This is a genomic window from Rubrobacter tropicus, from assembly GCF_011492945.1.
In the GTDB taxonomy this organism is placed as follows: Bacteria; Actinomycetota; Rubrobacteria; order Rubrobacterales; family Rubrobacteraceae; genus Rubrobacter_D; species Rubrobacter_D tropicus.
Genome location: NZ_CP045119.1, coordinates 914420 through 1029762 on the forward strand (window position 1 = coordinate 914420; position 115343 = coordinate 1029762).

At 67.3% G+C, this 115343-nt stretch carries 110 protein-coding genes and 3 pseudogenes (2 of these 113 running past the window's edge); 69 read left to right on the plus strand and 44 right to left on the minus strand.

The window, feature by feature from the left end:
• Positions 1-353, minus strand: partial view of an FAD-binding oxidoreductase gene (locus tag GBA63_RS04305; protein WP_166173779.1) — the 5' portion only. It extends 1081 nt beyond the left edge of the window; the window shows 353 of its 1434 coding nt (coding positions 1-353); its start codon is at positions 351-353; the stop codon falls past the left edge of the window.
• A gap of 169 nt (positions 354-522) precedes the next feature.
• A complete protein-coding gene (locus tag GBA63_RS24260) occupies positions 523-801 on the minus strand; it encodes a plasmid pRiA4b ORF-3 family protein (RefSeq protein ID WP_166173781.1) in 279 nt (92 codons plus the stop codon).
• A gap of 205 nt (positions 802-1006) precedes the next feature.
• Between GBA63_RS24260 and GBA63_RS04315 the strand changes: the two genes are divergently transcribed.
• The 7 genes from GBA63_RS04315 (at position 1007) to GBA63_RS04345 (ending at position 7056) form a co-directional block, all read left to right on the plus strand.
• On the plus strand, positions 1007-2032 hold the full coding sequence (locus GBA63_RS04315) for a thiamine pyrophosphate-dependent dehydrogenase E1 component subunit alpha (RefSeq protein WP_166173783.1): 1026 nt from the start codon (positions 1007-1009) through the stop codon (positions 2030-2032).
• Positions 2025-3014 (plus strand): alpha-ketoacid dehydrogenase subunit beta, encoded by a 990-nt coding sequence (locus GBA63_RS04320; RefSeq protein ID WP_166173785.1) that lies wholly within the window; start codon positions 2025-2027, stop codon positions 3012-3014. Before GBA63_RS04315 ends, GBA63_RS04320 begins: the two co-directional genes overlap by 8 nt.
• Positions 3015-3035: 21 nt before the next feature.
• Positions 3036-3257, plus strand: a complete 222-nt coding sequence (locus tag GBA63_RS04325; protein WP_228282454.1) for a biotin/lipoyl-containing protein — start codon at positions 3036-3038, stop codon at positions 3255-3257.
• A gap of 15 nt (positions 3258-3272) precedes the next feature.
• On the plus strand, positions 3273-4055 hold the full coding sequence (locus GBA63_RS04330; protein ID WP_166173789.1) for an SDR family NAD(P)-dependent oxidoreductase: 783 nt from the start codon (positions 3273-3275) through the stop codon (positions 4053-4055).
• Positions 4052-4810, plus strand: a complete 759-nt coding sequence (locus GBA63_RS04335; RefSeq protein WP_166173791.1) for an SDR family NAD(P)-dependent oxidoreductase — start codon at positions 4052-4054, stop codon at positions 4808-4810. Before GBA63_RS04330 ends, GBA63_RS04335 begins: the two co-directional genes overlap by 4 nt.
• A 133-nt stretch (positions 4811-4943) precedes the next feature.
• Complete coding sequence (locus GBA63_RS04340; protein ID WP_166173793.1) at positions 4944-6257, plus strand: amidohydrolase family protein; 1314 nt, start codon at positions 4944-4946, stop codon at positions 6255-6257.
• Positions 6258-6261: 4 nt separating this feature from the next.
• Positions 6262-7056, plus strand: a complete 795-nt coding sequence (locus GBA63_RS04345; protein WP_166173795.1) for an N-acyl homoserine lactonase family protein — start codon at positions 6262-6264, stop codon at positions 7054-7056.
• A 6-nt stretch (positions 7057-7062) separates the two neighbouring features.
• Here the strand turns inward: GBA63_RS04345 and GBA63_RS04350 are convergent, their stop codons facing one another.
• Complete coding sequence (locus GBA63_RS04350; protein WP_166173797.1) at positions 7063-7755, minus strand: GntR family transcriptional regulator; 693 nt, start codon at positions 7753-7755, stop codon at positions 7063-7065.
• 105 nt (positions 7756-7860) lie between these two features.
• On the opposite strand from GBA63_RS04350, the gene thrC reads away from it, so the two are divergent.
• From thrC to GBA63_RS04410, 12 genes are all read left to right on the plus strand, one after another.
• On the plus strand, positions 7861-9096 hold the full coding sequence (gene thrC, locus GBA63_RS04355; protein ID WP_166173799.1) for a threonine synthase: 1236 nt from the start codon (positions 7861-7863) through the stop codon (positions 9094-9096).
• An 11-nt stretch (positions 9097-9107) separates the two neighbouring features.
• Entirely contained in the window at positions 9108-10412 is a 1305-nt protein-coding gene (locus tag GBA63_RS04360) for an ABC transporter substrate-binding protein (protein WP_166173801.1), read from the plus strand.
• A 22-nt stretch (positions 10413-10434) separates the two neighbouring features.
• The gene (locus tag GBA63_RS04365) at positions 10435-11349 is read left to right on the plus strand and encodes a carbohydrate ABC transporter permease (protein WP_166173803.1); all 915 of its coding nucleotides are present in this window, start codon (positions 10435-10437) and stop codon (positions 11347-11349) included.
• The gene (locus tag GBA63_RS04370; RefSeq protein WP_166173805.1) at positions 11349-12188 is read left to right on the plus strand and encodes a carbohydrate ABC transporter permease; all 840 of its coding nucleotides are present in this window, start codon (positions 11349-11351) and stop codon (positions 12186-12188) included. The genes GBA63_RS04365 and GBA63_RS04370 overlap by 1 nt, the downstream gene beginning before the upstream one ends.
• 2 nt (positions 12189-12190) lie before the next feature.
• Entirely contained in the window at positions 12191-12559 is a 369-nt protein-coding gene (locus GBA63_RS04375) for a nuclear transport factor 2 family protein (RefSeq protein ID WP_166173807.1), read from the plus strand.
• Positions 12556-13032 carry a cupin domain-containing protein gene (locus GBA63_RS04380; RefSeq protein ID WP_166173809.1) on the plus strand — a complete coding sequence of 159 codons (477 nt, stop codon included), beginning with the start codon at positions 12556-12558 and terminating at the stop codon, positions 13030-13032. The genes GBA63_RS04375 and GBA63_RS04380 overlap by 4 nt, the downstream gene beginning before the upstream one ends.
• Before the next feature lie 32 nt (positions 13033-13064).
• Positions 13065-15518 (plus strand): glycoside hydrolase family 31 protein, encoded by a 2454-nt coding sequence (locus GBA63_RS04385; RefSeq protein ID WP_166173811.1) that lies wholly within the window; start codon positions 13065-13067, stop codon positions 15516-15518.
• A gap of 229 nt (positions 15519-15747) precedes the next feature.
• Positions 15748-16833, plus strand: coding sequence for a TIM barrel protein (locus tag GBA63_RS04390; RefSeq protein ID WP_166173813.1), 1086 nt, complete (start codon positions 15748-15750; stop codon positions 16831-16833).
• Positions 16830-18335 (plus strand): xylulokinase, encoded by a 1506-nt coding sequence (gene xylB, locus GBA63_RS04395; RefSeq protein ID WP_166173815.1) that lies wholly within the window; start codon positions 16830-16832, stop codon positions 18333-18335. The genes GBA63_RS04390 and xylB overlap by 4 nt, the downstream gene beginning before the upstream one ends.
• A gap of 53 nt (positions 18336-18388) precedes the next feature.
• A complete protein-coding gene (locus GBA63_RS04400; RefSeq protein WP_228282456.1) occupies positions 18389-19507 on the plus strand; it encodes an MFS transporter in 1119 nt (372 codons plus the stop codon).
• Positions 19508-19549: 42 nt separating this feature from the next.
• Complete coding sequence (locus GBA63_RS04405; RefSeq protein WP_207957073.1) at positions 19550-20800, plus strand: MFS transporter; 1251 nt, start codon at positions 19550-19552, stop codon at positions 20798-20800.
• Positions 20801-20810: 10 nt separating this feature from the next.
• Positions 20811-22112: a phospholipid carrier-dependent glycosyltransferase gene (locus GBA63_RS04410; RefSeq protein WP_228282458.1), complete on the plus strand. Its 1302-nt coding sequence runs from the start codon at positions 20811-20813 to the stop codon at positions 22110-22112.
• A gap of 121 nt (positions 22113-22233) precedes the next feature.
• Here GBA63_RS04410 and GBA63_RS04415 read toward each other — a convergent pair whose 3' ends face one another.
• Genes GBA63_RS04415 through GBA63_RS04430 form a run of 4 tightly spaced genes read right to left on the minus strand, consistent with a single transcriptional unit; the run spans position 22234 to position 27603 of the window.
• Positions 22234-22689, minus strand: coding sequence for an MOSC domain-containing protein (locus GBA63_RS04415; RefSeq protein WP_166173823.1), 456 nt, complete (start codon positions 22687-22689; stop codon positions 22234-22236).
• A gap of 55 nt (positions 22690-22744) precedes the next feature.
• Positions 22745-24301 carry a hydantoinase B/oxoprolinase family protein gene (locus tag GBA63_RS04420; protein ID WP_166173825.1) on the minus strand — a complete coding sequence of 519 codons (1557 nt, stop codon included), beginning with the start codon at positions 24299-24301 and terminating at the stop codon, positions 22745-22747.
• Complete coding sequence (locus GBA63_RS04425; RefSeq protein ID WP_166173827.1) at positions 24294-26270, minus strand: hydantoinase/oxoprolinase family protein; 1977 nt, start codon at positions 26268-26270, stop codon at positions 24294-24296. Before GBA63_RS04425 ends, GBA63_RS04420 begins: the two co-directional genes overlap by 8 nt.
• 4 nt (positions 26271-26274) lie before the next feature.
• Entirely contained in the window at positions 26275-27603 is a 1329-nt protein-coding gene (locus tag GBA63_RS04430; RefSeq protein WP_228282306.1) for an MFS transporter, read from the minus strand.
• Positions 27604-27740: 137 nt separating this feature from the next.
• On the opposite strand from GBA63_RS04430, the gene GBA63_RS04435 reads away from it, so the two are divergent.
• Together GBA63_RS04435 and GBA63_RS04440 are read left to right on the plus strand one after the other, a co-directional pair.
• Positions 27741-28553, plus strand: a complete 813-nt coding sequence (locus GBA63_RS04435; protein ID WP_228282308.1) for a cyclase family protein — start codon at positions 27741-27743, stop codon at positions 28551-28553.
• Between the two features lie 24 nt (positions 28554-28577).
• The gene (locus GBA63_RS04440) at positions 28578-28769 is read left to right on the plus strand and encodes a hypothetical protein (protein WP_166173829.1); all 192 of its coding nucleotides are present in this window, start codon (positions 28578-28580) and stop codon (positions 28767-28769) included.
• Between the two features lie 21 nt (positions 28770-28790).
• Here the strand turns inward: GBA63_RS04440 and GBA63_RS04445 are convergent, their stop codons facing one another.
• From GBA63_RS04445 to GBA63_RS04460, 4 genes are all read right to left on the minus strand, one after another.
• Positions 28791-29123: a hypothetical protein gene (locus GBA63_RS04445; RefSeq protein ID WP_166173831.1), complete on the minus strand. Its 333-nt coding sequence runs from the start codon at positions 29121-29123 to the stop codon at positions 28791-28793.
• Positions 29124-29383: 260 nt separating this feature from the next.
• On the minus strand, positions 29384-29662 hold the full coding sequence (locus tag GBA63_RS04450; RefSeq protein ID WP_166173833.1) for a hypothetical protein: 279 nt from the start codon (positions 29660-29662) through the stop codon (positions 29384-29386).
• Positions 29659-29877, minus strand: a complete 219-nt coding sequence (locus GBA63_RS04455) for a ubiquitin family protein (RefSeq protein ID WP_166173835.1) — start codon at positions 29875-29877, stop codon at positions 29659-29661. The genes GBA63_RS04450 and GBA63_RS04455 overlap by 4 nt, the downstream gene beginning before the upstream one ends.
• Positions 29858-30319, minus strand: coding sequence for a hypothetical protein (locus GBA63_RS04460; RefSeq protein ID WP_166173837.1), 462 nt, complete (start codon positions 30317-30319; stop codon positions 29858-29860). The genes GBA63_RS04455 and GBA63_RS04460 overlap by 20 nt, the downstream gene beginning before the upstream one ends.
• Before the next feature lie 396 nt (positions 30320-30715).
• On the opposite strand from GBA63_RS04460, the gene GBA63_RS04465 reads away from it, so the two are divergent.
• Positions 30716-32536, plus strand: coding sequence for a PAS domain-containing sensor histidine kinase (locus GBA63_RS04465; protein ID WP_166173839.1), 1821 nt, complete (start codon positions 30716-30718; stop codon positions 32534-32536).
• Here GBA63_RS04465 and GBA63_RS04470 read toward each other — a convergent pair.
• The 6 genes and pseudogenes from GBA63_RS04470 to GBA63_RS04495 form a co-directional block, all read right to left on the minus strand.
• Complete coding sequence (locus GBA63_RS04470) at positions 32490-33185, minus strand: response regulator transcription factor (RefSeq protein WP_166173841.1); 696 nt, start codon at positions 33183-33185, stop codon at positions 32490-32492. The two genes, GBA63_RS04465 and GBA63_RS04470, sit on opposite strands and share 47 nt — an antisense overlap.
• A 139-nt stretch (positions 33186-33324) precedes the next feature.
• Positions 33325-34401 (minus strand): ATP-NAD kinase family protein, encoded by a 1077-nt coding sequence (locus tag GBA63_RS04475; RefSeq protein ID WP_166173843.1) that lies wholly within the window; start codon positions 34399-34401, stop codon positions 33325-33327.
• A gap of 10 nt (positions 34402-34411) precedes the next feature.
• Positions 34412-35533: an acetoin dehydrogenase dihydrolipoyllysine-residue acetyltransferase subunit gene (locus GBA63_RS04480; protein ID WP_166173845.1), complete on the minus strand. Its 1122-nt coding sequence runs from the start codon at positions 35531-35533 to the stop codon at positions 34412-34414.
• Positions 35534-35540: 7 nt separating this feature from the next.
• Positions 35541-36559 (minus strand): annotated as a pseudogene (locus tag GBA63_RS04485) (alpha-ketoacid dehydrogenase subunit beta).
• Between the two features lie 56 nt (positions 36560-36615).
• Positions 36616-36993 carry a VOC family protein gene (locus GBA63_RS04490; protein ID WP_166173847.1) on the minus strand — a complete coding sequence of 126 codons (378 nt, stop codon included), beginning with the start codon at positions 36991-36993 and terminating at the stop codon, positions 36616-36618.
• A 163-nt stretch (positions 36994-37156) separates the two neighbouring features.
• A complete protein-coding gene (locus GBA63_RS04495) occupies positions 37157-38146 on the minus strand; it encodes a thiamine pyrophosphate-dependent dehydrogenase E1 component subunit alpha (protein ID WP_166173849.1) in 990 nt (329 codons plus the stop codon).
• A 195-nt stretch (positions 38147-38341) separates the two neighbouring features.
• Here GBA63_RS04495 and GBA63_RS24265 point away from each other — a divergent pair.
• Positions 38342-38443: pseudogene (locus GBA63_RS24265) on the plus strand (hypothetical protein); the annotation flags it as partial.
• A 55-nt stretch (positions 38444-38498) separates the two neighbouring features.
• On the opposite strand, the gene GBA63_RS04500 reads toward GBA63_RS24265, so the two are convergent.
• From GBA63_RS04500 to GBA63_RS04520, 5 genes are read right to left on the minus strand one after another with little or no spacing between them, the layout of a single operon-like run.
• Positions 38499-38909, minus strand: coding sequence for an NUDIX domain-containing protein (locus GBA63_RS04500; RefSeq protein WP_166173851.1), 411 nt, complete (start codon positions 38907-38909; stop codon positions 38499-38501).
• Positions 38900-40030 (minus strand): CaiB/BaiF CoA transferase family protein, encoded by a 1131-nt coding sequence (locus GBA63_RS04505; RefSeq protein ID WP_166173853.1) that lies wholly within the window; start codon positions 40028-40030, stop codon positions 38900-38902. The genes GBA63_RS04500 and GBA63_RS04505 overlap by 10 nt, the downstream gene beginning before the upstream one ends.
• Positions 40030-40380, minus strand: coding sequence for a cupin domain-containing protein (locus GBA63_RS04510; RefSeq protein ID WP_166173855.1), 351 nt, complete (start codon positions 40378-40380; stop codon positions 40030-40032). Before GBA63_RS04510 ends, GBA63_RS04505 begins: the two co-directional genes overlap by 1 nt.
• Positions 40377-42368, minus strand: coding sequence for a hydantoinase B/oxoprolinase family protein (locus GBA63_RS04515; protein WP_166173857.1), 1992 nt, complete (start codon positions 42366-42368; stop codon positions 40377-40379). The genes GBA63_RS04510 and GBA63_RS04515 overlap by 4 nt, the downstream gene beginning before the upstream one ends.
• The gene (locus GBA63_RS04520; RefSeq protein ID WP_207957074.1) at positions 42365-44389 is read right to left on the minus strand and encodes a hydantoinase/oxoprolinase family protein; all 2025 of its coding nucleotides are present in this window, start codon (positions 44387-44389) and stop codon (positions 42365-42367) included. The genes GBA63_RS04515 and GBA63_RS04520 overlap by 4 nt, the downstream gene beginning before the upstream one ends.
• A 250-nt stretch (positions 44390-44639) precedes the next feature.
• On the opposite strand from GBA63_RS04520, the gene GBA63_RS04525 reads away from it, so the two are divergent.
• The gene (locus tag GBA63_RS04525) at positions 44640-45782 is read left to right on the plus strand and encodes an acyl-CoA dehydrogenase family protein (RefSeq protein ID WP_407690830.1); all 1143 of its coding nucleotides are present in this window, start codon (positions 44640-44642) and stop codon (positions 45780-45782) included.
• Between the two features lie 165 nt (positions 45783-45947).
• The gene (locus GBA63_RS04530; protein ID WP_166179810.1) at positions 45948-46922 is read left to right on the plus strand and encodes a quinone oxidoreductase family protein; all 975 of its coding nucleotides are present in this window, start codon (positions 45948-45950) and stop codon (positions 46920-46922) included.
• A gap of 173 nt (positions 46923-47095) precedes the next feature.
• Here GBA63_RS04530 and GBA63_RS04535 read toward each other — a convergent pair whose 3' ends face one another.
• Entirely contained in the window at positions 47096-47869 is a 774-nt protein-coding gene (locus GBA63_RS04535; RefSeq protein ID WP_166173863.1) for a VOC family protein, read from the minus strand.
• Positions 47870-48019: 150 nt separating this feature from the next.
• Complete coding sequence (gene fabG, locus GBA63_RS04540; protein ID WP_166173865.1) at positions 48020-48787, minus strand: 3-oxoacyl-ACP reductase FabG; 768 nt, start codon at positions 48785-48787, stop codon at positions 48020-48022.
• Positions 48788-49059: 272 nt separating this feature from the next.
• Here fabG and GBA63_RS04545 point away from each other — a divergent pair, with 272 nt between their 5' ends.
• Positions 49060-51456 carry a S8 family peptidase gene (locus GBA63_RS04545; RefSeq protein ID WP_166173867.1) on the plus strand — a complete coding sequence of 799 codons (2397 nt, stop codon included), beginning with the start codon at positions 49060-49062 and terminating at the stop codon, positions 51454-51456.
• Between the two features lie 113 nt (positions 51457-51569).
• On the opposite strand, the gene GBA63_RS04550 is transcribed toward GBA63_RS04545, so the two are convergent.
• Entirely contained in the window at positions 51570-52319 is a 750-nt protein-coding gene (locus GBA63_RS04550) for a 3-oxoacyl-ACP reductase family protein (protein ID WP_166173869.1), read from the minus strand.
• Between the two features lie 196 nt (positions 52320-52515).
• Between GBA63_RS04550 and GBA63_RS04555 the strand changes: the two genes are divergently transcribed.
• The 4 genes from GBA63_RS04555 to GBA63_RS04570 all read left to right on the plus strand — a co-directional run bounded on the left by GBA63_RS04555 (position 52516) and on the right by GBA63_RS04570 (position 55085).
• A complete protein-coding gene (locus GBA63_RS04555; protein ID WP_166173871.1) occupies positions 52516-52926 on the plus strand; it encodes a helix-turn-helix transcriptional regulator in 411 nt (136 codons plus the stop codon).
• 39 nt (positions 52927-52965) lie between these two features.
• Complete coding sequence (locus GBA63_RS04560; RefSeq protein ID WP_166173873.1) at positions 52966-53301, plus strand: hypothetical protein; 336 nt, start codon at positions 52966-52968, stop codon at positions 53299-53301.
• A 137-nt stretch (positions 53302-53438) separates the two neighbouring features.
• On the plus strand, positions 53439-53780 hold the full coding sequence (locus GBA63_RS04565) for a capsid protein (protein ID WP_166173875.1): 342 nt from the start codon (positions 53439-53441) through the stop codon (positions 53778-53780).
• 96 nt (positions 53781-53876) lie between these two features.
• On the plus strand, positions 53877-55085 hold the full coding sequence (locus GBA63_RS04570) for a thiolase family protein (protein WP_166173877.1): 1209 nt from the start codon (positions 53877-53879) through the stop codon (positions 55083-55085).
• Positions 55086-55252: 167 nt separating this feature from the next.
• Here GBA63_RS04570 and GBA63_RS04575 read toward each other — a convergent pair whose 3' ends face one another.
• From GBA63_RS04575 to GBA63_RS04585, 3 genes are all read right to left on the minus strand, one after another.
• Positions 55253-55804 carry a GNAT family N-acetyltransferase gene (locus GBA63_RS04575; protein WP_166173879.1) on the minus strand — a complete coding sequence of 184 codons (552 nt, stop codon included), beginning with the start codon at positions 55802-55804 and terminating at the stop codon, positions 55253-55255.
• 70 nt (positions 55805-55874) lie between these two features.
• Positions 55875-56306 (minus strand): type 2 periplasmic-binding domain-containing protein, encoded by a 432-nt coding sequence (locus tag GBA63_RS04580; RefSeq protein WP_166173881.1) that lies wholly within the window; start codon positions 56304-56306, stop codon positions 55875-55877.
• A gap of 2 nt (positions 56307-56308) precedes the next feature.
• Positions 56309-57559 (minus strand): acyl-CoA dehydrogenase family protein, encoded by a 1251-nt coding sequence (locus GBA63_RS04585; protein WP_166173883.1) that lies wholly within the window; start codon positions 57557-57559, stop codon positions 56309-56311.
• Between the two features lie 485 nt (positions 57560-58044).
• Here GBA63_RS04585 and GBA63_RS04590 point away from each other — a divergent pair, with 485 nt between their 5' ends.
• The 4 genes from GBA63_RS04590 (at position 58045) to GBA63_RS04605 (ending at position 61878) form a co-directional block, all read left to right on the plus strand.
• The gene (locus GBA63_RS04590; RefSeq protein WP_166173885.1) at positions 58045-58224 is read left to right on the plus strand and encodes a hypothetical protein; all 180 of its coding nucleotides are present in this window, start codon (positions 58045-58047) and stop codon (positions 58222-58224) included.
• Positions 58225-58247: 23 nt separating this feature from the next.
• Positions 58248-58928: an adenylate kinase family protein gene (locus GBA63_RS04595; RefSeq protein ID WP_166173887.1), complete on the plus strand. Its 681-nt coding sequence runs from the start codon at positions 58248-58250 to the stop codon at positions 58926-58928.
• A gap of 30 nt (positions 58929-58958) precedes the next feature.
• On the plus strand, positions 58959-59876 hold the full coding sequence (locus GBA63_RS04600) for an alpha/beta fold hydrolase (protein WP_166173889.1): 918 nt from the start codon (positions 58959-58961) through the stop codon (positions 59874-59876).
• 82 nt (positions 59877-59958) lie between these two features.
• Positions 59959-61878, plus strand: coding sequence for a PHA/PHB synthase family protein (locus GBA63_RS04605; RefSeq protein WP_228282310.1), 1920 nt, complete (start codon positions 59959-59961; stop codon positions 61876-61878).
• Between the two features lie 70 nt (positions 61879-61948).
• Here GBA63_RS04605 and GBA63_RS04610 read toward each other — a convergent pair.
• Positions 61949-63336, minus strand: a pseudogene (locus tag GBA63_RS04610) (MFS transporter).
• Between the two features lie 218 nt (positions 63337-63554).
• Between GBA63_RS04610 and GBA63_RS04615 the strand changes: the two are divergent.
• From GBA63_RS04615 to GBA63_RS04630, 4 genes are read left to right on the plus strand one after another with little or no spacing between them, the layout of a single operon-like run.
• Positions 63555-65789 (plus strand): molybdopterin oxidoreductase family protein, encoded by a 2235-nt coding sequence (locus GBA63_RS04615; RefSeq protein ID WP_166173891.1) that lies wholly within the window; start codon positions 63555-63557, stop codon positions 65787-65789.
• 4 nt (positions 65790-65793) lie between these two features.
• Positions 65794-68184, plus strand: coding sequence for a nitrite reductase large subunit NirB (nirB, locus tag GBA63_RS04620; protein WP_166173893.1), 2391 nt, complete (start codon positions 65794-65796; stop codon positions 68182-68184).
• Entirely contained in the window at positions 68181-68537 is a 357-nt protein-coding gene (locus GBA63_RS04625) for a Rieske 2Fe-2S domain-containing protein (RefSeq protein WP_166173895.1), read from the plus strand. Before nirB ends, GBA63_RS04625 begins: the two co-directional genes overlap by 4 nt.
• Positions 68534-69595, plus strand: a complete 1062-nt coding sequence (locus tag GBA63_RS04630; protein WP_166173897.1) for an anthranilate phosphoribosyltransferase — start codon at positions 68534-68536, stop codon at positions 69593-69595. The genes GBA63_RS04625 and GBA63_RS04630 overlap by 4 nt, the downstream gene beginning before the upstream one ends.
• 25 nt (positions 69596-69620) lie before the next feature.
• On the opposite strand, the gene GBA63_RS04635 is transcribed toward GBA63_RS04630, so the two are convergent.
• Complete coding sequence (locus GBA63_RS04635; RefSeq protein ID WP_166173899.1) at positions 69621-69944, minus strand: hypothetical protein; 324 nt, start codon at positions 69942-69944, stop codon at positions 69621-69623.
• A gap of 121 nt (positions 69945-70065) precedes the next feature.
• Between GBA63_RS04635 and GBA63_RS04640 the strand changes: the two genes are divergently transcribed.
• Together GBA63_RS04640 and GBA63_RS04645 are read left to right on the plus strand one after the other, a co-directional pair.
• The gene (locus GBA63_RS04640) at positions 70066-70776 is read left to right on the plus strand and encodes a phosphotransferase (RefSeq protein ID WP_166173901.1); all 711 of its coding nucleotides are present in this window, start codon (positions 70066-70068) and stop codon (positions 70774-70776) included.
• 186 nt (positions 70777-70962) lie between these two features.
• Positions 70963-71331, plus strand: a complete 369-nt coding sequence (locus tag GBA63_RS04645; protein WP_166173903.1) for a hypothetical protein — start codon at positions 70963-70965, stop codon at positions 71329-71331.
• Between the two features lie 133 nt (positions 71332-71464).
• Here the strand turns inward: GBA63_RS04645 and phaC are convergent, their stop codons facing one another.
• Entirely contained in the window at positions 71465-72565 is a 1101-nt protein-coding gene (gene phaC, locus GBA63_RS04650; protein WP_166173905.1) for a class III poly(R)-hydroxyalkanoic acid synthase subunit PhaC, read from the minus strand.
• Positions 72566-73600 carry an E3 binding domain-containing protein gene (locus tag GBA63_RS04655; RefSeq protein WP_207957075.1) on the minus strand — a complete coding sequence of 345 codons (1035 nt, stop codon included), beginning with the start codon at positions 73598-73600 and terminating at the stop codon, positions 72566-72568.
• A gap of 386 nt (positions 73601-73986) precedes the next feature.
• Here GBA63_RS04655 and GBA63_RS04660 point away from each other — a divergent pair, with 386 nt between their 5' ends.
• From GBA63_RS04660 to GBA63_RS04680, 5 genes are all read left to right on the plus strand, one after another.
• Positions 73987-75234 carry a hydroxyacid-oxoacid transhydrogenase gene (locus GBA63_RS04660; protein WP_166179816.1) on the plus strand — a complete coding sequence of 416 codons (1248 nt, stop codon included), beginning with the start codon at positions 73987-73989 and terminating at the stop codon, positions 75232-75234.
• A 176-nt stretch (positions 75235-75410) separates the two neighbouring features.
• Positions 75411-76199: an AttM family quorum-quenching N-acyl homoserine lactonase gene (gene attM, locus GBA63_RS04665; RefSeq protein WP_166173907.1), complete on the plus strand. Its 789-nt coding sequence runs from the start codon at positions 75411-75413 to the stop codon at positions 76197-76199.
• On the plus strand, positions 76160-77185 hold the full coding sequence (locus tag GBA63_RS04670) for a 3-hydroxyacyl-CoA dehydrogenase family protein (protein WP_166173909.1): 1026 nt from the start codon (positions 76160-76162) through the stop codon (positions 77183-77185). Before attM ends, GBA63_RS04670 begins: the two co-directional genes overlap by 40 nt.
• Positions 77182-78195, plus strand: coding sequence for a ketopantoate reductase family protein (locus GBA63_RS04675; protein ID WP_166173911.1), 1014 nt, complete (start codon positions 77182-77184; stop codon positions 78193-78195). The genes GBA63_RS04670 and GBA63_RS04675 overlap by 4 nt, the downstream gene beginning before the upstream one ends.
• Positions 78196-78382: 187 nt before the next feature.
• Positions 78383-79477 carry a hypothetical protein gene (locus tag GBA63_RS04680; RefSeq protein ID WP_207957076.1) on the plus strand — a complete coding sequence of 365 codons (1095 nt, stop codon included), beginning with the start codon at positions 78383-78385 and terminating at the stop codon, positions 79475-79477.
• On the opposite strand, the gene GBA63_RS04685 is transcribed toward GBA63_RS04680, so the two are convergent.
• Positions 79460-80389, minus strand: coding sequence for a BKACE family enzyme (locus GBA63_RS04685; RefSeq protein ID WP_207957077.1), 930 nt, complete (start codon positions 80387-80389; stop codon positions 79460-79462). The two genes, GBA63_RS04680 and GBA63_RS04685, sit on opposite strands and share 18 nt — an antisense overlap.
• A 132-nt stretch (positions 80390-80521) precedes the next feature.
• Here GBA63_RS04685 and GBA63_RS04690 point away from each other — a divergent pair, with 132 nt between their 5' ends.
• Positions 80522-81415, plus strand: coding sequence for a hypothetical protein (locus GBA63_RS04690; protein ID WP_207957078.1), 894 nt, complete (start codon positions 80522-80524; stop codon positions 81413-81415).
• A gap of 139 nt (positions 81416-81554) precedes the next feature.
• Here the strand turns inward: GBA63_RS04690 and asnB are convergent, their stop codons facing one another.
• Positions 81555-83084, minus strand: coding sequence for an asparagine synthase B (gene asnB / locus GBA63_RS04695; RefSeq protein WP_207957079.1), 1530 nt, complete (start codon positions 83082-83084; stop codon positions 81555-81557).
• A 197-nt stretch (positions 83085-83281) separates the two neighbouring features.
• On the opposite strand from asnB, the gene GBA63_RS04700 reads away from it, so the two are divergent.
• Positions 83282-84211, plus strand: coding sequence for a carbon-nitrogen hydrolase family protein (locus GBA63_RS04700; RefSeq protein ID WP_228282460.1), 930 nt, complete (start codon positions 83282-83284; stop codon positions 84209-84211).
• Between the two features lie 28 nt (positions 84212-84239).
• On the opposite strand, the gene GBA63_RS04705 is transcribed toward GBA63_RS04700, so the two are convergent.
• Positions 84240-84488 (minus strand): hypothetical protein, encoded by a 249-nt coding sequence (locus GBA63_RS04705; RefSeq protein ID WP_166173915.1) that lies wholly within the window; start codon positions 84486-84488, stop codon positions 84240-84242.
• A 275-nt stretch (positions 84489-84763) separates the two neighbouring features.
• Here GBA63_RS04705 and GBA63_RS04710 point away from each other — a divergent pair, with 275 nt between their 5' ends.
• Positions 84764-85636, plus strand: coding sequence for a sigma-70 family RNA polymerase sigma factor (locus GBA63_RS04710; protein WP_166173917.1), 873 nt, complete (start codon positions 84764-84766; stop codon positions 85634-85636).
• A 123-nt stretch (positions 85637-85759) separates the two neighbouring features.
• On the opposite strand, the gene GBA63_RS04715 is transcribed toward GBA63_RS04710, so the two are convergent.
• Complete coding sequence (locus tag GBA63_RS04715) at positions 85760-86569, minus strand: endonuclease/exonuclease/phosphatase family protein (RefSeq protein WP_166173919.1); 810 nt, start codon at positions 86567-86569, stop codon at positions 85760-85762.
• 81 nt (positions 86570-86650) lie between these two features.
• Here GBA63_RS04715 and GBA63_RS04720 point away from each other — a divergent pair, with 81 nt between their 5' ends.
• From GBA63_RS04720 to GBA63_RS04735, 4 genes are all read left to right on the plus strand, one after another.
• The gene (locus GBA63_RS04720) at positions 86651-89527 is read left to right on the plus strand and encodes an FAD-binding and (Fe-S)-binding domain-containing protein (protein ID WP_166173921.1); all 2877 of its coding nucleotides are present in this window, start codon (positions 86651-86653) and stop codon (positions 89525-89527) included.
• A 116-nt stretch (positions 89528-89643) separates the two neighbouring features.
• On the plus strand, positions 89644-91866 hold the full coding sequence (locus GBA63_RS04725; protein ID WP_166173923.1) for an alpha-glucosidase: 2223 nt from the start codon (positions 89644-89646) through the stop codon (positions 91864-91866).
• A 64-nt stretch (positions 91867-91930) separates the two neighbouring features.
• The gene (gene nudC / locus GBA63_RS04730) at positions 91931-92716 is read left to right on the plus strand and encodes an NAD(+) diphosphatase (protein ID WP_166173925.1); all 786 of its coding nucleotides are present in this window, start codon (positions 91931-91933) and stop codon (positions 92714-92716) included.
• 38 nt (positions 92717-92754) lie between these two features.
• Positions 92755-93153 carry a RidA family protein gene (locus GBA63_RS04735; RefSeq protein ID WP_166179821.1) on the plus strand — a complete coding sequence of 133 codons (399 nt, stop codon included), beginning with the start codon at positions 92755-92757 and terminating at the stop codon, positions 93151-93153.
• A gap of 178 nt (positions 93154-93331) precedes the next feature.
• Here GBA63_RS04735 and GBA63_RS04740 read toward each other — a convergent pair whose 3' ends face one another.
• The 4 genes from GBA63_RS04740 to GBA63_RS04755 all read right to left on the minus strand — a co-directional run bounded on the left by GBA63_RS04740 (position 93332) and on the right by GBA63_RS04755 (position 96865).
• Positions 93332-94432, minus strand: coding sequence for an FUSC family protein (locus GBA63_RS04740; protein WP_166173927.1), 1101 nt, complete (start codon positions 94430-94432; stop codon positions 93332-93334).
• 153 nt (positions 94433-94585) lie between these two features.
• Positions 94586-95221, minus strand: a complete 636-nt coding sequence (locus GBA63_RS04745) for a DsbA family oxidoreductase (protein ID WP_166173929.1) — start codon at positions 95219-95221, stop codon at positions 94586-94588.
• A gap of 21 nt (positions 95222-95242) precedes the next feature.
• Positions 95243-96223, minus strand: coding sequence for a quinone oxidoreductase family protein (locus tag GBA63_RS04750; protein WP_166173931.1), 981 nt, complete (start codon positions 96221-96223; stop codon positions 95243-95245).
• Positions 96224-96235: 12 nt separating this feature from the next.
• Positions 96236-96865, minus strand: coding sequence for an NAD(P)-dependent oxidoreductase (locus tag GBA63_RS04755; RefSeq protein ID WP_166173933.1), 630 nt, complete (start codon positions 96863-96865; stop codon positions 96236-96238).
• Positions 96866-96977: 112 nt separating this feature from the next.
• Between GBA63_RS04755 and GBA63_RS04760 the strand changes: the two genes are divergently transcribed.
• The 10 genes from GBA63_RS04760 to GBA63_RS04805 all read left to right on the plus strand — a co-directional run bounded on the left by GBA63_RS04760 (position 96978) and on the right by GBA63_RS04805 (position 105246).
• Positions 96978-97589 carry a TetR/AcrR family transcriptional regulator gene (locus tag GBA63_RS04760; RefSeq protein WP_166173935.1) on the plus strand — a complete coding sequence of 204 codons (612 nt, stop codon included), beginning with the start codon at positions 96978-96980 and terminating at the stop codon, positions 97587-97589.
• A 101-nt stretch (positions 97590-97690) separates the two neighbouring features.
• Positions 97691-98185: a DUF427 domain-containing protein gene (locus GBA63_RS04765; protein WP_166173937.1), complete on the plus strand. Its 495-nt coding sequence runs from the start codon at positions 97691-97693 to the stop codon at positions 98183-98185.
• A 1-nt stretch (position 98186) separates the two neighbouring features.
• Entirely contained in the window at positions 98187-98828 is a 642-nt protein-coding gene (pdxH, locus tag GBA63_RS04770) for a pyridoxamine 5'-phosphate oxidase (protein ID WP_166173939.1), read from the plus strand.
• An 82-nt stretch (positions 98829-98910) separates the two neighbouring features.
• The gene (locus tag GBA63_RS04775; RefSeq protein WP_166173941.1) at positions 98911-99729 is read left to right on the plus strand and encodes a fumarylacetoacetate hydrolase family protein; all 819 of its coding nucleotides are present in this window, start codon (positions 98911-98913) and stop codon (positions 99727-99729) included.
• Positions 99730-99783: 54 nt separating this feature from the next.
• On the plus strand, positions 99784-101172 hold the full coding sequence (locus GBA63_RS04780; protein ID WP_166173943.1) for an FAD-binding oxidoreductase: 1389 nt from the start codon (positions 99784-99786) through the stop codon (positions 101170-101172).
• Entirely contained in the window at positions 101154-101642 is a 489-nt protein-coding gene (locus tag GBA63_RS04785) for a hypothetical protein (RefSeq protein ID WP_166173945.1), read from the plus strand. The genes GBA63_RS04780 and GBA63_RS04785 overlap by 19 nt, the downstream gene beginning before the upstream one ends.
• Entirely contained in the window at positions 101639-103483 is a 1845-nt protein-coding gene (locus GBA63_RS04790) for a hypothetical protein (RefSeq protein WP_166173947.1), read from the plus strand. Before GBA63_RS04785 ends, GBA63_RS04790 begins: the two co-directional genes overlap by 4 nt.
• 32 nt (positions 103484-103515) lie before the next feature.
• Positions 103516-103914, plus strand: coding sequence for a cobalamin B12-binding domain-containing protein (locus tag GBA63_RS04795; RefSeq protein ID WP_166173949.1), 399 nt, complete (start codon positions 103516-103518; stop codon positions 103912-103914).
• A gap of 161 nt (positions 103915-104075) precedes the next feature.
• A complete protein-coding gene (locus GBA63_RS04800; RefSeq protein ID WP_166173951.1) occupies positions 104076-104849 on the plus strand; it encodes an enoyl-CoA hydratase/isomerase family protein in 774 nt (257 codons plus the stop codon).
• A 4-nt stretch (positions 104850-104853) separates the two neighbouring features.
• Entirely contained in the window at positions 104854-105246 is a 393-nt protein-coding gene (locus GBA63_RS04805) for an acyl-CoA thioesterase (protein WP_166179823.1), read from the plus strand.
• A 187-nt stretch (positions 105247-105433) separates the two neighbouring features.
• Here the strand turns inward: GBA63_RS04805 and GBA63_RS04810 are convergent, their stop codons facing one another.
• Positions 105434-106594 (minus strand): MFS transporter, encoded by a 1161-nt coding sequence (locus GBA63_RS04810; RefSeq protein WP_207957080.1) that lies wholly within the window; start codon positions 106592-106594, stop codon positions 105434-105436.
• A gap of 156 nt (positions 106595-106750) precedes the next feature.
• On the opposite strand from GBA63_RS04810, the gene GBA63_RS04815 reads away from it, so the two are divergent.
• The 5 genes from GBA63_RS04815 (at position 106751) to GBA63_RS04835 (ending at position 110168) form a co-directional block, all read left to right on the plus strand.
• Positions 106751-107509, plus strand: coding sequence for a phosphatase (locus GBA63_RS04815; RefSeq protein WP_166173953.1), 759 nt, complete (start codon positions 106751-106753; stop codon positions 107507-107509).
• Between the two features lie 81 nt (positions 107510-107590).
• A complete protein-coding gene (locus GBA63_RS04820; RefSeq protein ID WP_166173955.1) occupies positions 107591-108487 on the plus strand; it encodes an RNA polymerase sigma-70 factor in 897 nt (298 codons plus the stop codon).
• On the plus strand, positions 108484-109275 hold the full coding sequence (locus GBA63_RS04825) for an SDR family oxidoreductase (protein ID WP_166173957.1): 792 nt from the start codon (positions 108484-108486) through the stop codon (positions 109273-109275). The genes GBA63_RS04820 and GBA63_RS04825 overlap by 4 nt, the downstream gene beginning before the upstream one ends.
• Complete coding sequence (locus GBA63_RS04830) at positions 109272-109745, plus strand: hypothetical protein (RefSeq protein WP_166173959.1); 474 nt, start codon at positions 109272-109274, stop codon at positions 109743-109745. Before GBA63_RS04825 ends, GBA63_RS04830 begins: the two co-directional genes overlap by 4 nt.
• Before the next feature lie 3 nt (positions 109746-109748).
• Positions 109749-110168, plus strand: coding sequence for a PPOX class F420-dependent oxidoreductase (locus tag GBA63_RS04835; protein WP_166173961.1), 420 nt, complete (start codon positions 109749-109751; stop codon positions 110166-110168).
• Between the two features lie 68 nt (positions 110169-110236).
• On the opposite strand, the gene GBA63_RS04840 is transcribed toward GBA63_RS04835, so the two are convergent.
• From GBA63_RS04840 to GBA63_RS04850, 3 genes are read right to left on the minus strand one after another with little or no spacing between them, the layout of a single operon-like run.
• Complete coding sequence (locus GBA63_RS04840; RefSeq protein ID WP_166173963.1) at positions 110237-110980, minus strand: SDR family NAD(P)-dependent oxidoreductase; 744 nt, start codon at positions 110978-110980, stop codon at positions 110237-110239.
• Between the two features lie 2 nt (positions 110981-110982).
• Positions 110983-111831 carry an oxidoreductase gene (locus GBA63_RS04845; protein ID WP_166173965.1) on the minus strand — a complete coding sequence of 283 codons (849 nt, stop codon included), beginning with the start codon at positions 111829-111831 and terminating at the stop codon, positions 110983-110985.
• Positions 111832-111835: 4 nt separating this feature from the next.
• A complete protein-coding gene (locus GBA63_RS04850) occupies positions 111836-113590 on the minus strand; it encodes a CocE/NonD family hydrolase (RefSeq protein WP_166173967.1) in 1755 nt (584 codons plus the stop codon).
• A 137-nt stretch (positions 113591-113727) separates the two neighbouring features.
• Here GBA63_RS04850 and GBA63_RS04855 point away from each other — a divergent pair, with 137 nt between their 5' ends.
• Positions 113728-114990, plus strand: a complete 1263-nt coding sequence (locus GBA63_RS04855) for an MFS transporter (protein ID WP_166173969.1) — start codon at positions 113728-113730, stop codon at positions 114988-114990.
• A 3-nt stretch (positions 114991-114993) separates the two neighbouring features.
• Positions 114994-115343, plus strand: partial view of a TetR/AcrR family transcriptional regulator gene (locus tag GBA63_RS04860; protein ID WP_166173971.1) — the 5' portion only. Its footprint extends 226 nt past the window's final position; 350 of the gene's 576 nt are visible here — the first part of the coding sequence; it begins with the start codon at positions 114994-114996; its stop codon lies beyond the right edge, outside the window.

Genomic DNA, 115343 nt, shown 5'->3' on the forward strand with positions numbered 1-115343 from the left:
GCGCGCCGCTCGGCGTCGACCCGTATCCCTTTCATGGGCGAGAGGTCTATGACCAACCCGCCGTCGCAGACAGCGTTGCCAGCGACGTTGTGCCCCCCGCCGCGCACCGCCACGAGGAGATCATGCTCCCGTGCGAAGTCGACCGAGTCAACGACGTCGCCCACGCCTGCGCACCGGACTATGAGCGCGGGCCGCCTGTCTATCAGACCGCTCCAGATCCGCCGCGCCTCCTCGTAGGCGGCGTCTGTGGGTTGGATCGCCTCTCCCCGCAACCCGGCCCCGAACCGCTCGACCAGCGAATCCTCGATCGACGCATCCGCCCCCGTCAGCGTAACGACGCGCATCTCCGCCATGCCCGCTCACCTCCTCGCAAATTCCCCACATCACCCCGCCATCTCGACGGAGATAGCCACAACCGTATCAGGGCCGCGACGCGGGCACATCGCCCGAAAGTGCTAGTCCCCGAACTTACTAACCGAGCCGCGAGAATTAGGGTTCTTCGGGCGCAAGATTCGTGACCGTTCAGTACGCGCCTCGAAGAGGACGGCCCACGGGAGACACCCGCCGGCGCCGCTTGCCGCTGGACGCGCTCCTGCAGCAGGACGTTGACCGCACGCGGTCGAACGCCTCCGGATCGAAGCCTCTGCCGAGGATCTCTTGGGTCCGGCGACGTTCGCAGTCTCTGAACGGGCTGGCGGCGAGGTTCAGTAGCTCTTGGTAAGCCCAGGATCCTCCGCGGTCTTCCGGTGGACATGCCCTCTTACCGCCGATACGGATCGGAGAGTCCTTCTTGGGGTCCACCTTCGAGACCTTCGATTGGTAGATCTATGTCGAGGAAGCCGCTTCCAATCCGGCCGTGCGGACGTTCTAAGCTCCGCAAAGCCCCGAGCTCTTTATGCTCCCAAAGACCCCGCCACCTCTTGACGCCGGCCGTCCTGTATGCAATATACTACATCCAAATTAGCTGGAACCGGTGTCGGGTTCGACGTGGGGCGGGAGGCGATGGATGAGGGATGGCGGGGTACGGGCTGAGCTTGGGGACGAGAAGCTGGTCGAGATGTTGCGGCTGATGTTCAGGATCCGGCGCTTCGAGGAGAAGCTGGCCCGGCTCTTCAAGCGGGGGAAGCTGCCCGGGTTCGTGCACCTTTATATCGGGGAGGAGGCCGTGGCGGTCGGGGCTTGTTCGGCGCTAAAGAGGGAGGACCGAATAACGTCGACCCACCGGGGTCACGGGCACGTCATAGCCAAGGGGGCCGAGGTCAGGCGCATGATGGCGGAGCTCTTGGGCAAGGTCGACGGCTACTGCCGGGGCAAGGGTGGGTCGATGCACACCGTGGACTTCGGGCTCGGGGTGATGGGGACAAACGGGATCGTTGGCGGCGGGATTCCTATAGCGGTCGGTTCGGCGTGGGGGGACAAGCAACTCGGGCGGGACTACGTTACGGTCAGCTTCTTCGGGGATGGGGCCTCCAACCAGGGCGTCTTCTTCGAGAGCATGAACCTGGCGGCGATCTGGAAGCTGCCGGTCATCTTTATGTGCGAGAACAACGGCTACACCGAGTGGACCGCGACGGAGAAGCTGACCGCGGGGGACATCTCGGACAGGGGCAGGGCTTTCGGCATCCCTTCGGCGCGGGTGGACGGGAACGACGTGCTCGCGGTCAACGAGGCGGTCGCTGAGGCCGTCAGGCTCGCGAGGGCGGGTGGCGGGCCCAGCCTGATCGAGGCGAAGACCTACCGCTGGCACGGCCACAACGAGGGCGAGGAGGTCTTCTCCGGCAAGTACCGTCCCGAGGAGGAGATGGCCGAGTGGCGGGAGAAGGACCCAATAGCCGCCCTGGGGGCCCGCCTGACGGAGTGGGGCGTGATGGGCGCCGACGACGTGGCCCGGGTCGACGCCGAGGAGACGCGGAGGGTCGAGGAGGCCCTGGAGTTCGCCCAACAGAGCCCTTTCCCCGACCCCGAAGAGGCGCTCGCGCATCTGTTCTACGGGGAGAGGCCCGGGTTGCAGAAGGAGGTTCTCGGTGGCTGAGGAGCGTTCGATCTACTTCATAAAAGCGATGTACGAGGGCCTGCGCGACGCGATGCGCGAAGACGAAACGGTGGTCGTGATCGGGGAAGACGTCGACCGCTCCATCATCGGGGCCACCCGCGGCCTCATAGAAGAGTTCGGGGACGAGAGGGTAAAGAACACGCCCATCTCCGAGGCCACCTTCGTAGGCGCCTGTATAGGGGCGGCGGCGGCCGGGATGCGGCCCGTCGTGGACCTCATGGTCGGTTCGTTCTTCTACGTCAGCATGGACCAGGTCGCCAACCAGGCCGCCAAGCTGCCGTACATGAGCGGCGGTCAGGTCTCGCTGCCCATCGTCTACTTCACGGCTTCGGGACCGTCGGGCTCCGCTGCGGCCCAGCACTCCGAAAACCCGCACCCGATGCTCATGAACGTCGCGGGGTTGAAAGTGGTCATGCCGGGTAGCCCGCGTGACGCGAAGGGGCTCATGCACGCGGCCATAAAGGACCCGAACCCCGTGGTCTTCTTTCAAGATGCCGTGCTCGGGGGGACCAGGGGGCCGGTGCCGGACGGGCCGTACCAGATCCCGCTAGGAGAGGCCGAGGTCAAGCGCGAGGGCGAGGACGTGACGGTGGTCGCCATAGGCGCTCTTGTGAACCGGGCGCTGAGGGTGGCCGACAAGCTAAAGAACGAGGGCGTCTCCGTGGAGGTGGTCGACCCGCGGACGCTGGTGCCGCTCGACAAGAAGACCATACTGGATTCCGTACGGAAGACCGGTCGGCTGGTGGTCTGCGACAACGCGCGCATCACGTGCAGCGCGGCTTCGGAGGTCGCGGCGATCGTCTCCGAAGAAGCCTTCGATTCCTTGAAGGCGGCGCCGCGGCGGGTGGCGTGGGAGGACGTGCCCGTGCCGTTCTCGCCGGTCTTGGAGAAGCGGGTGCTGGTCGACGACGAGAAGATATCGGCGGCCATCCGGTCCACGCTGGCGACCGCCACGGTCTAGAGAGGAGCGCTCTTGCACGACGTGGAGTTGCCCAAATGGGGCATGACCATGCAGGACGGCACGATCTCCGAGTGGGTCAAAAAGCCCGGGGACAGCGTCGAGGAGGGGGACGTCATAGCCATCATAGAGACGGAGAAGGTGGACGCCGACCTCGAAGCCCCCGAGTCCGGCGTCCTGAAGGAGATCCTGGTGGAGGCGGGCCGGACGGTCGACGTCGGCACCGTGCTCGCCCGAATCGAATAGGCTTGAATACGGACCATGTTGCTCGAAGGTAAGACGGCCTTCGTCTCGGGCGGCGCGAGGGGCATCGGGCTCGCGGTCGCGCGGCGCTTTTGCGAGGAGGGCGCGCGCGTCGTGATCGGGGACGTAAGGGCCGAGGACGCGGAGGCGGCGGCCGACGGCCTGCGCGAGGCGGGCCACGAGGCCGCGGCCGTCGCCGTCGACGTCACGGACGAGGCCTCGGTCGAGGAGGCGGCCCGGGCGTGCGATGAGCTTCTTGGCGGCACCGACGTCCTGGTGGCGAACGCCGGTATCATCCGCCCGACGCCGGTCCTCGAGACGGACCGCGAAGATTGGGAGCGCGTCCTCTCCGTGAACCTGACCGGCGCTTTTCTGTGTTGCAAGGCGTTCGGGCGAAGGATGGTGGAGAGGGGGGGAGGGGGGCGGATCGTCGTCACCTCCTCCCTCTTCGGGCGGCGTGGGGGGCGGGAGAACGGCTCGTACTCGGCTTCCAAGTTCGGGGCGATAGGCCTCGTCGAGTCGCTCGCCGCCGAGCTCGCCCCGCACGGCATACTCGTCAACGCCGTGTGCCCGGGCCAGGTCGACACCGAGTTGTTCCGGCGCTTCGTCGAGGAGCGGGCCGAGGCCAGGGGCGTGACGGCCGGGGAAGTAGAGGCCGAGGTCGTCGGGCGCATTCCAGTTGGCCGAATGGGGAGCCCCGAGGAGATCTCCTCCGCCTTCGTCTTCTTCGCCTCCGACCTCTCCCGCTACGTAACGGGCCAGAGCCTCGTCGTGGACGGCGGCTGGACGGTCGGACCGTGAGCGGCCTCGAAGGAAAAGTAGCCCTTATCACGGGGGGGGCCACCGGCATAGGCCGCGCCGCAGCGATCCTGCTGGCGAAGGAGGGCGCGAGCATCGTCATAGGCGACGTGAACGAAGAGGGCGCGGCCGAGGTGGTTCGGAAGATCGAGTCCGGCGGAGGCTCCGCCCTCGCCCGCCGCTGCGACGTTGGCGCGGAGCAGGACATCCGGGCGCTGATCGAGACCGCCGAAGGGGAATACGGCGGCCTCGACGTCGTCTTCGGAAACGCGGGCCTCCTGCGGACGAGCGCCCTGCAAGACCTCTCGGTGGACCTCTTCGAGCGGCACCTGCGGCTGAACCTGACGGCCAACTTTCTGCTCGCCAAGCACGCAGCCCCCGCCATGCGCCGCCGCGGCGGTGGCTCCATAATCTTCATGGCCTCGGCCGGAGGACTTCGCGGCACCCGCGGCTCCGTAGCCTACAACGCCTCCAAGGGCGGCCTCGTAAACATGACCCGCGGCCTCGCGGACGAGCTGGCCGGCGAAAACATCAGGGTCAACTGCGTCTGCCCCGGCTGGGTCGACACCCCGTTCAACAGGCCGTTCTGGGAACACGCCGGCGAAGGGGCCGAAGAAGAAGTCCTCAGAGGCGTCCCCCTCGGCCGCCAGAGCAAGCCCGAAGAAGTGGCGCCCGCCATCGCGTTCCTGGCCGGAAGCGGCTCCAGCTACATAACGGGCCAGGCGCTAGTCGTAGACGGGGGGATGATGGCAACTTGAAGGCATCGGGTTTCGGGTTACAGGCTTCAGGGGTGCGAGCATGCAACAGAAGCGCGCAAGACAGACGCCTCCCGCAAGTTCTCTTGCCTGATACCTGTAGCCTGATGCCTGAAACCTCCAAAGGGAGCTCTCTTTGCGGACTTTGATCATCGGCGCGACGCTTGTCGACGGGACGGGGGCGCCGCCCCGGGAAGACGTTACCGTGGTGGTCGAGGACCACCTGGTTACGGATGTGGTCCCCCGGCGCGCGCCCTACTATGACCGGGGTGCGCCGGTCATCGACGCGCGGGGCGGGTTTGTATTGCCCGGTGTGATCAACCACCACGTCCACGGTCTCACGCGCGGGCCGCTCATGATCGTGGGCGAGCCGCCCCTCGACGACGCCCGCGTTCGGGCGAACCTGGACAGGCTGCTGACCCAGGGGGTCACCACCGCGCTCAACGTGGACGGGTTCGCCACGGTGGAAGAAGCCGTCGCCTCGTCCCGCTTCCATCCTCTGACCGTAAAGGTCGCGACCCTGCATACCCCCACGCACCTTCAATGGGCCACGGAGGGACCGTTCTCGTTCGGGGGGGTGAAGGGGCGGCACCGCTGGACGGTCGAGAAGATGCTGGGGCGCGGGGCGCCGGCCATCGGGGAGGCCGGGCCCGGGGTCGACGCCCACTGGTCGGACTACACCCTGATCCCGGAGACCTTCCGGTCCCGGTACGGCGTACGCGTCACGATGGAGGAGGCCCGCGAACTGCGCCTCGCCGCGGAGGGAGGGGACCGCGCGCGGGTTGGGGATCTTCTTTCCGGGTACGGCGTAGACCCGGGCGAGACGGAAGCCTTCTTCGGACTCCACGAGGCGACCCTGGAGTGGCGCAAGCTCGCCCGGAAGTCGCTCGAAGAGGCCATCGCCGCGGCGAAGGACTTCGACGACCCGCTGGTCTTGCACCACACTCCGGGGACGTTCGAGGTGGTGGCCGGTGCGGCCGAGGAGCTCGGTGGGCGCGTGATCGCGGGCCATTCGAACTTCCAGATCCACGACCCCGACGACGCCGCCCGCCGCGCGAAGGAGTTGCGAAACAAGGGCGCCTGGATCGACATCATGTCCGGCGACGCTTTCTCCGCCCGTGAGTTCCACCCGACCCCGGACGTGACCTTCCGCCTCCTGTCGGATGGCCTGGTCGACCTGATCTCCACGGACTACGCCGGCGGCTTCTGGGACCCCATGCTTCTTGTTGCCGAGAAGGCCGCCGAAGCCGGGGCCATCTCTATACAAGAGGGCGTCCGCCTGATGACCTCGGCCCCCGCGGACGCCGTCCCAAAGCTCGCCCCCGACCGCGGACGCGTCGCGCCGGGCGCCGTCGCCGACCTGGTGGTCACACATCCGGGACGCCTCTCGGACGTGCGGGCGGTCTTCGTCTCCGGGCGGCGCGTCGAGCTTCCCCACAGGGACTGGTAACCCCGTGACCTCCAAGAAGACCGCCACCCGGATGTTCATGCTCCACTACGGGGCGGAGCCGTCGCCCAAGTCCATCTCCGTGCGGGGTGCTGCGGACGGGATCATCTGGTGCCCCATTATCGGGATCGCCGTCGAGACGGAAATCGGCCGGGTCCTCCTGGATACCGGCATCGGCCGGGCCTTGCTGGAAGACGAGGCCTCCAGAACGGGGATCTACGCCTCCAAAGAACAGCCCTGGGGCGTCGGCGAAGACCCGTTCCTGACCGCCCTGGAAAGGGTAGGCCTGCGACCCCGGGACTTCGCCCTCGCCGCCGTCAGCCACCTGCACGTCGACCACACCGGCGGCCTGCGCCACCTCGCGCAGGCGGGCGTCCCGATCTCCGTCCAGCGCGAAGAACTCCTCTTCGCCCGGGAGAGGGCCGGTCTCGGCGAAGCCTATTACCGCCCCGACTACGTCGACGCCGGCATAGGCTGGCGCGAGCTCGACGGTGACGCGGAACTCGCGCCCGGCGTCCACGCCCTCTCCACACCGGGCCACACGCCGGGACACATGTCCTACCGGGTCGACCTTCCCGAGACGGGCACCTGGCTTCTGGCCATGGACGCCGCCGACCTCGCCGAGAACCTGAACGACCGCGTGCCGCCGGGCCCGACCGCGGACCCCTCGGACGCCGGACGCGCGGAGGCGTCGCTACGCAGGCTGCTGGGGGAGCGGGACCGCCTGGACGCCAGGCTCGTCCCGGGCCACGACACCGTGTTCTGGCGGGCCGTCGAGCATCCCGCCGGGGGACACCGTTGAGCGTCCTTACGGGGCCGGGCTCTTTGTGGGGACACCGGACAGCTGCTCCAGCAGCCTCTCCAGGCTGCCGCGCCAGTTGTCCTCCACCGCGCGCGCGGCGCGCTCCGTATCGCCCCTCTTCAGGGCGTCCAGGATGTCGGTGTGCTCCATCGCCGAGCGCTCGGCGATCATGCCCTCCTCGAAGTACGCCACCTCGACGCGGCGGAGCTTGTCTTTCGCGCCGTCCAGGATCTTGACGAGCTCAGGGTTGTCGGATCTCTGCACGAAGACCCGGTGAAAGGCCCGGTCGGCCTCTGAGGCCGCCACGGGGCTGGCCGCCTTTAGGGCCTCCTTGAGCCGCTCGTTGGTCTCGGTCATCATCCTCAGTTCTTCTTCGCCCATGCGAGGCGCCGCGAGCCGTATCGCGAGGCTCTCCAACGTCAAGATCACGGGGTAGAGCCTCTTGGCCTGCTCCACGTCCACGTGGGCCACCCGCGTCCAGCGATTGGCCGAAGTCTCCACCAACCCCTCGTCCTCCAGCCGCAAGAACGCCTCCCGGATCGGCATCCGGCTCACGCCGAGCGCCTCGGCGAGCTCGGCGTCGCGCAACCTCTCCCCGGGCTCCAACGTGCCGTCGATGATCCAACCCCGCAGGTCCGCGTAGACCTCCTCCCGCATGAGGACCTTGCTCAAACGCTTTTTGTCTCCCGGTACCGGCATCCAACCCCCACCTCTCCACAACTCGCCCGGAATTGTACCCCCTTGACCATGACCTCATCTAAGATGTAATATGTTACATCCAAAATAAAACAAAGGGAGGGTTCTTTGGGAACGGTCACGTCCGCGACGTTGACGGGGGTAGACGGGTCGGTAGAGCAGATCGACGGCTGGTCCTGGGGGACGCTGACGGGGGGGCGGGGCAGGTCGAGTTGGGCTACGACTACGAGCGTGGGTTGTTGCCCGGGGGCGTGTTCGGGGGGAGGGATGTGGCGGTACCGGCGGTTGTTGCCGGTTGGGGAGGGGGAGGTACGGTATCCGCTTCAGATCGGCGGCACCCCCCTCGTGGCGTCGCCGCGGCTGAGGGAAGTGACGGGGATGGGGCGGCTGTGGTTCAAGGACGAGACGCGGACGCCCACGGGGTCGAACAAGGACCGGGCGACCGCGCTGGTGCTCGAGCAGGCCTTGCGGAACGGGGTCGGGACCGTCAGTTGCGCGTCGACCGGGAACGTTGCCGTCTCGCTCTCGGTGGGGGCGGCGGCGTGCGGGGTACGGGCCGTCATCTTCGTGCCGGCCGAGGTCTCCGAGACGAAGCTCAGGCTCATGCTGCTCGCGGGGGCGGCCGTGATAAAGGTCGAGGACGGCTACGAGGCGGCTTTCCGGCTCTCGCGGGAGGCGGCAAAGGCCTTCGGCTGGTACGACCGGAACACTGGGGTTAACCCGCTTACCATCGAGGCCAAAAAGACTGTGGCGTTCGAGATCTGGGAGCAACTGGGGCGCAGGGTGCCCGACGCCATCATCCTCTCCGTGGGGGATGGGCCGACCTACTCGGCGATGGTCAAGGGTTTCAGGGAGCTCGTGGCCTGCGGCGCGACGGAGAAGCTGCCCCGGGTGGTCGGGGTCCAGGCCGAGGGTTGCCAGCCGCTGGCGCGGGCTTGGAGGACGGGCTCCCCCGTCCGGTCGGTCAGGCCCCGGACCGTCGCCGACGGCATAGCCGTGGGGGCGCCGGTCAGCGCGGCGCTCGTGTTGCGCGACGCTCGGGAGACGGGCGGGGGGTTCGTGACGGTCTCCGACGGGGAGATGCTGGAAGCCATCGGGACCCTCGCTTCGGGGGGCGGCATCGTGGCAGAGCCCGCGGGGGCGGCGGCGTTCGCGGGGCTCTCGAAGGCCGTATCGGGGGGTTTGATCTCCGAGGACGAAGAGACGGTGGTGCACGTAACCGGGACCGGGCTCAAGAACCCGCAGTATCTCCGGCCGACGACCGAAGCGGCGATCGTGCGCGCAGGTCTCGAAGAGGTGGAGGCCGTGCTGGAGATGAACTCAACCGAGAGAGGGCTCGTGTAGGGGTTGGGGGCGTGAAGGTCGGGGACGAGGACGGGCGCAGGGAGTCCGGCGGACAGGAGGAGAAGATGAACAGGAACATAACGCGGCGGGATTTTTTGAGGGTCTCCGGCGCCGGGTTGGCCGGCGCGGCCGTGCTGGGCGCGGCCGGTTGCGGCGGCGGGAGCGGCGGTGGCGGCGGGGGCGCGACGCTCAAGTGGTGGGACTACTACAGCGATCTGCCCGAGACCAGCAATGCCATCGACGCGGCCATAAAGAAGTACATGAACCAGAACCCGGGCGTAAAGATAGAGCGCACCGTCGTCGGCTTCGCCGATTTGAAGCCGAAGCTGATCCAGGCCACCGCAACGGGCAAGGTGCCCGACATAGTCATAATAGACAACCCCGACCACCAGAGCTTCGCCGACCAGGGCGCCCTCGCGGACCTGACGGACTTCATGGCCGACTGGCCCGGCGCAGACCAGTACTTCGAGGGGCCGATGGCCTCGACCATGTACGAGGGCAAGAACTACGGCGTTCCCTTCGAGAGCAACGCGACGGCGCTCTTCTACAACGAGGACCTGCTCGAGCAGGCCGGAATAAGCGGCCCTCCCAAAACCTGGGAAGAGCTGCGGTCGGCGGGAGAGAAGCTCTCGCGGGGCGACACCCTGGGCTTCCTCTTCTCCGCCGCGGCCTCCGAGGAGGGCACGTTCACCTTCCTGCCGTTCCTGTGGCAGGCCGGCGGGGACGTCCAGACCATCGGGGACGAGGCGAGCGTCAGGGCGCTGACGTTCTGGAAGGATCTGGTGGACAGCGGCGTCGCGTCCAAGGCCATAACGAGCTACGGGCAGGCAGACGTGTACAACCAGTTCGTCGCCGGGAAGGCGGCGATGATGATCAACGGCCCCTGGCAACTCCCCACGCTCGACGCGGACAAGCCGAAGTTCGCGTGGGACGTGGCACCCTGGCCCAGTGACGTAGAGGAGGCCTCGATCCTGGGCGGCGAGAACTTCGCCGCGGGCAACGGGCAGAACGCAGAGGCGGCGTGGGAGGTCATCAAGTGGATGGCCGAGCCGAAGAACGTCAAAGAGCCGCTCCTGACCATCGGCCTGCCCAACCGCGAGGACATGGCCGACGACGAGGCCTGGACCAGCGACCCCCAGAAAGAGACCTTCATAGGTCAGGTAGAGGTCGCGAGGCCCAGGTCATACGGGCCAAACTACCCGAAGATCTCCGAGCAGATCTGGACGATGTTCCAGAAGGTGCTCACCGGCGAGGCCTCGCCAGAACAGGCCGCCCAGGACGCCGGCGAGCAGATCAAACCCCTCCTCGAAGGCTAGGCGAGGACCGGGAGGGCGCGGAATGACCACCACAGATGCGGGTCCCAAGCGCCGGCTCCGCCCGCGCGGGTTCGGGAACTACATGTTCGTCCTGCCTGCCGCCGTGTTCCTCGTGGCGTTCATGGTGTACCCGATCCTTTTCAACATCCAGATGAGCTTCAGGGACATGAAGGCGATAAACCTTCTCGGGCCTGGCGCCCCATGGGTCGGTTTCGAGAACTACGCGGCCATGCTCCAGAACCCGCTCTTTCTGGGCGCGCTCTGGAACTCCGTGCTCTTCACGGTCTTCTCGCTCGTCTTTCAGGTTGGGATAGGGTTCGCGCTCGCGCTCTTCTACAACCGGCCCTTCCCCGGCAACAAGGCCATGCGGGGCCTCTACCTGGTCGCGTGGACCATACCTGTGGTGGTGAGCGGCGCCATCTTCCGCTGGCTCCTGGACGGCCGGGCCGGCGTAATAAACTGGGTGCTCGACTCTTTAGGCGTCATAGGAGAACCCGTCTTCTGGCTGACCGAGCCGGACAGGGCGCTTGCCGCCGTGATCTTCATAAACATCTGGCTCGGCATCCCCTTCAACCTGGTGCTGCTTCTCGCCGGGCTCCAGGGCATCCCCGAAGAACTCTACGAGGCCGCCGCCGTGGACGGGGCGACCGGGCTCACCAAGTTCAGGTACGTCACGCTGCCGCTGCTGCGGCCGGCGCTGCTCGCCACCCTCGTCCTCGGGCTCATCTACACGTTCAAGGTCTTCGACGTGATCTGGGCGACCACCCGGGGCGGCCCCGTCAGCTCGACCGAGGTCCTGCCGACCCTGGCTTACAAGCTGGTCTTCGAGCAGTTCACCTTCGGCGAGGGCGCGGCCATACTCAACCTGATGTTCGTGGCCCTGTTCCTGTTCTCGCTCGTCTACCTGTGGCTCGTGCGACGGGAGGAGGCCGGCTGATGACCACGCGGACCGTCTCGAAGGCGTCCTGGATCTACACGGTCGTCAGCCTGCTGATGGTGTGCGTGTTCCTGTTCCCGATCTACTGGATGGTCGCGACGGCCGTGAAGCCCGCGACGGAGATCTTCGCCAACCCGCCGAAGCTGATCCCGACGAACGTGGATTTCACGGTCTGGCAGACGCGCATCTTCGAGAACCCGCGCGTGCTGCGCTACTTCGTGAACAGCCTGATCCTCGGTTTCGGGACCACCTTCCTGACGCTCGCCCTCGCGGCCCCGGCCTCCTACGGAATCGCCAAGCTGCCGATCAGGGGCAAGTCGTTTCTTCTCTCCATAAGCCTCGTCTCGTTGATGTTCCCCGCGATCATGCTCGCCCTTCCTTTTTTCGTGATGTTCAGCCGCATCGGCCTTACCGACAGTTACGCGGGCCTGATCCTCGCGAACACCGCCCTCGCCCTGCCGTTCGCGATCATAGTCCTCCGTCCGTTCTTTCTCGCCATCCCGAACGAGCTGACCGCGGCCGCCCAGATCGACGGCTGCACCCCTTTCGGCGCCTTCGTGCGCGTGGTGCTGCCCCTCGCCACCCCGGGCCTCTTCACGGCGGCCGTCTTCACGTTCCTCTTCGGGTGGAGCGACCTGGTCTTCGCCCTCTCCCTGACGACGGAGGAGTCGATGCGTCCGGTCACGGCCGGCCTGTGGAACTTTATAGGGTCGAACGTGACCCAGTGGAACGCGGTCATGGCGTTCTCGACCCTCGCCATGCTCCCGCCGCTGGCCGTCTTCCTCGTCGCCCAGCGCTACGTCGTCGCCGGCCTTACCGCCGGCGCGGTGAAGGAGTAGTGGTGAACGAAGAGGCCCGCGCCCTGGTCGAGCGGCAGGCGCGGGCCTGGGAGGCCGGCGACCTCGACGCCATCGTCGCGGATTTCGCCCCCGACGGCGTGCTCACCTCGCCCGGTGGGACGTGGCGGGGGCCGGGGGAGATCCGGGCCGCTGCCGAGGGGTTCTTCGACGCCGCCGAAAGCGTGACGGTCGAAGTAACCCGCGTGCTCCTGGACAACGACGCCGGCGCCGTGGAATGGACATGGACGGAGAAGCGCGCCGGCGGGACGTACGTTGCCGAGGACGCCATAATCTTCGAGCTTCGGGACGGCAGGATCGTCTACTGGCGCGAGTACTTCGACCCGTCCGAGCTGGAGAGGCCGGCCCCTTGATCCCGGACTTCCAGAGGTTTTTGAGGGGCGAAGTCGAGCCGCTCTGGTTTGTCGGGGATCAGGTCATCGACCTGAAGCTCGACGGGGTCCGCACCGGCGGCGCGTTCTTGCTGCTCGAGGTGATCACGGGCCCAGGCGGCGGCGCCCCGCAGCCCCACGTCCACACGCGCGAGGACGAGACCCTGATCCTGCTCGAAGGCGAAGTCACGGTAACGATCGGCGACGAGAGACGCGCGGTCTTCCCCGGCGACGTCGTCTTCTTCCCGCGCGGCGTGCCGCACAGCTTCACGAACACGGGGACGACCACTTCGCGGGGCATAGGCGTCGTCTCGCCCGCCGGTCTCGAAGCGTTTTTCAGGGAACTGGGCGCCCCCAAGACGGGACCGGAGCGGCCCGACCGCCACGAAGGACCGGACGAGGCCGCGTTTCGAAGGGCGGCGGACCGGGCCGGGATGCGCCTCCTGCCGGGCTGACGAATTTCAACGACCTTTACGGAAGGGACCAGATGGAGATAACCCGCGAGTTGCCAGCTTTCCTGGGCGAGAGCGTGCCGGTCGAGTTCGCCGCCAGGCTTGAGTCGTTCGAGGTGGAAGAGGGCGCCGTTCTGCTCCGGTGCGCCACCAACCGCTACGAACCGTACCTCCACGACTACTACGGTACCGTCTGCGAGACCACCTTCAGGGAGCCAACCGCCGGCGAGCCGTCCACCTTGCGCCTCGACTTCTGCACCCCCGAGATAGTCCGCCTGCGCTACGCGCCGGGTCCCGAAGTGCCGGAGAACCGGACCCCCATGGTCGTCGGGCGGTTCGATGAGAAAGTGGACCTCACGGTCGAGGAGACCTCGTCCTCCCTGGACATCGAGACCGGCGCCTTGCGGGTGGTCGTCGCCCGCGAGCCCTTCCAGGTGACGATCCTGGGCCCCGAAGGCGATGTGGTCTGGTCGACCCGCGCCGTGGACATCGAGCCGTTCCGCCGTCCGGAGGACCAGTGGAACCCGACGGAGCAGCGTTGGATCTTCTACCACCGCTACGCCTACCCGCTCGGCGTGGCCCGCGAGGGCGAACGTAAGCGCGCTTTTTTCTCCACGGACCTTCGCCACGACGAGCGCGTCTACGGCTTCGGCGAGGGCTACGGCCCGCTGGACAAGCGCGGCACCCGCCAGCGCCTGTGGCTGCAGGAGGTCTTCTCGAACGCCGCTCCCGCCTCCTACAAGCAGGCGCCGTTCTTCCTGAGCAGCCGCGGCTACGGCCTCTACCTCAACACCTCCAACGCCCTGGACCTCCGGGTGGGCGAGCTGGACCATACAGCCCTCTCGGCCACCGTCGAGGACGCGAGGTTCCTCGACTTCTACTTTGTCTACGGCCCCACCGCGAAGGAGATACTGCCCCGTTACCACGCGATCACCGGCCGCCCCGCCGTGCCGCCGAAGTGGACGTTCGGCCTGTGGATGGGCCGTATCTCGTACAACCGCCAGGAGCAGGTCGAGAACGTGGCCGAAGAGCTAAGGGAGCACCGCATCCCCTGCGACCTGATCCACATAGACACCGACTGGTTCGAACACGACTGGGAGTGCGACCTGCGCTTCGGCAAGGAGAAGTTCCCCGACCCGAAGGGGATGCTGGACGGGCTCCGCGAGAAGGGCTTCCGCGTCTGCCTCTGGCAGTGGCCCAACATGGTGGTCGGATCGGACATGTTTCACGAAGGAAAAGAGAAGGGCTTCCTCGCCAAACGTGAAAACGGACATCCGTACGTTTTTTCTGGTTTCATGGAAGACGCGGGTTTCATAGACTACTCGAGCCCGGGGGCCGTCGAGTGGGTGAAGGGCAAGTTCGGGGACCTCTTCGGGATGGGGGTCGCGTGCATAAAGGCGGACTTCGGGGAGGGTGCGCCGCCGGACGCGGTGTACGCCGGCGCCGCGGGCGAGTCGATGCACAACCTCTTCCCGCTCTTGTACAACAGGGCCGTCTTCGAGGCGACCGAGGATGCGTGGGGCGAGGGGCGGGGTGTGATCTGGGGCCGCTCCGCGTGGGCCGGGTCCCAGCGTTACCCCCTCCACTGGTCCGGCGACGGCATAGCCCGTTTCGAGGACCTGGCCTGCGTCCTGCGCTCGGCCCTCTCCTTCGGCCTGACGGGCTTCCCGTTCTACAGCCACGACGTCGGCGGTTTCTCGGGGCTGCCTAGCCCTGAGCTCTACGTCCGGTGGGCCCAACTCGGGTTCTTCTCCTCGCACGTCCGCTGCCACGGCGCCCCGCCGCGCGAACCGTGGGCCTACGGCGAGAAGGCCGAGCGTATCTTCCGCTTCTACGACGAGCTTCGCTACCGCCTGATGCCCTACGTCTGGAGCGAGGCCGTCGAGTGCGGGCATAGCGGAATGCCGATGCTCCGCCCGCTCTTCCTCGACTTCGGAGACGACCCGACCACGCACGGCATAGAAGACCAGTACATGTTCGGACGCGGCCTCCTGGTCGCGCCGATTCTGGACGAGAGGGACCGTCGTCTCGTCTACCTGCCCCACGGCCGCTGGGTTGACTACTGGACCAAAGAGGTACTAGAAGGCGGACGGTGGATGGAGGTCGATGCCCCGCTCGACACGCTCCCGCTCTACGCCCGCGCCGGCGCCGTCGTCCCGCACGGCCCGGCGATGCAGTACGTGGACGAGCGTCCCTGCGATCCGTTGACCGTCGAGATCTACGCCCCCGAATGGGAAGGCTCTTACGGGATCCACGACGAGCAGGAGCCAACCCTCGCCGTCTCCTACCGGCGCGAGGGGGACCTCCTCACCGTCGAGACCGGGGCGGCGCCGGGGGAGATCGAGCTGCTCGTCTACGGGGAGGCCGTCGCCGGGGCCCGGGTGGACGAGGAAACCCTGGACGTCAGGCCCGTTGCGGGAGGTGCCGGGATGCGTTTCGACGGGACGAGGGCGCGGAAGCTTCACCTGCGGCTGGGAGACGCCGGTTAGGGTGGTCTGCAAAGAGGTCGAAACCTCTTTGCAAAGCTATCAGCTATCAGCCGTCAGCTTTCAGCCAGGGACAAAAAAGCTGAAGGCTGAGAGCGAAGCCGAAGCGGGCTGATCGCTGACGGCGCGGTTTTCGGGAGCAATTGCTCCCGAAAACCGCTCCAGGTCGGCCCGGGGCGTCGGACCCGGCTATGATTCGTCAGCGGTGGAACGCAGACAGAGGAGGAGAGGCATGATCGAGAACTCCGTGGGCGTCTGGGCCTTCGGGCCGGCCGTGACGCGGTTCGTCCCGCCCGGCTACCACAACGAGGTCGCCGACGAGCCGATGACGGACAAGACCCGGAGGGTATGCGAGGGCCTCTCCGACCTGCTCGAAGGCCTCGAATACCATTACCCGGGCGAGGTCAACGAGGAGAACCTCGCGGAGATACAGGGAATCCTCAAGGAGCATGGGATGGGCCTGCCCGTGGTCGCCGCCGGCCTCCATCCCGACCCCACCTACGGCAAGGGCGCCTTCGTGAACCCGGACGACAAGGTGCGAAGGCAGGGTATAGACGCCCTGAAGCGGGGTGTCGACCTGTGCGGCGAGGCGGGGGCGAACTTCATTATCTGGCCCGGCGCCGAAGGGTACAACTACACGTTCCAGAGGCCGTATGCGGAGACCTGGCGGCGGTTCGTCGAGGGCGTGGCCGAGGTAGTCGACCACGCCAACGAGAGGGACGTGAAGGTCTTTTTGGAGCACAAGAACTCAGAGCCCGCCATGAAGATCCTGATGCAGAACATCGGGATGACGCTCTTCACGATCCAGAAGGTGAACGCCCTCGGCGTCGACACCCGTAACCTTTTGGTCAACATGGACTGGCAGCACCTCATAATGAACGGCGAGAACCTTGCCGAGTACGCGGACCTTCTCGCGTCCGAGCACAAGCTCGGCCACCAGCACGGCAACGACGGCTGGGGCACCTTCGACGACGACAACGTGGTCGGCACCAACTTCTTCATGCAGACCCTGGAGCTCGCCCAGACCCTTCAGGACGTGGGCTACGGGACCGAGGGCGAGATCCTCGGCTTCGACCTCTACCCCTACACCGAAGACCAGGTGGCCGCTGTGAGGCGGGCGATACTTCAGTGGGAATTCATCTGGGATCTGGCGCAGAAGATCGACCGCGCCGCCTTGCGCGAAGCCCGCGCCGGTGCCGACGCCCTGGCCGGGCAGAGGGCCGTCTACGCGGCGCTCGGGATGGACGACGGCTACGAGGCCGAGGTCGTGCGGCGCCGCAAGGAGGCCCGCGAGGGCCGAGGCGGGACGCGGACGTGAGCGTCCACGTGGGGCTCGACGTCGGGACCGGCGGGGCGCGGGCCGTCGCCGTGGACGAGGCGGGGAACGTGGTCGCCGAAGCCTCTTCCGAGTACCCGCTGCACAGCCCCAGGCCCGGCTGGACGGAGCAGAACCCCGCGGACTGGTGGGAGGGGGCGAAGACGGCGCTCGGGCGGGTGGCAGGCGAGGTCGGGGGGGACGTCTCCGGCATCGGTCTTACCGGACAGATGCACGGTTCGGTCTTTCTCGACTCCGCCGACGCGGTCATTCGTCCGGCCTTGCTGTGGAACGACCAGCGGACCGGGAGGCAGTGCGCGGAGATAACACAGGCGGTTGGGGCGGAGCGCCTGATCCAGATCGCGGGCAACCCCGCCCTCACCGGCTTCCAGGCCCCGAAGGTGCTCTGGCTCGGGGAGGAGGAGCCCGAGAACTACGCCCGCGTGGCCCGCGTCCTCTTGCCGAAGGACTACGTGAGGCTGCGGCTCACCGGGGAGTACGCCACCGACGTCTCCGACGCCTCCGGGACGCTCTTTCTCGACGTGAAAGAACGCCGCTGGTCAGAGGAGATCCTGGACGCCCTCGAAATTCCACACGGCTGGATGCCGGGTGCCTACGAAGGTCCCGAGGGCACGGGAGCGTTGCGCGCGGAGGCGGCGGAAGAGCTCGGTCTGCCCGCCGGCGTCCCGGTCGCCGCGGGCGGTGGCGACAACGCGGCGGCCGCCGTCGGCACCGGGATCGTGGCCCCCGGCCTGGTCAGCTCCTCGGTCGGGACTAGCGGTGTGCTCTTCGCCCACTCGGAGGAGTTCAACCCGGACCCGTCGGGCCGGCTGCACGCCTTCTGCCACGCCGTCCCGGGGGCCTACCACCTCATGGCCGTAACGCTCTCGGCCGGCGGATCGCTCTCCTGGTGGCGCGACGTCGTGGGCGGCGACTTCGAAGACCTCGTCGGGGCTGCCTCCGAGGTGCCGCCGGGCTCGGAGGGGCTCGTCTTTTTGCCCTACCTCTCGGGAGAGCGGACGCCGCACCTGGACCCGGGGGCGAGGGGGTCCTTCTTCGGCCTCACGGCGAGGCACGGGATCCCGCACATGACGCGGGCCGTGATGGAGGGCGTCGCCTTCTCGTTGCGGGAGGGGTTGGAGATCATGCGCGGGCTCGGCGTCCCCGTCGAGGACGTGCGGGCGACGGGCGGCGGGGCGAGAAGCGCGTTGTGGCGCGAACTCCAGGCCGACGTCTACGGTGAGCCCATTCGGCGCACCGCCGCCGACGAGGGACCCGCATACGGCGCGGCGCTGTTGGCCGGGGTGGCGGCCGGGACGTACGGGGACGTCGGGGAGGCCGCGGGCGTCGTCAGCCTGCGCGAGGAGGTCACCGAGCCCGACCCCGGGCGGGCCGAGGTCTACGGCGAGCACTACGAGGTATACCGCTCGCTGTATCCCGCGACGAGGGAGGCCATGTCCCGGCTGACGGGGCTGGCGTCGGGCGCGGGCGGGGTGCCGGGATAGGCACCGCGGCGTCCGCAGGTCCGCTGCTCACGCGGTCCCTGACGCTCGTTCTCATCGCCGCTTTCGTGGCGTTCTTGAACGTCAACCTGCTGCTTCCTGTCCTCCCGGTCTTCGCGGCGAAGTTGGGAGGCGGGGACTTTCTGGCTGGGCTCTCGACGACCGTCTTTATGCTCGCGACGGTCCTGGCCCAACTCCGCACCCCGCGGCTGCTCGCCCGGATCGGCTACGGGCCCGCGCTGGTGGCCGGGCTCCTGTTGCTCGGCGCGCCGGGAGTTGTTTACCTCTGGATCTCCTCCCCATCGGCCGCGCTTCTGGTCACGCTGCCGCGCGGGGTGGGCTTCGGGATCGTTACGGTGGCGTTCGCGGCGCTGGTGGCCGAGGTCGTGCCGGCCGGGAGGAGGGGGGAGGGGATCGGGCTCTACGGCCTCGCCTCGACGCTGCCGGCCGTCTTCGGGCTGCCCCTCGGCGTCTGGACGGCAGAGAACGTCTCTTTCGGGGCGGTCTTTTTGGTGGGCGCCCTCGCGGCGCCGGTCGGCGCCGGCTGCGTCCTGGCGGCCAGGGTAAGGACGGCCCGGCCGCCGGGGGACGCGGCCGGTTTTCTGGCCGGTCTGGCCCGCGGGGAGCTCCTGCGGCCTTTCCTCGCGTTCCTCTCGACGACGCTCGCGACCGGGGTGCTCGTGACGTTTCTCCCGCTCGTCGCGCCGGGGTCGGGCGTCGGGTCGGCGGCCGCGGCCCTGCTCGCCTGGGGTGTGACCCAGTCCGTGGCCAGGCTCTGGGCCGGACGGTTCAGCGACCGGTTCGGGGCGCAACGGCTGCTGGTCCCGAGCCTCGCGCTGAACGGCGTCGGCATGGTCTTTATCGGCTTCAGCGGAAACGCGACCCTCCTGCTGCTCGGGGCGACCATCAACGGCTTCGGGTTCGGGGTGTTTCAGAACGCCGTGATGTCCGTGCTCGTCGGGCGCGTGGAGCGGGAGGAGTACGGGATGGTAAGCACCCTCTGGAACGTGGGCTTCGACGCCGGCGCCGGCCTGGGGCCGCTCCTGCTCGGCGCCCTGGTCTCGGGGGCCGGTTTCGCCCCGACCGCCGCCGCCTCGGCGGTTCTCATCTTCGCCTCGGTCGGCCTCATCATTCCAAGCGGTAAGCACAAGCCGGGGCGTCCACCGCGCGGGTAGTGCGACGCTGGGGCATGTCGGGACGCGTGCTATGATCGTCCGATGCATCGCGACGCGACGGGTTCGGGTATCGCTCCTCCTGCGGGCCCTCCGGAAGAAAAGCCTCTGGATTACAGGCCCGTCTTGCTCGCCGTGGCCGTCGCGACCGCGGGGGTGTTGCCGGCATTTCTGACGGGCGGGCTCGCGGTCCAGGTGCGGGGCGAGATGGGCTTCGGGTCGGCCGCCCTGGGACTCGCGGTGGCCCTGTTCTTCGTCACGTCGTCCACGGCTTCGGTAGTGATGGGCCGGGTGGTCGAGAGGATCGGGGCGCACCGCGGGATGCGGCTGGCCGTCGTAGGGAGCGCGGCCTCCCTGTCGTGCGTGGCCCTGTTCGCCGGGTCCTGGACCGGGCTGGTGGTTTGCCTGATGTTCGGCGGGCTCTCGAACGCCATGACGCACCCTGCGACGCACCTTTCGCTCGCCAGGCAGGTGCCGGAGGGAAGGCAGGGGTACTCGTTCGGCATCAAGCAGGCCGCCATCCCGGCTGCGACCCTGCTCGCCGGCCTCGCGGTCCCCGGTATAGCCCTGACCTTCGGCTGGCGCTGGGCCTTCGCCGGCGGCGCCCTGCTCGCGGTTGGCGTCGCGCTTCTCGTCCCGAAGGAACGTATCGGCGGCGTCCGGAAAGTAGCAGAGGCCCGCACTTCGGACGCGCCGATGGGGCCGCTGGTCTTGCTGGCCGTCGGAATAGGGCTCGGCTCGGCCGCCGCGACCCCTTTGGGGGCCTTCGTCGTCGAGTCGTCGGTCGAAACAGGACTTCGGGTTGGCACCGCGGGCCTCCTGCTGGCGCTCGGGAGCGCGGCCAGCATCGTCGTTCGGGTGCTCTTCGGGCGTCTCGCGGATGGGATGGGCGGGGGGAGGCTGCTGCTCGTGGCGGGGATGCTCGGGGCTGGCGTGGCCGGGTTCGTGATGCTCTCGACGGGGTCGGCGGCGCTCGTGGTGCCCGGCGTCCTGCTCGCGTTCGCCGCCGGGTGGGGTTGGCCGGGGCTCTTCAACTTCGCCGTCGTGAAGAGCAACCCGGGCGCGCCGGCCGCGGCGACGGGCGTTACGCAAACCGGGGCCTCGGGCGGGGCGGCGGTCGGACCGATACTTTTCGGCCTCGTGGTCGAGGCGGCGGGGTACGGGACGGCCTGGCTCTTCTCCGGAGTTCTCGCGCTCGTGGCGCTCGTCGCCATTCTGGCCGGGCGGCGGATGGTCTTGCGGGGCCGGGCCGGCTTCGGGGCCGGGCCCTTTACAAACGTTCGCGAAAAAGGGTAACGTGGCCTTCATGAAGTCCATGTTGCGCAGCGAGAATCCGTGGGCGTTCGGGGCCGTTCTCGCGACGGCCGTCGTGGCGCTGGCGGTCGGGGTGTGGGGGAGGGTGTGGAACCTGAGCTTCCCGCCGCAGAAGATGTGGGACGAGATCTACTTCCCCGTCATGGCCGACAAGTACCTGCGCGGCGTCGAGTTCTTCGACCTCCACCCGCCCCTGGGCAAGTTCATCATCGCCGCGAGCATAGCCCCCTTCGGAAACACCCCCTTCGCGTGGCGCCTGATGCCGGCGATCTTCGGCATCGTCCTGATAGCCCTCGCCGGCGCCGTCGGCTGGTACCTCTTCAGGGAGCGGGTGGCCGCGCTGCTGCTGGTCGTCCTCTTCGCCGGGGAGACCATCCTTATAGTCCACTCCCGGACCGGGGTCATGGACATCTTTCTGGTCTTTTTCGTGGTGGCCACGTTTCTCGCGGCGCTTTGGGCCCGGAGGCCGGGGCAGGCGATCTGGCCGGCCGTCCTGCTCGGGCTCGCCGTTAGCACCAAATGGGCCGCCTTTCCGGTCGCGATCCCGGCCGGCTACGTGCTCTGGCGCAAGGGGCTCCTCAAATACTTCGTGGCGAATCTGTGGGTCTCGGTGGCCATGTACTTCGTCTTCGTTTACGTGGAGAGGCTGATCATCGTCACGCCGAACCCCATCCAGGCGTGGGTCGAGGTCTGGGCGTGGCATCTGGAGGCGTTCGATAAGGTGACGGCCGCGATCCCCCACCTGTGGGGATCCCCGTGGTGGAGCTGGCCCATAATGCTGCGCCCGATCCGGTACGAGTACCTGGTCGACGCCGACGCGCAACTCCGGGTCATGCTCGCCATAGGCAACCCCTTCGTGTGGTGGAGCAGCACGCTCGCCGTCGCGGCCGGCCTCTTCGAGCTCGCGCGACAGGCGATCACCAGAAAGCTCTCCCTCGACGAGCCCCTGATCCCGATCCTTCTCGGTTACGTTCTTCTGTTGCTGCCGTGGATACCGGGCACCCGCATCCCGTACATCTACAACTACCTGCCGATGTACGCCTTCGCCCTGCTGGCGCTGACGTACTGGCTCGTGAGGATCTGGCACGGCGGGCGCTTCGGGCCATGGGTCGTGGTCCTCTTCGCGGTCTGCGCCCTCGCCTTCACCATCTTCTTCCTGCCGCTGGCGACCACCTATCCCATAGACCAGGACGACCTGATGCGGCGCATCTGGTTCGACTCGTGGTTCTACCAGGAGAACCCCGTGCCGGGCAGCGGCTGCACGCCGCCAGACCCGGCCCCCCGCTGTTCCTGAAGCGGGTTGCGGGGCATCGCCCCGCAACCCGCGCCGTCGGCTATCAGCCCGCTCCGGCTCCGCCTCCGCTCTCAGTCTTCAACTTTTTTGATCTAGCTGACAGCTGAGAGCTTTCTCCCTCCTACGCTTCTTCTATGTTGTCCCCGGGCCGGATGGGACCGGCCTCTATTACCCTGGCGCAGATGCCGCCGCGGTTCTTCAGGGCCCGGGTCATGCCCCGCTCGCTCAGGTCCTGGACGTGTTTGCAGGGGGGTCTTGATCTGTCGTACTCGAGGACGACTTCGCCGACGCGGAACCTCTTGCCCCGCAGGTTCAGAAGCGCGACGCCGCGGGTTACTATGTTGCGGCGGTGTTGGCCCGACTTTATGGCGATGCCCCGGGCCTCGATCTCGTCGAGGTGCTCGCCCTCGATGAGGGTGACCTGGCACACGTCCCCGTACTGCGTCCAGAACCCCGTCCCCTCGCAGTAGCGGTCGCCCTTGATGCCGCACCCTTTGACGGTCTCTATTTCCGCCACGCTCTCCATCGCCGCGCTGCCCTCGCCGGTGACGAAGATTTCCTCTACTACGCCGCCCATTTTGTGCTCCTCGTCGTTCTCGGGTTGTTGACTTGCCACCGGCAGAGGTTAGCAGTTAACGCGTGCTGGCCGCACTCCCGTACCCGCCGCCGCCCGGCGTCTCCACGGTTACGACGTCTCCCTCTTCGAGCTCCCGGCTCGTCTTCGGCGGCAGCTCCTCGCCGTTCAGGAGGTTCCGGCCGACGTTGCCGGGTCCGCCGCCTTCGGTGCCCCTCGGGGCGTGGCGGCGGCGGTCCGTCAAAAGGGAGAGGCTGGCCGGTTCGAGGACTTTTATGGAGCGGACGACGCCGTCGCCGCCGCGGTGTCGGCCCGCGCCGCCTGAGTCGTGGAGGATCTCGTAGCGTGTCACGCGCATCGGATACTCGAGCTCGAAGGCCTCGATGGGGGTGTTGAGGGTGTTGGACATGCCGACGTGGACGCCGGATGGTCCGGGCCCGCGGGAGGAGGCGCCCTGGCCGCCGCCTATCGTCTCGTAGTAGGTCCAGTTGCCGCGGACGCCGCCGATGATCGTGTTGTTCATGGTGCCCTGGCCCTGGGCCGGTATCCTACCGGGCGCGAAACCGGAGAGGGCTGCGAGCACGGTGTCCGCGATCCGGTTGGAGGTCTCGACGTTGCCGGCGACCACGGCCGCCGGGTACGCGGCGTTCACGAGGCTGCCTTCGGGGGCCTTTATAGAGAGCGGGACGTAGGTGCCGGCGTTGGCGGGGATGTCCTTCGGCAGCAGGACGCGCAGGGCGAAAAAGCAGGCCGAGCGGGTCACCGGCAGCGGGCAGTTGATGTTGCCCCTGACCTGATCCGCGGTCCCCGAAAAATCCACGGTCATCGTGTCGCCTTCTATCCTGACGGATGCCTTTATTGGGATGTCCTCATCTGTCGAGCCGTCGCCTTCCATGAAGTCTTCGGCGGCGTGTACGCCGTCGGGAAGCCCGCGGATGGCTTCCCGGGAGCGTTTCTCGGCGTACAGGACCACCTCCTCGAAGGCGGCGAGGACGACGTCCTTGCCGCGGCGTTCTATAAGCTCGTTGACCCGTTCGTCCGCCACGTTGTTCGCGGCGATCTGGGCCCGCAGGTCCCCGCGTCTCAGGCCCGGGGTGCGTACGTTGGCGAGGAGGAGGTCGAGGACGTCGGGGACGTACTCCCCGTCCTCTACCAGGCGGACGGGGGGGATGATGATGCCCTCTTGAAAGATCTCCCGCGAGTCGCTCGGCATCGAGCCGGGCCGCATCCCGCCGACGTCCGAGTGGTGCGCCCTGGTCACGGCGTAGCCGACGATGCCGCCGTCGAAAGAGACGGGGGAGACGAGGGTTATGTCGGGCAGGTGCGTCCCGCCCGAGTAGGGGTCGTTTATGGCGAAGACGTCGCCCGGCTTCGGGTCGCGGGCCATGACGGCTCTGACCGCCTCCGGCATGGCGCCGAGGTGGACGGGGATGTGCTCGGCCTGGGCCACCATGTTTCCGTGCGCGTCGAAGAGGGCCGTGGAGCAGTCCCTTCTCTCCTTTATGTTCGAGGAGTAGGCGCCCCGGATCAGGACCGCCCCCATCTCCTCGGCCACCCCCGAGAGCGCGCTCGCGAGCACCGAGAGCGTTACCGGGTCCAACTTCTCCCTACCCATCTTCCCTCTCCAGGACCAGGTTGCCCACGCCGTCCACGGTACCCCCCCAGCCCGGCCGCACGACGCACGTCGACTCCCTGAACTCGACTATGGCCGGGCCTTCTACTTCGGAACCCTTGCCCATCCGTTCGCGCTTCAGGACCGGAACCTCAAGCCACTCCCCGTCGAAGTTCGCCTCCCGGCGTAAGGCCGTTGCCTCGCCCGAGGGTTCCGGTTCCTCCATCGGGGGCTTCTCGACCGGGACGGTCGCCACCAGGCGCAGGTTGACGAGCTCGACCGCCTCGTCCTCCATCCTGTAGCCGTAGCGTCCCTCGTGCGCCGCGTGGAACCCGCCCTCCAACTCCTCCAAAGAATCCGCCTCCACGGTCAGCTCGAAAGACTGGCCCCTGTAGCGCAGGTCGGCGCGGCGTTGGAGGCTCGGGGTGCCGAGATCCCCCGCGGCGAACTTCTCCATCTCCCCGTACCTGCCCTCGAACTCCTTCCGGTCTACTTCGTCCAGCGGAACCAGGTAGGGGCGCACGTAGTCGCGGCGAAGGTCGCTTATGGCGAGGCCTAAAGCGCTGAGGACGCCGCCGGCGCGGGGGACGACGACGGTCTTTATGCCCAGCTCCTCGGCGAGCGCGCAGGCGTGCATCCCGCCGGCCCCGCCGAAGGCGAGCAGGGCGAACTCCCTGGGGTCGAGGCCCCGCTCGACGCTTATGACGCGCAGGGCTCGCACCATCTCCGCGTTGGCAACCCGCACGATGCCGAGCGCCGTCTCCTCGGCGTCCAGGCCGAGGTTTCCGCCGAGCGAGCCCAGGGCCCCCTCCGAGAGCCCGCGGTCCAGCACCACCTCGCCCCCAAGCTCAGCCCCATCCTTGAGGTACCCCAAGAACAGGTTCGCGTCCGTGACGGCCGGCTCCTCGCCGCCCTTGCCGTAACCCGCGGGGCCGGGCTCGGCGCCCGCCGAGTGGGGGCCGACGCGCAAGGCGCCGCCCGCGTCGGCCCAGGCGACGGAGCCCCCACCGGCGCTGACCGTGTGGACGTCCACCATGGGCAGTTTTATCGGAACGCCCGCGACCACCGTCTCGGTCGTGGTCTGCGCCTCGCCGGCGATGATCGGCGCGACGTCGGTCGAAGTGCCGCCCATGTCGAACGTGAGCAGATCCTCGTACCCGCCCAGAGCCCCGACGTGGGCCGCCCCGACCACGCCCCCGGCAGGCCCGGAGAGCACGCACCCCGCCGCGTCCGCGGCCGCGTCCTCGACCGGCACGACCCCGCCCGAGGATTGCATGATGAGCGGCGCAGGAACGCCCGCCCCGCCGGCCTTGTCCGCCAGGTTGTTCAGGTACGCCGCGAGCCTGGGACCCAGGTACGCGTCGGCGGCGGTCGTCGAGAACCGCTCGTACTCCCTGAACTCGGGCAGCACCTCGCACGAGAGCGAGACGTGCACGCCCGGCAGGGCCTCCCGCAGGGCTTCTCCCACCCCGCGCTCGTGTTCGGGGTGGGAGAAGCCGAAGAGCAGGCAGACGGCGACGGCCTCGACATCGGAGGCCTTGAGGGCCGCGACCGCGGCCTTCAGGCTCTCTTCGTCGAGCGGTTCGATCTCGCCCTCCGGCCCCATCCGTTCCTTCACGGTAAAGCGGAGGTCGCGCGGCACCAGCGGCGGCGGGCGGTCCCGGGCTAGGTCGTAGAGGGACGCGCGGTTCTGGCGCGCGATCTCCAGCACGTCCCTGAAGCCCTCGGTGGTGACGAGGGCCGTGCGGGCCCCCCGGCGTTCGAGCAGGGCGTTCGTCGCCACGGTCATGCCGTGGGCTAAAGCGCCGACGGAGTTCGCCCCTATCCCGGCGGCGTTTATGGCGTTCATCACGCCCTCCGACTGGTCGGCGGGCGTGGATGGGACTTTCGCCGTTACCAGCCTTCCTTCCGAGAGGGCGACCAGGTCGGTGAAGGTGCCTCCCACGTCGACGCCGAGGCGGGTCTCGCTCAAAACATCATCCTCGTTGTTCGGAGACGAGCTCGCGCTCTTCGGGTTCGTCGGCGTAGATGTCCTTTTGGGACGTCTCCTCGGCGAGGAAGTAGCAGAGGACGCTCAAAGCGCAGAGGGCCGCGATGTAGGTGGAGATCAAGGTCGTGCCGCCTATGGGGAAGAGCGTGGCGGCGATTATCGGGGCGAGGGCGCCGCCGAAGATGCCGGAGATCTGGTAGCTAAAAGAAGCCCCGGAGTAGCGCACGCGCGTCCCGAAGAGCTCCGCGTAGAAGCTGGCCTGGGTGCCGTAGACAGCCGCGTGCCCGACGGCGAGGCCGACGACCACCGCCACGACTATCAGGACCGTGGAGCGGGTGTTGAGGAGGGCGAAGAGCGCGAAGGTCCACACGCCCATGAACGCCGCGCCGCCGATGAGGAGCGGCCTGCGGCCGACGCGGTCGGAGAGCGAGGCGAACGCCGGGATGGTGAAAATTTCGAGCAGCGCCGCGATGGTGATGGCTGCGAGGCCTATGCCCTGGGCGAGCCCGAGGTTCGCGGTGACGTGGGTCAGGGTGTAGACGGCGAGGATGTAGAAGGCCGCGTCGATGCCGATGCGGGAGCCCACGCCGAGGAGCACGTTCTTCGGGTAGGTGCGCAGCACGTCCACGATCGGCATCCTCGCCTCCGTGCCTGACTCGCGCACCCTGGAGAACGCGGGGCTCTCGTAGATCGAGAGACGGATAAAGAGCCCCACGACTATAAGGATGGCGCTCAGGAGGAAGGGCACGCGCCAGGCCCACGCCGCGTCGCCCGAGACCGCGTTGACTGCGGCGAAGACGCCCGTGCCGAGCACGAGGCCGGCCGGAACGCCCATCTGCGGCCAGCTCCCGTTCAGGCCGCGCTGGTCGTCCGGGGAGTGCTCCACGGCCATCAGGACCGCCCCGCCCCACTCGCCGCCGAGACCGATGCCCTGGAGGACGCGCAGCAGGACCAGCAGGATGGGTGCCGCGATGCCTATCGCGTCGTAGCCGGGAAGCACGCCGACCAGGAAGGTTGCTATACCCATGATCATGAGGGTGGTGACAAGCATGGTCTTGCGCCCGATCTTGTCCCCGTAGTGGCCGAAGACGACACCCCCCAGAGGCCGCGCCACGAAGCCTACGGCGAAGGTCGTGTAGGAGAGTATGGTCCCCGTCGTGTCGCCGAAGCCGGGGAAGAAGACCTGCGGAAAGAACAGCGCCGCGGCCGTGGCGAAGATGAAGTAGTCGTACCACTCGATGGTCGTCCCGATAAAGCTGGCAACGACCACCCTCCGGATCGGGGTGGACATCCCCTCGCCGCCGGCTCTCTCCACGTCAGCCCCTCTCCCGAAAAGACCACCGTCCTCCCCCGAAAATTATATAGACCGCGCCCGCCTCGCGCTTGCCGACGGTTGACGCTGTGCCCGCCCCCGGCCACACTGATACGCCAACCGGAAAAGGAGAAGCGCACGTGCCGGAGGCAAACGCGGCCGAACGAATCTTCGATTTGGAGCAGCCGCGCACCGAAGGGATGCCCATACACCCGGCCCATCGTCAGGCCGGCTACTCTTACCTGCTCCACCGCCGCCACGAGGACGAGTACAGCCCGGATGATTCGGGCCCGCGCACCGGCGCCGCCGGCGTCCTGGTCTGCGGCGAGCACACCGGCACCCACATCGACGCCCTCTCCCACCAGGCCGACGCCCTGACCCTCTGCGGCGGTATCCCGGTCGGCGACGTCCAGACCCCCCGCGGGTTCACCGAGCACGGCGTCGAGAAGATACAGCCCATCGCGGCCCCGGGCGTGCTCCTGGACGTGGCCGCCCTGAAAGACGTCGAGGCCCTAGAGCCGGGCCACGTCGTCACCGACGCGGACCTCGCGGCGTGCTGCGAACGGCAAGGGATAGAAGCCTCGCCCGGAGGCGTGGCGCTCGTGCGGACCGGCAACGGGCGTTTTTGGGGGGACGAGGAAAAGTACCTTGCAGGGCCCGGGATGGACGCGGCGGCCTCGCGCTGGCTCGCGGACAGGGGCGTTATCGCCGTGGGGGCCGACAACATGGCCTGGGACGTTCCGGGGAGGCGCGACCCCGACCTCGGGTGCCTGATGCCGGGGCACCTGATCCTGCTGGCCCGTCGGGGCGTCTACATTATCGAGAACCTGGCCCTCGAAAGGATCGCCGCCGCCGGACACCACGAGTTCGAGTTCGTCTGCCTGCCCCTCAAGCTCGTCGGCGCCACCGGCTCCCCGGTGCGGCCCGTGGCGCTGGTCTCTGCTAGTGTCTGATCAGGACAGAGGAGAGGAGAGACGATGGAGGTACCGAAGGCCATGATCGTCGAGAAGATCCGGGGCAAGAGCGGCGCCGAGAAGGCGAACGAGGCCGACAAGGAACTCCCCGATAAAGTGGATACCGAAACCGACGCGGCCCTGCTCGAGAAGTACGGCCTCAGCCACGAAGACCTGAGCGAAGACTTCGGGGGCCAGGCGCCGAGCGCCGGGTAGCAGGCCGGCGCCTGACGGGCCTCAAGCCCGCGAGGCGGCCTCCAGCAGCCGCACCAACAGCTCTATCCGCTCGACCTCAAGCCGCGCCTCGTAGTGCGCAAGCTCCGCCCGGCGCTTCGCGGAGAGAAGCTCCGCGTGCTCCGGCGTGTCCAGGATGCCCTCCAGGTAGAGCGCGGCGGTGCGCTCGTTCTTGGCCTCGAGCAGGGTGTCGGCGTTCTCGACCTTCGCACGCCGCTCGTGGTCCGAGAGCGCGTCCGTGGCCGCAACGAGCTCTCGGCGGGTAGCGACCAACCGCCCGTAGGCGGCCGGGATTTCCCGTGCCAGATCCCCGGCTTCCGACCTCGTCTCGCCCACGCGACGTACCCCCTCCGAAGTATCAACCCGGCCGGGACGCATCTTACCCCGTTACGGGCACCTCATCTTCGCGTTTCGAAGGCGTCTGAAAGCGGTTTGCAATGAGAGTGAACCTCTTTGCAAGGCTGTCAGCTCTCGGCCATCAGCTTTCAGCAAGAGCAAGAAGCTGATGGCCGAGAGCGTAGGCCTGCGGAGCAGCCCGAAGCGGGCTGATCGCTGACGGCGCGGTTTTCGGAAGCTCATTGCTTCCGAAAACCGCTCTAGGCGAGCTCTTCGGGCAGGAGGGCACCCGGGGCGTTCTCGAACCACCAGCGCCTCATGCGCCACTTCGTGCCCGTGCGGCAGCCCTGGCCGATGGGCGCCTGCGTCTCCGCGTCCAGGACCCGTCCCACGAAGAGGTATCCGTCGGGCCTGGCGGCGTCCTCGATCCGGACGACCTCGACGACCGTGCCGGGCACCACGACCTCGTCGCCGTCGCGCTCGAACCTCCACCCGTCGGAGAGCCAGAGCCCGACCAGCTCGGCGTGCAGGCCGATCACGCCGGTGTCCCCGCGAGTTCCGTCCGCCCGGGGTCGGCGAGTCTCTCGACGCCCTCGGGGATGTCCTCCGGCTGAAAGAAGGCCCCCGGGTCCACGGGGAAGACCAGGCGCGCCCCCTCCCCGGCGAGCTCCGCGGCCCGCTCGATTGAGGGCGCGGTCACCCTCGATCTGACGGTTGCCGTTCCGTAGCGTCTCTCAAAGGTGACGTGGATCATCGTCTCTCCCGCGTTCTTTGCTTTCTTTGCATACGAACTCCGAACCTCTCCGGATCTCCCTCGCCGCGCGGTCGTCCCTCCCCGGTTTGGCGCAGGGTACTCCCAGGCCGTCTACGATCGAGAGCAGATCCTCCAGGTCGGCGTCCTCGAGCGTCGAGCAGTGGCCGTCCGCGCGGATGCTGATCTTCGGCGCCTCGGCGTAGGGGTAGAACTCCACCCAGACGGGACCGCCGTCGCGGCCCGACCGCCGGTAGGGCTGGCTGCAGAGCACCAGGCGGGGGCCGAGGCGCCGCACCTCGGCGGCGAGGTCGTCCGGATCGACGACCCTCAGGTCCAACCGGGGCCTCAACCGCCCGATCGCCGTGCCGATGGCGCTGGCGTAGAGGCGCGGCTCGACCGCCACCAGGACGACGGGGCGATCCCCCTCCGAGACGCCCGTCATCCGCCCTCCGCCCGCGCAGGACCTGCCAGGGCCAGGAAGGTGGGCTCGGGGGCGGCTGGGGTGATGGGTGGGGAAGAAAGGAGGTGCCGCCCGGGTCCGAGCCCGTCGATGGCGCACCGCCGGCGACGAAAGCGCGGCGTGTGCCGCTCCTTGTGTGTGCCGACGTCCATCTTGCCAACGAGTATGACCCGCCACGACCGTCCTGCCATCGGGCTTTCTCACTACCGGCGGGCGGGGAATAACGGCTAGGGATAACGCCGCACGCGAGGTCGCCGGCGGCGCGCTTTTTGGGGCTCTGATCGGCCCCGACCCCGGGGTAGTAGAATGTACGGACGCTGCGGGGCAGCGGAAAACCGTCTACCGGACCAACGAAGTCTTGGAGGGTCGTGGTCGGCGTTGGAAGAGGGAATTTACCGCGCGGTGGTGGAGCGTAACCCCGTCGGGGTTCTGGTCTACGACCCGGATACCAGGGGCATCCTGTACGCCAACCCGGCGCTGGAGGGCATGCTTCTGTACGGGGCGGGGGAACTACGGGAGACGCAGCTGTACGACCTCTTCGCCCTCGACCGCCGGGACACGGACGCCCGGACGGGCCGGGCCCTCGAGGCGGGGCAGTGCCCGCCGGACGAGGTAAGGCTGCGACGCAAGAACGGCTCCCTCGTCCGCGCCGAGGTCCGTCTGGTCGCGATACCCCACGTCGGCCGCGGGGCCGTCTGCGCGCTGGTTCGGGATGTCGAAGACGAGGTCCGGGGCAAGCCGCGCGGCACCGCGGCCTTCGCCCGATCCGCCATCGACAGCCTCTCCGCGCACGTGGCGATCCTCGACGGGACCGGAACCATCGTCGCCACCAACAGGCCCTGGCGCCGGTTCGCCGAGGCAAACGGGGCCGTCCCGGCGGAGGTCTCGGAGGGCGTCAACTACCTGGAGGTCTGCGACGCGGCCGCGGGCCGGAACTGCGCCGACGCCGCCGCTTTCGCCCGGGGGATGAGGTCCGTGCTCTCCGGGCGGGAGGAGGCCTTCGAGCGCGAGTACCCCTGCCACTCGCCCACCGAGCGCCGGTGGTTTGTCGGGCGGGTTACGCGGTTCGCCGACACCGAACCGCCGTGGGCGGTCGTCGCCCACGAGAACGTTACCGGGCGAAAGAAGGCAGAGAACGCCCTGCAGGACCAGAACGTATTGCTGAAGACCACCCTCAGCCAGGCGGCCGAAGCCATCGTGGTCTGCGACCTGCAAGGGAGGTTCACGTTCGCCAACGACGCGGCGAGACGCATGGCGATGACGGAACCCGAAGGCTCCACCCTGGACGCCGTATCGGAGGTGGCGGGGGTGCCCCACTACCCCGATGGCACCCGCATGCCCGTGGAACAGAGCGCGATGCGAAGGGCCCTGCGGGGGGAGACCACCGTCGGCATGGAGGTACGAATGGTCAGGCCCGACGGCAGCCACTACGATCTCCTCGCCAGCGCCGGTCCTCTGGAGAATTCGGACGGCACGATCGTCGGCGCGGTCGCGAGCTTCCGGGACATCACGGAGCAAAAGGCGATGGAGGAGGAGAGGGAGCGTTCGCGCGGACGGGAGATCGCGACCCGCACCCAGAGAGAGGAGCGGCGCAGGATCTCCCGGGACCTGCACGACATGGTGCTCCAGGATCTCTCAGGGGCGCTGCAGTCGCTGCGCCTCGCCCACCTGCACGCCAGAGGCGCGGGGTCGCCCCTCGACCTGGAGGAGGAGCTCGGGGCCCTGCGGCGGGCGACCGCGGGCCTGCGGGGCGCCATCTACGACCTGAGGCACGAGGAAGAACGGACGTTCGTGAGGTCCGTCGAGTCGCTCGTCGAGCTCAACCGCCAGGCGACGCCGGGGCGCCGGATCTCGCTCGGCGTGGAGGAAGGGTTCCCGGAGGAACTGCCTGGCGAGGTGGGCGTGGAACTGCTTCGCATCCTGCAGGAGGCGCTCGCCAACGCCAGGCGCCACTCCGGGGCGGAGAACGTGCGGGTGAGGCTTCTCGCGGAGGGCGGCGAGGCGCTGGCGGAGCTGACCGACGACGGTCGAGGGTTCGAGCCGGGGGAGGTCAGGGAGGGCGTCGGGCTCTCGGCCATGCGAGAGCGGGTCGAGCGCCTGGGCGGCGGGATCGAGGTGGTCAGCCGGCCCGGCGAAGGGACGCGGGTTACGGTCAGGGTGCCTCTGGGGGGCGGTACTCCAGATCCTCGACCTCTATGACCCCCTCCTTTATGGCGTAGACGACCGCCTGGGTCCTATCGAAGATGTGCAGCTTGCGGTAGATGTTCGAGGTGTGGTTGCCCACGGTCTTCTCCGAGATGCCCAGAGCCTGGGCTATCTGCCGGTCGCTCATCCCCCGCGCCAGGCTCCTTATTACTTCCAGCTCCCTCCCCGTAAGGGGCGGCGGGGCGGCGAGGCGCGAGACCGCGGAGCCGCCCTCTTCGAAGGTCTGCAGCATCTTCTGTGCCAGGCCGGGCGCGATGATGGTGTGCCCGGCGTGTACCGTGCGGATGGCGCGCGAGAGGTCGTCGGGGTCCGCGTCCTTCAGCAGGTATCCCCGGGCGCCGGCCTTGATGCCCTCGAATACGTGCTCGTCCTCCTCGTGCCCGGTGAGGATGACGACGGCGGTCTGGGGCAGGAGGTCGGTGACCTCACGCGTCGCGGCGATGCCGTCGAGCTTGGGCATGGAGATGTCCATGAGCACGACGTCCGGCTCCTTCTCCCTGCACAGCCTGACGGCCTCCTCGCCGTCGTAGGCCTCGCCGACGACCTCCACGTCGGGCAGCATGCCCACGAGGCCCGAGAGGCCCCTCGCGAAGAGCTTGTGGTCGTCCACCACCACGACCTTTATGGCGCCCTCACCGACCAAGACCCCTACGCTCCTTTCTCGTTCGGCCGCCATCGCCCCCGGCGGTCGGGCCGGCAGGAACCCGCCACCTCTGCCCCAAGCATGGCCCGCTGGGACCCCGTCTCCATCGGGAAATTCGTCCGCCCACGCCTGGGTAATTCTAGCCAGGCAACCCTCCCCAGTCTCCGCGACCCGTTGACGAAGACCTTCGGGCCGCGCCGTTCAACAGCCCGCGCCGGGCCGCTTCCCGCATCGCCGCGCCGACGTCCACGGTGAGTGGGCCGTTGGTATCGAGCTCCACCTCCACCCGGTCCCGCGGCCCCAACTCCATCTCCCGCTCGCCGTCCAGCGCCACGCTACCGGCGCCGGGCGCGAGCGCGACCGCCTCCCCCGGCTCGACGCGCGAGATCCCCTCCACCCCGACAGGGACGACGAGCCCGGGGGCCAGCGGAACGTGGAGGACGGTCTCGGCGCGTTCGGGCGGGGCGAGGCGGACGTGGAGGCCGTGCGGGGCGTCGCGGCCCGTGGGATCCAGGAGGCCCGCGACGGAGGAGAGGCCGACCGCGTCGGGGCGGGCGGAGGTGACCACGATCTCGGAGATGTCCCCGGCGCGCCAGAGCGCGCGGGCGCCCACGAAGCGCTCGGCGTTCACGGCCACGTCCACCAGGGCGCAGTCGCGGTCGGGCTCGTCGTTCAGTTTCACGCGCAAGACCTTCTCCCGGCGCAACGCCTCCCCGCCGACCCGCCCCGACGCCACCAGCCCCGTCGCGATGCCCGCCACCGTCGCCTCGCGCATCTCGGGGAAGGCGTTGTTGGTCCCCGTCGAGAGGGGGCAGAGGGGAAGGTCCACCGGGCAGTGGCGCGCGACGATGCGGCTCGTGCCGTCTCCGCCGAGCACGACGATGGCGGCCACCCCGCGGCGTTCCATCTCCCCGACGGCGAAGACGGTGTCGGAAGCGTTGTGGCGGACCTTCATCTCTACGAGTTCCAGATCCGTCACCCGGCTGCGCGAGGCGCCCGAGGCGGCGGCCCTGAGGGTCCGTTCCAGGCTGTCGTAGAGGCCCGAGGCGGCCGGCATCATCAGGACGCGCTCGACGCCGACGGCGGCGAGGCCGACCATCAGGCGGTAGACCATGTTGCCCTTCTCGCCGTTGTCGAAGACGGAGGCGCCCGAGACGAGCCTGCGTATGTCCCGGCCCGAGGCCGGGTTCGCGACGACGCCGACCGTTACGGGCAAGGTCCGCGCCTCAGGCGGAACCAGCCAGGAAACCCTGGATCAGGCGGTTCGTCGGCCCCGCCGCCTCCATCTGAACCATGTGTCCCTTGCCTTCGAGGATCTCCACCTTTGCGTGCTCCGGCAGGTTCTCCGAATGTTTCGCGGGCACGATCGCGTCCTCCCGCCCCCAGACGGCCAGTATCGGGACTTCCGTCCCGGAAAGGTCGGAGACGCCCGCCTGTTTGCCGTCGGGGAACATCTTGTCGGCGACCGCCCGTAGGGCTTCGTCGACCCCGTCCTTGCGCTTGTACTGGAGCTGGTCGTTCACGAGCTGGCGCGTGACGAGGTCGGGGTCGGCGAAGAGGAGTTGCAGAACGTTCTTCATCTCCTTGCGCCGGTTCGCCGCTATAAAGCCCTCGATGTAGTCGGCGTTGATCTCCTCCCCAAGCCCCGCGCTCGCTAGCAGCACCAGCGAGGTGACCCGCTCCGGATGCGCCAGCGCGAAAGCCCCGGCTATGGCCCCGCCCATCGAGTGCCCGGCGAGGTGCGCCTTCTCCACGCCCATCTCGTCCAGAAAACCCTCCACCACCCCGACGAAGAAGTCCAGATCGCCTTCGCCGACGTCCTTCTCCGAACCCCCGTGGCCAGGCATGTCCAGGGCGTAGACGGCCCTGTCTTCGGAGAGCGCTTCCTGGTTGAAGACGAAGATGTTGATGTCGCCGCCGAAGCCTGGGATCAGGACGAGCGGCACGCCGCCTTCGCCCATCCGGAGGTACTGGATGCGCCTCCCGCCGACCTCGACCGTCTCGGGTTCGGGACCGCCCGCCTCGGCCGCCTCCGCGGGATCGAAGGTCTCCTGAAACTCCTCGACGAAGGCGTCCACCTCCGAGTCGGGGACGTCGGCCGGGGCTATCACGCCCAGGAGGCCGCCGACCGGGAGCACCTCGCCCTCCTTGGCGACCCGGCGGCGGAGGACGCCGGAGGCCGGGGTCTCCACCGCGTTGTTGATCTTCTCGCTCTCCACCTCGACCACTTCGTCGCCGCTGCTGAGATCCGCGCCCTCCTCGACGAGCCACTGCACGACCGTCCCCTCGGTCATGGAGAGCCCCCACTTGGGCATCCCGAGCTTGGCTATCTGCTGCGTCTCGCTCATGCCGCCTCTAGGCCCTCGCGCCCGCGCCGGCCACCTCGCGCACGGCCGCGGCGACCTTCTCCGGGTCGGGCACGTAGAGGTCTTCGAGGGTCGGGGAGAACGGCGGCGGGGTGTGGGGGGCGGTCACCATCTTCGGGGCGGCCTTCAGGTCGTCGAAGCACTTCTCCGCGACGCGGGACACGATGTCAGACGCCATGCTGCAGCGGGGGTTGGACTCGTCGACGACGACCAGGCGGCCCGTGTTCTCGACGCTCTCGAAGATCGTCTCCTCGTCGAGCGGCGAGGTGGTCCTCGGGTCCACGATCTCGCACTCGATCCCCTCGTCGGCCAACGCCGCCGCGGCCTGTTCGGCCATCGAGACCATCCGGCCGATGGCGACTATGGTCACGTCGTCGCCCTCGCGCACGTACTCCGCCTCGCCCAGCGGAATCTCGTAAGACTCCTCCGGCACCTCGCCCTCCACCGCGTACAGGACCTTGTTCTCGAAGAAGATGACCGGGTCGTCGTCCCGGATGGCCGCGATCATGAGCCCCTTCGCGTCGTAAGGGCTCGAAGGCACCACGACCTTCAGCCCCGGAATGTGCGTGAAGATGGGGTACAGGCTCTGGGAGTGCTGGCTCGCGGCCCGGATGCCGGCCCCGTACATCGTCCTTATCACCATCGGCGTCCTGGCCTTGCCGCCGAACATGTAGCGGAACTTGGCGGCCTGGTTGTAGATCTGGTCGAAGCAGACCCCATGAAGTCCACGAACATCAGCTCAGCCACGGGACGAAGCCCGGAGCAGGCCGCACCCGCCGCCGCCCCTATAAACGCCGATTCGCTGATGGGGGTGTCCAGGATCTGGTTCGGGAACTTCCCGTAAAGCCCCTTCGTAACCCCCATGACCCCGCCCCAGGCGTCCATCTCACCGGGCGACCCGGTTCCCCCGACGTTGTCCTCCCCGAACACCACGACCGTCTCGTCGCGCTCCATCTCCTGCTCGAGCGCCTCGTTTATCGCCTGCATGTAGGTGATGCTGCGGGCCATTGGGCCTCCCTTCGGTCGGCCGCTGTCGGCTGTCAGCTTTCAGCGGTCAGCTTCTTTCAGGTGGCGGGTCGGTATGTGCCGAAGCTCCATTCGTAGCCTTCTGGGTCGAGGACGCGGTAGCGGCGCGTGCCGAACTCGGTGTCCTGGGGCGGGTAGACGATCTTCGCCCCGGCCTCTCTCGCCCTCTCGTAGTGGGCGTCCACGTCGTCGACCGTGACGTAGATGCCGTGCGCGTTGGGCGACACGGCGTCGGGATCCAGCACCGGCGGCGGCTCCGCCGTCCCCATCATCAACGCGCCGTTTCCAAACCTCATCTCGGCGTGGACGACGGTCCCGTCTTCGTCGGGGTACGCCACGACCTTCTCGAACCCGAACGCGGACTCCAGCCATCCAAGGGCCGCGTTCGCGTCCCGGTAGCTGAAGTAAGGGAACATTGGCCTCCCTTCGATCGGCGCTATCAGCTTTCAGCTAGCAGCTTCGTTATTCGCGGAGCGGCGATCCTCGCCCGGCCTACCTCCTGCGAGGCCAGGGATCTGATACGCACTGCACGTCCGGTTATGCCATCGACGGGAGAAGCTGACGGCTGAAAGCTGATAGCTAATAGCTAACGTACACGTCGGTCAACAGGTTCTCGGCTTTCGGGTCGTCCGCGGCCTTCGCCTCCCTGACTGACTCGTCGATCAGGCTCTTCACCTCTTCGTCTATCTTGTCTAGATCCGCTTCTTCGACGAGGTCGGCGCCCGTCACGCGGCGGCGGAATAGCATGAGGCAGTCTTTCTCCCGGCGGACTTCTTCGACCTCGTTCTCCGCGCGGTAGGTCTGGGCGTCGCCCTCGAAGTGGCCGAAGTAGCGGTTTACCTTCGCCTCTATGAGAGACGGGCCGCCGCCGCCCCTGGCGCGCTCTATGGCCTCGCCCGCCGCCTCGTGGACGGCGAAGAAGTCGTGGCCGTCCACGACGATGCCCGGCATGGAGAAGCCGTCGGCCCGTTTGGCGATGTCTATGCCCTTGGACGAGAAGGCCTGGGCGGTCGCCTCGGCGTAGCCGTTGTTCTCTACTACGAAGACTACGGGGAGGTCCCAGGCGCTCGCGAGGTTCAGGCTTTCGAGGAACGTGCCCTGGTTGGCGCCGCCGTCGCCGGTGAACGAGACGGCCACCTGTTTCGTGCCGCGGGTCTTGGCCGAGAGGCCGACGCCGCAGACGAGGGGCGGGCCGCCGCCGACTATGCCGTTGGCGCCGAGCATCCCTTTATCCAGGTCCGCTATGTGCATGGAACCGCCCTTGCCGTGGCAGAGGCCCTCTTGCTTGCCGTAGATCTCGAACATCATGGCCTTCGGGTCGCAGCCCTTGGCGATGGCGTGGCCGTGCCCCCTGTGGGTCGAGGCTATGTAGTCTTCCCCATCCAGGTGCGCCATGACGCCCGCGGCGATGGCCTCTTCTCCGGCGTACAGGTGAACGAAGCCCGGGATCTCTCCGGTCGCGAACTCCGTGTGTAGCCGCTCCTCGAACTCCCGGATCGTGCGCATCACCCTGTACGCGTCCAGCAACTGCTCCTTGCCGAGCTCCCTGGCTCCGGCGACCTCCGTCATGCGGGCTCCCTTCCTTGCCCATTGTAAGTAAAAGCACGATAAATCCGCCGCAACCCAGCGTCAAGGGAGGGTCTCGGGTCTACCGAACTTTGGATCATCGCTTTCAGTCCTGACTGGATCGAAATGATCTTCGGAGGCAAGCAGCAAGGGCACACCGATCGTTCGCGCTTGCCCGGATGGGCGACGTAGAGCGCGATCCAACCCGTAGAAGGTTCGAACACCCACAAGGAGTTCCCGAACGAACGCGGCGAGGGCCTCTATCGTCCCGGTCACGTTGTGGAAGATATCGACGAGGCCATAAGACGGATGGAGGAGAAGCGTTTCTCCCTCCTCCGGAGCGGACCTGCCCGGGTCAGGCGTCGCGTCGGTGAAGACCACCCTCGCAGACGGCGGCGATTCCGGCGGGACGGATCTCGAGGACCCGCAACCGCTCGACCTCGGCCCACTCCAGATCGTAGCGGTTCTCGGGCGACATCCGCTCCCGCTCAGGACCTCCCACCCGCTGCGTCCCCTCGAACTTCGTGACCAGAAAGTAGTGCCCCCGGCGACCGTTGTCGTCGAAGACGCCGAGCTTACGGTCCAGCCTGACGTAGAGGCCCGTCTCCTCCCTGGCTTCGCGTACGGCCGCTTCGTCGGGCGTCTCGCCAGGTTCTATGCCGCCTCCGGGCAACACGTAGTAGTCTTCGGTCTCCTTTCTGCGGCGCATCAGCAAGACACGGTCGCCGTCCAGGATCACTACGGCGGCCCGCTCGCCTACTCCCAACCTTCCAGCCCACTGTGTTGACCCAGGGTCGGAGGGGGATATCGCACGGGCAGCCGCCTTCCATCCACGAGCACCGGCGAGGCGAGCATCTTGAGCGTCCCGGCGGCCGGGTGCTCAACCACCTGCAACATGCCAGAGCCGAGTACGTGCTCGTCTTCGAAGACGTCGGACAGGGCGTTGACCGGCCCGCACGGTACGCCCGCGCCTCGAACCTTCTCGGTCCACTCATCCGCCGTCCGATCGGAGAACCGCTCTTGCAGGACCGCGACCAGCTCTCTTCTGTTCGCGACCCTGTCGGGGTTGGCGGCGTAGCGTTCGTCGTCGGCGAGGTCGGGCAGGCCGACGGCCTGGCACAACCTCCCGAACTGGGCGTCGTTGCCCACGGCGATCACGATGGGCCTGTCCGAGGCGTCGAACGTCTGGTAGGGGACGATGGAGGGGTGGGCGTTTCCGATGAGGCCCGTGTCGTTGCCGCTGATCAGGTACTCCTGCCCGCGGTTGGCGAGCCACGAGAGCGTTGACTCGAACAGGGGCACCTCGACGCGCGCCCCCTCTCCCGTCACGGAGCGGCGGTGCAGGGCGGCCAGGATCGCGTTGGCCGCCATCAACCCGCAGAAGATGTCGGCCGCGGCGACGCCGACCTTTGTCGGTTCGCCCCCAGGCTGGCCGGTTATGCCCATGATCCCGGCCCTCGCCTGCACCAGAAAATCGTAGCCGGGACGGTCCTCGTCGGGCCCCGGACCAAACCCGGTTATGGAGCAGTAGATAAGGTCGGGGTTTTCTTCCTTTAGGGCTTCGTAGCCGAGGCCCATGCCTTCCAGGGCGCCGCGCTTCCAGTTCTCGATGACGACGTCGGCTTCCGAGGCGAGGCGCCTTACGCGCTCCAGCCCTTCTTCGGTCTTCAGATCCACCCCGATAGACCTCTTGTTCCGGTTCACGGAGAGGAAGTACGCGGATTCTCCGCCGGCGAAGGGCGGCCCCCAGTGGCGGGTGTCGTCGCCGCGTTCGGGGTGCTCTACTTTGAGGACGTCCGCGCCGAGGTCCGCGAGCGCCATCGTAGCGTAGGGACCGGCCAGCACCCGCGACAGATCTAGGACCCTCGACCCTTCGAGCGGGAGCATCAGCCCTCGCGGGCGTCGTCTATGAGGAAGAGCAGGGTCGGGCCTTCGGAGGGGTTGTGCCCCCTGTGGGCCCCCGCGCCGAGGGGGGCGGGGGGAAGGAAGAACGCCTCGCCTTCAGAAGCCCATAGAGGTTCGCTGCCGTCGTCGAACTCGTACTCGATCTCGCCCGAGATCACGAACCCCCTGTGACCTTCTTCGCACCACTCCTCCCTCGCGGCCCCCGCCTCGTACTCGACCGTGGCCCACCGCGCCCCCCTCACGTCCACCTCGCGCGCCCGGATGCCCGGCGCGTCTTCGGCCCAGGGAAGCTCCCCGAAAGGCACCCTGCGCGCCCTCTCGATGTCTTTCATGCGTGTTCCGCTCCGTTCTCCCAGTGGGACGTGGATCTCCGCGCGAGCATCGCCCGGAAGCCTTCCGTCGTGTTGGGCAGTAGCTCGCCCGTGCCCCAGTCCAGGATCACGCCGTGCCGCCGGATGACGTCGAGCGTCCCAAGCTTCCCATCTCTGTACCCCTGCGCGACTTTCTCCGGATCTTCTCGTAACCAGCCCAACCTTCCTTCGCGAATAGTCGCCCGCTCTTTCTGCGTGGCCTCCTGGTCCACCTCCCACTCGGCGAGCTCGGCGTCGACCTCGCGCACGACGACGCCGTAGTCGCGCTTCGCCCCAGCAGGGGTGACGTAGCCGTCTTCCACGTCTTCCTTGACGGAATCGGGTTCGCGCAGGAGCGGGTCGCCGTAGCCGCCTCCGCCCGCCGAGGGCCGGGTGAAGGCGTCGCCTTCCTTGACGGCCACGTTGGAGAAAACCGCCCCCAGGAACCTCTCGTCCGGCCCGTCCTTGTTCAGCCATACGCCGTGGGGGCAGGAGGGGAGGCCGCCTTGCATGCCCCAGGTTATGGAGCGGGCGCGGTCGCAGCAGTAGGACATCACGGTGTCGTCTATCTCGGTGAGGGCGCCGCCCTTCTCGACGCCGCAGCCGCCCCGGAACCGGCCCGGACCGCCCGAGTCCGCGACTATGCGGTGGGAGGAGGTGACGACGGGTGTGAGGCGCTCCTGGCCCTCGAAGGGCTGGACGGCGAGGCCGACGCCGAAAACCGGGGAGGTGGCGTTCGAGCCGTCCCTGCCGTTCCGGCCGCCCCAGCCGCCGACCATCCAGTCGTACCACATGAAAAACGGGGAGGGGTCGGAGCGTTTGTCCTGGCCCCCGATCAGGAGGTATTCCAGATTGAAGCAGCAGGCGAGCGCCCGCTCGGGCATCACCTCGGACCAGAGCTCGAAGAGGGAGTTCATGATCTTCTCGTAGGCCCCCGAGCAGAAGCCCGTCACGGCCGTCGGCCACGGCGCGTTGACGACCGTGTTCTCCGGCAGGAGCACGTCGAGGACCCGGTAGAACCCGGAGTTCAGGGGCACCTCGGGGAAGAACGTCTTCGTGCCGGCGACGATCCCGGAGAAGCCGGTGCCCATGCCGGCGTTCAAGAACGAGCCGATCACCGGGTGGCTCCCCGTCAGGTCGTAGGAGATGTTGTCCCCTTCTATGGTCATCTTGACCTTTATTGGGATGAGCCCCTCCTCGGCGCTCGGGTCGCCGTCTATGTAGTCCTCCGTCTCCCAGGTGCCGTCCGGCAGCTCGAGGACCCGTTTGCGGGTGAGGCGCTCCACGTAATCCTGGACCTCGGAGAACGCGGTAGTGACGGTGTCCTTGCCGTACTTCTCGACGAAGCGCAGGATCTCGCGCTCGGCCACCCGCGTCGCCTCGGCCTGGGCGCGCAGGTCCCCCTCGACGTCGCCCGGAGCCCTGGTGTTGGAGGTGATGAGGTTCACCACGTCCTGGCGGTACTCGCCCCTGGACCAGATCCTGACCGCCGGAATTCGCAACCCCTCCCCGAAGTGTGTCTTCGCGCTGATGTCGAAGGAGCCGGGGACCGTCCCGCCAACGTCCGCCCAGTGGCCGTTACTCTGGGCGAAGGCTATAAGCTCGTCTTCGGCGAAGATGGGCCGGATGATGCGCACGTCGTTGAAGTGCGTCCCGCCGACGTAGGGGTCGTTTATGGCGAACACGTCGCCGGGGTGTATGTCGCCCTCGAAGGCTTCGATGACCGCCTTGGCGGTGAAGTGGAGGGTGCCGACGTGGACGGCGATGTCCTGGCTGCCCTGCATGATGGTGTTGCCCTCGGCGTCGCAGAGGGCGTTCGAGAAGTCCCTGGCCCAGATCACGAACGAGTGGCAGGTGCGCAGGATCTGCTCTGCCATCTCGTCGACGACCGTGACGAACGCGTTTTTCAGGACCTCGAAGGTAACAGGGTCGAGGGTCTGGGGCCCGGCCTCCGTCCGCCGCTCGGTCATTCGCCACCACCAACCTTTATGATCACGTTAAAGTACCCGTCAACCTCGGCCGTATCGCCGGGCGGCACTACCACCGTCGAGTCGAGCTGGTCTACTATCGCCGGACCCGAGATCCGAGCCCCCGGCCGCAACCCGTCCCGCCGGTAGACCGCCGCCCCGACCGCCTCATCGTCGCCGAAGAACACCTCCCTGTGCTCGTCCGGTTCGGGCTCGTGGTCCTCCGGCTCTTGATGGGGAAGGTCCGGTTTCGGGGTCTCGCCGACGGCGGCCACCCTGAGCTGGTAGATCTCGACCGGGGAACCTTCCCGCTTGTAGGTGTGCTGGCGCTCGTGTTCCTCGTGGAAGCGGCCTAGCAAACCCTCCAGGGATTCGACCTTCCCGTCGACCGGGATCTCCAACGACCTCCACTGCCCGACGTAGCGCATGTCGACCGTCCGCAGCAGGCGCATGTCCTCCTCGGCGATGCCCTCCGCCCCGAGCCGCTCGCGGGCTCCTTCCTCGAGGGCGGCGAAGCGGCGTTCGATCTCTTGCGGGTCGGTCTCGCCCGCGGGGACCAGGTACATCTGGGAGAAGTCGTGGCGGATGTCCACGAGCAGGCACCCGAGGGCGCTCGTGATGCCGGGGTTCGGCGGAACGAGCACCGTCGGGATCGAGAGTTCGCGCGCGAGCTCCGCCCCGTGCAGGGGCCCCGCGCCGCCGAAGGCTACCAGCGCGAAGTCGCGGGGGTCGTGGCCGCGCTGTATGAGGGCGAGCCTTATGGCGTCGGCCAGGTTCGCGTTCGCCACCTCGACGACCGCCCGCGCCGCCTCCGTAACGCCCAGGCCGAGCGGTTCGCCCACCTTCGAGACCGCCGCCTCCGCCCTGCCGCGGTCCAGTCGCATGGCGCCGCCTATGAGTTCATCGCCGAGACGCCCGAGAAGGAGGTTTGCGTCGGTGTTCGTAGGCTCCTCGCCGCCCCGGCCGTAGCAGGCGGGGCCGGGGTCGGACCCCGCCGACTGGGGGCCGTTGCGCAAAGAACCGGCGGCGTCGATCCAGGCGATGGAGCCACCGCCGGCGCCTATGGTGGAGACCTCGACGCTCGGGAACCGGATCGGGTACCCGTACTCGACGGACCAGTCGTTCGTCGTGCGCGTCTCCCCGTCGACCATGACGGATATATCAGCGCTCGTGCCCCCCATGTCTAGGCCGACGGCGTTCCGGTATCCGGCGAGCTTGGCGAGGTGGCCGCAGGCGATGGCGCCAGCGGCGAGCCCGGAGGAGGCGAGCCGTCCCCCGAGCCGCTCGACCACGTCCACGGTCATGACGCCGCCGCCGGAGTGCAAAAGCAGCACGTCCCCCTCGTACCCGCCCTCCTTCATGCGCCCGGCCAGCCGGCGGGCATAGTCGCCAACGAGGGGGGAGAGAACGGCGTTCGCCACCGTCGTGGAGAAGCGCTCGTGCTCGAAGATTTCTGGCAGCACCTCGCTCGAGGTCGAGACGAAGGCGCCGGGCAACTCTTCTTCCAAGATCTCCTTTACTCGCTCCTCGTGGGCCGGGTTGGCGTGGGAATTGACCAGGCAGACGGCCACCGTCTCGATGCCGCGGCGGCGGATCAGGTACGCAGCCCGCCGCACACCGTCCTCGTCCAGCTCCCGGAGCACCTTGCCGGAGTAGTCGAGCCTCTCACCGACCTCGAAGCGGTCGCGCCTGCGGATGTAGGGCGGGGCCACGTCCTTGTAGGCGTCCCAGAGGTCCTGCTTGGTGCCGCGCCGGATCTCGATGACGTCCCGGAAGCCTTCCGTCGTGACCATCGCCGCCCGCGCGAACCGCCGCGTGATGAGCGCGTTCGTCGCCACGGTCGTGCCGTGGGAGAAGAGCCCCACCTCGGCCGGGGAGACCCCCACCGCCTCTATCCCCTCGAAGACGGCGTCTATGGGATCCCGCGTCGAAGAGACCTTCCCGACGCGCGTCGTGCCGTCCCCTTCGTCGAAGACGCAGATGTCCGTGAAAGTGCCCCCTATATCCACAGCCAGATGCAGCAATGTTGTCTCCTTAACCCCCGTACGCCACGCCGCCACAGCGTACACGAACCGCCAACCCCGGGCCCGCCCGGTGCCGGGCCGCCGGTGGCGGATCTCTGTAAAGGCGAACGCGCCCGGTCTTCGCCTTTTGTGGGACAATCGTGATCCGAAGGCCGGAGACCGGGAGGACTGGACGATGACCACACCACGCACGGAGGCCGGACGGAACGGGCGAGAGGCCCCGGCCCCGCCAGGGCAAGACTTCCTGAACATGCAAGCCCACCTCTCCGAAGAAGAGCTCGCGGTGCGAGACAAGGTCCGCTCCTTCGTGCGCGAGAGGATCAAGCCCAACATAAACGGGTGGTTCGACAAAGCGATCTTCCCGAAAGAGATAGTCCCCGAGTTCGCGGACCTCGGCCTCCTCGGCATGCACCTGACCGGGTACGGCTGCGCCGGCAGAAGCGCCGTCGAGTACGGCCTGGCCTGCATGGAGCTAGAAGCGGGCGACTCCGGCCTTCGCACCTTCGTCTCCGTCCAGGGCTCCCTCGCCATGAGCGCCATCCACAAGTTCGGCTCCGAGGAGCAGAAACAAGAATGGCTCCCCCGGATGGCAAAAGGCGAGGCGATAGGCTGCTTCGGCCTTACGGAGCCTACGGCCGGCTCCGACCCCGCGAGTATGAAGACCTTCGCCCGCAGGGAGGGCTCTGATTGGGTCCTAAACGGGCAGAAGCGCTGGATCGGCCTGGCCACCATCGCCGACATCGCCGTCGTGTGGGCCCGCACCGACGAGGAGAACAACCCGGTCAGGGGATTCCTCGTCCCGACGGACGCAGAAGGTTTCTCGGCCAGGGACATCACCCCCAAGCTCTCGATGCGTGCGAGCATACAGTGCGACGTAACGTTCGACGACGTCCGCCTGCCCGAGAGCGCCATGCTCCCGCAAGCGCGGGGCCTCGGCGGTCCCTTCGCCTGCCTCAACGAGGCCCGCTACGGCATCATCTGGGGGGCGATGGGGGCGGCGAGGGACTGCTTCGAGTCTGCGAGGGACTACGCGCTCTCCAGGGAGCAGTTCGGCAAGCCGATAGGGTCCTTCCAGCTCGTGCAGCAGAAGCTGGTGAATATGCTCATCGAGATAGAGAAGGGGACGCTGCTGGCGCTCCACATCGGCAGGATGAAAGACGAAGGCACCCTCAGGCCCGAGCAGATCTCTTTAGGCAAGCTAAACAACGTGCGCGAGGCGATAGAGATAGCCCGCGAGGCGAGGACGGTCTTCGGCGGCAACGGGGTGACCTTGGAGTACCCGCCGATGAGGCACATGGCGAACCTCGAAAGCGTGCGCACCTACGAGGGCACAGACGAGGTCCACACCCTCATCCTCGGCAACGCCATAACCGGCATCCAGAGCTTTCGATAGCATTTCGGCTTGTCAGCATTTCAGCACTTCAGCTTTTTTGGCTGACTGGCTGAAAGCGAGGGCCGAAGGCCCGATGCGTGCCGAGAGCGGAGGCGCAGCCGGAGCGTGCTGACCCGCTCTGATACAGTCCGCGGCCCAAACACGATAGGAGACGATGTGGCGCAGATGAAGGCGATAGTGGCCGATAAGCTCGGGGAGCCTGAGGTTCTCCGCTACGTGGACGCCGAGCGTCCATCGCCGGGCGAGGGGGAGGTCTTGATCGGGGTCGAGGCCGCCGGCATCAACTACGCGGATACCATGCGCCGTCGGGACCAGTATCTAACCCGCCAGAAGTTCCCCTTCACCCCGGGCTCCGAGGTGGCGGGCACCGTCGTCGAGGTGGGGGAGGGCGTCGACAACGCCTCCGAGGGAGATCGGGTCGTAACGCTGCTCGACACGGGCGGCTACGCGGACTTCGCCGTGGCGCCCGCCGCGTCCCTCATCCCCATGCCTGACGACCTTGACTTCGACGAGGCCGCCGCCGTCCCCCTGCAGGGCCTGACCGCCTACCACGTCATCAAGACCTCGGGCGCGCTGAAAGAGGGCGAGAGCGTGCTCGTCCACGCCGCCGCGGGCGGCGTAGGCACCCTGGCGGTCCAGATGGCGAAGCTGCTCGGCGCCGGCAAGGTTGTTGCCACGGCCGGCAGCGACGAGAAGCTAGATCTCGCCTGCTCCCTCGGCGCCGACGTCCTGATCGACTACACGCAGGAAGACTGGCCCGAGAAGGTCCGCGGGGCCACCGAGGGCAAAGGCGCCGACGTGATCCTGGAGATGGTGGGCGCCGACTTCCCCGAGAAGAACCTCGAATGCCTCTCCATCTTCGGCCGCATGGTCGTTTACGGGGCGGCCAGCGGGGACCGGGGCAACATTGTCCCCGCCGCCCTCATGACGGGCTGCCACTCCGTCGTCGGCTTCTGGCTCGTGCGCATCATGCAACGCCCCGATCTCTTCGTCCCTAGCCTGGAAGAGACCCTCGGCTGGATAGCGTCCGGAGACCTCAAGCTGACCATAGGAGCCAGGTACCCGCTCGAAAAAGCGGCCGAAGCCCACGCCGACCTCGAAGGCCGCAAGACCACCGGAAAGCTGGTACTCAAGCCGTAAGCGGTTCGCGCAGCGAACCGCGCCGTCAGCCATCAGCTAAACCTTCTCTGGCGGGACCGCCCCCGACCACGCGGCCGAGTGAATCTCGTGCGCCCCACGGTGGGTCCACCGTCCGACCCTAAAAAGCTGAAAGCTGACCGCTGATAGCGCGCAGCAGGCGCCAGCCCGCTGGGCTACTCGTCCGTCTCGCCCTCGAACACGGCGAAAACGGCACCCTGCGGGTCGTTGAGGACGGCGATCCTGCCCATCCCCGGCTCCATCGGCCCGGCGAGCAGCCCGCCGCCCGACTCCTCCGCGCGCTCGACCGCCCGGTCGCAGGAAGGGACCGTGAAGTAGGTGAGCCAGAAGGACGGCGCATCGCCCTGCCGCCCGGACAAAGGCATGATCCCACCGTTCATCCAGCCGGCGGAGTTTCTTATGGTGAGGTAGACGGTCGACCCGTCCTGATCTATTGGTTCCATCTGCCAACCGAAGAGGTCTCTGTAGAAAGAAGAGGCCTTCTCCGGCGCGCGGCTCTGGAGCTCGTTCCAGGCCATGCACCCCGCGTCGTTGACCCTGCCGGCGCCGATGTGGTCCCGCGGCTCCCACGCGCAGAGCACCGCGCCATCCGGGTCGGCCAAGACCGCCATGCGCCCGGACTCCATGACGTCGAAAGGCTTCTCGATCACGCGGGTGCCCAACCGCCCGGCCTTCTCCGCGGTCTCGTCGACGCTCGTGACGGTGACGTAATTGTTCCAGTGCCCGGGATGTTGGTCCTGCTCGACCATCGCGGCAACCGCGTCGCCCCGTAAATAGCACATCGTGTAGATCCCACCGCCCGGGATCTCGTCGTCCTCGAACTCCCAACCGAAGAGCCCGCCGTAGAAATCCTTCGCCCCGCCAACGTCGCCCGTCGACAGATCTACCCAGGAAAAAGTCCCGGGATCGTAGCCCTCTCTTTTGCCCACCAACGCCTCCTGGATAGCATTCTCTTCCCCACCAGGAGTCTACGAGCCTCGTCTTGATCCCCAAGTACCAATGCGCGACCGGCAAAGAAAAAGGCGGGGAGAAGATCCCCGCCCGAAAAGCTGAAAGCTGATTGCTGAAAGCTGACCGCTCTAAATCACCGAGCTAGAAGGCCCGCCCGAGACGTAGATGGTCTCGCCGCTGATGTACGAGGCCTCGTCGGAGACGAGGAAGGCGACGACGTTGGCGATGTCCTCGACGCGGCCGAAGCGCTTGAGGGGGATGTTCTTGGCGAACCGCTCCTTCATGTCCTCCATGGTCATCCCGACCCGCTCGGCTGCCTCCTTGGTCATCTCGGTCTCGATCCAACCCGGCGCGACCGCGTTGACGTTTATGTTGAACCGGCCGACCTCGAGCGCCAACGTCCGCGCCAGAGCCTGCAAACCGGCCTTGGCCGCCGAGTAGTTGGCCTGACCTTTGTTGCCCAAAGCAACTATGGAGCTGGTCATCACGATCTTGCCGTACTCCTGCTCGACCATGTACTTCTGCGCCGCCTTGGAGCAGAGGAAGCTGCCCTTGAGGTGCACGTCGAGAACCTTGTCCCAGTCGTCCTCGCTCATCTTGAACGAGAGGTTGTCCCTGAGGAGCCCCGCATTGTTGACCAGGATGTCCACCCGACCGAATCGGTTGTGGATCTCCTCGAAAGCCTTCTCGACCTGCTGCGCGCTCGACACGTCGCACGCGATCGCAATGGCCTCGGCCCCGGCCGCCTCGACGGCCTCGACCGTCTCCTGACAGGCCTCCGCCGAAAGGTCCAACACCGCGACGTTGGCACCCTCCTGCGCCATCCGAATCGCCTCGGCCGCCCCGATGCCCCGCGCGGCACCCGTGACAACCGCCGTGCGTCCGCTAAGCCTCAAAGTCCACCTCTCTCACTAGCCAAACACCAACAGCCACACCCGAAGGTGTGGACTTTGTTACATAAGCCTTAATTGTATACGAAGTGTATTTATGTGTCCAGTGGAGATAGATGCGGTTCACATCGTACGCGGTGGATGACGGCCGGCAGGGATTATATACGTGTTTCTATCCGAACGGCTAAAAAACATTAGCCGTTTCAGTATATCGCGCTGCCTCCTGGCGGATCATAATAGTGCGAACCTTCGGGAAAGTCCTTGGAAGAGGAGGAGAGATGGGTCGCTCTGTTGGACGCGCCAGGTTCGTGTGGCTGGCATTGTTAGTAGTCGCGGCGGCCTTGCCTGGGGCTGCCATGGCCCAGGAAGCGGCGCCTTCGGGCGAAGACCGCTCCTCCTTCGGGTCCCAGATCCGGGACCTCAAAAAGGAGACGATTCCCGGCAGGATCATCGTTCGTTACGACGAGCAGAGCGGGCAGGCCGCGCAGGCCGCCGCGCGGCGCGAAGTGGGCGCCGTAAAGAAAGGCGACCTCGACCTCATAAACGCCGACGTGGTCAAGGTCGAAAGTGGAACCGTCGCGTCCGCCGTTGAGGACCTCGAGGCGAACCCGGTCGTGGAGTACGCCGTACCGGACCGCGTCGTGTACCCCATGGACTACCGCGACGAGCCCCGCTTCTCCGAGCTCTGGGGCCTCCACAACACGGGGCAGGAAGTCCTAGGCCGCGCGGGCAAACCCGACGTGGACGTGGACGCTCCCGAAGCCGCTGCCACCTCCTCCGGCGGGCAGGACGTGGTGGTCGCCGTGATAGACGACGGTGTGGACTTCGGGCACCCCGACCTCGCGGGCCACGAATGGGTCAACGAAGACGAGGTTCCGAACAACAACATCGACGACGACGCCAACGGCTACGTCGACGACGTAAACGGCTTCGACTTCGCCAACGACGACAACACCGTCCACGACACCCTGGAGGACTTCCACGGCACCCACGTGGCCGGGACCATAGCGGCCTCCGTCAACGGGCAGGACGTCGTTGGCGTGGCGCCCAACGTCAAGATCATGTCCCTCAAGTTCCTGGGCGGGCCCTTCGGTTCCCTCTCGACCGCCATAGAGGCCATCCAGTACGCGGGAGACAACGGGGCCAGGATCTCCAACAACTCCTGGGGCTACGTCGGGCCGCCCGACCCCGCGCTCAAGGACGCCATAGAAGCCTCCGGGATGCTCTTCGTAGCCTCCGCCGGCAACGAGGCCCTCAACAACGACACGGGGTTCCCGATCCCCGAGCTCGGGTTCACGGTCCGGGCCTACCCCGCCTCCTACGACCTGCCCAACGTCCTATCGGTGGCCGCCGTCAACAACACGGGCCGCCTCGCCTCTTTCAGCAACTTCGGCGCGAAGACCGTGGACGTCTCCGCCCCCGGCGTGGACGTGCTCTCGACCGTCCCGTCCGTCCCGCAGAAGTCCGGCCTCACGCTCTCGGCCGTCGGGTCCGGCGAGGCGCTCGTCGCGGGCTTCGGGCTGGAGGAGATCTCCGGTGCCGACGCCAGGGCCGACTTCGCGGAGAAGGCACTCGATACGCTCGGCTACTGCACCGGCCTGGGCGGCGTGGCCTGCCCGACCTCGATGAACAAGGTCCTCCTCGTCGACGACGACCTGAGCTCGACGTTCCCGCCGGCCCTGGCCGAGTTCGGGCCGCCCGACGTGCGGCCGGTGGTGGCCGCGGCCCTGAACTCCGTGCAGAACGTGGACCTTGACGTGGTGAACGTCGGCGTGGGGGACGGTCCCTCGTTCGAGAAGCTCAGCCAGTACGATCACGTGGTCTGGGCCACGGGCCAGGCGCCGGTCTCGACCGACCCGTTCGACGAGACTGCCCCCGTCAGGAACACCCTGACCTTTAACGACCATAACGCCCTGACCCGCTATCTGAACGGCGGCGGGGGACTCTTCCTGACCGGCCTCGATACTTTCTACCTGGACGAGAAAGCCGCCTTCGTGACTGAGACTTTGGGCCTCGAGGTTCAGGGTGACTACTACACCGGCGTCTTCGAGGGGGCTGCCGGCACGCCCTTCGGCGGGAACACCCACGACCTGAACAACGCCCCGTTCTCCGTTCCCTTCTTCCACGACGGCCTCACGCCAGCGAAGCCAAACGCCTCCTCCCTGGGCACCATCGGCACGCCGCAGGGCTACGAGGAGTACTTCTCGGGAACCTCGATGGCGTCCCCGCACGCGACCGGTACGGCCGCCCTCGCCGCCGGCGAGTTCTCCGGCCTCCTGAACAGGCCAGCCGCCCTGAAGCGTCTCGTCATGGGAACTGGACAACCGGCGCCCCTCACGCAAGGCAAGACCGTCACCGGCGACATCGTGAACGCCCGGAACGCCGTAACCGACACCCGGCCGCGCATACCGGCGGTCTTCCCCAAAGGCGCCATCTCCGACACCACGCCAACGATACGGGCAAGAGTCGTCGACCTGCAGCAGATGCTTCCAAAGTCCAACGTCGAGCTCTACGTGGACGGCAACCGCAAGATGACCTTCTCCTACAACCGCTTCTCCGGCGTCCTCTCCCACGCGGCCGGCCCCCTGAAGGAGGGCCGCCACTTCGTGCGGATAAAGGCCACCGACCCGCAAGGCGCTACGACGTCGAGGAGCTGGTCGTTCACCGTGAGGTGAGTCAGCGAATCAGCCGGTCAGCACTTCGGCTTGTCAGCACTTCGACGCCGCAACAAAGAGGAGGGGCCCGGTTCACCGGGCCCCTCCTCAAACTTTGCTGACCGGCTGACCAGCTAGGTCCTTATGTAGACGCCGCCGTTGATGTCGAGTGACTGTCCCGTGATGTAGTCGCCGTCCTCGACCAGGTACCGGACGGCGCGCGCGATCTCCTCGGGCTCGCCGAAGCGCCTCAGCGGCACCGATTTCAGGAGCTTCTCCTTTGCCTCCTCCGGGATGGCCGCAACCATGTCCGTGTTTATGAAGCCGGGGCAGATGGCGTTGACGGTTATTCCGTAGCGGGCCAGCTCGAGGGCCGCGGTCTTGGTGAAGCCGAGCAAGCCGCCCTTGGCCGCGGAGTAGTTCGCCTGGCCGATATTGCCGGCCTCCCCGACGAAGGAGCTCATGTTGATGATCTTGCCCCCGCCTGCCTCGGTCATGTGCGGCAACACCGCGTGCACGGTGTAGAAGGCGCTGTTCAGGTCGACCTGGATCACTTTGTCCCAATCATCCACCGTGAGCTTCTTGAGCGTCTTGTCTATGTTGATCCCGGCGTTGTTGACCAACACGTCGATCCTGTTGAACCGCTCTATCGCCTTGTCTATGAGTGCCTGCGCCTGCTCCGGGTCCGAGACGTCACCCTGGACCGCTATCGCCTCACCGCCCGCCTCTTCTATCTTTGAGACCAACTCTTCGGCGGGCTCCTTGCTTCGCGAGTAGTTGACGACGACCTTCGCCCCACCCGCCGCGAGCTCCTCGGAGATCGCCGCGCCAAGCCCCCGGCTCGCCCCCGTCACTACCGCAACCGCTTCTTTCAGAGTTCCCACGTATCCTCCCTTTTACCGTAGTTTCCCTCGAAACAGTTTATTGACCGGGTAGACCAGCCGCAAACTAGATACCCCAAGCACATAAGACCGCGAGATCCCACCCCCGAAACGTTACAATGCTACAGAAATGTCGCGAAAAACCTTGACGAGTACATATATATGTGTAGACTGCATATAGAGTATGGAAGAGAGAGCTATGAACAACGAAGAAAAAGGGCGTGCTGTCGGGGACCGGGAGGCTGGTTTCCGGGGGGTAGAGGCGCGGCCCAGGAACTGGCTGGTGCCGGTGATCCTGTTGTCGTTGCGCGAATGGAACTCCTACGGCTACGAGCTTATGGAGCGGGCTTCGAACTTCGGGTTCGAGGCGATGAACCCGGGGACGTTGTACAGGACGCTCAGGCAGATGGAGAAGGACGGGATCGTGGAGTCCAGTTGGGAGACCTCCAGGGGAGGACCGGCCCGCCGGATGTACACGATCACGGACGCGGGGAAGGCTTACCTGGACTTCTGGGCCAGGTCCCTCGAGCAGTACCAGCAGACCATGGACACCTTCTTCCGGCTCTACACGGGAAGGCCGTTGAAAGACGAGCCGGACGAGAAGAAGTAGCAAGAGTTCGCGTCGCACGCGAGAAAGGGGTTAGCCCGAATGGCTACCAACGTCGAGAAGGCCAACAAGGCCGCCGAGAAGCTGGCCGAGACCACGCGCGATTCCTACCAGACCGTCGTGGACCACGCGGTCGGGCTGCAGGAGCGGAACGTCAGGTTCGCGCAGGGTGTGGTCGATGGTTCCATCAAGGAGCTGCGCCACCAGGCCGAGAGCAACCGGGCGATGACCCAGGAGCTCGTGGAGCGGGCCGAGAAGCAGCGCGAAGCCTACCAGACGCTCGTCGAGCAGTCCCTCGACGCGTACCTGGACCTCGCCTACGCGCCCCTCTCCTACTACAAGGAGGGCCTGCAGGTCGCCAAGAAGGCCACCAGGTAAACAGACCGGCACGCGTCAACGTTTCGTGGGGGGTGGGCTTCCGGGCCCGCCCCCCTTTATGTTTCGCGGGTCGTGTCCGGGGGTATGAAAGCGGGTTGTTCGGATAAGTCCCGAATAGAAAGGAAAGGATCGAAAACATGGATCAGAAACAGCAGAAGCAGGTAAACGAGGCGGCCGAGAAGTTCGCCGGGGCGATCAAAGAGTCTTACCAGGCGATCGCCGATAGGTCGGTCTCCGCGCAGGAGCTAAACGCGCAGCTCACGCAGGAGTTCTTCAACGGGGTCATCAACAACCTGAGGACCCAGGCCTCCAACAACCGGGCGCTGGCCGACGACCTGATCGAGCAGCAGCGCAAGCAGCAGGAGGCCTCCCAGGCGCTCGCCCAGGAGGGCGCGAACGCCTACATGGACTTCCTGAACTCCATGTTCTCCTACTACAGGGGGGACCTGGAAGAGGCCCAGAAGCGGGCCAAGAGGTAGAGGAAGCTTACAGAAGGTTTAGAAAGGCCCGGACCATTCGGTTCGGGCCTTTCTTTTTGATGTATGCTTCGGTCAGGATAAGAGGAAGGAGAAAAGGTGAGCTTCGGCAACGGAAACGGCACCGAGATCGTGATCTCGACGCCCCTCAGGACCGCCATAGGCACGTTCGGGGGCGCGCTCAAGGACACGCCGGCCACGGACCTCGGGGCGACGGTGGGCAAGGAAGTCCTCAGCCGCTCCGGCATAGAGGGCGAGCAGGTCGACCAGATCATAGTCGGCAACATCCTCTCGGCCGGGCAGGGCATGAACCCGGGCCGCCAGGTCGGCATGAAGACCGGTCTCCCGGTAACGACCCCGGGCATGACCCTCAACAGGATGTGCGGCTCGGGCCTTCAGGCCATCATCTCGGCCGCCCAGGAAGTGGCCTTGGGTGATGCGGACGTCGTGATGGCGGGCGGCATCGAGAACATGGACCGGGCGCCCTTCCTTCTAGACAAGGGGCGTTACGGCTACAGGATGGGGATGCCTTCTGCCGAGATCCAGGACCACATGGTCTTCGACGGCCTGTGGGACGTCTTCAACAACTACCATATGGGCGTTACGGCGGAGAACGTCGCGGAAGAGTACGGCATCACCCGCGAAGACTCCGACGCCTACGCGGTGCGCAGCCACCAGCGGGCGGCGAAGGCCCACGAAGACGAGCTCTTCGACGGCCAGATCGTGCCGGTCGAGGTCAGGCAGAAGAAAGAGAAGGTCCAGTTCACCACCGACGAGCATATCCGGGCCAACGCTAGCGTCGAGGGCCTCCAGAAGCTAAAGACGGTCTTCAAGAAAGAGGGCGGCACGGTGACCGCGGCCAACGCATCGGGCATCAACGACGGGGCCGCGATGATGCTCGTATCGAGCGAGAAGAAGGCCGAGGAACTCGGCATGCCCGTAGCCGGCAGGCTCGTCTCGGCCGCCGTATCGGGCGTCGACCCGTCGGTGATGGGGACCGGCATGATCCCAGCCTCCAGGATGGCGCTGAAGAAGGCCGGCCTCTCGGTCGACGACCTCGACGCCGTCGAGGCGAACGAGGCCTTCTCGTCCATCGCGATAGCCGTCGGGCGCGAGCTCGAGGTGCCCGAGGAGAAGCTCAACCCGGTCGGCGGCGCCGTCGCCCTCGGCCACCCCATCGGGGCCACGGGAGCCGTACTAACCGTCAAGATTCTGCACCACCTCGCCCGCACGAACGGCCGCTACGGCCTGGTAACCCTCTGCATCGGTGGCGGGATGGGCATAGCCGCGATCTTCGAGAGGGTGTAAGAATAGCTGTCAGCTTTTAGCTTTCAGCTATCAGCCAAGAGAAGGGACCGGGGTGAGAAACCCCGGTCCCTTCTCTTTTGCTTCGGCAAGACCGGCGAGGTCTGAAGCCCGAGAGTCCCGTCCCCAAACGGACAAGCTGAAAGCTGACGGCTGATAGCTGAAAGCCCTTACGCCGCCGTGCTCGGCCTCAGGTCGATCTCGACGTGCTCGGCCCCGTCTTCCCACCGTTTGCGCTCCGGGAGGTCGAGGCTGCGCAGCAGGTGGAGCATCCCGGCGTTCTCGCGCATGACGAGGGCGTACAGCCGTTCGAGACCGTTCGCGCGGGCGGCCTCTATGAGGTGGCGGGTGAGCCCGATGCCGAGCCCCCGGTCCTGGAACCTGTCCTCCACGAGCGCCGCGTACTCGGCCGCGTCGGTGCCGGGCTCGCGCTCGTAGCGGACCACGCCCACGACCTCCCCGGGGTCCTCGGGATCGAGCGCCACCAGCGCGAACCGGTCCCGGCCGTCGACCTCCGCGAACCGCCGGGCCTGCTTGTCAGAGAGCCTCTTGAGGGGGCCGAAGAACCTCAACTCTACCGACCTGTCGCTCGACCGCGCCACGAGACGCTGCAGCGCCGCCGCGTCCCCGGCGCGTATCTCGCGCACCGGCACGCAAACGCCGTCTCGCAACGCCAGAACCCGCGTGTCGTCCATCATATCGACGCCCCCGTAGAGGGCCATGAATTGTATCTATGTGCGTATTGCATATAAAGAGCTTACCGCATAAGTCGGGGGTCTGGTTGTCAAAAGGTTAACTTTGCGGGTCTGTGGTCTCCTGTTGGGGGAAGTCTGGGCGGACGAGCTCGAGGAACTGGTCCTGGGTGACTTCCAGGTACTCTTTGAGTTGTTCCGGTGTCAGGCGGCCCGACATGGCTTGAACGAGGGTGTCGCGTTGGGCCTGGAGGAGCTTCAGGGCGCGGCGGTGGTCTTCTTCGAGGGAGCCTGTCCAGGTCTTTGCGGCCTCCTGGGCGGCCTGCTCGAATGGTTTGCCTTCCAGGATCAGGGCCGCGAGTTCCGCGGCCCTGTACGTGGTCGTCGCGAGGCGGCGCTGGGCCCGGACGAGGCCCACAGTCGTGTTCAGGCTTATGGCGTAGCGGAGGAGGTTGGCGACGTGGCGGGCCTCTTCCGGCGAGACCCCGAGTTCCGCGCGGTCCGCTCCGCCGCGGGGCTGCGTCTCTTCCACGCTCAGCGGGGTTTCTCTTCCGCCCGGCCGTCGCGGGTGGAGTCCTTCGGGGGGCGGGCCGAGAAGGCGCGGTGGCCCGTGATGGCCTGGCCCACGATCAGGGCGTTCACGTCGTTCGTGCCCTCGTAGGTGTAGACCCCCTCGATGTCCGCCATGTGCTCCATGACGCGGTAGTCGAGCAGGACGCCGTTGCCGCCGAGGACCTCGCGGGCAAGCGCCGCCGTGCGGCGGGCCTTGGCCACGTTGTTCATCTTGAACATGGAGACCGTAGGCGGGTCGAGGAGTCCCTCGTCTTTAAGGCGACCCACGTGGATGGAGAGGAGTTGGGAGAGGGAGATCTCGTTGACCATCTCGACCAGCTTCTGCTGCACGAGCTGGAAGGAGGCTATCGGCTGCCCGAACTGCTCCCGCTCCTTTGTGTAGGCCAGCGCTACTTCGTAGCAGTCCGCCGCCTGGCCCAGGCCGTCCCACCCGACCCCGTAGCGCGAGTGCGTGAGCACGGACAGGGTGGACCCGAGGCCGGTCGCCCCCGGTAACCGGGCATCGGCCGGGACGTGGCAGTCTTCTAGCTTGATGTGGGCCTGCCAGACGGCCCGCTGGGAGCCCTTACGGGGAAGGACCTCGGCCCGGAAGCCGGGGTTATCTCCTTCTACGAGGAAGCCGGAGATCTTGTTGTCCTCGGTCCTGGCCCAGATCACGGCCACGTCGGCGAACGTGGCGTTGCCGATCCACTTCTTCTCCCCGTCGAGCACGTAGCCGCCGTCTTTCTCCGTTGCAGTAGTCGCGAGCGAGCCCGGGTCGCTTCCCGCCCCCGGCTCGGTGAGGCCGAAGCACCCTACCTTCTCGCACCGCGCCATCTCCGGCAGCCACTTCCGCTTCTGATCCTCGGAACCCAACTCGTGGATGGCCGCCATCGCGAGCCCGCTCTGCACGTGCAGGAACGTGGCCAGGGACCCCGACCCGCGCGCCAGCTCCGCGATGGCGAGCCCGTAGGCCACGTTGTTCCACCCCGCGCAACCGTACTCCGGGGAGAAGGTGCCGCCCATGAGCCCGAGCTCCCCGAGGCCGGGGAGCGCCTCGAAGGGGAACTCAGCCCGGTCCCAGTGGTCCGCGGCGGACGGGATCACATCCCGCTCCACGAACTCGCGTACCCTGTCCCTGACCTCCTTCTCTTCCCCCGAAAGAAGGCGGTCAGACCGAATGAAATCGTTCTTTTGAGTCTCTTGCTTTACGCCATCGGGCGTGACGGTCATCTCTGCCCCTCGTGGTCTGTCGGCGTGACGGTCCCCACGCCAATATATGCGCGGCGGCGACCACGGTCAATCTCGAACCCCCGGAAGGAACCGGTACCCGCCCGTGGGGTGAAAGGGAAAGGAGAAGACGCGAGCACCGGCTAAGCCTATAGATACCGTATCCACTCCATCCTTTAACTCCAAAATGCCCCCACGCACCAAGAATGTGCCGAAGTGTGTAGCGCGACCTCCTCAAAGCCCAGGCTTCCTTACGCTACCCTCCGAACGCTCATACTTCGGCCCGAAAGACGCGGCGCGGCACAACCTCGCGGCCCGGCTCTCCACCGAGAACGAACCCGACGACGACGCTTGTAACTAAGTGCAAATTGACAGTATATGCGTAGTGAATACAATGATTTGGAGGTCCGGGCTTCGGGCCGTAAGAGATCGGGGACGACGGGCGATCGTAAGTGTTCGGTCCCTGAGTCTACAAGAGGTAGGAGTTTATGAAGAAGGCGTTGTACGAGGCGGTTTTGCAGGACGTTGGCAGGTACGAGGATCTGGCCCTCAGGGCAGAGGGTTCCGCGGACGATGAGCTCGCGGGGTTCTTCCGCGAGGTGCGCGACGAGAACCGGCTCAGGGCCGAGAAGGCCAGGCGGTTGCTTGCTCAGCGGGTTGCCGAGTAGCGGCGTTCAAGAGGAGGAACAGCATGAGGGTAGCTTTCATAGGTCCGGTGGGATCGGGCAAGAGCAGTCAGGCGCAGAGGCTTTCGTGGTCGCTGCCGTTCTACAACCGGTCGCCGAGGCTCTCCACGGGTGATCTTGTGCGGGCCCAGATCGAGGCTCGCACGCCGCTCGGGGCGCGGATCGGGGCCCTCCACGATGCCGGCGAGCCGGTCCCCGACGGGGTCGTATTCGACCTGCTGCTGCCGCACGTGCGGACGGCGGGGGGCTTCGTCCTCGACGACTTCCCGGCCAACGCGGGGCAGGCCGAGATCCTGGACGCGGAGCTCGAGGAACGCGGCGCCGGGCCGTTGCGCCACGTGATCTCGCTAGAAGGACCGTCGGACGACGAGCTCGTCGGGCGGGTCCTCGGCGGCCGGGTCCACAGCCGGGCGACCGACGCCGCGTACCACCTGAAGAACGACCCGCCGCCGGGGCCCGAGAAGAGGCTCGACCCGGGCCCGTTCGAGCGGCGCAGCGACGACACCGAGGAGTCGCTCAGGCGGCGTCTGGGCGCGTACCGCCGGGAGCACGCGCTCCTCAAAGAGCACTACGAGGCGCGGGGCGTGCTGACGGTCATCGACGCCGGGCGGCCGCTCGACAAGGTGGCCGAAGGCGTGCTCGACGCGCTCGGGCATCCCGAGAACCCGCAGTACTACGCGGTCTAGGCAGTCTTTGGAGATACGAAGGGCGGCCACGTGCCAGTAACGATCACCGAGAACACCAGCATAGACTACGACGTCCAGGGCGAGGGGCCGCCGCTGCTCCTCGTCAACGGGCTCGGCTTCGGCCGGTGGGGCTGGTTCAGGCAGGTCCCCGCCTTCTCGCGCCACTTCCGCACCATCACCTTCGACATCCGGGGCGAGCGAAGCCTCGGCAACGGCGTCGCCGACCTCGTCGACGAGGTCGTCGCCCTGTTGGACCACCTCGGGGTGAAAAAGACGCACGTGCTCGGCACCTCGTTGGGCGGCTTCGTGGCGCAGGAGCTCGCGCTCGCGCGGCCCGACCTCGTGGACAGGCTCGTGCTCGTGTGTACGAGCTACGGGGGCAGGGGGCCCGAGGCGATGTCGCCGGGGGCGCTGGCGGACATGATGGGCCTGGGGACTTTCAGCGCCGAGGCCGCGGCCCGCAAGGCGCTGGAGGCGGCGACGGGCGAGGTCTACCGGGCCGAGAAGCCCGAAGAGTTCGAGAAGATAGTGCACTGGCGGCTCGCCGATTCGTCCTCCGCCGTCTCGTACTACGAGCAGGCGAAGGCGGGGGCCAGGTTCGACCTCTCCGGGGACGTCGGGCACATCACCTCGCCGACGCTCGTGATCCACGGCTCGGAGGACCGTTACGTGCCGCCCGCCAACGCCCGCGCCCTGGCGGACGCCATACCGGGCGCGAAGCTCCGGGTCCTCGAAGACGCCGGGCATCTCGTCTTTATCGAGAGGTTCGCGGACGTCAACAGGGAGGTCGTGCGCTTCCTGAAGTCCCGCGACGGGCGGCAATCTCGCGGAGTTGGCGGGAAGACCGGGGAGAAAGTGGCGCGGGAGCCCGGAGGGTGGCTCCGGGGCGCCGTGAACGCCCTCCGGGGGTGGGCCGCGCGGATGAGGGCCTGGATGGGCCTCTCGTAGCCTCCCGCGTCTGGCAACCAGCCAAAACGGGTAGACTGTGTTCCGCAACACAAGAAGAAGAACGGTTCGTCTGGAGGACTGCATGAGCGAAGAAAAAACTGGCGGCAGCGGGACGATGGGTACCGCGTCGGCGCCCTTCGACCTGTGGGCGCAGTGGATGCGGGCCAACATGGGCGCGATGACGGCCACGCCGGGCGCGAGCGTCCCCTGGCTCGCCGCGCCGGGCGTCTCGACCGGGGACGAGGTCAAGGACCTTCCATCCGGTGCGATCCGTAACGATCCCCTGCTCTCGACCCTCGAGAAGTTGTGGGACGCCAACCCCATGCAGAACGTGCTCCCCATAAACTGGGTCGAGATCTCCAAATCCCTCCAGACCCTCTGGCAGCGCGAGCTCTCCGACCCCGCCGCCGCCATGCAACGGGCCACGGACTTCAACACGAAGCTCTGGGGCGCGACGCTCGAAAGCTGGCAGGACGCCGCCAACCGCTTCTGGGGCATCGAGGGCAAGAAAGAAGATGAGGGCCGCCCCGACAGGCGATTCTCCGCGCCCGACTGGACCGAGAACCCCTACTACGAGACGCTAAAAGAGTCGTACCTGCTCGCGTCCGAGTACCTGCTCAACGAGGTCGAGGAGACCGACGGCCAGGACAACGAAGAGCAGCGGCGCATGAGGTTCCACCTGCAGCAGTTCGTGGACGCGCTGGCCCCGGTCAACTTCCTTCTCACCAACCCGGCGGCCCTCAAGAGGGCATTCGAGACGGGCGGGGTGAGCCTCGCGGAGGGCACCCGCAACCTCCTCTCGGACCTCGAAGAGGGCCGGATGAGCATGACCGACGCAAACGCCTTCCAGCCCGGCGAGAACCTCGCCATCACGCCCGGCAAGGTCGTATACAGGAACGATCTCATAGAGCTCATCCAGTACGAGCCGACGACCGAGAAGGTCCACGAGACCCCGATAGTCTTCTTCCCGCCCTGGATCAACAAGTACTATATCCTCGATCTGCAGCCGAAGAACAGCATGGTCAAGTACCTCGTCGACGAGGGCTTCACCGTCTTCATGGTCTCCTGGAAGAACCCGGACGCCTCGATGGAAGAGACCAAGTTCGAGGACTACATGACGATGGGCCCGCTCGCGGCCGTCGAGGCCGTCAAGGACATCACCGGCTCCGAGAAGGTGAACCCGGTCGGCTACTGCGTCGGCGGGACGCTGCTCGCCGTTACGCTCGCCTGGCTCGCCGCCGGCGGGGACGAGAACCCCTTTGGCGCCTGCACGTTCATGGTCTCCTTGCAGGACTTCGCCGAGGTCGGGGATACGGCGGTGTTCATGGACGAGCCGCAGGTCGAGTTCATGGAGCAGCAGATGATGGAGCGCGGTTACCTGGACAACCGCAAGATGGCGAACATGTTCAACCTGCTGCGTTCCAACGACCTGATCTGGTCCAACGTCGTCAACAACTACCTGCTCGGCCAGAAGCCGCCCGCCTTCGACCTCTTGTACTGGAACGCCGACGGCACGCGGATGGCCCGCGACGCCCACAGCTTCTACATCCGCAACACCTACCTCGAGAACAACCTCATAAAGCCCGGCAAGGTCGAGGTGCTCGGGCGCAAGATAGACCTCGGGACCATAGAGGGCGAGGCCTACGCCGTCGGCGCCGAGAAGGACCACATAGTGCCGTGGCACTCGGCGTGGAAGATAAGCCAGGTCACCAACCTCAACACCCGCTTCGCGCTCGCAAACTCGGGCCACATAGCCGGCATGATCAACCCCCCGAGCAAGGGCAAGGGTAAGCACTGGGTAAACGAGTCCGGCGACGCAGGCTCCGCCGCCACGGCCGAAGAGTGGCGCGCCAACGCCACGGAGCAAGAGGGCTCCTGGTGGGAGGACTGGACGAACTGGCTCGAACCCTTCTCGGGCGAAGAGGTCGACCCGCCGAAGATGGGCAGCGAGAAGTATCCCCCGGTAGAGGACGCCCCCGGCTCTTACGTGAAGGAGAAGTAGCTTCAGGCTTCAGGCTTCAGGTGGTGCGGTGCTGATGCCTGTGAAACCGTGGTTCGCGTTCCGCGAATCGCTAGCAAGGGATCTCGGCGTTTCGGCGGAAGTAGAACCACCAGGTAACGGCCATGCAGGTGAGGTAGAAGGCTATAAAGGACGTGAGCGCCACCTGCGGGCCTCCGAAGGCTTCGGCGGAACCGGCGAAGGCGCGGGGGATTATGAAGCCGCCGTAGGCGCCGATGGCGCCGGCGAAGCCGAGCACGAACGAGCCCTCTTTTAGCCCGATCCTGCGCGCTTCGGCCCGCGCGCCCTCGTCGTTCGCAGCCAGGCGTTCGCGCTCGGTGCGGAAGATGGTCGGGATCATGCGGTACGTCGAGCCGTTGCCGATGCCGGTGGTGGCGAAGAGGACCATGAAGGAGATCAAAAACCCGGCGAACGACTGCTGGGCCAGGAAGAAGAGCACGGAGACGACGCCGAGCGCCATCGCGGCGAAGTTCCAGAACGTGACCGCAGCACCCCCGAACCTGTCGGCCATCCAGCCCCGAGCGGTCGCACCAGGGAGCCGACGACGGGGCCGAGGGCGGCTAGCCAGGTAACGGCGTACTCGGGGAATACCGTCCCGATCAAAACGGGAAAGCTGGCCGAGTAGCCTATGAACGAGCCGAAGGTGCCGATGTAGAGGTAGCTCATGACCCAGGCGTGCTTGCGCCTCATCACGGGCGCCTGCTCCCGCGGCGAGGCCTGCGAGACGTTGAGGTTGTTCATGAAGAAGAACGCGCACACCGCCGCCAGCACTATGAACGGCACCCAGAAGTAAGCCGCGTTCTGGGCGAAGACCTGCGTGTCCGTGTCGCTCTTGGTCTGAGAGCCGCCTATAAAGGCCAGGGCTCCGGCGCCGATCAGGATAGGCACCAGAAGCTGCACGATGCCGACCCCGAGGTTGCCGCCGGCCGCGTTGACCCCGAGCGCCGTCCCCTTGCGGTGGTTCGGGAAGAAGTACGTTATGTTCGCCATGCTGGACGCGAAGTTGCCGCCCCCCAGGCCGCCCAGGGCCGCCGCGACGGCGAAGAGCCAGTACGGGGTCTCCGGGTTCTGGATGATGGTGCCGAGCATCACCGTGGGTATCAGGAGTAGCAGCGCGCTGATGATGGTCCAGTTCCTGCCCCCGAAGATGCCGACGGCGAACGTGTAAGGGAACCGCAGCGTCGCCCCGACGAGCGGCGGCAGCGCCACGAGCCCGAAGAGCTGGGCGGGGGTGAAGTCGTAGCCGATGAGCGGCAACAGCGCCGCGACTATGCTGAAGAGCTGCCAGGTGGCGAACCCGAGGAACTCCGCGAAGATGGAGAAGACGAGGTTTCGCCTGGCAACGGCCCTCCCCTCGCGCTCCCAGAACTCCGCGTCTTCGGGGTTCCACTTCTCGATCCAACCGCCAGTCCTGCTCCTCGGAAACGTCGCCTCCGCCAAGATCCACCCTCCGTCTCGTCCATCCGGCACGCCGGACCCCGGGCCCGACTCGTGACACCGTTCATGCTATGTGCCGGCGGGAGGCAAAGTCTTTATCAAGTCGTAGCAATATGCGTGCTCACTGCCCGCGGCATATATGTACATCGGGCCGATGAAGCGTCCCTGTCCCCTCGACTACCCTTTGCAGGGTAGGTTCGTTGGGTGCGAGAGGAACGTGTTTGGCATCAGATGTAGATAAGAGGCAGCCGGAGCGGTGGACGCGCTCGACGTGCCCGTACTGTGGGGTCGGGTGCGGCGTCGAGGCCGGGACCTCGGGCGGGAGACTCGTCGCGATCCGGGGCGACAAGAAGCACCCGGCGAACTTCGGGAAGCTCTGCCCCAAACCGGCCGGGCTGCCCGAGGCCGTCCACCACCCCGACCGCCTGACCCACCCCCTGCGCCGCCACGGGGACGACTTCGCGCGCGTCTCCTGGGACGAGGCGTTCGAGGAGATAGCGGTCCATCTCGGTGGCGTGTTGGAGGAAGGTGGTCCGGAGGCCGCCGCGTTCTACATCTCCGGCCAGCTTCTGACGGAGGACTACTACGCGGTCAACAAGCTGGCCCGCGGCTTCGTCGGGACCAACAACGTGGACTCGAACTCGAGATTGTGCATGTCGAGCGCCGTGGCCGGGTACGCTGGGGCGTTCGGGGCGGACGGGCCGCCGGCCGCCTACTCGGACATAAGCCATTCGGAGTGCATAGTGCTTTGGGGGTCGAACACGGCGGATTGCCACCCCGTCACCTTCGACCGCGTCAAGCGGCGCAAGAAGGATCCCAAGGTCTCCGTGGTCGTCGTGGACCCGAGGCGGACGCCGACGGCCGCGGTGGCCGATCTTTTCCTGCCGGTCAGGCCCGGGACTGACCTCGCGCTAGCCAACGCGATGCTGCGCGTGATCCTTGACGAGGGACTGCTGGACCGGCGGTTCGTCGAGCGCCACACGTCGGGATTCGAGGCCGCGGCCGAGGTGGCGGCTGAGTGGACGCCGCGGCGGGCGGCGAGGGTCTGCGGGATAGAGGCCGAAGACGTCGTGGAGGCCGCCAGGAGGTTCGGGGAGGCGAAGGCGGCCCTGATCCTCTGGACGATGGGGGTCAACCAGAGCACGGTCGGAACGCTCAAGAACCGCGCGATCATCAACCTCTGCCTCGCGACCGGCAACGTCGGCAAGGTCGGCGGCGGGCCCTTCTCCCTCACGGGCCAGCCGAACGCGATGGGCGGCAGGGAGACCGGAGGGTTGGCCCACCTGCTTCCCGGCTACCGCAAGATCGAAGACCCGAACCACCGCCTGGAGGTCGAGGAGGCGTGGGGAGTCGAGCCTGGCACCATCCCTGCGAAACCGGGCCTGCCCGCGACCGAGCTCTTCCGGGCCGTGGACAACGGGGGGGTGGAGTTCCTGTGGGTCGCCGCCACCAACCCGGCTGTCTCGATGCCGGATCTCGCGCGAACCAGGCGGGGCCTCCGGAACGCCTTCGTCGTGGTCCAGGACGCCTACCCGACGGAGACGACGCGGCTGGCCGACCTCGTGTTGCCCGTGGCCGGGTGGGGCGAGAAGTCAGGGACAATGACCAACTCCGAGCGGCGGGTGAGCCTGGTCGAGAAGGTGGTCGAGGCGCCCGGCGAGGCGCTCGCGGACTGGGAGATCTTCGCCGGCGTCGCCCGCAAGATGGGATTTGGGGGGGACTTTGCCTGGAAGGACCCGTCGGAGGTCTACGAGGAGTACAGGGAGCTCACGCGCGGCAGGCCGATGGACGTAACGGGCCTCTCGCACGAACGGTTGAGACGCGGCCCGGTGCAGTGGCCCGTGCCCGAGCGCATCGAGCACGCGGAGCGTCCGTTCGGCGGGATCGTGCGCATGTGGGATCGCACGGAGGACGAGCACCCCGGCACCCCGCGCCTCTACGTGGACAGCAAGTTCGACACCCCGGACCGGCGCGCCCGCTTCGAGCCGACCCCGCACGAAGGCCTGCACGAGCCGCCCGGCGGGGAGTATCCATTGGTTCTCTCGACCGGCCGCGTCAAGAACCAGTGGCACACGATGACCCGCACGGGGCGCTCGGAGAAGTTGATGAAGGGGCTTGACGGCCCGTTCGTCGAGGTCCACCCCGAGGCGGCGGGCGAGGCCGGCGTGGAGAACGGCCGTTTGGTGCGCGTCGTTTCGGCGCGGGGAGAGTTCCTGGCCCGGGCCCTCGTCACGGAGAGTGTGGAACCCGGCACCATCTTCGCGCCGTTTCACTGGGGGGATCTGTGGACGGGGGGCGGCAGCGTAAACGAGGCCACCCACGACGCGGCCGACCCCGTCTCCCACCAGCCCGAGCTCAAGGGGGCAGCGGTGCGGGTCGAGGCAATCGGGGAACAGCAAAAAAGACGAGCACGCGCGGATCTTGCGGAGACGATCTCGGCGTGGGACGGGGGTTAGAGGTTTGACGCAGAAGCTCAAAGTAGTCGTGGTTGGCAACGGCAACGCGGGGGCCGCGCTGGTGGACAGCCTGCTCGCGAAGGACGCCGGGGGAGTGGAGATTACGCTCTACGGCGACGAGGAGGTCGGCACTTACGACAGGGTGAGGCTCTCCGAGTTCATGGCGGGCACGGTGAACCTGGACGACCTGGGGATGCGCCCGGACGACTGGTACGAGGAGCAGAACGTCAGCTTCCGCCGCGGCGTCCGCGTCGAGGAACTGAACACGAAAGAGCGAAAGGTCCGCGGCACCGACGGCGAGTGGGTGGACTACGACCGCCTGGTCTTCGCCACCGGCTCCTCCTCCGCCGTGCCCGAGATCCCCGGCAACGACAAGAAGGGCGTCTTCGTCTTTCGGACCGTGCGCGACGTCGAGGAGATGCTAGAAGCCGCGCCCGAGAAGGCGGTGGTCATCGGGGGAGGGTTGCTCGGTCTCGAGGCGGCCTACGGGCTGACGACGCACGGTTCCGAGGTAACAGTCCTTCACCGTTCGCCGCACCTTATGAACCAGCAGTTAGATCCCGCCGCCGGGAGGATGCTCGGGCGCGAGATCGGCAAGATCGGGATCAAATTCCGCACCAACGCCCAGACCGAGGAGATCCGGGGCAACGGCCGCGTCCAGGGCGTGAAACTGGGGAGCGGAGAGTACCTGCCGACCGAGATGGTCGTCCTCTGCACCGGCATCCGCCCGAACACGCAACCGGCCGGACGCGCCGGAATCCGCGTGAACAGCGGCATCCTCGTCAACGAACACATGGAGACGAGCGCCGAGAACGTCTACGCCGTGGGCGAGTGCACCGAGTTCCGCGGCCAGCTCGTTGGCCTCGTCGCCCCTGCGCTGGAGCAGGTAAGGGTCGTCGTGGACACGATCCTCGGGGAAAGGAAGCGGGTTTACGCCGGTTCGGGCGCCGCGGCGACGCTCAAGGTGGCCGGCGTCGACCTCGTTTCGGCGGGCGACGCCTACGGCCACGACGAGGAGTGCGAGGCGCTCGTCTCCTCCAACCCGCTCGACGGCGTGTACCGCAAGGCCGTCGTAAGGGACGGGAGGGTGGTCGGCGCGATCCTGCTCGGCGACGCCAGCGTGGGGCCGCAGCTAACCGAGGCGGTCAAGCGCGCGATGCCGGCCGAGGAGATCGCGGGCCTCGTAACCGGCACCGTCGACGCCGCCGCAGCACCCCTGGAACTCTCCGACGGGGCGCAGGTCTGCGACTGCAACGGCGTGAGCAAGGGCCAGATAGTGGCGACCATAGAAGACCTGAAGCTCAAGAAGGTCTCCGAAGTCGTCGCCCAGACGAAGGCGGGCAACTCGTGCGGGGGCTGCAAGCCGCTCGTGAAGCAGATCCTTGAGCAGTCGGCCGGCGAGGTCGAGGAGGACAAGAACTTCCTCTGCAAGTGCATGCAGCTCATGGCCGACGACGTGCGGGGCATCGTGGCGGAGCGTGGCCTCAAGAGCGTCTCGGAGGTGGGGGAGGCGTGTGGCGCGGGCAAGGTCTGCCCCGACTGCAAGCCGGCGCTTACGTACCTGGTCGCCACCGCCAACTTCAGCGGCCACGAGGAGGAGCGGCACGCCAGGACCATCAACGACCGGGTACACGCCAACATCCAGAACGACGGCTCTTTCTCCATAGTGCCGAGGAGCTACGGCGGGGTTACGAGCCCCGAGCAGCTCCGCAAGGTCGCCGACGTCGCGGAGAAGTACAACGCCCGCATGGTCAAGATCACGGGTTCCCAAAGGTTGGACATCCTTGGCGTGAAGAAAGAGGACCTGCCTAAAGCCTGGGCCGACCTGGACATGCCTTCGGGGTTCGCATACACGAAGGCTTTTCGTCAGGTCAAGAGCTGCGTCGGGACGGAGTTCTGCCGCTACGGGGTGGGGGACTCGACGAAGCTCGCGATAGACATGGAGAAGGAGTTCGAGAACCTCTACACCCCGGCGAAGGTCAAGATGGGCTGCTCGGGCTGCCCGCGCAACTGCGCCGAGGCGAGCGTCAAGGACATCGGGGCCATCGCTATAGAGGGAGGGTGGCAGATCTACGTCGGCGGAGCCGCCGGTATGGAGGTGAGGAAGGGGGACGTCATAGCGACGGTCGAGACGGAACAGCGGGCAAAGGACGTGATGATGGCTTTCATGCAGTTTTATAGAGAGAACGGCAACCCCAAGGAGCGCACCTACGACTTCGTCCCGAGGATCGGCCTCGAAGAGATACAGAAGCGCGTCCTGGACGAGGACTCGGGCGAACCCGGGCGGTTGCGGGGGCGGTTGCGGAAGGAGAAGGCGGCGACGAGCGACCCGTGGCTGGAGCGTCAGGCGCCGATGACGAAGACGCAGTTCGTCGGGGAGATCGGGCGCGTATGAGCCGCTGGGTAGAGGTCTGCGCCGCCGACGACGTCCCCCGTTTGGAAGGTCGCCGCGTGGTCGTGGCCGGCTTCCACATAGCCGTCTTCCACACCGAGCAGGGCTTCTTCGCCGTGGGCGACGTCTGCCCGCACATGGGCGGCCCCCTATCCGACGGCGACGTGGCCGCGACCACCGTCTCGTGCCCCTTGCACGCCCGAAAGATCGAGCTGAAGAGTGGATGCGTCGGGAACGACGACCTCTCCCGCGTGCTCACGTTGCCGGCGACGGTCAGGGACGGCAAGGTCATCCTGGACGTCGAATCCCTGCCTCCCCTCGAAGAGCCGGCCGAGGACGACGAGGCCGTCGCGTGACGCCCGGCGAAGGGTTCCGCGAGATCCTGAAGGCCCGCGCCCGCGGTCCCGAGCGCCTGGGGCCGCTCGACCCGGAACTCTGCGGGCGGGCGATGGAGCTCATCCTCTCCGGCGGCGCCACGCCGGCACAGGTCGGGGGCTTCCTCCTCGTCGGCCGGGCCGCCGGCGACGGGCCGGCGGAGATGGCAGGCTACGCTAGGGCAGTGCGGTCTTTCGTCAGGGAGATCGAGGCGCCGGATGACCGGCCTGTCGTTACCGTAACCGGCGGCTTCGACGGCAAGCTGCGCACCCTGAACGTCGGGGCCGCCGCCTCGCTGGTCGCCGCTGCCGCAGGAGCGCGTGTCGTGATGACCGGCTGCGAAGGCACGCCCCCGAAGGAAGGCCGCACGGTCTTCGATGCGCTCCGGGGCCTCGGTGTTTGTCCGTCCCTCTCGCTCCGCGAGGCCGAGGACTCGCTGCTGGAGCACGGTTTCGCGGCGGTCGGCACGGAGCACTACCTGCCCGAGCTACACGCCTTGCTGGGGCTCAGGTGGGAGATGGCGCGCCGGACGGTCCTGAACGTTGTCGAGAAGCTCGTCTCGCCCGTTCCCGGTTCGCGCATGATGGTTGGTATGACGCACAGGCCGTTCCTGAGGTCCGTGCCGGAGGCCCTGATCCGTCTCGGCGTGGAGCGGGCCCTCGTCTTCCAGGCCATCGAAGGCTCCGACGAGGCACCGCTCGACGGCGACTCCTCGATGGTCCGCGTGTCGAACGGAGAGACGGAAGAGTTACGCGTAGCACCCGAATCTGTCGGGCTGCCCAGGACGACGCGGGCGCGGATCCCCTGGACAGACCCTGAAGACGAAAAGCGAGGGGTGCTCGCCGCGCTGGAGTGTGAAGATGGCCCGGTGAGGAGCCTGATCCTCTACAACGCCGCCCTGCGGCTCTGGATGGCCGACGAGGCCGGATCCGTCGCGGCGGGCGTGGAGTCGGCCGAAGAAGCCGTCCGCTCCGGCGCCGCCCTCGGGCTGCTGGACGCTCTTCGCCAGCCCGCGGTCGTCCCAGCGCTCGACTCCTGACGTCCAGGGCCGCAGCCCTCCGAATTTACTGGTCCTTCGGGCGCTGGACCTCTTCGCAGACCACGTAGTGGACGCGGTCGGCTGGGATGAGCCACACGCGGCTGGCCTGGGAAGAGATCCGCAACGGGCGGTTCTGTTGCAGGCTCTCGCCTATCTCCGAGAGGGCGCCTTCGGCCTCTTCCTGGCTCTCGTAGACGCCGTAGCGCATCCTGGGCAGGGTGTAGCCGACGTTGGCGCCCGTGGCGGCGCCTGGGGCCTCGTCGCGGCCGGCGGCGGCCCACTCCTCTTCCCTGTCCTGCTGCGGATGCTTGCCCGGGTCCACCAACCAGACCATCACGCTGTACGTCACGCCGTGCTCCCTTCTGCGTCGTTCTATCGAGGGAAATGTATACTCACGACGTCCCGGATCATGTGTGCGGGCAGACAGAAGCGCCCGCAACCTATGTCAGGTCGAAGCACGAGCGGCTACCATGACGCGCATGGACGCGGACGACGAGATTCCTCTGACGGGCGGACGTCAGACCTCCGGTATCGTCCGTGTGGGTGATACCGTGCGGCGTCCGATGGGACCGCGCTCGCCTTTCGTTCACGAGCTGCTGCGTTACCTGGAGACCGTCGGGTTCGGCGCCGCGCCGCGGGTGCTCGGCGTGGACGGGAGGGGGCGCGAGATCCTGACGTTCGTCGAGGGCCGGGTGTTCCACGAGTACGGCGAATACCGGCTCTCGGATGCGCAGTTGGCGAACGCCGCCGCGTTGATCCGGCGCTTCCACGACGCGACCGAAGGATCCAGACTGGCCGCCGGCGCCGAGATCGTGGCGCACAACGAACTCGGTCCCCACAACGCGGTCTTTATCGGCGATGAGCCCGTCTCCTTCATCGACTGGGACGACGCGGCCCCCGGTACGCGCCTCTTCGACTTCGCCAACGCCGTCTGGAGCTTCGCCGACGTGGGCGAGGGCGGCGGCCCCGTCGAGGAGCAGGCGCGGCGCGTCCGGCTGATGTGCGACGCCTACGGCTGGGACGATCCGCGCGAGGTCGTGGACGAGATACATGCCGACCTGCGCAGGGCCCTCGTCAACCACGAACAGGCCGGGCGTCGGGGACCGGCGCGCGTCTTCCGGGAGATGGTGCGTTGGATTTCCGCCCACGCCGAAGAACTCAAAGCTAACGCAAACATCTGACCATCAGTAGCTCGGTTAATCGCGCAAGGCGCATTCGAGGCAGCAAGAGGCAACAGTCTTCGACCTCCAAAGTCATCGATTAGTCCCAACGCGACGAAGCCCTACCAGCGGATGGGGAACACCAGGATCGCTATACTTCCGGGCGCCCGCTGAAGTTCCAGGAGCGGCGCTACGGAAGGGGATGCGATGGGCAGAACGGTCCTGGTAACTATAGTGTTGGTACTCACATTAGTTGATCCGGCGCCTGCAGATCCGGGGCACGACGTTCCCGATTTCGGCAGCGCTGTTCCCGTACCCTCCAACTCCGACTACCAGATCACCGCCGACGGCCACCTCATCTACGAGGGCGACACGGTGATCGGCTGCGAGGATGTACGGCCCGACTTCGTCGCTCCCCGGGAGCTCTACCAAGAGCAGGCCGAGATCTGCGCGCAGGCGGGGTTCCCGCCAGGAAAGGCGCTTCCAGACACGGGTGGTCCCCCGCTCCTCCTGGCGCCGCCCGCCCTGCTCCTTCTGGCCGCCGGGTTACTGGTCCGCGCGGCCGTCGCTCATTGAGCCTCTTCTCGACCTGAGCCCGCCACCGAAACGACTCTCGGGACGAAGGGAAGGGCGAGGCTGCGAAAGCCCCGCCCTTCTCCTACAAGCCGGTCAGCGACGCAAAGAAGCTGACCGCTGAAAGCTGAAAGCTCTAAGCGCCGGACCTTTCTCCGAGCCAGGAGCTAACCTTCGGCCAGAGGCCCCTCTTGGCGCCGCGGCCGGTCATGAGGCCGACGTGGCCGGCGTCCAGCGGGAAGAACTCCTTGTCCTCGCTGCCCACGAGGTTCATGGTCGCCTCGGCCTGCGGGAGGGCGCAGATGTGGTCCTTGGTGCCCGCGATGTTGAGGAGCGGGACCTTTATGTTGGAGAGGTCGACGCGGCGACCGCGGAGGACTATCTCGCCCTTGGAGAGCTTGTTCTGCTGGTAGAACTCGCTTATCCACTGCCTGAAGGTGGCGCCGGGGAACGGCGGGCCGTCGTTTACCCACTTGTTCATGGCGAGCCAGGTCTCCATCGGCTTGTCCTCGAAGAGGCGCTCCCACATGTTGACGTAGGTGCCGACGTAGTTTGTGACGGGCTTGAGCATCCTGTTGCCCGTGTCGATCAGGTCGCCGGGTATGTTCCCGAAGGCATCCGCCAGAAGCCCGGGGTTCATGTACTTCTCGCTCGTGAAGAGGCTGTAGAGCCCCATCTCGCCCTCCGGGAAGTCTATGGGGGCGGTGAGGAGCACGAGGTTCTTGAGGTGCTCCGGGTAGAGCGAGGCGTACATCGCGCTCATGGTGCCGCCCATGCAGTAGCCGAGCAGCGTGAACTCGTCGGAACCGGAGTGCTTGAGGACCTTCTTGACGGCCCTCGGCAGGTAGTCGAGGACGTAGTTCTCGAAGTCGAGGTCCTTGTCCTCGTCGCCGGGGACGCCCCAATCGAGCATGTAGACGTCGAAGCCCTCGTCGCACAGGAACTCTATGAAGCTGTTGCCCGGCATGAGGTCCAGGATGTAGGGGCGGTTGATGAGGGCGTAAACCATCAGGATCGGGACCGGGTGCTTCTTCTCCGCGGCCGGGGCGTAGTGGTAGAGCCTGGCCTTGTTCTTGGTCCAGATGGTCTCCTTGGGCGTCTGGCCGGTGTCGGCCTGGGCGCCCTCGACCACGATCCTCATCCCGCGGCTGTACTTGTCGAAAAAGTTCTCGACGTCGGCCGGGACCGTCGCGTCCTGCGACGTCGGCTGCGCGCCGTAGTTGGCGGTCTCCGTCATCTAGCTGTCTCCCTTCTTGCGCACGTCCTCGACGGTGACCTGGCCGTCGGTCCCCGTGCCTTCTACGCTGGCGAGGTCCACGCCCAACTCCCGCGCCTTGCGCCTGGCCGCGTCCGTCGCCTTGACCTCCGCGGTCGCGGAGCCGTTGGCCTGAACATTTTGCGCCTGGGCCTGCGCCGCGCCGTTCTGGTTCTCCAGCGCCGCGAGCAGCTTGTCGAGCTTGCCCTCTACCCGGTCTAGCCGCCCGCCCAGCGTCTGCACGGATTCGGCGGTCGCGGCCTGCTCCCCGGCCTGCGTGATCCGCTTCAGGGCGCTCTCCAGGCCGCCGATCCGACCCTCCAACGCTTCGATAGAATCAGCTGTGGCCGGCTTGGCGGGGGTATACTCGAAGTCTTCGAGGACCTCCTCGATCCTGTCGACCTTGTCCTCCAGGTTGATGACGAGCCCTGCCACCCGCGAGATGTCAGACCGGACCGGCAACTGCAGGCTCTTCAGGTACTCCTCTGAGTTGCGCTTGAAGACCTTGTAGAAGCCCGCGTAGCTCTGGAGGAACTGGCTGGAAGGCTCCAGAAACTCCTCGCGCTCGATGACGTCCCCGAGAAAGTCCGAGAAGGGACCGCTCGTGGCGTTGTACCACCGGGTCGCGAACTGGAGGGGGTCAGCCGGCAGGCTCCCGCCGGCGAGCAGGTTGTCCCGCGCCTCTTCGAGCATCTGCGTCCAGCGGGGCAAAAGGTCGAGGGCGTTCTGGCCGAGCTCGGCGCCCTTCTGCCAGGTCGCAGTCGAGGCTTCCTGCCACCGCTGCATCATGTCCTGCATTCCTGGGTTGCCCTCCACGGCCTGGGGCGCCGCCCCGATCATGCGCTCCTGCATCTCTCGCGCGCCGTCGAACCACCGCCGGTAGAACTCGGCCGGGTTGCCGTAGCCACCCTGGGCCCCACGCGCCGCGTCAGACCACAGCCTCGTGCTCGTCTCGTACCACTGCCGCCACAGATCCGTGGGGTCCATGACCGACCGGGATCCTCGCTCCTCCGTCAACCGAAAAACCTCCCTCGCATACGCTACTTAGTCTGCTTTCGGCCGGAATTATACTGCAAAAAGAAACTTATGTGTTAATGGCATATACCGTTGGGAGCAGTCAGCTATCAGCTGTCAGCTTTCAGCCGGTCGTTGGCAGACGGTACGTTTCTGGCGGTTCGTCTCTCTACTGCCGTACGCTACCGGGCAGCGGTTTACGCTCCGGTGGCGGTACTACCAACAAAAAGCTGACAGCTGATAGCTGACAGCTGAAAGCGCGGGTTTCTGAACGGCGCCCCGCCCCCGTTGCCGCTGGGGCGGGGCGCCGTTATATTGCCCGGACAGGGGAAGAGGCCACGGGGGAAGGGGATCGCGTGAGCGCTGGCGGAAACGAGACCATCTTTACCATGGAGGCGACGCCCATCAAGTACGGGCGGGGGGCCGCCGAGGAGGTCGGCTGGGAAGTCAGACGGCTCCGGATGAACCGCGTCATGCTCGTCTCCGACCCGGGGGTGATAGAGGCCGGGATCACCGGCCGCATCGTCGAGCTGATCGAGGCCGAAGGCGTCGAGGTCGAGGTCTGGGACCGCTCGCGCGTCGAGCCCACGGCCGACTCGTTGCAGGCCGCCGCCGACTTCGCCAGGGACGGCGAATTCGACGGGTTCGTCGCCGTCGGGGGTGGGACGAGCATAGACACCGCGAAGGTTTCGGACCTCATCGCGACGCACGGCGGTGAGATCATGGACTACGTAAACGCCCCGGTCGGCGACGGCAAGAAGCCCCCGTCCCCCCTGAAACCGCTCCTGGCCGTGCCCACGACGGCCGGCACCGGGGCCGAGGCGACGACGGTGGCCATCCTGGACATCCCGGAGCAGAAGGTAAAGACCGGAATCTCCCACCAGTACCTCCGCCCAGACCGCGGCCTCGTGGACCCGCTCCTGACGATGTCGATGCCCCCCGAGGTAACGTCCTCTTGCGGCCTCGACGTGGTCTGCCACGCGGCCGAGTCGTACCTCTCCAAGCCCTACGACGCCAGGCCCAAGCCCGACAGCCCCGACGACCGACCGCCCTACCAGGGGGCAAACCCCATTGCGGACATGTGGAGCGGCAAGGCCCTGGAGTTCGGCGGCAAGTACCTGAGGCGGGCCGTAAAGGACGGCGGGGATGTCGAGGCCCGGGGCGCGATGATGCTGGGGGCCTCACTGGCCGGCGTCGGCTTCGGGTCGGCGGGCGTCCACATCCCGCACGCCTGCGCCTACCCGATAGCGGGCCTCAAGCACGAGTGGCAGCCGCCCGGTTACCCCGACGACCACCCCTTCGTCCCGCACGGCTGGTCCGTCATAGTCACGGCGCCCGCCGCCTTCCGCTTCACCTACGACGCCATGCCCGAACGGCACGACGAGGTGGCGGAGCTGCTGGCGGGGGAGAAGATCGAGAAGCCCGACGAAAACACGCTACCCGAGATCCTGATAAGCCTCATGAAAGACATAGGCGCCCCGAGCGGCGTCCGAGAGCTCGGCTACACCGAAGACGACATAGACGCCCTCGTTGAAGGCGCCATGAAGCAGCAACGCCTCCTCGTCGGCTCCCCGAAAGACGTGACGGAAGAAGACCTCGCGAACATCCTGCGCGAGTCGATGGAGAATTGGCGATAGAGCTGTCAGCCATTAGCTGTCAGCTTTCAGCCAGTCGACGGAAGGCGGGGCGTTGTTCAGCCCACGAGACGCTAGCAGCCTGCGGGGAGTCAGGGCGACGCGAAGGAGTGACGCCGGAGGGAAAAGCTGACCGCTGAAAGCTGACAGCTGATAGCGTTCGACCGAAGGGAGAACCAATGGACGACTTGCGACTTTACTTTTTCGAGTGCGGCAGCTTGAAGACTCAGGTCCAGTTCATCAAGATGAACCAGGGGCTCGGGGACCCGTATGAGATCCCGGTTCCTTTCTTCCTCATCACGCATCCGCGCGGGAACGTCCTCTACGACGGCGGAAACGCTCTCGAGGTGGCGCAGGATGCCAGGGGGCACTGGGACGCCGTCGTCGACGCGTACGACCCGGTGATGACCGAGGACGACTTCGTGGTCAACCAGCTTCAGCGGATGGACGTGGACCCGGCTTCGGTGCGGTACGTGATCCAATCTCACTTGCACCTCGACCACTCGGGCGCCATCGGGCACTTCCCGAACGCGGAGTACGTGGTGCAGCGGCGGGAGCTAGAGTACGCCTACACGCCCGACTGGTTTCAGAAACCCGCCTACATCCGCAAGGACTTCGACAGGGACGTGAGGTGGCTGTACCTGGACGGCGAGCACGACGATGGGTACGACCTCTTCGGGGACGGGACCATAAAGATGCTGTTTACACCGGGTCATGCGCCCGGACACCAGTCCGTTTTGGTGGATCTGCCGGGCGAGGGGCCGATGATGTTGACGGCGGACGCGTGTTACACGATGGACCACTACAAAGAGGCGGCGCTGCCCGGTCTGATCCACTCCGCCGCGGACGTCGCGAACTCTACCCGCAAAGTCCGCCGCATCGTCGAGGGCCACGGCGCGACCCTCGTCACGGGCCACGACCCGGAGGAGTGGCCGAAGTTCAAGAAGGCCCCGGACTTCTACGCCTGATGCACACCGAGGCCAGGCGTCGGGAGTGGCCTCAGACCGCCGCCATCCTTGGCGCCGGCACGATGGGCCTCGGCGTCGCCGAGTGCTTCGCCGCCGCCGGCATGACGGTCAAGCTCGCGGACGCGACCCCCGAGCTCGCCCGCGAGGCGAGGGAGCGCCTGATCGCGCGGGCGCGGGGCCACTCGGAGGCCGGGCTTCTGCCCGAGGAGGCGGTCGGGCGCGTGAGGGGCGTCGCGGCGGCGGACGGCGTGGCTGAGGCCGTTGCCGGCGTCGACCTCGTCTTCGAGGCCGTGCCGGAGAGCGTCGGGCTGAAGGAGGAGGTGCTCGGCGTCTGCTCGGCCGGGGCCTCTACCGGGGCCGTCATCGTCTCGAACACTTCGTCGTTGCCGATGGACGAGCTGGCGCGGTTCGTTGAGGGGGCCGGGCGGTTCTGCGGGATGCACTGGTTCAACCCGCCCGAGTGGACGCCCGGCGTGGAGGTGATCCCGGCCGGGGAGACCGGGGCCGGGACCGTCGAAAGTCTCGTTGGTTTCCTCCGTTCCATCGGCAAGCGTCCCGCGGTCGTTGGAAGCGGGCCCGGTTTCGTCGCCAACCGCATCCAGAACGCCATGTTCCTGGAGGCCGTGCGCTGCGTGGAAGACGGCCTCGCCTCGCCCGAGGAGGTGGACGAGGTGGTGCGCAGTTGCTTCGGGTTCAGGTTGCCGTTCTTCGGGCCGTTTCAGATCGCGGACATGGCGGGCCTGGACGTCTACGCGAGCGTGCTCGGGGTGCTGCGGGACGGTTTGGGAGACAGGTTCGAGCCGCCGAAGATGTTGTTGGATCTGGTCGAGGAGGGGCGGACCGGCACCAAGGCCGGCGCAGGCTTTCTGGATTACACGGACGAGGAGCGGGGGCGGTTGCTCCTGGAGCGGGACCGCCGGTACGCGGCGCTGCTCGAGTTGCTTGGGCGGATGCCGCCCGTGGGGGCGGGGAAGGGGGAGGGATGATCGACGCGAGCGTCCTGGTCGTGGGCGCGGGGGCCATAGGCGGCGTCACCGCGGCGAAGCTCGTGGGGAAGATCGGGCGGGTCGCCGTGCTCGACGCGAACGCGGAGCACGTCGAAAAGATGCGGGACCCCGGCCTCGTCGTCGACGTGCTCGGCGAGGAGCGCCGGGTGGAGCTGGAGGCCCACGCCGACCCGGCCGATCTGGACGGCCCGTTCGACTTCGCCCTGGTGACGCTCAAGGCCCCGCACCTGGAGGAGGCGCTTACGCCGCTCGTGGAGCGACGCCTGGCCGGGACCTACGTCTCCCTGTGCAACGGGCTCGTGCAGGAGCGCATGGCCGGCATCGTCGGGCCGGACAACCTGATCTGGGGCACCGTCGAGTGGGGCTCCACGAACCTCGGGCCGGGCCGGCTGGCGCAGACCACCAGCGCCCCCTTCGTCGTCGGCGAGCCGGACGGCGAGACGCGGGACCGGACCCGCATGCTCGCGGAGGTCCTCGGCGCCGTCGAAAGCGTGCGCGTTACGGAGAACATCCGGGGCCAGGTCTGGACGAAGCTGCTCGTCAACAGCTCCTTCTCCGGCCTCGGCGCCGTCTCGGGCCTGCTGTACCGCGAAGTGGTAGGGGACCCCGACGGACGCGAGGTAGCGCTCGCCCTCTGGCGCGAGGGCTACGACGTCGGAACGGCGCAGGGCATCGCGCTCGATGAGGTCCTCGGTGTGGAAGCAGGGGCGCTGGTCCTACGCGGTCCCGGGGACAGGAAAAAAGTGGACGAGGCCCTCGAGGTCGCGATGGGATACGCCGGGGCCACGAAAGCTTCCATGCTCCAGGACCTCGAAAGAGGACTCAAAACGGAGGTCGACGTCATAAACGGCGCGGTCGTGGAGAAGGGCCGCGAGTACGGGGTGGAGACGCCCACCAACGCCCGCGTCGTAAGGTTGATGCACGCGATGGAGCGCGGGGATCGGCGTCCCGGACGCGAGGTGTTCGCCGAGTTGCTGCGCCCCGCCTGAAACGGACCGTCAAAGCCGACCTCGAAGGGCCGTGCCCGGGCCGGGTTGCGCGGCGGGCGGAGGTGTGAACGTATCACGCCGCCAGCGTGTACCGGAGAGGCAGCGCGTTTAGACTCTCTAACGTAGATGGTCCGGGTTTCACCCGAGAGGCGGCGTGCCGGACGGGTGCGGATTTCGAGGAGGGTACGTGAGACTTCGGTGGTTGCTGTCTGGAATCGGCGGTGTGGTTGCCCTTCTCGTGGCCTCGGCGGGAAGTGCCCAAGCGCACGAGAAGTGGTTCGTGGGCGAGCCGGGCGCGGGTTTGCGGTGGGACCTGTTCTTCCGGCCGCTCCCGCTGGCGCTCGTCGGGGCGGTCCTGCTGGCGACCCTCGCCGGCGGGCTTTTGTGGAGGGCGAGGGGCCGTCGCGGCTTCGTGCCGGGGCCCGCGGCCTTCGGGGCGACCGACGGGCGGCGGAGCCTCCTCTACGGGTTGGTGCCCCTGATCCTTGGCATCCACGTCGCGGTGCCGCTGCTGGTCAACGGGGTGCAGGGGACGCTCTTCTCCCCCGACAACGAGATGCCGGGCGTGTGGGCCAACTTTCTCGGCCTCGCCCAGACGGGCATCGCGCTCGCCCTGTTCTACGGCGGCCTGACGCGCATCGCGGCGGCGGCGCTCGGCCTCCTGTGGACCTGCGGCGTCTTTCTCGTAGGCCCGGAGGCGATGCTCGAGAACGTCATGTACCTCGGCTTCGCCGCCTTCTTCCTGCTGGCCGGGCGCGGTCCCCTGTCGGTCGACCGCCTGCTGTTCCCCCGCCTGGAGCCCGGGGCGGGCCTCTCGCGCCACGCCGTGCCCGTCGCGCGCGTCGGGGTGGGTTTGAGCCTCGTCTTCGTCGCGTTCACCGAGAAGTTCGCCAACGTGCCCCTGGGCCTGTCGTTTTTGGAGGAGTACCCGCTCAACTTCACGGGTGCCCTGAGTATACCCCTTTCGGACGAGACGTTCGTGCTTTGCGCGGGGGCCGTTGAGCTGCTCGTGGGGCTCTGGATCGCCCTCGGCATCTTCGTGCGCGAGGTCGTGATCGTGGCCTGGTTCCCGATCAACCTGACCCTGACGCTCTTCGCGTGGGAGGAGCTGATCGGGCACCTGCCCATCTACGGCCTGATGGCCGTGCTCCTCGTGTGGGGGAGCGGCTCGAAGGAAGTCCCCCTGTGGCTCTCCGGCCTGCGGGAGCGCCTGCTCCCGCAGGCCCCCGCGGAGGAGGATGGCGGACGACGGCCGGCCGCCGCTTCAGAACGCGACGGCTGAGCGCCCCTTCAGGCCAAAGACCCCGCGCGCTTCGTCGGGGGTGGCCGGCTCGCGGTCGAACATGGCCGCGAGGGCTACGGCTTTCTCGACGAGCTCGGCGTTCGTTTCGGCGCGCTTCTTGCGGCTGACGCGGAGGTTGTCTTCTAGGCCGACCCGGACGTGGCCGCCGAGCATGAGGCACATGGCGGCCAGGTGGTACTCGGCCGGGTAGCCGACGCCCGCAGCCGACCAGGTGAAGCCGTCCCCGAAGAGGTCCATCGCCGTGCGGCGCATGTGCATGAGCTGCTCGATGGTGGCCGCGTTCGCGCCCATCACACCGAGCACGAACTGGACGTGGACCGGGGTGTCCAAGAGTCCCCTGTCGATAAGGTACTTGATGTTGTAGAGGTGGCCCACGTCGTAGGCTTCGAGTTCGGGTTTGGCGCCGGATTCGCGGAACATGGCGCAGACTTTTTCCATGTCGGCGAAGGTGTTGCGGAAGATGTAGTCGCGGGTCCCTTCCAGGTAGTCCACCTCCCAGTCCTCGAAGTCCCCGGGGTTGCCCCGTTCCGCGATCGGGAAGAGGCCGAAGTTGAAGGAGCCCGTGTTGAAGGTCGCCATCTCGGGTTCGAGCTCGGGCAGGACGGCGGCGCGTTCTTCCAGCGACATCCCCTTGCCGCCGCCGGTGGTTGGCTGGACTATGACGTCGCACCGTTCCTTGATGCCGGAGACCACCTCGCGGAACAGGCCTATGTCCGAGCTCGGCTTGCCCGTCTCGGGTTCGCGGACGTGGAGGTGGACGATGGTGGCGCCGGCCTCGTGGGCGCCGACGGCCGACTCGATTATTTCGTCCGGCGTGATCGGGATCGCCGCGCTCTGCCCCGGCACCGTCATGCCGCCCGTGATCGCCGCGCTGATGATTACCTCTTCCACGCCGTTCTCCCTTCCCGGTCGGTTCCCCGAACAATAGTAGGGGCGCCAACGGACCGCCGCAAACGGTCGCGTAGAATAGGGCTACATGTCCAAGGCCCGCCCGTCGGCCGTCCCAGAGGAGGAACGAGAAGGGTGTCTAACCCCTACGCCCGGCACAACGAGCAGAGCAAGGCGAACTTCGACCACGTCTACGACCTGCCTGACCCGAGGGGCTACTTCGAGGCTTTAGGCTCCCTGGACTACCTGGCGCCCGAGCACGGTCGCCGCCTCTTCCCGACCCTGCTGCGGGAGATCCGGGCGGAAGGCGGCCCGGCGGGCGTCCTCGACCTGTGCTGCTCCTACGGGGTGAACGCGGCCCTGCTCGGCCACGACCTGACCCTGGAAGACCTCTACTCCCGCTACGCCTCTCCGGAACTGGCCGACCTCCCGACGGAGGAGTTGGCCGGGATGGACCGCGCGTTCTACTCTGAACACAGGAACGGAGGGCGTACCGACACCGTCGGCGCGGACTCGGCCGCGAACGCCGTCCGCTACGCGCTGCGTGCCGGGCTGCTCGAGGCGGGCTTCGGGGAGGACCTCGAGACGGCTGAACCTTCGGGTGCCTTCGAGGGGTCCGTCGGGAACACGGGGCTCGTCACCGTCACGGGCGGCGTGGGCTACGTCTGGGAGCGGACCTTCGACCGCGTCCTGAACGCCGTTGCCAAAGCCCGTCCCGACGGACGCGTACCGTGGGTCGCGACCCTGCCGGCCCGCCTGGTGGACTACGGGCCGCTCTCGGTCCTGTTCTCCCGCCACGGCCTCGTCACGGAGAAGCTTTCCGCACGCACCTTCCCCCAACGCCGCTTCGCAGACGCCGCCGAGCGCGAACACGTCCTGCGGGAGTTGTCGAAGCTGGGCGTGGACCCGGCGGGTAAAGAAGAAGAGGGCTGGTACCACGCCGACCTCTACCTCTCCCGACCCGCCGAACAGGCGGCGAAGACGCCGGTGGACGAGCTGTTCGAGGCCTCCGGCGCCCTCGACTACTGACAACGGGCCTCCGGGCGTAAGCCCCGTCCCAGGGCGCCGCTCCGGGAAGCGGTCAGCGATCAGCTGTCAGCTTTCAGCAAGAGCAAATAGCTGACGGCTGAAAGCGCGGGTTGCGGGGGAATCGCCCCCGCAACCCGCTCTAGGCCGTGGCAAAGCGGCTTATGACGCGCTTCGGCCGGACGTCACCTAGCCCTTCGGCGAAGACGCGGTAGTAGGCGGCCTCCTCGCGGGTGCGCAGCGGCGGGTCGACGTCGTTCCGCTCGCGCTCGAATTCTTCTTCCGTGACGGATGCCTCCATGCGGTCCTTCAGGACGGAGGAGGCGCCGGAGCCGTCGCCGAACTGGGCCTTCTTGCGCCAGAGGAAGTCGTGGGGGAGCCAGCCGTCGAAGGCCTGGCGGAGGAGGCGTTTCTCGGGCTGGTCCTCGCCGGCGAGCTTCCAGCCGGCGGGGAGGGAGAGCCCGAGCGAGATCATGTCTAGCTCAAGAAACGGCACCCGCGCCTCCAGGCCGTGGGCCATCGTGACCCGGTCGGCCCGCTGCAGGTTCAGGTCGTGGAGCCCCTCGATGGTCCGGACGAGCTCCGCGTGCAGGTCCTCTTCGGTCCGGAAGTCCTCCAGGTACTCGTAGCCGGCGAAGATCTCATCGGCCCCCTCGCCCGTCAGCACGACTTTTACGTGTTTGGCCGTGAACTCAGAGAGTATGTAGTTGGGGACGGCGCTCCGCACGAGAGACGGGTCGAAGCTCTCGATGACCCGCACAACCTCGGGCAGGACGGCCAGGGCGTCCTCGGCGGTGTAGACGCTCTCGTGGTGCTCGGTGCCGAGGTGCTCGGCGACGGCCCGGGCCGCCAGCAGGTCGGGGGAGTCCTCAAGGCCCACGGCGAAGGTCTTGAGCCTCTCTCCCCGCCGCTCGTACCAACGCGCCGCGATGGCGGCGACGAGGCTCGAATCGAGGCCGCCCGAGAGAAAGACGCCGACGGGCACGTCGCCCATCATCTGCCGCTCCACGGTCCGTATGAGCCTGTCGCGGACCTTTTCGAGTATGCCGCCTGGGATGGGCGCCCCCGGCTCGCCGGGCCCGTCGAACGGCTCCAGATCCCCCTCCTCGGGCACGGCGCGGCCGAAGCGGACCAGGCCCTCCTCCGGCGTCCAGTAGTGGCCCGGGGGGAAGGACTCGACGGAAGGCTGCCAGTCCTCGTCGAAGGCCCGCATCTCCGAGGCGAAGCGGACGAGGCCATCGCGCTTAGCCCAGTAGAGGGGCTTTATGCCGACCGGATCGCGGGCCGCGATAAAGGTCCCGTCTTCGCCCGCGATGAGGAACGCGTACATCCCGAGCAGGCCGGAGAGGGCGTCAGGGCCGCGTTCGGCCACGAGCCTGAGGGCTACCTCGTTGTCCGAGCGGGTTGACATGCTCCGGTCTTCGAGGGTCTCAAGGATCTCCTCGTGGTTGTAGACCTCGCCGTTGCCGACGAGGTAGAGGCCCTCGTCCGGCTTGAGGAGCGGCTGCTTGCCGCCCTCGACGTCCACTATCGAGAGGCGCCTGTGGCCCAGAGTGTTGCCGGCCACCTCGACGAGGCCGTCATCGTCTGGGCCGCGGTGGGAGATCCGGCCCATCATCCGCGCAGCGGTCTCCGGTTCCATCGCGCCGTACCCGCCGACGATTCCGCACAAGGCCTTCTCCAGACTTCCGCTCTCCGGTCCGGGCTTATGTTACCCCCGGTCGCGAACGATTGTCATGCTACTTCTGGATAACCGGCGGCGCCTTCGGTCGCCCGATTCTTCGACGCGGGGCCGGTATCCCGGACGCAGCCCCAAGATTAAAATACGGGGGACGGTTGGCTGGTGGCGAGGGGGCACGGTTGGCGGAGGTGATCCGGGCAGACTTCACGGGTGGGTCTCCCATGCCCACCCAGGCCGTCGCGACGCTGAACCTCGGCCCGAAACCGGGCGATCTGGAGCACAACCTCTCCCTTGCCGAACGCGCCATCAGGGAGGCGAAGAGTCTGGAGCCCGACCTCCGGTGGGTGGTGCTTCCCGAGCTCTTTACCTGCGGCTACTCCGCCCTCGAGACGGTTCATCTGTCCGCCGAGGACGCGGAGCGCGGCGAGAGCGCCCGTTTCTTCGTCTCCCTGGCGCGGGAGCTCGGACTCTGCATCGCCTACGGGTTCGCCGAGACGGTACCCGGGTCTGTCACGGGCGTCTTCGACAGCGCCAACCTGGTGGGGGCCGGCGGCGTTATAGCCACCTACCGCAAGCGCAACCTGGTCGAGACTACGCCGGAATACCGCGTCTTTACGCCGGGGGTCGAGTTGCCGGTCGTGGAGGCGGGAGGGCTGCGGGTCGCGCTCGCGGTCTGCTGGGATCTTGGCTTCCCCGAGGTCGCGCGGGAGGCCGCGGCGCGCGGGGCCGACCTCGTCCTCGCCCCCGCCGCCTGGCGCGATCCCTGGGGAGCCCAGTACGGCCTCGCCTGCGCCGCCCGCGCCCTGGACTCAGGCATCCACCTCGCCAGCGCCAACCAGATAGGCGATTACCCCGAAGCCCGCTTCAGCGCTACGGGTCACGTCTACGGCCCCGACGGGGCCAGGATCTCCCACGGCTTCGGCGCCGCGAGCCTCGCCGACATGGACCCCGGCGCCCCCGAGCGCTGGCGCGGGTTCTACGGCGATACCCTTCCCGAACGCGAGAGGGTGTCGGTCGTAGGCGGAGAGCCGCTGGAGATAGAGCGGTCAGCGGTCAGCCCGCTCGGCCTTCGGCCTACGCTATCAGCTGTCAGCCGTTTATCTTTGGCTGATAGCTGATAGCTGAGAGCTGACAGCTGAGAGCTTCTCAGTCCCGGTCTCCGCCGGGCTTCTTTCTTCCCTCCCGCAGCTCGCGCCAGATGTTGCGCCCCACGAGAAAGAAACAGAGGCCTGCTACGGAGGCGATCACGAGCCCGAACACCGTCGTGGTGCCCGAGGGCTGCCCCAGCGCCGAGACCGCGAAGGAGCCGATCAGGACCAGGCTGACGGCGGCCAGCACCGCCGCAAACGAAACGACACCGATGCTGACCACCACACCCAGACAACCCGAACGCACCAGACTCCTCTCCGAGACGCCGCCAAACCGGCGATTCCGCGTAAATATACCCTCGCCGCCCCCCCTCGACCGTCGTCCGGCCGGCTCTTGACAATGCCCCCTATGTGTGTAAAATACCAGTTTGGCAAGTTCCTGAAAACAGCCTGTATCCCCGGATAACACGATTTCCGAGTGCTGAATAGTGGGGCCTCTGTGGCGAGGCGTGGTCCGCGTCGTCCTTGGGGTGTTCCGGCGGACGGGCAGCGTAATTTAACACGGGGCAGAGGAGGGTCGCAATGGCGGTAATACAGACAAGAGGGCGGCAGACAGAGCGGACGTCGGAGACGCCGGATCTCATACCGGGCTACTTCGCGCGTATCGACAAGGGCAACCTGTTGACGCACAAGCAGGAGATCAACCTCTCCAAGAGGGCGAAGGCCGGCGACGATGGCGCCCGCAAGAGGCTCGTCGAGAAGAACCTGAGGCTCGTGGTGAGCGTCGCCAAGAGGTACCGCGGGATGGGTCTGCCTTTCGAGGACCTGATCCAGGAGGGCAACGTCGGCCTCATGCGGGCCGTCGAGAAGTTCGACCCGGACCGCGGGTGGAGGTTCTCGACCTACGCGACGTGGTGGATCCGCCAGGCCGTGCAAAGGGCCGTCGCGGATAAGGGCCGCACGATAAGGGTCCCCGTCCACATGGGCGACAAGATCCGGAAGATGGCCCGCGCCTACAACGAGCTATCCGCGCAGTTCACCCGAGAGCCGACCGACGAAGAGGTCGCGCAGAAGCTGGAGTGGACCGTCGACGAGGTGCTCGACGTCAAGAGCGCCATGCCCGACGCCACCAGCCTCAACCAGCCGCTCTCCTCCGACGGCGACGGGTCCGAGCTCGGCGAGCTCATCGAGGACGAGCGCGCCTCCGAGGTTGCCGGCGTGGTTATAGGGGACATAGAGCTCGGTTCGCTCAAGGAGGCCGTCGAGCGGCTGCCCGAGCGTCACCAGCACGTCCTGATCCGTCGCTACGGCCTCGGCGACCGCGACACCGCGACGCTGGCCGAGCTCAGCGACGAGCTCGGCATCTCCCGCGAGCGCGTCCGCCAGCTCCAGCGCGAGGCCGAGCGGATGCTCGCCAGCGGCGAGTTCGGCGCCGTTCTACGCGGGGCCGCGTAGGAGGAGCTGTCAGCTCTCAGCTGTCAACTTTAAGCAAAAGCCTGTAACGCAAGGGGTCCCGTTCGATGCGGGGCCCCTTGCGTTGTCTGACGAGGCCTCGTTGGGACGGTTTGCGAAGCGTTCTTATGATTGGTCGATTTTTGCGAGGACCGGGTAGTGGTCGCTTGGGTAGGGCGGGCGATCTGCTCCGTCGCGCAGGATCTCGTGTGAGAGGACGCGTAGGCGGTGGGTCGGGTCTTTGAGTAGAACCCAGTCGATCCGGCGCGGGCCGCGCTTCGGGTGCGGGTCCCGGAAACCCGCTCCCTCGAACGCGTGGAAGGTGTTTGCGCCTTCGTCGTCGCTGTTGCCGGCGGCGAGGTAGGTGTCCACGAAACCCCCGCGGACGAAGTTCTCGTAGGTTGGCGTTCCGGGACGGCAGTTGAAATCGCCCGTGACGATGACCGGGGTCTCGGGTCCGAACCGCCGCAGCAGCCCGTCCAACTCTCTGACGATCAGGGCGCTTCCCTCCCTGCGGGCCGGGGCGCTCTTGTGGTCGAGGTGGGTGTTGAGGTGCAGGAGGGGGAGGCCGGTCTCTTCCAGGCCGAAGAGGGTCCAGTTCGCGGAGCGGGTAACCCTCGTCTCCCAGCTCCGGGAGGGTTTTTGCGGCGTCTCGCTCAACCAGAAGCCGCCCGATTCGACGGGTTCGAGACGATCCGGGTCGAAGAGGACGGCGTTGAAATCGTGGGGCCGAACGTTCCCGTACCTGGGTCCCTTGAGTTGTTCATAGCGGGGGAGGTTCTCGCGGTAGGCGGCGAGGTTGCCTCGCTGGCATTCCTGGAGGCCGATCAGGTGCGGCGCGTGGCGTTCTATGGTCGCGACGTTCGACGCGGCCCGGTTGGACCAGGAATGTTCGGTGCCGAGGTCGCGGAACGACCCCCTGACGTTGAAGCTCATCACCTTTAGCGTCTGCGCGTCCAGCCCGGAACCCCCTTCACATCCGCGACGCGGTCTTCCGTACTATATATACTGCCTGCCATGATCGGGGAGAGAGACGGGAAGGTCGCGGAAGGGCTGCACGCCGCCCTCGACGGGGAGCTCGAAGGTTACCTGCGCACAGACGATGCCTCGCGCGCGATGTGGAGCACGGACGCCTCCATCTACCTCCGCAAACCGGCGGGCGTCGTGGTCGCCCGCTCCGAGAACGACGTGAGACTCGCGCTCGCCGCAGCCCGCGACCTCGGCCTCTCCATCACCCCGCGCGGCACCGGGACGAGCCTCGCGGGCCAGGCCACGGCCCCCGGCCTGGCCCTGGACGTCTCCGAGATGAACCGTGTGATCGAGGTCGACCTTCAAGGACGGCGCTGCGTGGTCGAGCCTGGGCTGGTGCAGGGGGAGCTCAACGCCCTCGTGGAGCCGCACGGCCTCGTCTTCGGGGCGGATACCTCTACCTCGGACGTCGCGACATTAGGCGGGATGGTCGGGAACAACTCCGCCGGGATGCGTTCGCTCGTGTACGGGACGACGGCCGACCAGATCCTCTCTTTACGCTGCGTGCTCGCCGACGGCGAGGTCGTGGACCTCAGGCCCATGCCGCGACGCGAGGCGCAAGAACGGGCCCGTTCCGAGGGTGCGGAGGGGCGGTTGTTGCGCGGGGCGATGGAGATCGGGGCGAAGTACGAGGGGGAGATCCGGCGCCGCTTCCCGGACATGATCCGGCGCGTCTCGGGCTACGGCCTGGACGCCCTGGTAGACCCCGATACCCTGGACCTGACGGGCCTGGTCTGCGGCTCGGAAGGGACGCTCGCCGTCGTCACGCGCGCCGCGTTCAGGTTGCACCCGCTGCCGGAGGCCCGCGCCCTCGCCTCCTTCGAGTTCGACACTTTGGCCGCCGCGGCCCGGGCGACCATGAAGTTCCTGGAGATGAACCCTTCAGCGGTCGAACTTCTGGACGACGTCGCCATAGGGCGCGCCAGGCAGACGCCGGCCTACAGGGACTCGACCCGCTTCTTGCAGGGCGGTCCCGACGCGGAGCCGCCGAAGGCGATCCTGCTCGTCGAGTGGAGCGGTACGGAAGGGGATCTGGACGAGAGGTTCGCCGGAATAGAGGAAATCGCGGACGAGGTGGGCGCCCGGTCGGTAGCACCCCTGCGCACGAAGGCCGAGATGGCCCAGACGGTGAAGCTCCGCAAATCAACCCTGCCGCTCCTGCTCGGCACCACGGACGAGGAGAAGCCCGTGGCTTTCGTGGAGGACGCGGCCGTGCCGCCGCAGCGGCTGGAGGAGTTCGTCAACCGGTTCGAGGAGATCGTCCAGGAGAACGGCACCTGGGCCTGCTTCTACGGCCACGCGAGCGTCGGGTGCCTCCACGTCAGGCCAGCCCTCGACACCAGCGACCCCGAGGGTGTGGCCAGGATGCGGCGCATCGGCGAAGAGGTGGCGGATCTCGTCGTCGAGTGCGGCGGGTCCATCTCCGGCGAGCACGGCGACGGCCTGAGCCGCTCGGAGTTCCTGGGGAAGATGTACGGGCCTGAGGTCCTGAAAGCCTTCTCGGAGGTGAAGCGGCTCTTCGACCCGCAAGGCACCCTGAACCCCGGCATCATCGTCGACCCCCCGAAGATGGACGGCCAACTCCGGATAGGGCCGGGCCGCAGGCGGCTCCCGCTCGCCACGGGCCTCGACTTCTCCGAGCAGGGCGGGTTCGCGAAGGCGGTCGAGCTCTGCAACGGGTCGGGCTTCTGCCGCAAGAAGACCGGCGGCACGATGTGCCCGTCCTACATGGTCACCCTGGACGAGCAGGACACCACCCGCGCCAGGGCGAATATGCTCAGATCCGTGCTGGAGGGCACGCTTGCGCCCGAGGAGATGACCGGGGACAGGATGCGGGAGGTGATGGACCTCTGCGTGGGGTGCAAGGCGTGCAAGACGGAGTGCCCATCCCAGGTCGACGTGGCCAGCATGAAGACGGAGGTCCTCTACCAGTCGGGCAAGAAGCACGGCTTCTCCATCCGTCAGAAGGCGGCGGGACACATCCGGACCCAGCTCGCCCTCGCTTCCCGCGCGCCCGCGCTCTTCAACTTCGTGGGCAGGAGCGGCCTGGCGCGGCGCTTCGCCGCCCTCGCCGGCATAGACCCGCGCCGTTCCCTTCCAGGCGTGGCGTCGGAGACTTTCTCGAAACGGTTCCCTGGGTTGCCGCAAGGCGAAGGCCCGGTGGAGGTCGCGCTCTTCAACGATACGTGGAACGAGTTCCAGCGGCCCGGGATCGGGGAGGGCATGGTGCGCCTCTTCGCCGCCGCCGGCGTGAAAGTTTTGCTCCCCGAGGTCGTCTGCTGCGGCCGTCCGATGCTCTCGGAGGGGCTGATCGAACCCGCCCGAAAGAACGCCAAACGCAACCTCGACCTCCTGACGCCCCTGATCGAGCGCGGCGTCCCGCTCGTCGGCCTCGAACCCAGCTGCATCCTGACGATGCGCGACGACTACAAGAAGCTCCTGCCCGACGACCCGCGCGTCGAGGGCCTGGCGGAGGCCACGCGCCTCTTCGAGGAGGCGGTGCTGGATCTGGAGGTCGAGTTACCGCTGCAGGACGGCTCCCCCGTGCTCCTGCACGGCCACTGCCACCAGAAGGCGCTCGTCGGGACGGGGCCGACGGAGAGGGCGCTCGCGCTCGCACCGGGTACCGAGGTCGAGGTCGTCGACTCCGGGTGCTGCGGGATGGCGGGGCTCTTCGGCTACGAGAAGGGCCACTACGAGGTCTCGATGAAGATGGGGGACAGGAGGCTCTTTCCCGCGGTGCGCGAGGCCGAGGGTAAGGTCGTCGTGGCGCCCGGGACGAGTTGCCGCGAGCAGATCCGGGACGGCACGGGCCGCCAAGCCATGCATCCGGCCGAGTACCTGGCGGGCCTGCTTCCCGCCTGAGACGATCCGGTAGGGACGGGGCTCCACGGTCTCCGTCGCCGGGCGGGAGAGGTCTTGAGGTGTTCGCGATTTGGGATACTTTTCCAGGGTCGGGGGCCGTATCCCGGCTGGCCGCGGTGTTCGTATTCGCGACCATCGTCGCCCTGGCCGCTTTTCTCGGCCTCATTCGGGACCCCCGATCCGCTTCGGGGAACCTGGCGGGCGTGTCGCGGGAGGTCGTACCCGGAGAGCGCCGGGTGGGCAACTTTATAGTCGACCTGGAGGATGGGCGCGACGGCGCCGTCGTCAGCGTCGCCCACGCCTCCGAGCCCGGGCGTGATCTCTGGAGCAGCGTTCCGGGGGAGAGCTTCGTCTCGGCGGCCAGGGGTGAGGAGACTGTCGAGGAACGGAACGGACACTTCTCCGTCGAGGACGAGGTCGAGGGTTTGCTTCCGGATCAGACGATAGACGCCCTCCGAAGGAGAGACGGAAACCTCGTCCTCTCCGGCAGGCTGGTGGGAGGTTCGGGAAGCGTGGCCTACACGGTGGCGTTCTCGGCTGTTGACGGGAACAGGCTCCGGTTCGAGGTCGAGGTGGACGACCCCTCTTACGACCGGGTCTACCTGACCTACGCGACGCGGCCGGAAGAGCGTTTCTTCGGCTTCGGAGCCCAGTACACCTACTCCGACCTCAAGGGACACGAGGTGCCGGTCTTCATCCAGGAACAGGGGATAGGGCGGGGCCTGCAGCCGTTGACGTGGGGGGCAGACTGGCAGGCCGGCGCCGGCGGCGACCCGTACACGAGCTACGCCAGCGTGCCGCACTATCTCACGAGCGAGATGCGCTCCCTCTTTCTGGAGAACTACGAGTACTCCTCGTTCGACCTGCGCGACGAGGAGAGGGTCAGGGTCGAGGTCTTCTCCCCGCGGATGAAGGGGCAGATCCTAAGCGGCGACACGCCGGCGGAGCTGATCGGGGAGTACACGGAGTACGCAGGCAGGATGCGGCCCCTGCCTGACTGGATCCTCTCCGGCGCCGTCGTCGGTATGCAGGGCGGTTCGCGGAGGGTGCGCGAGGTCCGAGATAGGCTCGAAGCCCTCGACACGCCCGTAGCCGCCTTCTGGCTGCAGGATTGGGTTGGGCAGAGACGGACCAGCTTCGGGACGCAGCTCTGGTGGAACTGGGAACTGGACGATAAACGGTATCCGGGCTGGGACCGGCTCGTCGCAGACCTGCGGCGGGACGACGTGAGGGTGATGACGTACGTGAACCCCTTCCTCGCCGATCCTTCCCGAAAATCGAATCTCCGGCGCGACCTGTTCGCGGAGGCCAGGGCCCAGGGTTACCTGGTCGAAGATCGGGACGGCGGGCCTTACATGATCGAGGCCGGCGACTTCTCGGCCGCGATGGTGGACCTGACCAACCCCGAAGCGCGGGATTGGATCAAGGGGGTCATCAAGGAGAACCTCTTGCGGGAGGGGGCCTCCGGATGGATGGCGGACTTCGGGGAGGGGCTCCCCTACGACGCGGTGCTGCACTCGGGGGAGAGCGCGGCGGCCTACCACAACCGCTACGCCGAGGAGTGGGCCGAGGTGAACCGTGAGGCCATCCGGGAGGCGGGGCGCGAAGACGAGATCGTCTTCTTCAACCGTTCCGGTTTCACCAGGAGCCCCGGCGAGAGCACCCTGTTCTGGCTCGGGGACCAGCTCGTCAGTTGGGACGAACACGACGGTATAAAGAGCGCCGTTACCGGGATGCTCTCGAGCGGGTTCTCCGGCTTCAGCCTGCAACACTCGGACATCGGGGGTTACACCGCCATAGACAACCCCGTCCTGAGATACCACCGCTCGGGGGAGCTGCTGAAGCGCTGGACGGAGCTCGCCGCTTTCACCACGGTCTTCCGCACCCACGAGGGCAATCGTCCGGGGATGAACCACCAGTTCTATTCGAACGGCGAGAGCCTGGAGCACTTCTCGCGCTTCGCGAACGTGCACGCCGCATGGGAACCCTACCGGAAGGATTTGGTGCGAGAGGCCGCCGAGACCGGGCTACCCGTCGTCCGGCATCCCTTCATCAATTACCCGCGGGATGCGGAGGTCCTGGATCCGGAGCATCAGTTCATGGTCGGGCGGGAGTTCATGGTGGCGCCGGTCCTGGATCCCGGCGAAGAGACCGCCGAGCTTTATCTGCCCGCGGGGCGCTGGGTTCACCTCTGGTCCGGACGGGAATACGGTTCCCGCGAAAGAGGCGAACGCCTGACGGTCGAAGCCCCCATCGGAGAGCCGGCGGTTTTTTTCAGGAAAGGTTCCCGGGCGGGGGAGGCGTTCCGCCGGGAGCTGGGCGAACGGGGACTGCTCTGACGCGGTTATACTCGAACCGAGACCCTGTTTACAGGACGGCGCGATACGAACCGGAGGGGGGAAGATGCTGGCGATGGACCCGATGTGGTTCGCGTTCCGCGGAGATCGGCTGCTCGTGCTCGAAGGAGACGCGCCGCTCGTACCCAGGGCATCCACCCTCGAAGAATTCGGGATTGAGGCCTCCTACCGCCAGCCTCTGGGTTCCCTGAACGGAAGCCCGTGCTGGGCCGTGGAGGTGCCGGAAAGCCTAGACGCGCCGGACGGGATGACGTTCCGGGATCTGCGTGAGATCTTCGCCGCGGTGGACGAGGAGTTCTTCGCGGTCGCGGGGCGGGCCAAGCAGATCGTGGGCTGGCACGCGACGCACCGCTTCTGCGGCCGGTGCGGGGGAGAGACGGAGATCGCCTCCGGCGAGCTGGCGATGCGTTGTGCGCGGTGCGGGATGATGCACTATCCGAGGGTCAGCCCGGCCGTGATCGTTCGCGTCCGGCGCGGGGATGAGATCCTGCTCGCGCGCTCCCCCGGCTTCCCGAAGGGTATGCGCAGCGTGCTCGCCGGCTTCGTGGAGCCCGGAGAGTCGATAGAAGAGACGATCCATCGCGAGGTGCGCGAGGAGGTCGGCCTTGAGGTCGAGAACCTGCGGTACTTCGGAAGCCAACCGTGGCCCTTCCCCAACTCGCTCATGATCGGCTTCACGGCTGATTACGCGGGCGGCGAACTGACGCCCGAGCCGGGCGAGATCGAGGCCGCCGACTGGTACCGCGCCGGCGACCTACCCCAACTGCCCCCGAAGGTCAGCATCGCCAGGCGCATGATCGACGACTTCGTCGCCCGGAGCGGCGGCTCCTAAAGGGGCGTCCGCTGGTGGGATGGAGTAAATTGGACTTCATGGATCCCAGGTACAACATCTCCAGCGGGACGGAGTGGGAGCGGGTCGTCGGGTATTCGAGAGCCGTGCGACGGGGCCCCTTCGTCTACGTCTCCGGGACCACTGCCACCGACGGCAGCGGCGGCTTCGTCGGCGTGGGGGACGTCAGGGCGCAGACGGTGCAGGCCCTGAGCAACATAAAGGTCGCGCTGGAGGCGGCGGGCGCCGAGCTCTCGGACGTGGTGCGGACCAGGATCTTCGTAGTAAACATCGAAGACTGGGAGGTCGTCGGCAGGGCCCACGGCGAGTTCTTCGGGTTCATACGGCCGGCGACCAGCATGGTAGAAGTCCGGCGCCTGATAGCGCCCGAGATCCTGGTCGAGATAGAAGCCGACGCCCTGGTAGCTGTCAGCCCTTAGCTTTCAGCTTTCGGGTTGGTGGCCGAGCCCATGGCTTGATGTGTACTGAAATCCCCAAGACGTTCCGAAACGACGGCTCTCGGACCGGTAAAGGCTATCGGGAAGATGCCTACCTCTCGCTGCGGACCCCGAGCCTCGTCAGACCGGAAATAGCTGACGGCTGAGAGCTGATAGCTCTCTACCCTATCTCCGAGGCGCGGCCTGCTGCGTCTTCGAGGGCTTCCAGGGCCGAGGCCTGGTCCATACCCGTGCTGCGGAGGAGGTCCACGGCGGCGGAGCGGACCTGGCCCACGAGGACGCTGATGGCGAGCTCGTGCCGGTCTTCGAGGACCTCGGTCGCCCGGCGGGCCGCGTCGAGCGCGTGGCGGCGGGCATCGCCAGGACCGCCCGGTTCGTCCAGAAACGTGTTCAGGGCCTTGACCGACCGGGAGAGGTCGAGGACGGCCTCCGGCAACTTGTCCGGGATGTCGTCCCCGCGCCTGGTGGCGTTTGCCGCGCCGCGGGCGAGGACGCGGGTGTTTATGACGGCAAGCTCTATGCGGGAGCCCGCGCTCGCGTAGAACTCCAGGTGGCGCAGCGACCGGCGGCGGGTGGGGGAGAGCCTGGCCGTCTCGTGGCCGGCCTCGAGCGCCTCGTTGAGGTTCCTTACCCGATCGTCCATCTCGCGGGCGCGCAGGAGGGTCTTCTGGCCGCGGGCGGGATCTCCGCTCTTCAGGACCGCCGCTATCTCGACCAGCAGCGCGGAGAGCTCGTCGAAGACCGGGGCGGCTGCCCGCTCGACCAGGCGCTCCGGGTTGACGGGGAAGAGGTAGCTCACCAGCAGGGCGACGGCGCCGCCGACCAGGGCGTCCAGGAAACGATCCGGTGAGAAGACGGCGTCGGGGGGTTGCAGCACGACCACCAGGATCGCCGAGACGGCAGCCTGGTTTACCAGGACCGTACCCCTGCCGAAAAAGATCGCCGCCGCCATCGCAAGGGGGACGACCACCGCGATCTGCAGCGTCCCCGTCCCGATGACGAGCACGATCAAATCCGCCACCATGAGCCCCACCGCGACCCCGAACACGAGCTCGACGGCCCGCCGGGGCCTGCTGCCGAGCGTGATGCCGAGGCAGATCACGGCCGCTATGGGCGCGAAGAAGGGCCTCTCGTGCCCGAGCACTACCTGCGCCAGAAAGAACGCCAGGCTGGCCGCCGCAGCCGACTGCGCGACCGCCCAGACGTTTACCCTCAGCCGCGTAACGCCGTCGCCGAAACCAGCCCTGATCTTCGTGAGCAAACCCACCCCTTCCGCGGGCTTTTCCGCCCCGCAGGACCATGTTACTCCTCAGCCGAACCCAGGTACACGGGACCGTACTGCGTCGGCGAGAGATACCCTGGTCGTTTACCCAACCCGGAGCGTCAGACCGGGACACCCCTCACTGACCAGAGCTCACGACACGAACTCAGACTGGATGGCATCGAAGGTACGGAGCCAGACCTCGGCCGGCTGGCCGCCTGAGACGGCGTAGCGGCCCTCTACGACGTAGAAGGGGACGCCGGTGATGCCGAGCCGCGCCGCGGTCTGCTGGCTCTCCCACACGCCCTCGATACCGACACCCCCGGAGAGAAAAGCTCCGACCTCCCCGGGGTCGAGCCCGGTTTCGACGGCCATCGCCGCCAGGTCTTCGGCGTCGTTGAGGTCGCGGCCTCCGGCGAAGTAGCCGCGGAAGAGGGCGTCGGCCATCTCCCACTCCTTGCCGCGGTCTGCGGCGTAGAGGATGAGGCGGTGCGCGTCCACGGTGTTCGGGGCGCTGGCGACGCGGTCGAAGTCGAAGCGGGCGCCGTCGGGTTCTCCGGCCGCCGACACGTGGGAGAAGGCCCGCTTCATGTTCTCCTCGCCCCCGAACTTGCCCACCGCGAACTCGCGCCACGGCAGCCCGTTTTCGGGCATCTCGGGCCTCAACTGGAACGGCCGCCAGCGCCTCTCCACGTCGAGATCCGGGCGTTGGCGCAGCGCTTTTTCGAGCCTTTTCTCCCCGACGTAGCACCACGGGCAGACCACGTCGGCGTAGACGTCTATCTTCATTCGCTCTCCTCTATTGCGACCCTAATCGACGCGGAGCAACACTTTGCCGGTCGTGCGGCGCCCCTCGATGGCCCGATGCGCCTCGGACGCCGCTTCCAGCGGGAAAGCCGCGCCCCCGACGACCTTGAGGTCGCCGCTCCGGAGGTACCCGGAGATGGCCTCCCTGGCGTTCGCGGCCGCGCCGGGCCGGAGCCAGGGTCCCCCGTAACCGCTTACGGTCTGTCCCTTCATGTTCAATTGCCACATGTCAGGCGGCCGTAATCCTTCACCGCCCGCCGCCCCGAAGGTCACGAGCCGCCCCAGCGGCGCCAGGCAATCGTAGGCGCCCGCCCCCAGCTCGCCGCCCACGGACTCGAGGGCCACGTCCACTCCCCGCCCGCCCGTCGCGTCCATGACGTCCTTGATCCAACCTTCTCCGGTGTAGTCGAAGGCGTGATCCGCACCCAGAGACAGCGCCAGGTTCAGCTTCTCCCGGCCCCCCGCAACCGCGATGACGGGGGCCGCCCCGGCCAGCTTCGCGAGCTGCACCGCGAGCGTCCCGACCCCGCCTCCGGCCGCCATCACGAGCACGCCGTCTCCTTGCTGGACCCGCGCGGAGTCGTGCAGCACGCCGTAGGCGGTCAGCCCCTGCACTAGCAACGCGCTCGCGTCGGAGAAACCCACCCCCTCGGGCACCTTCACCACGGACTTCGCATCGGCGACCCCGTACTCCGCATACCCACCAGAGGGCAAGACGGCCGCTACCCTGTCCCCTTCGGTCACGCCTTCGACTCCCTCACCGACGGCCGCCACCGTGCCGGCCACCTCGAAGCCCGGCGTGTAGGGGAGGTCCATCGCGTGTGGCCCGCCCATCATGCCGGCCCGCATCCCCACGTCCGCGTAGTTCACGCCCGCCAGGGCCACCTTCACGAGAACCTCACCGGTTCCGGGCGCCGGCTTCTCCACCTCTTCGAGGCGCAAGACCTCCGGCGGGCCGGGTTCGTTGACTACTATGGCCTTCATGCCCCTCCGCTCCTAGTAGCTGACGACCGGCATCCGCCCCAGGTGGGCGTCGTCGGTGAGCTGATCCAGCATAAAGTCCGCCAGATCGGCCCGGGAGATGCTGGTCCCGCTGTTCTTGCCGACGAGGCCCACGCGATACTGCCCCTTTTTCTCGCCCTCGGTCAGCCTGGGACCGCGCACGACCACCCACTCGAGCCCGCTGGCCCGGATCACCGCGACGTGCCCCTCGGCGTCTTCGAGCACGTCCCTTTGCAGGGTCTTGAGCAGCAAACCGAAGACCTTGTCCACAAGCTTCGGCTCGTCCCCCTCGGTCCTTACCCCAGCCCCCGTCAAGCTGACGAGCCGGCGCGCCCCATGCTTCTCCATCGCCGCGACGATGTTGGCCGTCCCCCTCGTCTGAACGTCCTTCGGCGACCCCTTCGCGTGGCCGAGCGCGCTCACCACCGCGTCCTGCCCCGAGACCGCCCTCTCCACCGCCGATGCGTCAGTGACGTCACCCCGAACCACAACCAGCCTATCGCGGGAGACGCCGAGCCTCGACGGGTCCCTCGCGAACGCCGTTACCGCGTGTCCCCGCTCCAACGCCTCCTTCACCAGGGGACGGCCCGTTCTACCCGTCGCACCGAAGATGGCCACCTTCACAACCGCACCCGCCTCTCTTTACGCCGCACCGTTTCCCTGTTAGAGTGTCGGACAAATGTCCGCTTAAAGATGGTATAGGACAAATGTCCGTTTGGCAAGGGAGGCGGAAGGGATGTTGGGGAGCGAGACGGGTAGGGCCGTGAGGAGCGACGCGGTCGAGAACCGGCGGAAGATCCTGGACGCTGCGCGGGAGGCTTTTGCGCAGCGGGGTGTGGACGGCACGAGCATGCACCAGATCGGGCGTTTGGCCGGGGTCGGGCAGGGGACACTTTACAGGCACTTCGAGCACAAGGGTGCGCTGTGTTCGGCGTTGCTCTCGGAGGAGATCGAAGGTTTCGTGGGTGAGATGCGGCGGCGGACCGAGGGCCGGGGGTCGGCGCTGGGGCGGTTGAAGTGGTTCTTGGGTTGGGTGGCGAAGTTCAACGAGCAGAACGGGGAGCTGCTCGGGGCGATCCGGGACTCTGCCGCGGGCGGTCGCCGCGTCGAGCTCTACGGCAACCCGTTCTACGAGAGGCTCAAGAACACGGTCGTCGGGCTTCTCGACGAGGCCGGGGACCTCGGCGAGGTCTCCCCGGACCTCGACACCGAGTGCCTCGCCGACACCCTGCTCGCCGCGCTCAACGTCGACCTTTACCTCTACCAGCGCCACCAACTCGGGATGGAACGGGAGCGTATAGTCGGCGCCCTGCGCTCCGTGCTCGACGGCCTGCGGGCCAGCGCGTAGGGAGGCCCGCGCGGCGCCGTGAACGCGGGGGCTCTGCGAAGGGGGAGCCGGACATATAATCCGCGCCAGAGCGACCGTATGAGCGAGAGGGAGGTTCGGCGATGGGCCGTCAACGAGTAGAGCCGGGCCCCGGGCAGGAATCCGTCTGGGATTATCCCCGTCCGCCGCGGATGGAGGACGTCGAGGAGAAGGTGAAGGTGGTCTTCGGCGGGGTAACGCTGGCGTACACCAGGCGGGCGAAGCGGGTGCTGGAGACGAGCCATCCTCCCGTCTACTATATCCCGCCCGAGGACATCAGGATGGAGCACCTCAAGCCATCGGGCGCCACCTCCTACTGCGAGTGGAAGGGGCGGGCAAGCTACTACGATATCGTCACCGAGGAGCGAGCGGCGGAGCGGGCAGCGTGGTTTTATCCGGATCCCACGCGTTCTTTCAGGGACCTCGAAGGCTACGTGGCCTTCTACCCTTCAAAGATGGACGCCTGCTGGGTGGGCGGGGAGAAGGTCGAGGCGCAGGAGGGGGACTTCTACGGCGGCTGGGTCACGTCCAACATAGTCGGACCCTTCAAGGGTGCTCCGGGCACCTGGGGCTGGTAGCTTGCCCCGGAGACTCTCCGACCTCCGCAAGGAGTACACCCGCGCCGGGCTGACGGAATCCGACGTGGACCCAGATCCCGTCCGGCAGTTCGGGCGCTGGTTCGACGCCGCGCTCGCCGCCGGACTCCACGAGCCGAACGCCGTGACCGTCGCCACGTCCACGTTAGACGGCCGTCCCTCCGCCCGCGTCGTGCTCCTCAAGGGTTTCGACGAACGGGGCTTCGTCTTCTACACGAATTACGAAGGGCGCAAGGGGCGCGAGATCGAAGAGAACCCCCGCGCCGCGCTCCTCTTCTACTGGGGAGAGTTGGAGCGGCAGGTACGAATAGAAGGCTCAGTATCGCGAGTCTCCGAAGAAGAGTCCGATGCCTACTACGCGAGCCGTCCGCGCGGCAGCCGTCTCGGGGCGCTCGCCTCCGAGCAGAGCCGGGTGATCGGGGGCCGCGAAGTTCTGGAGAAGCGGGTCGAGGCTTTAGAAGCCGAGTACGAGGGCCGCGACGTGCCGCGTCCGGCGTTCTGGGGAGGGTACCGGGTCGAGCCCGAGGTTATCGAGTTCTGGCAGGGGCGGGAGAACCGGCTGCACGACCGGATCTTCTACCGCCGGGAAGACGGGGGGTGGAAGATAGGGCGTCTTCAGCCGTAGCGACGAGGTGGAGCGGGGCGCTCCGGCTTGCTGCTAAGATGGGTTTCGGTTGACCTTGTATCCGCGGTAGAGGAGGGTTTTCTTGAAGCTGGTCACGTATTCGGTTGGGGGCGGGGCGCCCGAGGTCGGGGTCGTCGAGGGGGACGAGATCCGGCCCCTCGGGCACGAGAGCATGATCGACTTCATAGGACACGGCGGGAGTCCCGAGCCCGGCGAAGACGTGGTGAAGCTGGCGGACGCGCGGTTGCACGCGCCGGTGCCCAGGCCGGGCAAGGTAATCTGCATAGGCCTCAACTACGAGGACCACGCGGAGGAGACGGGGGCGCCCATACCGGAGAAGCCCATCGTCTTCGCCAAGTTCGCAAACAGCGTCGTAGGACCGGGCGAGCCCATCGTCATACCCCCGATCACGAGCCAGGTCGACTACGAGGCCGAGCTCGCCGTGGTCATAGGCAAGACGGCCCGCAACGTCCCGGAGTCTGAGGCTATGGACCACGTCTACGGCTATACCAACGCGAATGATGTCTCCGCGAGGGACATACAGCTCGGCGAGGGCGGGCAGTGGACGCGCGGCAAGGCAATCGACACGTTCTGTCCGTTGGGTCCCTACCTCGTCACCCGCGACGAGGTGCCGGATCCCCAGAAGCTCTCGATCCGGTGTACCTTGAACGGCGAGACCGTCCAGGACGGGACGACGGACAAGATGATCTTCCCCGTCTCGGAACTCGTCTCCTTCCTCTCTACCGGCATGACCCTGGAACCCGGCGACGTCATCATCACGGGCACGCCCCCCGGCGTCGGCATGGCCCGCGACCCGCAGCTCTGGATGAAGCAGGGGGATGAAGTTACGATAGAGGTAGAGGGCCTCGGCGCCCTCACAAACCCCGTACAGGCGGAGTAGAGCCGGTCGGTCAGTCAGCCGGTCAGCTTGTCGGCGAGGAGCTGGAGACGCCCGTTGGATCTTTTGTCCGAGCTCAGGGATGTTGTTCCGGGGGACCGTATCGTCGCCGACCCGGAGGAGCTGGAGCGCCACGGGGGCGGCATCTTTACTTACCACGCCCCGCGCCAACCCGACGCCGTCGTCTGCCCCGAGAACCGCGACGAGGTCGCCGAGGTCCTGCGCTTCGCCAACGAGAACGGCGTACCCATCGTCCCGTTCGGTGAAGGCAGCAGCCTGGAGGCCCACACGATTCCGGTACACGGCGGCATCAGCCTGGACCTCGGCCGGATGGACGCCATCGTGGAGGTCAGGCCCGACGACTTCGTAGTGCGGGTGCAGCCTGGGGTCACGCACGAACGCCTGAACGCGAAAATAAAGGAGCACGGCCTCTTCTTCCCGGTGGACCCCGGGTGGGACGCTTCCCTCGGCGGGATGGCGGGGACGAACGCCAGCGGGACCAACGCGGTCAGGTACGGGGCCATGCGGGACCAGGTCTTAGACCTCGAGGTCGTGCTTGCCGACGGTACCGTAATGCGGACGGGTGGGATGTCCATGAAGTCCTCCGCCGGCTACCATCTGACCGGTCTCTTCGTCGGTTCCGAGGGGACTCTTGGCGTCTTCACGGAGTTGACGTTGCGGCTCTATCCCGTTCCCGAGAAGGTGCTTGCGGCGCGGGCGGTTTTTCCCGGGATAGAGGAGGCCGGAAGGGCGGCCGTCGCCATGATCCGGTCGGGGATGCAGATTGGACGCGTCGAGCTCGTGGACGCCCGCACCGTCGAGGCCGTAAACGCCTACAAGGGCACGGACTATGCCGTCGCCCCCACGCTGTTCCTTGAGTTCAGCGGTTCCGAGGCCGGCGTCGAGAGCGACGTGGACCAGGCCCGCGCAATCTCCTCGGCGGAAGGTTGCAAAGGCTTCGAGTTCGAGGCCGACGAGGCGGCTCGTGAGAGGTTGTGGGAGGCCCGCCACGAGGCCGGGCTCGCCATAACCAGGCTCAACCCGGACAAAAAGCCGATGACGACGGACGTTTGCGTCCCGATCTCTTATCTCCCGGATGCCCTGGCGCGCGCCCGCGAGACCATCGCGGGGCACGGGTTCGACGGCGCGATCCTCGGCCACGTCGGCGACGGCAACTACCACGCCGTCTTCCCCGTTGACGTCGGGGACCCCGAGGAGATGGGGCGTGCCGAGGAGGTCATGGGCCGGATCGTACGTTACGCGCTGGAGCGCGGCGGGACCTGCACCGGGGAGCACGGCATCGGCTCGGGCAAGACGGGGCACCTGCGGGAGGAGCACGGCGACTCGCTGCCTTTCATGCGCGGGATCAAGCGTCTCGCCGACCCGAACGGGGTCATGAACCCGGGCAAGGTCTTCGCGGAGGAACCGTGGCCGGCTCCGGGCTAGCCGGACGCCGCGGCGACCCGCTTCCGGAGCCCGACAGGCAGTCCTACCGGCCCGTCAGGGCCATCGGGCTGCTGCTCATCCTCGAGGTGGCCGTCATCGCCGCCCTCGCGGCCTACGAGTTCTCGCGGGTGGACTGGCGGCGGATCATCGCCGCGCAGGCGGCGCCGTCGCGGGACGTGGTCGAGGCGCTGGCGATGGTCCTGTTTGTGCCGGCGGTCGCGCTGACGCTGCTCTCGGCCATGGGCTTCCTGCTGCTCAGGCGGCGGGGGTGGCTGCTGGCGGCGATCTCGCAGGGCCTCGTGGTGGCGACCTGCCTGTGGCTCTACGCGGAGTACGAGCCGGTCTACGTTTACCCGATCATGGCTTATGCGGTGCTGATGATCCTGTACCTCAACGTCCACGACGTGCGCGCGGTCTTCTACCCCGGGGACCGGAAGAACCGCCCGCAAGCCCCTCAGAGGGTGTCGTGAGCGCCCCCCACCCCGACGAGGCCCTGCTCCGGCGCTTCGAGCCCGTGCTGCGCTGCACGAAGGGGGACAGGTTCTTCCCGATGGACGTGGACCCCTACGTCCGGGCCTGCAGCCTCTGGGTCCAGCGGCCCGGCGGGGAGCCCGTCAGGGTGGTGCCCGGCGGGGAGCTTACCCTGGAGACGTTGCCCCAGCAGCCCCTCGACGGGTCCGGCGCCGTGCATTTCCTGAAGTTCACGGACCCGCGGGACCTCCCCGCAGGCTCCTCGCTCGCCGCGTTGCGGGAGCGGGCGGCCAGGGGCCTCAGGGAGACGAGGGAGGCGTTCCGGGCCGGGAGGGGGAGGCTGGCGCGGGTCGGATACCTCTCGCGGTTCGTCGACGCGCTGTACTCCATCACGCTCCTGGCGAGGGGAAGGGTGCCCGGCGAGGCGGCCGGGGCCGCGGCGATGACCTACAGGCGGGTGATGGAGGAACGGGAAGGCTACTCCTACCACGGCCGCGTGGCCCGGCAGGAGGGCTGGACGGTCCTGCAGTACTGGCTCTTCTATCCCTTCAACGACTGGAGGAGCGGCTTCTTCGGGGCCAACGACCACGAGGCGGACTGGGAGAAGGTCCACGTCTACCTGGCCGAGACGGAAGGTGGGGAGCTTCGTCCCGAGTGGGTGGCCTACGCCTCGCACAACTACGCCGGGGACAACCTCAGGCGCCGGTGGGACGACCCTGAGGTCGAGAAAGTTGGGGATCATCCGGTGGTCTACGTGGCCGCAGGTTCGCACGCCAGCTACTACGCCCCGGGCGAGTACCTCACGGAGCTCAATTTGCCCCTGCCACGGCCCCTCGCCAGGGTCGTCCGCGGCGCGCGCGGCTTCTGGCGGGAGAGGCTGGGCCAGTACGTCGGCGGCGGCAACGAAAGCGGCGGCTACTTCCACGTCCCCTTCGTGGACTACGCCCGCGGCGATGGCCTCGTCATAGGCGAGGGGGGAGACCGGGCGTGGGACCCGCCGAGGGTCATCTCCGAACCCGCCCCACCCTGGGTCACGGGCTACCGCGGCCTGTGGGGCCTCTACGCCAGGGACCCGTTCGAGGGCGAGGACGCGCCCGCGGGACCCATCTACAACCGCGACAAGACCGTGGCCCGGGTCTGGTACGACCCCGTCGGGTGGGCCGGCCTGGACAAGGTGCCGACCCCCGCCGAGGCCGTCACGGCCGCACTCGAAAGGCGCGACGAACTCGAAACCCGCCGCGAGGAGCTCCGGGCCGAGATAGAGAAGAAGGCCCGCCGGCTCAGGAAGCTCGGGGCCGAGGCGGCGGCGGTGCGGGGGCGTTCGCACCTGGACGGGCGCGGCAGGGAGACCAGGCGGCGCATCGCGGAGCTCTCCAGGGAGGTAGACGGCCTGCGGGCCAGGCTCGCGGCGGACGAGGCCGTCTCCGGTTCGCTGGAGGAGTATGCCGGCAGGATCGAGGTCGGGGAGAGGGACCCCGTGAGGGGGCACATCACACGGGCGCACAGGCCCGCCTCGGAGACGGAGCTCAGGTTCAGCCGGGTGGCCGAGGCGTGGGCGGCCGTGAGCGTGAGCCTGATGCTCGTGATCTTCGTCGCCATAGCCATCTTCCAGCAGGAGCACCTGATCTCCATGCTCGTCGTCAGCATCGCCTTCTTCGCCTTCGCCGAGGCCGGCTTCCGCGGACGCCTCGCCAACCTCGTCGGCAGCGCCAACATAGGCCTCGCCGCCGTCGCATCCCTCATCCTCCTCTACGAGTTCTTCTGGCAACTCGTGGTGGCGGCGGTCCTGGTCGTCAGCCTCTACGTCCTCTGGGACAACCTCAGAGAACTCCGCAGGTAGCGCGGGGTGCAAAGACCGCTAGAATAGGAACCATGAATCGAACGATACGGGTGGTGGTCGCGAAGGTGGGGCTCGACGGTCACGACCGCGGCGCCAAGATAATCGCCCGCGCCCTGCGCGACGCGGGGATGGAGGTCATCTACACCGGCCTCCACCAGACCCCCGAGCAGGTGGTCGAGACCGCCATCCAGGAGGACGCCGACGCCATCGGCGTCTCCATCCTCTCCGGCGCCCACATGACCTTGATACCAAAAATAGTTGATCTCCTCGAACAGAACGAGGCGGAAGACATCCACGTCTTCGTAGGCGGCACCATCCCCAAGGGCGACATCCCGAAGCTAAAAGAGCTCGGCGTCGGCGAGATCTTCACGCCCGGCACCCCGACGAAGAAGGCCGTCGAGTACGTGAAGCTCGCAGTTCCTGCGAGCTAGCTGGTCAGCCTGTCAGCCCGCTTCGCCCTCCGGGCTTCGCTAGTCAGCATTTCAGCAGCCTCCAGCGCGAAGTGCGTCCGGCGCAGTAGGCGCATCCGAAAACAGATAAGCTGACAGGCTGAAATGCTGACTAGCTGAATTGCTAACAACGGAGGCGAACCTTGGATTTCGTACGTGTCGACCGCGAGAACGACATCGCAATTCTGACCATCGACAGGCAGAACAAGCTGAACGCGCTCGACCAGACGGTGGTCGAGGAGATCGGGCAGGCTTTGTTGGAGCTCGAGTCGGAGGGACCGCGGGCGATCATCGTAACCGGGGCCGGGGACCGGTCGTTTATAGCGGGGGCCGACATCTCGGCTATGAGCTCGATGGGACCTCTGGAGGCGAAGCGGTTCTCGGAGATCGGGCACGCCGCGATGGCTTTGCTCGACCGGAGCCCCGTGCCGACTATTGCGGCGGTGAACGGGTTTGCGCTCGGCGGTGGGTGCGAGGTAGCGATAGCGTGCGACATCAGGATCGCGGCGCAGAACGCCCTGTTCGGGTTCCCTGAGGTTGGGCTCGGTATCCTGCCCGGGATGGGCGGGACGCAGCGTCTCCCGCGCCTGATCGGCCCCGCGCTCGCCAAGGAGCTTATCTTTACCGGACGCCGCATCGACGCGGAAGAGGCGAGAGGAATGGGCCTTGTGAACCGGGTGGTCGGGCAGGGCGAGGCGCTCTCGGCGGCGAAGGAGCTGGCCGCTGAGATCTCGGCCAACGGCCCCGTCGCGGTCCGCCACGCCAAGGCCGCCGCCAACCGGGCCCAGGACGTCGACCTGATAAGCGGCCTGGAGTACGAGGCCGACCAGTTCGCCCTCCTCTTCGCGAGCGAGGACGCGAAGGAGGGCATGGGCGCCTTCGTCGAGAAGCGCAAGCCAGGCTTCGTGGGCCGGTAGTCCCATAGTCCGCGAGACGGTTCTCCGGGTCCGCTACTCGGAGATAGACGCCCAGGGGCACGTCAACAACGCCAACTACCTCTCGTACTTCGAGGTCGGCCGGGTCGAGTGGCTGCGCGACGCCGGCCACTCCTACCGGGAGATGGAGGAGCGGGGCTACGGCTTCGTTGTCGTAGAGGCGCTCGTCCGCTACCGCAGGGCCGCCTACTTCGACGACGAGCTGAAGATCCGGACGGAGATCTCCGACCTGAGCAGGGCCTCCGTCCAGTTCGCGTACGAAGTCTTGCGGGAGGACGGGCTCGTGGCGACGGGCCACACGCGCCACGCGTACGTTGACCTCGCGAGCGGCAAGCCGATCAGGATGCCGAAAGAGCTGGATCTTCTGGGAAGTGGCTAGTTTCGGAGGCTTCGGGCATCAGGTTTCAGGCTTCAGGTGGGCCGAGAGGCGCCAACGCCCGGTGGCGCGGCTTCCGCTTTCCTGAAACGTCTCCGAATCGAACAAGTTCGTTGCAGGGTCAAATCCTTAGACGAACACCGGATCCCGCATAAACCTTCCTGAAGCCTGAAACCTGATGCCTGCAACCTCACTTCGCGTACCTCCGGCGGGCGAGGGCGCCTGCCAGGCCCAGGGGCAGGGCCGTAGTGGCGGCGAGGCCGAAGAGGAGGGGGAAGGCCCCGTTTTCGGCGAGGGGGGCGGCGAGGACCGTGGAGATGCCGCTTCCCACGAACAGGGCGGCGGCGAAGAAGGAGATTACGGTCGCCCTGGCGTCAGGGGCGACCTCGGTCGCCCAGTTCTGCAGCGTGGGGTGCATGAACGAGAAGCCGCCGCCGACCAGGAAGGCCGAGACGGCGATGCCCGAGAAGCCCTGGCTCGCGGCGCCGACCGCGTAGCCCGCGGCCAGCAGCGCGCCGCCGAGCAGGATCGCGCCTCCCTTGCCGAACCTCTCCGTGACGCGGCCGGTCGCCCGCGTCCAGATGAGCGTGCCGACTCCGAAGAGGCCGACGGCGAGTCCAGCGACGGCGGCGCCGTAGCCCCCGGCTTCGAGGGCTGGGGCGAGGTAGGTGAGGAAACCGAGGATTACGCCGCCCTCGGCCAGCGCGAGCAGCACGACGAGCACGGCCCACGGGTTCTTCAGGAAGAGACCTATCCTCGCGAGCGCCCCGCGCTCTTCGTTCTCCCTCTCCGGCTCGGGCAGGCGGGCGAGCAGGAGCCCGAGGACGAAGGACGCGAGCACCGGAACCGCGAAGGCCAGCCGCCAGAGGCCCAGGTAAGCCGCGAGCCCGGCGCCCGCGGTCGCCAGGCCGGTCGCGACCCCCGAGGAGGCGAGCTGGTTGGCGAGCGCCCTCTGGCGGACCCCGAGTGGCACGGTGTCCCCGATGTAGACGAGCGAGGCCGGTATGACGGCCGCGAAGAGGCCGCCCGCCAGCGCCCTCGCCACCACTAGGACCGCGAGGTTCGGGGCGAACGCGGAGAGAAGCCCGGGCACGAGCGCGAGGACCAGGGCCAGCCGTATCACCCGCACCCGCCCGAGCCTGTCGGAAAGGATGCCCCACACGGGCTGCATAAGGCCGTAGAGCAGGAAGTAGAGGCTCGCGGCCACCGAGGCCCCGGCGAGGGAGACGCGCAGGTCCGCCGCTATGGTCACAAGCATCGGCGCGATGGTGAACCGGTCGAAGGTGCTCAGGAAAGCGGCCGTCATGAGCAGCCGCAGCCGGCCCTTCAGGCTTGCGGGGTCCTGCTCCACCGGCTAACCGTCCCGCGCGAGAGAGTAGAGGAGATCCACGGTGGCAACCCTACGCGAGTCGACCGTAGAGAACAAGCGTCGGGAGGCCCGCGGCCGGGCCCGGAAGCGGAGAGTCCTCCGTTTGCCAGGCGTGGGCTCTGCTAGACTCTGGCGGGTATGGGGCTCAGGATCGAAGACCACGCGCGGAAGCTTCTCGCTGCGGGCGTCGCCGGGGACGACACCTCGCACGGCGCGGAGAACAACCTGCGCAAGATCCGGCTCATGATCGAGGCGGATCGGAACAACTCTTACGGCATGGAGGCGCTGCTGCGCGGCGTCGGCTTCGACGAGGCCTACGGCGCCGTCTCCCGCCACCTGGGCAACCCCCCGGACGAAGAAGCGACGCCCGGGCGGGGCCGCATAGACCCGGCCCGCACCGCCGCGGCGCTGCTCGAAGCCGGAAGCCGTATCCGGCAGGTCGCCGAGGCCGGGGGACGCATGGTCTTCGCCACGGGCCACCCCGGCGCCCTGCTTCTCTACTACATGGGTCTCGCCGCCTGGGCCGAGGACCTCGGGGCGAAGGTCCTGACCGCCAGGACGGACGGGCTCTACGGCAGGCGGGGCGTGCCCCTCGACTGGGCGGGGCCGGTGGGCACCCTGGGCAACCGGGCGAGCCTCATGCACACCCACGATCCGGAACCGATGCAGGCCGTCTTGCACAAGTTGGGTTCGGTCGACCTGGTCGCCGCGGACCACGGCTTCGCGGGGGCAGCCGTTGCCGCAGGCGTGCCGACCGTGGCGGTCATGGACACCAACGACCCCGCCTTCGCGGTGGCCGCAGGCCGCGGGGCGGACCTGACGGTAGTGCCCATGGACGACAACCGCCCCCTCAACTCCTACGCCGCGGCCCTGGAGGTGCTCCGGGAAGGGCTTTGAGCCTCCGGGATCCGGGCGTCGGGTGTCACGAGAGCGTCAGGCGTTTCGTCTCGTCTTTAGAGGCCGAAGAAAGGCGGAACCGTGAGAGAGCGATCCGCAGACGAAGCGTACGAACAGCACCGCCCGCTGCTTTTCTCCATAGCGTACCGGATGCTGGGCAGCGTCATGGACGCGGAGGACGTGGTTCAGGAGGCCTTCGTGCGCTGGCGCCGGGCGCAGGAGGCCGAGGTCCGTTCCCCGAAGGCGTATCTCTCCGCGGTGGTCACCCGGCTCTGTATCGACCGGCTACGCTCCGCGCGGGAGCGGCGGGAGGAGTACGTGGGCCCCTGGCTTCCGGAGCCGCTCCCCGACGAGCGGGCGCCGGACGTCGCTGAGACCGTCGTCCTCGAAGAGTCGCTCTCCATGGCTTTCCTGGTCCTTTTGGAGAGCCTCACGCCGGTCGAGCGGGCGGTCTTCCTGTTGCGCGAGGTCTTCGGCTACGACTACGCAGAGGTCGCCCGAATCGTCGGCAGAGGGGAGGAGAACTGCCGTCAGATCTCCCACCGCGCCCGCGCGTCCGTCGCGGCCCGCCGGCCCCGATTCGAGCGTTCGCGGGAAGAGGAGGAACGCCTGACGGGCGAGTTCTTGCGGGCATGCTCCGTGGGCGACATGGATGGCCTGCTCGCTCTGCTCTCCGAAGACGTGACCCTCTGGTCCGACGGCGGCGGAAAGACCCGGGCCGCGCGCAACCCGATCCACGGCGCGGCCAACGTCGCCCGGTTCTTCTCCGGGATACTCGGCAAGGCCCCGCCCGGCCTCTCCGCCAGGCTGACCTCGATCAACGGCCGCCCCGGCCTCGTCGGGTACTTCGGCGACGGAAGCCCCCAGAGCGTCGCGACCTTCGAGTTCGAGAACGGCAGCATCCTGGCGATCCGGCTCGTCGTCAACCCCGACAAGCTCCGGACCGTGGCACCCCTGGAAAAGGAGGGCCCGCGATGAGCACGACGGAGATTCTCGTCACCGGGGGGACGGGGGTGCTCGGCCGGCGGGTGGCGGAACGCCTGCACGCGGCGGGCGTCGGGGCGCGCGTCCTCAGCCGGGGCGGACGGCCCGGCACGGTCCGGGGAGACCTGCTCACGGGCGAGGGGTTGGATGCGGCGGTCGACGGCGTGGACACGATAGTCCACTGCGCCTCCAGCCCCTACAGCAGGCCCCGGCAGGTGGACGTCGAGGGAACGAGGCGCCTCCTCCGAAGCGCCGCCGCGGCGGGCGTTTCGCACGTCGTCTACATCTCCATAGTAGGGATAGACCTCGTCCCCTCATACCCCTACTACCGGGTCAAGCTGGAGACGGAGCGGGTCATCGAGGGGGCGCCGATCCCGTACACCATCCTGCGGGCCACGCAGTTCTACGACCTCGTTTTGATGGCGCTGCGGTCTCTCGACCGTCTGCCCGTCATGCCCATCCCCGCGGGCTTTCTCGGCCAGCCCATAGACGCCGGGGAGGTCGCCGGCCGCCTGGCAGAGCTCGCGCTATCTCCCCCCGCAGGACGGGCGCCCGATATGGGCGGACCAGAGGTCAGGGCGTTGGCGAGCGCCGCGCGGGGTTACCTTGGCGTCCTGAAGAGCCGCAAGAGGGTCGTCGAGTTCCCGTTCCCCGGCAGGACGGCGCGGGCGATCCGCGCCGGCGCGCTGACGTGCCCCGACAACGCGGCCGGCAAGATCCGCTGGGAAGACTTCCTGCGGGAGAAGCTCCGAGCGGTAGAACCCGAAGGAGGAACGCCATGAACGCGATCCCGGGCAAGCGTAGTTCGGCCGGCCTGATGAGGGGCGGGCTCGGGTTGCTTTCCCTCTCGGCCCTGGCCGTCGGTTTTTGGGCGCTCCTCCTGCCGCGCTCTTTCTACGAAGACTTTCCTTTTCCGGGCAGGGCGTGGGTCTCGACCTCGGGTCCCTACAACGGGCACCTGATCGCCGACGTCGGCGCCATGTACCTCGCCCTCGGCGTCCTGTTGGCCGCCGCAGCGGTCTCTCTGGGAAGAGATCTCGTAAAGGTCTCTCTCGCCGTCTGGCTCGTCTTCGCCGTGCCGCACCTCGTCTACCACGTATCCACGCTCCACCACTTCCCGCTACTTCTCGACAGGGTGGGAAACGTGGTGAGCCTGGTGTTCGTCGTCCTACTCCCGCTGGCGCTGCTTTTCCTGGATGGATACGGCCGAACGACCGGGACACACACGGCCGGCGGTGCTCTAGGGAGGTAGGGAATGGCCGAAAACAGCATCGCCGGGGCACGGGAACAACCTAACGCTCCGGCCTTCGCGGCTCTCGCGCGCGAGAAGTACGTCCTGCTCACGACCTTCAGGCGCGACGGTGTTGGGGTCGGCACCCCGGTCCACGTGGCCGTCGAAGGGGATCTGGCCTACTTCCGCACCTGGGACACGACCTGGAAGCTGAAGCGCATCCGCAATAACCCTCAAGTTGAGGTAGCGCCTTCGACGTTCCGCGGTAGGCAGACCGGGCCCGGCATCCGCGCCAGGGCCAGGATACTCGCCGGCGCGGAATCGGCGCGGGCCGGGGCTTTGATCTCTCGCAAGCACCCGATCCTGCACGGGTTCCTGATCCCACTCGTCCACCGCATCAAAGGCAACGAAACCATGCACGTAGAACTGATGGCCGATAGCTGAGGCGAAGCCGGAGCGGGCTGATCGCCGACCGCGCGGATCGCAGTGGCATTGAGCCACTGCGATCCGCTTCAACGTGGTGCCATCCGGATGGCGCCGTCCAGACGGATTACCTCCCCGTTAAGCATGTCGTTCTCCACGATGTGCCTGACGAGCGCCGCGTACTCCTCGGGCCTGCCGAGCCGCGAGGGAAACGGAACCTGGTTGCCGAGGGATTCCCTCGCCTCTTCGGGCAACCCGGCCATCATTGGCGTGTCGAAGATGCCCGGGGCTATTGTGGCGACCCTGATGCCGGACCTGGCGAACTCGCGGGCGAGGGGCAGCGTCATCGAGACGACGCCGCCCTTGGAGGCGGCGTAGGCGACCTGCCCGATCTGCCCGTCGAAAGCCGCGACGCTGGCGGTGTTGACGATCACACCCCGCCCCCCGTCCTCGCCCGGTTCGTTCCCAACCATCGCCTCCGCCGCGAGCCGCACGACGTTGAACGTGCCAATCAGGTTCACCTGCACGACCTTCGAAAAGGACTCCAGGGAATGGGGACCGTTTCTGCCGAGGGTCTTCTCCGCGATGGCGACGCCCGCGCAATTGACCGCGCCGTGGACGGGACCGTTCTCCAAAGCCGCCTGCACGGCGGCCTTCACGCTGCCCTCGTCGGTGACGTCGGTCTCTACGAAGCGGGCCCGGCCTACGGCGTCGTCCAGTTTCAGGTCGGCGATGACTACGTTCGCGCCGGCGTTTTCGAGCATGAGGGCGGTGGCGGCGCCGAGGCCCGAGCCTCCGCCGGCCACGAGGAAGGTGCGGCCTTCGATCTGCACGTCTATCTCCCTGGTTGAGGGTACACGGTCCTTACCACGGCATCCCAGGCGCGGTCGGGCAGGAGGCGGCGGAGCCAGATGAAGAGGTGGGCCGAGGGCGTGACGGCGTAGCGGGTGCGGGGCTTGTCGGCGGTTATGGCGCGTTCAATAGTCGCCGCCACCGTTTCGGGGCCGCCGCCGAGCTTGAGGATAGGGCCCCGTTCGTAGTTGTCCTTCGTAGCCTTCGCCACGGCCGCGCTGAAGCCGGCGTAGGGACCCGAGCCTGTGGGCGCTTCCATCGAGCCCGTCGCGGCGTCGGCGAAGTTGGTGCGTATCAGGCCAGGCTCGACGACTACTACCTTTACGCCGAAGCCCGCGACCTCGAAGCGGAGGGCGTCGCTTATGGATTCGACGGCGTATTTGGTGGCGTGGTAGTAGCCGCCCCCGGGGAAGGTGAGCTTCCCGCCCATGGAGGAGATGTTGACGATCCTGCCCCGGCCCTGCCGCCGCATCCCGGGCAGCACGAGCTGGCACATCCTCACCAGCCCGAACACGTTCGTCTCGAACTGCCGGCGCACCTTCTCCATCGAGACCTCCTCGACGGCGCCGGACTGGCTGTAGCCCGCGTTGTTGACGAGGACGCCGACGGCCCCCTCGCGCCTCTCGACCTCTTCCACGGCGGCGCGCATGGAGGCCTCGTCCGTAACGTCTAGAGGTAGGATCTCACACCCGCGTTCGGCGAGAGCCCCTATCTTCTCGACGTCGCGGGCCGTGGCGTAGACCTTCCAGCCCGCGGCCGCCAGGTGTTCTGCCGTCGCGCGGCCGATGCCCGTGGAGCAGCCCGTGATCAGGACGGATCTCGATACCGCCACCACCCTACCCCCTAACCACCGTCAACGTGACCCTGCTCGGACGCCCGGAGTCGTGAAAGACGGCCTGGCGCGCGACCTCGGAGCGGTCCGAATGGACGGCGCTCTCGCCCGTGTTGAGGTTCCGCTCCCACCTGGGATGCGAGCTCGACGTGACCTCTACCCTCAACCTGTGGCCGACCTTGAAGGTGTTGCCGGTCGCCCAGAGGTCCACGCAGTACTCGTAGACCTCGCCCGGCTCGATGGGGGAGGGAGTGGTCGGGTTGATGACGCCGGGGGCGGGGTAGCTCTCCCTGGCGCTAGCCCGGACGATGCCGTCGCAGAGCCCGATGGCCCGGCCGTCGGGGTACACGTCCACGAGCCTTGCCACGAAGTCCGTATCCGGCGCCGAGGAGGACGCGAAGAGCGTCGCGTAGACGGGGCCGAGCACGGTGTAGTCTTCCGTGAGCGGCTCGCTCGTGTAGGTGAGGACGTCGGGGCGTCGTTCTATATCTCTCTGGTCTCGGGCGCCGGGGCGGTGGATGGGGGCCAGCAGGGTCGGGCCGCCGAGGGTGGGGACCGGGTCTTTCGGGTCGTAGTCGTAGGTGTCCGGCCCTTCGCCGCTACTGCCGGCTTCCCGCGAGAGTTCCCCGCCGCCCCGCAGGTGCCAGTCCTCGGTGTACGAGCCGGGCGGCGGCCACTCGTCGTAGCCGCGCCAGCGGTTCTCGCCCATCACGAAGATTTGGACGGGCGGCGCGGCTTCGAGGGCGGTTTCGTCGCCCTTGAGGGTCGCGTCTAACCAGCGGAGGTGCCTGTCGGTCAGGTCGCCGCGGTAGTCCACGAACGCGCCCATCGAGCCGAGGCCGAAGTCCAGGTCGCCGAAGGTGCTGCCGAAGTCCGCGTGGACCCAGGGCCCGACGAGCAGGCGCGGCGGGCGCATACCGGCCTCGCTCGAGCGGACCTTCATGGCCCCGTACTGGCGAAGCGTCTCCCCGATAAAGCAGTCGTACCAGCCGCCGATGTGGAAGGTCGGGGCGTCCACGCGGCCGTATTTGTCGTCCATCTTGAGGTAGTCCCAGCTCGGGTCGTCCACCCCCCGCTCCAGGCCGCCCCGGACGAACGGCACGAGGCCGTCCGGGTTGGGCAACCCGGAGAGCGGCAGCACGTCATGGCCGCCGCCGGCGAGAATGGCGTCTATGACGCCCACGAGCTCGGGCAGCTTCTCCCCGATCTTCTCCGGTTCCTTGCGGTACTTGCGGAAGAGCCTGTCCGGGGCGATCGCCGCCTGGGCCCAGTAATGGATGAGCCCGACCTCCTGTACCCCGCCCCTCATCTGCGCCCCGTTGAGGTGGTTCCCCCACGTCACCCCAGGCACCATGCTCTTCAATGAAGGCGGCTGCATGACGGCCGCCTGCCACTGGGTCTTCCCGAAGTACGAGAGGCCGAACATCCCAACGCTGCCGTCCGAGCCGGGTAGCCTTGCCGCCCATTCGACGGTGTCGTACCCGTCCTCGTACTCGTTGACGAAAGGCACGAACTCGCCCCCGGAGGCGTAGCGTCCCCTGACGTCCTGGACGACGACAATGTAACCGGCGCCAGCGGCCTTGATCGGGTCGAAATAAGTGGCATCCCGGGGAAGGTCCTTGCCGTAGGGCAACCGGGTCAGCAGGACCGGGTACTCGCCTTCCCCCGCCGGACGGTAGACGTCTGACATCAGGGTGGTGCCGTCGCGCATCCGCGCCGGCACGTTCTTCTGGACCAGGATCTCCCACGTCAGCCCCAAGGCGATCTCTCCCTCAATCGTCGATACCCCGCATGAGTCTACCCGAACACCAGCCCCCACTCCCCCGCCATATTTGACCAATCGTTCCAGTTTGCGTATAGTGGCGCGACGAGTCGTTCAAGGAGGGGAGGAGGGGTTTGGAGGCCAGGTTATCCGGGTGGTGGCGGGCGCCGGCGTTCGTGGTGTTGTGCGGGTGTTTGATCGCCCTGATCACCTACGGTTTGAGGACGAGCTTCGGTCTCTTTGCCACCCCCATCAGCGAGGGGCGCGGTTGGTCTCCGGAGGTCTTCGCGCTCGCCATCGCCATACAGAACATCGTCTGGGGCATAGGGCAGCCTTTCGCCGGGGCCATAGCCGACCGTTACGGCTCGGCGAGGATACTCGCCGCGGGAGGCACGCTCTACGCCGTCGGCGTAGCGCTCATGGCCGTCAGCCCGACGCCCGCCGCATTCCATCTGACGGCTGGCGTTCTCGTCGGGCTCGGGCTCTCCGGCGGTTCTTTCACCATCGTCATAGCAGCCCTTGGAAGGCTCGTGCCTGAGGAGAAGAGCTCGCAGGCGATGGGCCTCGCGACCGCCGCAGGGTCGCTGGGGCAGTTCGCTTTCGCCCCCCTGGGCCAGGTGTTCCTCGCCGACTACGGCTGGCAGACCGCCCTCCTGCTGCTCGCGTGCTTCATGGTCGTCGTGCCGGCGCTGGCGGTGGCGCTCCGGGGTAGGGGAGAGCGTGGGGCGCGGGCTTCCGACGGGCCAGAGTTACCGGCGCGGGACGCGGTGCGGCAGGCGTTCGGGCACGGCAGCTACCTGTTGCTGGTCGCCGGGTTCTTCGTTTGCGGGTTTCACGTGGCGTTCATCACCACGCACCTGCCCGCGCATATTTCGAACGTTGCCGGGCATTCGCACGGGGGGATGAACACGGCCGGGCCCGCGGTGGCGGCTTGGGCGCTGGCGCTGATAGGGCTGTTCAACGTGGTCGGGTCCTACACTTCCGGGGTGCTTGGGGGCCGGTACAGCAAGCGGGCTTTGTTGGCCGGGATCTACCTGGCGAGGGCAGGGGTGATCTGGCTCTTCATCACCCTCCCGCCGACGCCCACGGTCGTGCTCCTCTTCGCCGCCGCGATGGGCGTCTTGTGGCTCTCGACGGTGCCGCTTACCTCCGGGCTCGTGGCCGTGATGTTCGGGACGAGGCATCTTGGGGCGCTCTTTGGGATCGTCTTTTTGAGCCACCAGGTGGGGGCGTTTTTGGGCGTCTGGCTCGGCGGGGTCGCCTTCGAGAGGACTGGCTCTTTTGACTCGATCTGGTGGGCCGGCATAGCACTAGCCGTCGTCGCCGCCGCCATCCACTGGCCCATAGTCGAGCGCCGCGCGCCCCCCTTCGCCGTCTCCCCGCAACCGGAGGGCTGAGGCGTGCCGAGGACCAAGGAGTTCAGGCCGGATGAGGCCCTGGACGCCGCGATGCACCTGTTCTGGCGCAAGGGGTACGGGGCGACATCCATGCGCGACCTGCTCGAAAGCATGAGCATAGGACGCGGCAGCTTCTACGACACCTTCGGGGACAAGCACGCCCTGTTCCTCTCGGCCCTCGACCGCTTCGAGAACGCGAGGGCTTCGTGGGTGATCGAGACACTCGAGAGCTCCGGCCTGAACGGGATAGAAGAGGTCTTCAGGCGGACGGTAGAAGGTTTGGTCTCGTTCGAGCCGCGCAGGGGGTGTTTGTTGGCGAACACCGCCGTCGAACTCGCGCCGTACGATCCGGA

Excerpts from the sequence above, each read along its gene's own strand:
- GBA63_RS04390 (WP_166173813.1), top strand. The coding sequence starts at position 15,748 with ATGATCGAGAACTCCGTGGGCGTCTGGGCCTTCGGGCCGGCCGTGACG.
- GBA63_RS04555 (WP_166173871.1), top strand. The coding sequence starts at position 52,516 with ATGAACAACGAAGAAAAAGGGCGTGCTGTCGGGGACCGGGAGGCTGGT.
- GBA63_RS04460 (WP_166173837.1), bottom strand. The coding sequence starts at position 30,319 with ATGACGGGCGTCTCGGAGGGGGATCGCCCCGTCGTCCTGGTGGCGGTC.
- GBA63_RS04710 (WP_166173917.1), top strand. The coding sequence starts at position 84,764 with ATGGCGGTAATACAGACAAGAGGGCGGCAGACAGAGCGGACGTCGGAG.
- GBA63_RS04590 (WP_166173885.1), top strand. The coding sequence starts at position 58,045 with ATGAAGAAGGCGTTGTACGAGGCGGTTTTGCAGGACGTTGGCAGGTAC.
- GBA63_RS04720 (WP_166173921.1), top strand. The coding sequence starts at position 86,651 with ATGATCGGGGAGAGAGACGGGAAGGTCGCGGAAGGGCTGCACGCCGCC.
- GBA63_RS04565 (WP_166173875.1), top strand. The coding sequence starts at position 53,439 with ATGGATCAGAAACAGCAGAAGCAGGTAAACGAGGCGGCCGAGAAGTTC.
- GBA63_RS04560 (WP_166173873.1), top strand. The coding sequence starts at position 52,966 with ATGGCTACCAACGTCGAGAAGGCCAACAAGGCCGCCGAGAAGCTGGCC.
- GBA63_RS04830 (WP_166173959.1), top strand. The coding sequence starts at position 109,272 with ATGAACGCGATCCCGGGCAAGCGTAGTTCGGCCGGCCTGATGAGGGGC.
- GBA63_RS04625 (WP_166173895.1), top strand. The coding sequence starts at position 68,181 with ATGAGCCGCTGGGTAGAGGTCTGCGCCGCCGACGACGTCCCCCGTTTG.
- GBA63_RS04505 (WP_166173853.1), bottom strand. The coding sequence starts at position 40,030 with ATGCTCCCGCTCGAAGGGTCGAGGGTCCTAGATCTGTCGCGGGTGCTG.
- GBA63_RS04480 (WP_166173845.1), bottom strand. The coding sequence starts at position 35,533 with ATGAGCGAGACGCAGCAGATAGCCAAGCTCGGGATGCCCAAGTGGGGG.
- GBA63_RS04735 (WP_166179821.1), top strand. The coding sequence starts at position 92,755 with ATGGATCCCAGGTACAACATCTCCAGCGGGACGGAGTGGGAGCGGGTC.
- GBA63_RS04370 (WP_166173805.1), top strand. The coding sequence starts at position 11,349 with ATGACCACGCGGACCGTCTCGAAGGCGTCCTGGATCTACACGGTCGTC.
- GBA63_RS04410 (WP_228282458.1), top strand. The coding sequence starts at position 20,811 with ATGAAGTCCATGTTGCGCAGCGAGAATCCGTGGGCGTTCGGGGCCGTT.
- GBA63_RS04575 (WP_166173879.1), bottom strand. The coding sequence starts at position 55,804 with ATGGCCCTCTACGGGGGCGTCGATATGATGGACGACACGCGGGTTCTG.
- GBA63_RS04350 (WP_166173797.1), bottom strand. The coding sequence starts at position 7,755 with ATGCCGGTACCGGGAGACAAAAAGCGTTTGAGCAAGGTCCTCATGCGG.
- GBA63_RS04525 (WP_407690830.1), top strand. The coding sequence starts at position 44,640 with ATGCAAGCCCACCTCTCCGAAGAAGAGCTCGCGGTGCGAGACAAGGTC.
- GBA63_RS04415 (WP_166173823.1), bottom strand. The coding sequence starts at position 22,689 with ATGGGCGGCGTAGTAGAGGAAATCTTCGTCACCGGCGAGGGCAGCGCG.
- nudC (WP_166173925.1), top strand. The coding sequence starts at position 91,931 with ATGCTGGCGATGGACCCGATGTGGTTCGCGTTCCGCGGAGATCGGCTG.
- GBA63_RS04765 (WP_166173937.1), top strand. The coding sequence starts at position 97,691 with ATGGGCCGTCAACGAGTAGAGCCGGGCCCCGGGCAGGAATCCGTCTGG.
- GBA63_RS04440 (WP_166173829.1), top strand. The coding sequence starts at position 28,578 with ATGGAGGTACCGAAGGCCATGATCGTCGAGAAGATCCGGGGCAAGAGC.
- GBA63_RS04385 (WP_166173811.1), top strand. The coding sequence starts at position 13,065 with ATGGAGATAACCCGCGAGTTGCCAGCTTTCCTGGGCGAGAGCGTGCCG.
- GBA63_RS04745 (WP_166173929.1), bottom strand. The coding sequence starts at position 95,221 with ATGAAGATAGACGTCTACGCCGACGTGGTCTGCCCGTGGTGCTACGTC.
- GBA63_RS04545 (WP_166173867.1), top strand. The coding sequence starts at position 49,060 with ATGGGTCGCTCTGTTGGACGCGCCAGGTTCGTGTGGCTGGCATTGTTA.
- GBA63_RS04760 (WP_166173935.1), top strand. The coding sequence starts at position 96,978 with ATGTTGGGGAGCGAGACGGGTAGGGCCGTGAGGAGCGACGCGGTCGAG.
- GBA63_RS04715 (WP_166173919.1), bottom strand. The coding sequence starts at position 86,569 with ATGAGCTTCAACGTCAGGGGGTCGTTCCGCGACCTCGGCACCGAACAT.
- phaC (WP_166173905.1), bottom strand. The coding sequence starts at position 72,565 with ATGACGGAGACCGCCAACTACGGCGCGCAGCCGACGTCGCAGGACGCG.
- GBA63_RS04530 (WP_166179810.1), top strand. The coding sequence starts at position 45,948 with ATGAAGGCGATAGTGGCCGATAAGCTCGGGGAGCCTGAGGTTCTCCGC.
- GBA63_RS04605 (WP_228282310.1), top strand. The coding sequence starts at position 59,959 with ATGAGCGAAGAAAAAACTGGCGGCAGCGGGACGATGGGTACCGCGTCG.
- GBA63_RS04420 (WP_166173825.1), bottom strand. The coding sequence starts at position 24,301 with ATGGGTAGGGAGAAGTTGGACCCGGTAACGCTCTCGGTGCTCGCGAGC.
- GBA63_RS04795 (WP_166173949.1), top strand. The coding sequence starts at position 103,516 with ATGAATCGAACGATACGGGTGGTGGTCGCGAAGGTGGGGCTCGACGGT.
- GBA63_RS04585 (WP_166173883.1), bottom strand. The coding sequence starts at position 57,559 with ATGACCGTCACGCCCGATGGCGTAAAGCAAGAGACTCAAAAGAACGAT.
- GBA63_RS04825 (WP_166173957.1), top strand. The coding sequence starts at position 108,484 with ATGAGCACGACGGAGATTCTCGTCACCGGGGGGACGGGGGTGCTCGGC.
- GBA63_RS04660 (WP_166179816.1), top strand. The coding sequence starts at position 73,987 with ATGGAGGCGACGCCCATCAAGTACGGGCGGGGGGCCGCCGAGGAGGTC.
- GBA63_RS04515 (WP_166173857.1), bottom strand. The coding sequence starts at position 42,368 with ATGACCGAGCGGCGGACGGAGGCCGGGCCCCAGACCCTCGACCCTGTT.
- GBA63_RS04315 (WP_166173783.1), top strand. The coding sequence starts at position 1,007 with ATGAGGGATGGCGGGGTACGGGCTGAGCTTGGGGACGAGAAGCTGGTC.
- GBA63_RS04835 (WP_166173961.1), top strand. The coding sequence starts at position 109,749 with ATGGCCGAAAACAGCATCGCCGGGGCACGGGAACAACCTAACGCTCCG.
- GBA63_RS04595 (WP_166173887.1), top strand. The coding sequence starts at position 58,248 with ATGAGGGTAGCTTTCATAGGTCCGGTGGGATCGGGCAAGAGCAGTCAG.
- GBA63_RS04365 (WP_166173803.1), top strand. The coding sequence starts at position 10,435 with ATGACCACCACAGATGCGGGTCCCAAGCGCCGGCTCCGCCCGCGCGGG.
- GBA63_RS04490 (WP_166173847.1), bottom strand. The coding sequence starts at position 36,993 with ATGTTCCCTTACTTCAGCTACCGGGACGCGAACGCGGCCCTTGGATGG.
- GBA63_RS04330 (WP_166173789.1), top strand. The coding sequence starts at position 3,273 with ATGTTGCTCGAAGGTAAGACGGCCTTCGTCTCGGGCGGCGCGAGGGGC.
- GBA63_RS04815 (WP_166173953.1), top strand. The coding sequence starts at position 106,751 with ATGGGGCTCAGGATCGAAGACCACGCGCGGAAGCTTCTCGCTGCGGGC.
- GBA63_RS04405 (WP_207957073.1), top strand. The coding sequence starts at position 19,550 with ATGCATCGCGACGCGACGGGTTCGGGTATCGCTCCTCCTGCGGGCCCT.
- GBA63_RS04510 (WP_166173855.1), bottom strand. The coding sequence starts at position 40,380 with ATGAAAGACATCGAGAGGGCGCGCAGGGTGCCTTTCGGGGAGCTTCCC.
- GBA63_RS04750 (WP_166173931.1), bottom strand. The coding sequence starts at position 96,223 with ATGAAGGCCATAGTAGTCAACGAACCCGGCCCGCCGGAGGTCTTGCGC.
- GBA63_RS04675 (WP_166173911.1), top strand. The coding sequence starts at position 77,182 with ATGATCGACGCGAGCGTCCTGGTCGTGGGCGCGGGGGCCATAGGCGGC.
- GBA63_RS04455 (WP_166173835.1), bottom strand. The coding sequence starts at position 29,877 with ATGATCCACGTCACCTTTGAGAGACGCTACGGAACGGCAACCGTCAGA.
- GBA63_RS04640 (WP_166173901.1), top strand. The coding sequence starts at position 70,066 with ATGACGCGCATGGACGCGGACGACGAGATTCCTCTGACGGGCGGACGT.
- GBA63_RS04645 (WP_166173903.1), top strand. The coding sequence starts at position 70,963 with ATGGGCAGAACGGTCCTGGTAACTATAGTGTTGGTACTCACATTAGTT.
- attM (WP_166173907.1), top strand. The coding sequence starts at position 75,411 with ATGGACGACTTGCGACTTTACTTTTTCGAGTGCGGCAGCTTGAAGACT.
- GBA63_RS04495 (WP_166173849.1), bottom strand. The coding sequence starts at position 38,146 with ATGACGGAGGTCGCCGGAGCCAGGGAGCTCGGCAAGGAGCAGTTGCTG.